Source organism: Dechloromonas sp. CZR5 (assembly GCF_008711155.1).
GTDB lineage: Bacteria > Pseudomonadota > Gammaproteobacteria > Burkholderiales > Rhodocyclaceae > Azonexus.
The window spans coordinates 224,411-324,339 of sequence record NZ_VUYQ01000005.1; the positions used below are offsets into that span (position 1 = coordinate 224,411).

The window sequence follows — 99,929 nt, forward strand, 5'->3', positions numbered from 1 at the left end:
ATCCACGCCGGCGGCCTGCGCTACCACGGCGATTCGCCGCTGGTCTCGCAGCTCTTCCACGAAAAACTGCTGGAAGCGGTGGCCGTGCCGCAGGTGGCGACCTTCGAGGCCGGCGTCCAGTTCGCCCGCGCCGAAGGCATCATCCCGGCCCCGGAATCCTGCCACGCGATCCGCGCTGCCATCGACGAAGCCCTGCGCTGCAAGGCGACCGGCGAGGCGAAGACCATCCTCTTCTGCCTGACCGGCCACGGCCACTTCGACATGGCTTCCTACGACAAGTATTTCTCCGGCCAGCTGGAGGACTACGAATACCCGCAGGAAGCCATCGCCGAATCGTTGAAGCATTTGCCGAAGGTGGGCTGAGTCCGTGAAGGTTCTGGTTTTCCTGCTCGTTCTCGGCAACCTGCTGTTCTACGCTTTTAGTGTCGGCTATCTGGGGCATCCGGACAATCCGGATGCCGACAGGGTCGGACAACAGATCGTGCCGGAGCGCCTGCGCATCGTTTCCCGTGGCGAAGCACCTGCTGCGCCGGCCCAGCCGAAGCAGGAGCCGGCACCGGCACCCGTTCACGAGGGCGAGGCGGCCAAGCCGGAGGCCGCGCCAGAACCCGAGAACCAGACGGAGGCCTCGAAGGAAGCCGTTGTGGAAAAGGTGGGGGCTCCCGTCTGCGTGGCCTGGCGACAATTGACCCCGGCCGAAGCCGACAAGGTGGCGGCGATGATGGGCAAGCGTTTTGCCGAATTCAAGCTGAGCCGCAAGGCAATGGCTGCCGAAGGCAATGGCTGGTGGGTCTATATTCCCTCGCTGCCGGGCAAGGCCGAGGCCGACAAGAAAGCCGGGGAATTGCGCGACCTGGGGGTCTCCGACTTTTTTGTCGTGCAGGAAGGCCCCAGCCGGCACGCCATTTCGCTCGGCATCTTCAGTGCCGAGAAGGGTGCTGCCGACCGGCTGGCCGAGCTGAAGGCCAAGGGCGTCCGCTCGGCGGTTTTCGGGCCGCGTCCGAGCAAGGAAACCGTCGTCGCCCTGCAGGTGCGCGGGCCGGCTGCCCAGAAAGCGGCGGTCATCGCGGCGGTGGCCGATGCCGTGCAGAAGACCGACGCGCTGGCCTGCAAGTGAGCGGCTACATCGTCGGCCTGACGGGCGGGATCGGCAGCGGCAAGACTACGGTGGCCGACCTGTTCGTTGCGCACGGCGCGCAGCTGGTCGATACCGATGCCATTGCGCATGAACTGACGGCGCCCGACGGCGCCGCGATGCCGGCCTTGATCGCCGAATTCGGGGCGGATATCGCCACCGGCACCGGTGCTCTCGATCGCGTGGCGATGCGGCGTTGCGTCTTCTCCGATCCTTCCGCGCGGGGGCGGCTCGAGGCGATTCTGCATCCGCTGATCCGAACGCTGTCGGCGGAACGTTGCCAGGCTGCCAGTTCGCCCTATGCCGTACTGGCCGTCCCCCTGCTCGTCGAGTCCGGGAGCTATCGCGAGCGTTGCGACAGGATTGTCGTTGTCGATTGCCCCGAGAGCCTCCAGGTGGACCGCGTCATGGCGCGCAATGGCATGGCACGCGAGGAGGTGCTGGCGATCATGGCGGCGCAGGCGACGCGTCCGCAACGGCTTGCGGTGGCGGACGACGTGGTGCTGAATGACGAGGGGCACGACAAGCTTGTCCGGCAAGTGGCCGAGCTGCATCAAAAATATCTCTTACTTTCCGCCGAAAAAGTTAAAGCAGGCTGTTGAGATTTGAGTGCAAATGGCTCAGAATAAACAAAATTTCCCTCTTTTCTGGCCATCCTTCGCGTGATCACCTACGAATATCCGTTCAACGAGCGCATCCGCACCTTGCTGCGTCTCGAGGATTTGTTCGAGAAAACCGCGTACTTCACGCAGGAAGAGGGAGCCCTGGAGCACCACGCGGCCCTGGTTTCGCTGTTCGAGATTCTCGAAGTCGCCGGGCGTGCCGACCTGAAGATGGACCTGATCCAGGAACTCGAGCGCCAGCGCCAGACGCTGCTCGCCTTCCGCAACAACCCCGATATTTCCGAAGAAGCGCTGTCCGGCGCGCTCTACGAAATCGAGCAGTCCTCGGCGGCCTTGCTTGCCATGCACGGCAAGATCGGCCAGTACCTGCGCGAGAACGACTGGCTGATGAGCATCAAGAGCCGCGCCGTGATTCCCGGTGGGGTCTGCGAATTCGACTTGCCGTCCTACCACTGGTGGCTGCATCGTCCGCTCGACATGCGGCGCGATGCGCTGGAAGCCTGGACCAAGCCGATGCTCCCGCTGCGCGATGCGGCAGCCATCGTGCTGCGCCTGCTGCGCTCCAGCGGCCGCCCGAAGAATTACACTGCGGCGCTCGGCCAGTTCCAGCTCAACCTGGGCGGATCGGCTGCCCAGATGGTGCGTATCTCCGTTGCAGCCGACGAGCAGGCCATTCCCGAAGTCAGTGCCAACAAGTATTTCCTGAACATCCGCTTCACCAAGCCGCCGGCCGGCGAAATCAAGGCCCGGGGCTGCGAGCGCGATGTCGCCTTCGACCTTACCTTCTGCAATCTCTGATGGCCGTTCGCAAGGTTCGCTGTCCGCAATGCGGTGACGACGCGCTCTGGGCGCCGGAAAACCCCTGGCGTCCGTTCTGTTCCGAGCGCTGCAAGCAGATCGATCTCGGCTGCTGGGCCAGCGACTCCTACCGCATCGCAAACAAGGCCGGCGACGACGAGGCGGGGGGGGCCGACCTCGAATTCCCGGATACGCCCGCCCGCTGATTGGCAGCACGGCCTGCAGCAGGCCGATGCCGACCGCTCCCGACTGTCACCATCCACGCATCAAGGCGATGCCGTGCGCGCCGTTTTCCTGCGCACGGAGCAGCATGTCCGGCTGCATGCCGCCCAGGGCAAAGACCGGCAGGGTGTTGCCGGCCAGCAGGCGACCGAGCCCGGCCCAGCCAATGCCGTTGGCTTCGGGGTGGGTCGGTGTCGGCAGAACCGGGCCGAGCAGGGCGTAGTCGAGGCCGAGCTCGCCGGCGCGGGCGATTTCTTCCGCCGTATGGCAGGAGGCGCCGACCCAGGCGAAATCCGGCCGCCCGCTTGCCACGGCCAGTCGGGCAGCCGACAGATGCACCCCGTCGGCGCCGACGCGGCGTGCGATGTCTTCATCGTCATTGATCACGACCAGCGCGCCATGGCTGCGTGCCAGGCGGCACACGGTTTCGGCAAACCACAGGCGTTGCGCCGGTGGCCAGCCCTTGTCCCTGACCTGGATCAGGCGCAGGCCGGCGATCAGCGCTTCTTCCAGTCGCTCGAGCTGGCGTTCCGTGCCCTCGATTTCGGCCATCGTGATGGCCATCGTCGTCGGCAGGGAAAGGGCTTTGAGGATGGGGTCGTTGGCCGGCAGGATGGGGGCGACGCTAGCCGGCCGGCCGACAGGCAGCCAGTCGACGGCCGAATGCTCGAGTGGTGCCGTGATGCCGATCTCGCCGTCCCAGGCCGTGACGCGCCAGAAATTGAGCCGGACGGTGGCGTGCGGGTAGGTGAAGACGCGGGTCAGCCACGGCGAACAGGCGGTCACGGTGATGCCCAGTTCTTCCTGCAATTCGCGGATCAGTGCCTGACGCACCGTTTCGCCGGGCTCGACCTTGCCGCCGGGAAATTCCCAGTAACCGGCGTAAACCTTGCCTTCCGGGCGTTGCGCCAGCAGGAATTCGCGGCCGTCGGCACGCAGCATGACGGCAGCGGCGACTTCGACGATGGGGCTCACTTGTTTTTCTTCCGTGCGGGTTTCTGGCGGCCGGCAAGATCCTTGGCAAACTGCCAGGCGACGCGGCCCGAGCGCGAACCCCGGCCGAGCGACCAGTTCAGTGCCTCGCGCTCGCTGGCGGCGATGACCTCCGGGGCGACCCCCAGTTCGCGTGCCCAGTGCTGGAAGACAGCGAGGTAGTCATCCTGGCTGAACGGGTAGAAGGAAATCCACAGGCCGAAACGGTCGGACAGCGACACCTTTTCCTCGGTCGTGTCGCCGGGGCGGATTTCGTCGTTCACCGTATGGGTTTCGAGATTTTCCGAGAAATACTCGGGCATCAGGTGGCGCCGGTTCGAGGTGGCGTAGATGAGCACGTTGTCCGGCGGCGCGGCGATGGAGCCGTCGAGAACCGACTTCAGTGCCTTGTAGGACGTTTCGCCGGCCTCGAACGACAGGTCGTCGCAGAAGATGATGAATTTCTCCGGCCGGCCATCGAGCAGGTCGAGGATGTCGGACAGGTCGATCAGGTCCTCCTTGTCCACCTCGATCAGACGAAGTCCCCGGGATGAAAACTCGTTGAGCACGGCCTTGACCAGCGACGACTTGCCCGAGCCGCGCGAGCCGGTGAGCAGGACATTGTTGGCGCTGCGGCCGGCGACGAACTGACGGGTGTTGGCGACGATGCGCTCCTTCTGGTCGTCGATCGTTTCCAGGTCGTCCAGGCGGATCGGGTGCGGGTGGCGGACGGCCTGCAACCAGCCGCGATGCTGGCTCTTGCGCCAGCGGAAGGCGACGGCGGATCCCCAGTCCGGAGCGGCCGGCGGCAGGGGCAGTGTGGCTTCGAGGCGCCCGAGCACGGCCTCGGCGCGGGCGAGCAGGCGTTCCAGATTCGGGGATTCGGTCATGGTGGCAGGTATACTTCGCAGCAAACCGAGAACTCTAGCGAAACCCATGCGAAAAATCCAAACGGCCGCCACTTTAATTTTGGCGCTCCTGGCTGCGTGTTCGAGCACCCCACCGACGCCGGCACCGGCGCTGCTCGTCTGCCCCCCTTGTCCGACGTGCGCTGCCTGCCCGGCCGTGCCACCCCCTCCGGTTGCCACGCCTGCGCCGTTTAGCCGGACCCTGACCGCTGCCGCCTGGAGCGATCTGCCGGGCTGGGCGGAAGACGATGTCGCCGCCGCCTGGCCTCCGTTCCTGCAAAGCTGTCGCGGCATGACGAGCAAGCCGCACGGGCCCGGGTGGAAACGGGTCTGCGATCTGGCCCGGGCGGCTGATGGCAAACCGGGCTTCCAGCCCCGCCGCTTCTTCGAGCAGCACCTGAAGCCCTACGCCGTTGCCAATGGCGACGGGGCCAACGGAATGGTCACCGGCTACTATGAGCCGCTGTTGCGCGGCAGTCGCAACCGTATCAAGGGCTACGAGCAAGCGGTCCGTGGCGTTCCCGACGACTTGCTCACCATCGATCTGTCGGCCGTCTTCCCCGAATTGAAGGACAAGCGGGTACGCGGCCGTATCGAAGGCAACAAGGTCGTCCCTTACTGGTCGCGTGCCGAAATATCGGCCAAGGGCGACAAATTGCCGGGCAAGACCTTGCTCTACGTCGACGATGCAGTGGAACTCTTCTTCCTGCAGGTACAAGGTTCGGGGCGCGTCCAGCTGGCCGACGGCAGCATGGTGCGCTTGAACTACGCCGACCAGAACGGGCATCCCTATCAATCGATCGGCAGGGTCCTGATCGAGCGCGGCGAACTGAAGCTGGAAGAGGCATCGATGCAGGGCATCCAGGCTTGGGCGCGGGCCAATCCGGCACGCCTGGAAGGGCTGCTCAACGCCAACCCCAGCTATGTGTTCTTTCGCGAGGTGCCGAACAGCAACGACGGACCGATCGGCGCCCTGGGCGTGCCCTTGACCGCCGAACGCAGCATCGCCATCGATCCGCGCTCCATTGCGCTCGGTTCGCCGGTTTTCCTGGCGACGACCCGGCCGAATTCCGCACAGCCGATGAACCGGCTGGTCATGGCTCAGGACACCGGCGGCGCCATCAAGGGCGCGGTGCGCGCCGACTTTTTCTGGGGTTTCGGCAAGGAGGCCGGCGAACAAGCCGGTCGCATGAAACAGAGCGGTCGCATGTGGGTGCTCTTGCCGGCCGAGCTTGCTCCGAAATGAGGCGTGGGCGCACCGATAACGAGCGGATGGGCAATAATTTGCACCAACATGGTGCAAATTGTGCGCAAATGACTTTGGTAACGCACTGATTTGTAACATTTTTTGCGCACTGGAATGGTGCTTGCTTTTCCGTTCGCCATCATTGCCTTGGGGGTTTCATGGAAGCATATCAATCCGGTAGTAACGTGTTGTTCATCCTGCTCGGCGCCATCATGGTGCTCGCCATGCACGCGGGTTTCGCCTTTCTCGAGGTGGGCACGGTGCGCAAGAAGAATCAGGTCAACGCGTTGGTCAAGATCCTGAGCGACTTCGGCGTGTCGACTATTGCCTACTTCTTCGTCGGCTACAGCATCGCCTACGGCGTCAATTTCTTCTCCGGCGTCGAAACCCTGATGGACAAGAACGGGTTCGAGCTGACCAAGTTCTTCTTCCTGCTGACCTTTGCCGCCGCCATTCCCGCCATCATCTCCGGCGGCATTGCCGAGCGCGCGAAATTCCATCCGCAGTTGATCGCCACCTTCATGCTGGTCGGCTTCGTCTATCCGTTCTTCGAGGGGATTGCCTGGAATCAGGCTTTCGGTGTCCAGGCCTGGTTGAAGGCGACCTTTGGCGAAGAATTCCATGACTTTGCCGGTTCGGTGGTCGTGCATGCCATGGGCGGCTGGATCGCCCTGCCGGCCGTGCTCCTGCTTGGTGCGCGCTATGGCCGCTACAGCAAGGATGGCCGCATCTCCGCGCACCCGCCGTCTTCGATCCCCTTCCTGGCGCTCGGCGCCTGGATTCTGACCGTTGGCTGGTTCGGCTTCAACGTGATGAGCGCCCAGACGCTGGACAAGATCTCCGGCCTTGTCGCCCTCAACTCGCTGATGGCCATGGTCGGCGGCACCCTGGTGGCCCTGCTGGCGGGCAAGAACGACCCGGGCTTCCTGCACAACGGCCCGCTCGCCGGCCTGGTGGCGGTCTGTGCCGGTTCCGACCTCATGCACCCGATCGGGGCGCTGGTTGTCGGCGGTGTGGCTGGCGGCCTGTTCGTGGTGATGTTCACGCTGACCCAAAACCGCTGGAAGATCGACGACGTCCTCGGCGTCTGGCCCTTGCACGGTCTCTGTGGTGCCTGGGGCGGTATCGCGGCCGGTATCTTCGGCACCAAGGCTTTCGGCGGCGCGGGCGGCATCGCCTTCATGCCGCAACTGATCATGACCGTCCTGGCCATTGTCGTTGCCCTAGTCGGCGGCGCCATCGTCTATGGCTCCCTGAAGGCCATGCTGGGGCTGCGCCTGGATCAGGAAGAGGAATACCAGGGGGCTGACCTCAGCATCCACAAGATCACCGCGACACCGGAGCGTGAGCCTAACTGGTAAGGTGATTGGAAACGATAAAGGCTGTCTGGCGAGACTATAGTTGGTCGGACAGTTGATTTAAGAAAGGCCCGGCAATTGCCGGGCCTTTCTGCTTTTTGGATTTCGTTTTTCGGCAAAAGCGGCCGTTCAGCTCGCTGGTAACTTCCGGCAGCAATGCATCAGGTACCTGTCATTCACCTGATTATTTCGCTGAACATCATCGCAATCATTCGGCATGCTCACGCTGCCCTGATGAGACTCATGATTGGACAGGAGGGCAGTCGAGGATTTCGGTCGCACATTGAACCATCTGATGGCTCGTGGTATCTGATGTAGTTCGATTTACGATTTGAGGGATCAATCAAATTCCTTGCTCCCATGTCTACAACAGACGAATGCTGATAGGTCATCGGAATAAATCAAAGGCCGTCACCTCTGGCCTATACTTAGGGCTTTCCCTCTCACCGGGCATAGCCCTTTCTGTACATTCCGCCATGGATTTCAAAGCAAAAACAAAGCTTATTGAGGCAATCGACGACGAAGTAAACATCCTGCATCGACTATTGCATGACACCTTTCGGCAAATGGAAGGGATTGAAGAAGTCGAATACACACATGGACCGCACGAGAAAGGCGCAGATTTCGTGTTAACTCGTCGGGACCCTGCGTTGGGGAGGACTCACGAGATTGGAATCATTGCAAAGAAGGGCAAGATACTGAGCAATGCGGATGATGTTTTCAGGCAAGTTGAAGAATGCCAGATGCCGCGCACGATTCGTGGCGGTAAGGATCATGCCCGCCTGTCTGAGGTTTGGGTAGTTAATACAGCAAGTATTAGTCAACAGGCACAAGAGAAAATCAACCACAAGTTCAGCGGGCAACGGATTGAGTTTATTGATGGCGAAAAGCTCACTGAATTGGTCGACCAGCATGCTCCTTATTTCTGGCACGAGATCAAATCTGAGGTTGGGGCATATCTGCATGATTTATCCAGCCGAATCACCCAGACAGACAGGGAGTGCAGTGTCGTCAGCGGCTTAGGCTGTGACGACTTTTATATCGCTCCCGAAATTCAAGAGATCGAGAAAATCCGCTACGCCTCACGAAACAAACGCGCGAGTAAGCACAGGCTGGTCAATATCCTAGAAGAAATTATCTATAGCAAGGTGAATTTCTTGGAAGGTGAAATGGGCTTCGGTAAGTCCAAGACGGCCCGATCCATCGTAACCCATTTCTGCGCACCGGACCGGTACAAACATAATCCTGTCCTACCTGTCTTTGCTACATTTAGAGAAATGGTCGATTCTGGCCGCTCACTTGCTGAGCAGCTTTCTTACGCCACCCGCAAATTCTTTGATTTTAATGAATTGAAAGGTGTGACCGTATTGTTCGTTATTGATGGGGTTGATGAAGTAATTGGTCGTTGCCCAAAATGGGACCAGCTCCTGGCTAGACTTGCTGACGAAGCAAAGACAACTGAAAACTTCAGAATTCTATTTACTTCCCGTCCGCTGAAAAAAATTGACGAAGAGGTAACCATCTACGCAGGGGCGCGCCGCTTCCTGCTCCGGCAACTCAGCATGGGCAAATTGGTTGAATTCATTACTAAAGCCTGCGAAAAGCTTTCAGTCCCCAAGAGGCTATTCGAGGACCTCCAACGATCTGACCTGTTCAAACAATTGCCACACAGCCCGATTGCGGCAGCGCTTCTTTCTCGTCTGATCGCTCAAAACTCAAATGATCTTCCATCCAATCTCACAGAGCTCTACTCTAAATCTGTCGAGAACCTACTGGGGCGCTGGGACATTTCCAAGGGCGGGTGCACCGAAAAGGAATATCGTGATGCAGAACGGGTCTGTTTGGACCTTGCCGACTACATTATCGGTAACCAGTTGATCTACATCTCCGCGGACGAGGCTCGACAGCGGATAACCGATTGGCATAGGGAGCGTAATACCGACACTAACCTCGATACATTACTTGAGCGTGTTTTCGAAAAAAGCGGGTTGTTTGCTATTGATCCGGAGAGTGGCATTCTCTCTTTCCGACACCGCTCTTTCGGTGAATATCTGCACGCACTCTCGGGATACAAACGTCACCGCCTTTTGCCTGCGGAGCGCGCATTCGAACCATACTGGATTAATATTCAGTTCTTTCAGACAGGCCTGCTTGGCGATTGTGAAGAACATCTGAACGAGCTGCTGAGTGTCATCCCACAGAGCGAAGTTGGTCTTTGGCTCAAAATACTGGTTATGCCAGACTATTTCCTCGCCGGTTACCAGACTAGATACAGCGTAGTTGAGGAAAATCTTTACAAGTTGTTCATTGATGCAGCTTACCTGTTTGATCAGGCCAAGCATGGGAAAACCCAAACACGCTTGGCAGAACTCTCCGAAATGCACCTGTTGTGGTTCTTTCAGCGCCTAGTCCGCAATTGCTACGAATATGAGTTCTTCCGCAAAGCAATCACGGGGACTTTGCTGAAAATCGATCAGGAAGTATTACCAGACCCAATCAGGCATCTGGCCTTATTTTTTGCTGCATGCTTTGCAGCCGAGCTCAATGACGGAAGTGGGTTCGAGTATTTGGTCAAGACCTACGGGGTCGAGAAACTTCCACTCGCAATTTCATTGGCCATCAAGATTGAGCGGAGCAGCAACAAGAATTTTGGCAAGCTTCCACTTCTCAAAGATCACGAACGGAAACTAAACCATCTTCTTAAACCACTCCATGACCAGAAAATTGAATCGATTTCACAAAATTCCGCGATTTCGGATCTCTTCGACAAACCTGTGAAGGTCCGGCATCTTTCGTAATCGGTATTGGATTTGCAGACCACTCGAAACGATTTTGAGGAAATATAGTTGTCGCTATCTAATTGATTTAATGTGAATTGTTTTTATATGAAAGCGACCGTTTCCTGCTCCTGTTGATCAAACAGCAGGTATATGATGTATTGCTGTCAGAAATTGTCAGCGAGCTGAACAGCCGGATTGGCCGAATTTCGGAGATTCAAACACAAAGGCCCGGTGCTTACCGGGCCTTTGTTTTTGTGCAGTTCGCGCCATGAAGAGCGGGAGGGGGGAGTGGATGGGCGGTCCGATCCGATGTGGGACGATCAACGCAATCGCGCTCGCAACGCTTGCGAGGCAGGCTATGCCGAATGGTTTTCCAGAAGGGGCGCTTGTTGTAGAGTGCCGAGGTGCGGGGCGCCGACGGCCGGGAAAAGCTGGAGGGGCGGGTAGGTAACCTGTGGATGAGGGCCGGTTTCATGCTGGCGCCTGCGAGCTTTCGCCGCTTTGATAGGCGGCACTCACGTGGAGCATGGTGAAGTGAAGGTAGTGATCGTTGATGACAGCGAGGCGATACGCAAGGTGTTGCGTGCGATCTGTGAAGGCGAGGGGCACGAGGTTGTTGCCGAGTTTGCCGATGGTGAAGGGCTGCTCGATTTCGTCAGAGGGTTTCGCCCGGATGTTGTCTGCCTGGATTACGAGTTGCCGGGGAGAAACGGTTTCGAGTTGCTGGTCGAGATGGATCATGCCGCCAATCAGGTAGCGGTGGTGGTGATTACCGGTTCCGATGAGCCGGAGTTGAAGGGGCATGCTGCCGACCTGGGGGCGGCCGGGTTCATCCGCAAGCCTTTCGAGAGCGCCCAGGTGATCAACGAGTTGAATGAAATTGCCAAGGTGCGCGCGATCGCGGCGCGTGCGGCAGCGGAACCCGAGGTCGCACAGGCGGCGGTTCCGGCGGCGGCAAAGGCGGAAACGAAGGCGCAGGAAAAGCCGGCGGCCCCGGGCGCTGCCGTGGTGTCCCGGACGGCGGTGGTGGTCGACGACAGCGGTTCGATCCGGCTGGTGCTCAAGGGTATTCTCGAGGGCATGGGGGTCAAGGTGGTCGGCATGGCCACGAGTGGCAAGGATGCTATCGAGTTGGTCCGGCGCTTTCGGCCGGCGCTGGTTTGCCTGGATGTCGACATGCCGGGCATGAGCGGCCTCGAGGCCTTGCCGCACATCGGGGCGGCCAGCCCGCGGACGCGGGTCGTCATGGTGACGGGCAACGCGAGCCGGCAGGTCGTTGCGGAGGCCGTGACCGGCGGTGCCAAAGGGTATTTCCTGAAGCCGGTTCGGCCGGCCAAGGTCGAGGAATTCATTCGGAAGTTGCTGCAAATCTGAAAGCACGGTTTGCTCGGCAGGTCGTGTGCCGGGATGCCTGGCGGACGACATCTGATGTTCGGCAGGATGGCTTTCTTGTCGCGGCGGAACGATGCGGCCGGCTGCCGACCGCTCTTTGCAACAATTGGTAAAACCGTCCCATGATCGTCAGCGCACGCGGTATAAACGACGTTGAACGAATACCGTCGATTTGTCAGAGAGCGATCATGAAAGCAAAGCTAGCCAGTTCCGCGCTGTTGTTGGCCCTCGTGTTGTCCGGCTGCGTCGTGGCGCCGACCCCGCCGGGGCGTACCGTCTATTATCGCGAGCCGGTCATGGTGGCGCCGCCGCCGCCGCGCGTCGAGTACATCGGGCCACCGCCGGTTGTCGGGCAAATATGGATCGGCGGTTTCTGGAACTGGGTGGGTGGCCGCCACGAGTGGGTGCCCGGCCATTGGGAAGCGCCGCGTGCCGGATATGGCTGGGTTCCCCATCGCTGGGAGCGTGATGGCGACCACTGGCGCATGCAGGGCGGCCATTGGGAAGAGCGTCGTGAGCATCGCGACCACGACCGGCGCGACTGGCGATGAATTATCCCGGATTGGCATGGGAGGCAAGCGATGAGCGGCTTTGAAAACTATGCACGGGAGACGGCCGAAATCGAGTCGGAAATCGTGCGCAAGGGTATTGCCTTGGGGATCGACTGGGACAACGAGGCGGAAGTGCGGGCGCTGGCCCGGGAGGCCTTCGATCACCTTGCCGACGATGTGAAGATCGCGGCGGCCGATCCGACGGATTACCGCCTGCAGGCGAAAGTCGATCTGTTCGGACTGGCCGGCATCATGCTCGCCACCATGGCCAAAAGTGCCGGTCAGGGGTTCGAAAGCCACGGAGGGCCGGTCTGGAAGGCTTTTGCGCGGGCCTTGTGGGCGGAGGCGCAGCTCCGGGAAAAGCCCTAGCCGGCATTGTTGGGCTGGGCTAGGCGATACGACACGGCAGCAAGGATGCCAAGCGATACAAAATTCAAAATAATTTTGTATTAATGGTATCGTAACGGCAGACATTTTCCGGAGCCGTGCCGTTCATGCAGAACACCCATTACCTCAAACCTTTGCTGGAACCGCTGTCGGTGGCGGTGATCGGTGCCTCGGAGAAGGAAGGCGCCATCGGCCAGGTGATCTTCCGCAATATTCTGGGCGGCGGCTATAAGGGCAAGCTCTGGGCGGTGAATCCCAAGTACCCGCAGGTTCTTGGGCAGCCCTGCCTGGCATCGGTCGAGCAGATCGGCGTACCGGTCGACCTGGCCATCGTGACGACGGCGCCGAGAACCATTCCGCAGTTGATCGAGCAATGCGGCAAGGCGGGCATTCGCTATGTGACCATCGTGACCAATCCGTCCGGCGCCGGGAGCCAGACGGCCGAGCGGCGTATCCGGGAGGCCGCCCGCCATCACGGCGTGCGGATTCTCGGCCCCAAGTCGTTGGGGCTCCTTCGTCCGTCGCTGTCGCTGAACGCGACCTTTACCGAAACGCAGCCCTTGGTCGGCGAGCTGGCTTTGGTCACCCAATCGGGAGCCATGTGCGCTGCCGTGCTCGACTGGGCAACGATGAACCGGATCGGCGTGTCGTCGGTTGTGGCCTTGGGCAATACGCAGGATGTCGATTTCGGCGAGGTGCTGGATTACCTCGTCCATGACGAACAGACGCGTTACATCCTGCTGCATGTCGAGAAAATCGGGAATGCGCGGCGCTTTCTCAGCGGCCTGCGTTCGGCGGCGCGGGTCAAACCGGTGATCCTTTTCAAGTCGAGCGATCGGGTGGTTTCCGGATTGTCCGACGCGGGCGGACCCGAGGCGGCGAGCATGGAGGATGCGGTCTTCGATGCGGCGGTACGCCGGGCCGGGGCCATCCGGGTCAGCGGCATCAGCCAGCTGTTCCATGCGGCAAGGGCTCTGGCCGGCGGTTTCCGCCCACGCGGCAAGCGGCTGGCGGTGATCAGCAACGGCACCGGGCCGGCGGCCATGGCGGCGGATTCGGCGCGTGCCTTCGGCGTACCCACGGCCGGGCTGTCCGGCGATACGGTGGCGGCATTGCGGCGGGTCCTGCCTTCCGACTGGCGCGGGGTCAATCCGGTGGATCTGGGCGGGGATGCCACGCCGGAGCGTTACCTGCAAAGCATTGAAGCCGTGTGCCGGGATGAAGGCGTCGATGCCATCCTGGTCATTCTTTCGCCGTTGGCGATGGCGCAACCCTCCGTCGTCGCCCGGGGAATCGCCGCCCTGGTCGCCAGCCAGCGGATGCCGCTCTGCTGTTGCTTCATGGGGGGCGAGCTCATTGTCGAGGCGCGCAAGATTCTTGAAGAGGCCGGGGTTCCGATTTTCCGGACGCCGGAGACCGTGATCGAGCTGTTCCACAGCATTTCGCAGTACTACGACAACCAGAAACTGCTGTTGCAGACGCCGGCGCCGGATCATGGCGTCGACGGCCCGGGCGGCAATAACGGTCGCCTGCTGATGGATGCCCTGCTCGGCGAACATCGGCGCATCCCGTCCGGGGTCGAGGTGCGTTCCCTGTTGCGGACTTACGGTCTGGATGTGCAAGCGGCCGTCGTGGCCCACTCGGCCAAGGAGGCGATGTTTCTGGCCGAGCAGGTGGGTATGCCGGTGAACATGCGGGTCGATTTTCACGACCACGATCTTGGCAGCACGGTGCTGACCACCCGACACAACCTGAACAGTCTCGAGTCGGTTCGCCTGGCGTATCAGGATCTCGTCGAGATGGCCGGCAAGGCGGCTCCGGGTTTGCCCATCGATGGCGTGGCCATCGAACCCGATCGCAGTCGCCCGCATGCCCGCAAATTGACGCTCAGCGTCTTCCGCGATCCGGTTTTCGGCCCGGTGATCGGCTTCGGGGCGGGGGGCGAGCAGATGGAGGTCTTCCAGGATCGCGCCGTTGCACTGCCGCCCCTGAACCGTTTTCTCGTGCGCAAACTGATCGAATCGACCCGTGTCTCGCGGACGCTGGGCGAATACCGCCAGCTGCCGCCGGTGAACGAGGTGGCGCTGGAGAATGCCTTGTTGAGCGTCTCGAGCCTGGTGTGCGACTTGCCGTGGGTGCGCGAATTGTCGATCGATCCGCTGATCGTCGACGACAACGGCGTGACGGTAGGCGCGGCGCGCATGGTGATCGACCACACCCTCGGCACCGGCAAGGCGCGCTATGCGCACATGGCGATCCATCCGTATCCGGCCTACCTCGAAAGAACGTGGTCGATGCGCGACGGGCAGACGGTGACGGTACGGCCGATCCGTCCGGAGGATGCGGGGCTGACCCTCGATTTCTTCAATCGCCTGAGTCCCGAGTCGCGCTATTTCCGGTTCATGGAAAACCTGCGCGAGTTGCCGCCCAGCTTGGTCAATCGTTTTACCCAGGTCGACTACGACCGGGAAATGGCGCTGATCGCGCTGGTCAGAGCGGACGGGGCCGAGCAGCAGGTGGGCAGCGCCCGCTATACGCTGACGGCCGACGGCGAGTCGGTCGAGTTCGCACTGGTGGTCGACGATGGCTGGCAGCGCAGCGGTCTGGGGCGGCGCCTGATGGGGGCCTTGATCGATTGCGCCCGCGAAAGATCCTATCGTTCCATGGTTGGCGATGTGCTCGCCGATAACCAGAAGATGCTGCGCCTGATGACCAGCCTGGGGTTTTCGATCTTGCCTCACCCGGACAGCCAGGAAATCAAACGGGTGGTCAGGTCGCTCCAGGAGTGAGCCGCGGCGCCCATTCGCTACGCCGCGCCGTGTGGCGAATGTCACGCCCGATCCATGGTTTTTCAACTTGTCAGCAAATGGGTGAATTTTTTCACTGAAGTCGAATGGCGTGCCCGGTACAGTGAACTTGTCAGCAGAAAATTACAGGATCGGGAACTCAGATGGTCTGCAAGAACGACAAGCGCTCCGGGTCGGATCGCCGCCAACAGGAAGTCGGTCCGCCGAATGGCTGGCGCGACCGCCGCAAGACGGTGGAAAGACGGGTGCCCGAGGTCATGGAAATCCCGTTCTCCGAGTGGCTGGCCCACATGCCGGGCAAAAAGGCGCTGGAATACTCTTAAGCGCAAGCGCTTCAGGCAAAAAAATCCCGGCGTGCAGCCGGGTTTTTTTTGCCTGAGGACCGGGTTTATTTCGGGAAATACATCCGGTTCTTGTCGAGTTTGTAGGTCCAGGGCAGGTTATTGTTCTTCCAGCCATTGACGATGCGCTGACCGGCTCTTGGCCCTTCCTTCGCGGCATCTCCCTCGAAACCTTCCGCGATGCTGTAAACCCGCGTGTAGCCCGACATCTGCAGGCGGTCGGCGGCTTTGGCGCTGCGGTCGCCCGAGCGGCAGATCAGGATGATCGGGGCGTCCTTGCCCAGCCCCATCTCCTTCACGCGGCGATCCAGTTCCGCCACGAAATCGACGTTCGGCTCCAACTGGTACATGTGGCGCTTGTCGTCCCATTCGCCCATGATTTCAGCGTGCTCGACATACGGTACCAGGGCGTCGGCGTCGCCCGGCCAGCCAACGTACATGGCCTCGGCCCGGGTGCGGATATCGAAGAAGGCGACACCCTTCGGGTCTTTCTTCTTCATGTCGTAGGCCTGTTGCGGCGTCAGGTAGAGCCCCAGCTTGCTGTGCTTGATTTCCGGCAGTTGTTCCCATGTCGCCGTGCCCGGTGCCCAGTCGGCCGCCCAGGCACCCGCCGAGAGGGCGATCAAGGTCGCCGCCAGCAGCGGTGTGCAGATTTTTTTGATCATTTATGCAATCCCCGGATTGTTCGCTGACCCCTTCAGCGTCGGAAGATTGAGTTTAACCGGCTTGACGGTCTTGATGTCGCGCAGATAGGTGGCAACGACTTCCCAGATCGGCGCACCGGCGTTCTTCGCCTCTTCGGAGACGGGCGCCCAGCCGGCGACCTTGTAAGTCTTGGCCGGATCGATCGCCTGTCCCTTGAGCATCATGTTCTGGATGCGGTTGCCCATCTTCGCCGTCGGGTCGCAGGTCCATTGCAGGCCGCCGACGCGCACCATGTCGCCGCCTTGCTGGTAATACGGATCGGGGTTGAACAGGTTGTCGCAGACGTCTTCGAGCACCGTCTTGATCATCTCGCCACTCATGTTGGTCACCGTGGTCCACGGATAGGTGATGGCGGTCTGGTCGAGCACATGCTCCATCAGGATGGGCTGGCCGGGCAGCAGCGAGGTGCCCCAGCGGAAGCCGGGGGAGAAGGCGATCTCGGCATCCTTGACGGCCATCAGCGCATCGAGGATGACCTGGTCGAAGGTGCCGTTGAAGTTGCCGCGGCGGTACAGGGTTCCTTCGGTGACGGCCAGTTGTTCGTTCAATTTCGGCAGGTAGGGCGCGCGGGCCTTGTCGATCAGGGCCTGCATTTCCTTGTCGGCCGGTAGCAGGTTGGCGAAGACCGGCAGCAGCTTGTAGCGGAAATCGGCGATCTTGCCGTTCTTCACGTCGAAGTCGAGGACGCCGAGGTACTTGCCGTTGGAGCCGGCGTTGGTGACCAGGGTCTGGCCGCCGCCATTCTTGACGACGACGGGGGCGGGCATGCCGTCATGGGTGTGACCGCCGAGGATGGCGTCGATGCCGCGCACGCGGGAAGCCATCTTGAGATCGACGTCCATGCCGTTGTGCGACAGCACGACGACGACCTGCGCACCGGCAGCGCGGGCCTCGTCGACGGTCTTCTGCATGTTCTCTTCCTGGATGCCGAAGCTCCAGTTCGGGGTCTGCCAGCGCGGGTTGGCAATGGGTGTGTAGGGGAAGGCCTGGCCGATGATGGCGACCGGAACGCCGTTGATCTTTTTCATCACGAACGGCTTGAAGACGGCATCGCCGAAGTCGGTGGTCTTGACGTTCTGGGCGACGATATCGATGTGGCCGGCGAAATCCTTTTCCTCGATTTCCTTGACGCGCGCCTCGCCGTAGGTCGACTCCCAGTGCAGGGTCATGACATTGACGCCGAGCGCCTTGCAGGCATCGACCATGTCCTGGGCGTTGCTCCACAGCGCCGTGCCGGAGCCTTGCCAGGTGTCGCCGCCGTCGAGGAGCAACGCACCCGGGCGGTTGGCTTTCATGCGCTTGACCAGGGTGGCGAGGTGGGCGAAGCCGCCGACCTTGCCGTAAGTCTGGGCGGCTTTTTCGAAATTCAGGTAGGTATAGGCGTGGGCCTCGATGGTGTTGGGCTTGAAGCCGAAGTGCTTGAGCAGGTTGTCGCCGACGAGGTGCGGCACCTTGCCGAATTGGTCGCCGAAGCCAAGGTTGACGTTGGGTTCGCGGAAATAGATGGGCAGCAACTGGGCATGACAGTCGGTGATGTGCAGCAGGCTGACGTTGCCGAATTTCGGCAGGTCATACAGCTTGGCGGCACCTTTTTCGGCCAGGGCGAAATCGCTGTGCAGCGACATGCCGCCGGCGGCGGCGACGGCCATCACTTGAAGGAATTCCCGACGATTCATGCTCATGTTTGTGTTCCTTGGAGTTGTGTTCTCGTTGCGCAAAAAGACCCGACGACCGAAGCCGTCGGGTTAATCACGCAAGTTAATCTTTGTTAACCGGCGATTCCGGATCGACCAGGAAGGCCACGATATGGGTGATCTGCTCCGGGGTCAGCCAGCTGTGCAGGCCGAAGCGCGGCATGTTGGTGCAGGCCGTGAAGGCATTGGAGTTGTAGATCTTGTCGTAGGCGTATTTGACGATCTCCTCCGCGTTGCCGCGAATCTTGCCGAAGTGGTGCAGGCTCGGGCCAATGGTGCCGTAGGCGACTTCCTTCTTGGCCAGTTCGTGGCAGGCGTAGCAGTTGCCGCCCCGCACCCGGCCGGCGGGGTCCGGCTGGATGAAGCCGATGTGGCCGCCGGTGCCGACCGCAGCGAGCTTCTCGCCTTCCTTCCAGTCGCCGATCAGCTTGCCGTCCACCGGGTAGCGGATGGTTGCGGCGTTCTGCCTTTCGAGCTTCTGGCCGATCGGGCGCGGCGGGTTGTCGCGGTATTGCAGGCAGGTCTTCATCGTGTCGTCCTGCTCCAGGCGCGTCATCCAGTATTTCGGATTGTCGGCACGGAACGAGGTGCGGAACATCTGCTCGGCTTCCTTGACGAATTTTCCGCCCGGCGCTTCGACGGCCTTCTGGGCGAATGCCGGAAGCGACAGGGCCAGGGCGAACGTCGCGACGAGGCTGGTTTTCAGTTTCATGGTCGTCTCCCCGTTCAGCGCTTGATGCCCGGCGTTTCCATCACGGTGCCGGTTGCGGTTTTTTGCAGATAGGTTTCCAGCGCGATGATCGAATCGGCCAGATAGTTCGGCTCGGGCCAGCGAGCCTGACGCATGCAGTCGATCAGGCGACGCTGCATGGTCCACACCGCACCTTGCGACACGCGGTAGGACGGCCAGGTCTTCATGGCCGTGCCGGCGCCATCCTTTGTGGTCAGATTGCCCAGCTCCTGGAGGCGGATGCGCTTGCCTTCCTGGCCGTGGCAGATCGAGCAGGAGAAGTCCTGCGGACCGGAGCGGCGGTAAAAGATGTACTCGCCCATCTTGGCCATCTTGGCCTCTTCCGGGTGCGTTGCCGGTACGTTGATCGGCTTGCCGTTCGACTTGGCGCCGATGAAGGTCACCAAGGCTTCGATGTCGGATTCGGTGCCGGGCCTGGAGTACCAGTTTTTGGTCGCCTCGGCGACCGTGAAGCCTTGCAGCGTCACCATGCAATGCACGAGACGTGACTCGACATCCATGACCTTGCCGGTGTCCTTGAAATACCTGGGCAGGCTGGCGTAGGCGCCTTCGAGCTTGCCCGGGCCGAGGCCGAGGTCGCATTGCTCGAGCGAGGCTTTCTTGGGGCCGCGCTTCTCGGACCACAGGCCTTCGCCCTTGACTTCGAGCAGGTCGGCCGGGTTGCCGTCGGCCAGGGCTTCACGATACTTGGCCAGTTCGTCTGCGACCTTGCTGTCCTGCGCCAGGGCAGGGCTGGCGAAAGCGCCGAGTAGTGCCGCACTGGCCAGCGTTCTGATGAAACGGTGGAACATGAGTTACTCCTCCAGAGGGGTAAGTACTGCGCCGGCAGCGGCGGTCTTTGCCGCTTCGCTGCCGCAATTCGAACGACGATCAGCCGATGGTGGCTTCGTCGGAGCGGCTGTCGCCCTTGTTGTCCTTCCAGCTCACCGTGATCTTGTCGCCCTTGGCGCCGCCCTTGAACTTGAAGGCGAGGTAGGGATTCTTCGACACGGACGGGCCGAACTCGCTGCTCAGCACGGTCTTGTCGCCATGCTTGGCAACCAGTTCGGTGATGAACCAGGCCGGTACGATGGCGCCGTTGGCATCCTTGCGCTGCCCGGTTTCCATTTCGTGGCTGACCAGGACTTTGACTTCGGTAACGCCGTCCTTGTTGGCGGCGCGGATTTTCATTGGGTTGCCCATGTTTTGCTCCTTGAATTCGTATCGATTAACCGCCGCAGCCGCCGAGGGTGACCTTGATTTCCTTGGTCGCCATGAAGAACTTGCCGTCCGACTTGACCAGGGCGTAGATGTTCGAGGTCTGGCCCATCTTGACGCGGGTCTGGACGTTGGCTTCGGTGCCTTCCGGCAGCGTGAAGGTGGCGGCCAGAGCGTTCGGGTTTTTCTCGATCAGGATGGCGACCATGCTGATGTTGGGCAGTGAGGAGGCGACGCCAACCGGCACCACGGCGCCGTTCTCGGCGATGTCCGGGCCGGTGACCTGCACGTCCTTGCTGTCGGCCGGAGAACCGGCGCCTAGGGCTTTCAGCGTATCGGCCATGCTCTTGGCGTCGAAGGCTGCCTTGTTCCAGTCGGCCAGGGCCATGCCCGGGGTGATGATGCCGGCGGCGGCCAGCATGCCCAGCAGGGCGGCGCCGGAGCCGGATTTGAGTACGGTGCGACGTTGATTGTTCATGACTTCTCCTCTGTAGAAATTGGAATTACTTCGAGCCGGCCAGAATCCACTGGACCAGTGTCTTCAGGTCGTCATCCTTGATGTGCGCGTTGGGCGGCATCGGGATCGAACCCCAGACACCCTGGCCGCCGGCCTTGACCTTGGCGATCAGCCGCGATTCGGCATCGGGCTGGCCCTGGTAGCGGGCGACCACTTCGTTGAAGCCGGGACCGACGATCTTGTTCTTCACGCCATGGCAAGCCATGCAGCCGCTCTTGGTCGCGAGATCCAGCGTGCTGGCGTCGGCTGCCTTCTTGGCGGCTTCCGGGCCGAGCGTGCGGGTACCGCGCACCGGACCGAAGTTGCGGTTCTGGTCGGCCAGCTCGCCGTGGGCGGTGCGGGCGTAATCGGGCAGGGTCGAACCGATTTGAACCTCGGGCTTGCAGTTCTTCATGCAGGCCACGTTCTTCACGTCCGGCACGCCGCCGTTGCCGATGCCACCCTTCTTGGCCGAAGCGCCGGGCCACAGGCCGTGGTCGGTGGTCATGCCGTTGCGGTTGGGGAGCAGCTTCTGCACGTCGGCGATGTTCTTGTCCGACAGTTCGAAGTCGGCCGGCACGATTTCCTGCAGGTTGAGCAGGTAAGCGAGGATCGCGTAGACCTCGTCCGGCTTCAGCGACTTGGGGGCGGTCCATGGCATGGCACGCTGGATGTAGTCGAACACCGTCGAAATGGTCGCTACCTTGGTGAAGGTGGTGCGCTGCGGCAGTTCGCCCGAGGACAGGCCCTTGACGCGGCCGGTCTTGATGTCGTCCTTGGTCGTGCCGCCGGCCAGCGGCGTGAATACCTCGTTGGACTCGCCGAAGGATCCGTGGCAGGACGCACATTTCTCTTCGAACAGTTCGTTGCCGCGCTCGACATTACCCTTGCCCTTGGGCAGGCCCTTGAAGTCGGGACGAACATCGATGTCCCAGGCCTTGACCTCGGCCGGGGTGGCCTGGCGGCCCACGCCGTGGAAGTTGTCGACGGCCGATGCGCTGCTGAATACGCTCATCCCGAGCGCAACCGCCAGTATCGATTTAGAGAACCTGGACATTGGTGACCTCCCCGCTTTCGACGACTTTCCAGGACTGGATCGCATTGTTGTGATAGATCGACTTGGTGCCGCGCACCTTGCGCAACTGGCCGTATGTCGGCTGTACGTAGCCGGTCTCGTCCATGGCGCGCGACTGCAGGATGGCCGGCTTGCCGTCCCACACCCAGTTGATGTTGAAACGGGTCAGCGCCTTGTTCTGGATCGGCCCTTCGAGGCGGGCGCTCTGCCAGTTGATGCCGCCGTCGAAGGAGACATCCACCTGCTTGATGCGGCCGCGGCCGGACCAGGCCAGCCCGGAGACGTTGAAGAACCCCTTCTCGACCAGGGTCTGGCCGCCCGACGGCGTGGTGATGACGGACTTGCACTCCTGGATCGAGCTGTACTGGCGATGCAGGCCGTTGGGCAGCAGGTCGATGTAGTGCACCGCCTCGTCCTTGGTGGCGTAGGGCTGGTCGCCGACTTCGATGCGGCGCAGCCACTTGACCCAGGACACGCCCTGCACGCCGGGGACCACCAGGCGCAGCGGGTAGCCGTTTTCCGGACGCAGCATTTCGCCGTTCTGACCGTAGGCGACGAAGACTTCGCCGGATTCGACCATTTCCATCGGGATGGTGCGGGTCATCGAGGAGCCGTCGGCGCCTTCGGCCAGCACGTAACGGGCCTTCTTGGTGTCGACGCCGCAATCCTCCAGCAGGGTTTTCAGCGGCACGCCGGTGAATTCCGAGCAGGACAGCATGCCGTGCGTGTATTGCACGGTCGGCACGGCGACGTTGCCCCATTCAAGGCCGGTGTTGGCGCCGCATTCGATGAAGTGGATGCGCGATACCGAGGGCATGCGCATCAGCTCATCCATGGTGTAGACCTTGGGTTTCTTGAGCAGCGAGTCGTCCGAGCCGTTGATCATCAGGCGGTGGCGGGTCGGGTCGACATCCTGCCAGCCCTGGTGATGGCGCTCGAAGTGCAGGCCGGACGGCGTGATGATGCCGAACAGCCCTTGCAGCGGGGCAAACGATACCGAGGCGCCGCCGACGCGAGCAAGACCCGGCGATTCGCGGCGGACCAGCTGGCTTTCGAATTTCGACGGCATGCCGTACGGGTTGGTCGCCACCGGCTGGCCCAGCGACGTGCTCCAGGCCGGCAGGTTGAGAATGTTCGGATCGCCTTCGCTGGCGCGGGCGGCCAACGGTGCCGCCATGGCGGCGCTGGCGGCCAGGAAGCTCTTGCGCAGGAAGTCGCGGCGCCCGGCGCCAACGGCCTTGACCTGATCTTCCGACAGGAAGTTCTCCGGAGCGGGCCGCAAACGCCCCGGTTGTTGTGTGATATCACCCATCTGGAAACACCCCTCCACTCTGTGAGTCAGTTACTGCTAATCACTTTCCGACACCCAGCTCGTCGCCCAGATCGCGGCTTGCCACCGTGATGCTGACCGTCCGGCAGATGTCGACGAAATTGGGATCGACGACCCGGTAATAAACCGAACTTCCGTCCCGGCGCCGTTCGACAACCCCGGCGCGGTACAGGATGTTCAAGTGTCGCGAGATGTTGGCTTGCGTCAGGCCAATCTTTTCCACGACCTCGTGTACGGGACGCTCTTCGGAACAAAGACAGGAGAGAATGCGCAAACGGGTCGGGTCGGCGAGCAATCCGAAGTAATGCGCTACCTGTTCGAAGACCTGCAAAGTTTCGTCCATGCTGTTCTTTTGATTTCGATCAAGAATCAATGTATAACTGCGTACTTATATAGTCAACTACTAATATTGTTGCGACGCAGCATGCTTTTTGTGCGAAAGGCTCATAACCTTTGTACGATGCTGGTTACGGCAAAAAACAGCACTCCGGCTATATGACAAACAACATCACGATGAGGAAGGAGATGTCCCGATGAAAATGTTCGTACCTCTTGCCGCAGCCTGTCTGCTGGCGTCCGCCAGCGCAGCGCACGCCGCTGACCCCAACCTCGGCCGCAACCTGGCCGCCACCTGCGCCAACTGCCACGGCACCAACGGCAATGCCGTCAAGGGTTCCGGAATCGATGGGCTGGCCGGTATTCCCAAGGACAAGACCTTGCAGAAGCTGGCCGATTTCAGGAGTGGGGACAAGCCGGCCTCGATCATGCATCAGATCGTCAAGGGCTATACCGATGCCCAGCTCGACCTGATCGCCACCTATTTCGCCGCGCAAAAATAAGGGAGACCGCCATGATGCTGATGAAAAGACGTGATTTCCTGAAAGTCGGTGCGGCGGCCGGCGCGATGGCTTCCCTGTACGGCTGTGCCGGCGGCGGCAAGGCCAGCGGCCATGTCGTCGTGGTCGGCGGCGGCTACGGTGGCGCCACGGTGGCCAAGTACCTGCGCATGTGGAGCGAAGGCGGTGTCCAGGTGACGCTGATCGAACGCAATCCGACCTTCATTTCCTGCCCGATTTCCAACCTGGTCATCGGTGGCCAGAAGACGATGGAAGACATCACGATCAGTTACGAAGGGTTGCGCAACAAGTGGGGCGTGCGCGTGATCCAGGACGATGTGGTCGCCGTCGATGCAACCAAGAGGACCGTGTCGCTCAAGGGCGGCAGCGCGCTGAGCTACGACCGCCTGGTGCTGTCGCCGGGCGTCGATTTCATGTGGGACGAGATTCCCGCTCTGAAGGGCGCCGAAGCGCAATCCAAGGTGCTGCATGCCTGGAAGGCCGGTCCGCAGACCGTCGCGCTGCGCAAGCAGCTGGAATCGATGAAGGATGGCGGCGTCTACGCCATCTCCATTCCCAAGGCGCCGTATCGCTGCCCGCCGGGACCGTACGAGCGGGCCTGTCTGGTGGCCAATTACTTCAAGCAGAGCAAGCCGAAATCGAAGGTCGTCATCCTCGATGCCAACGAGGACGTGATGTCCAAGAAGGGACTGTTCACCAAGGCTTGGAGCGACCTTTACAAGGGTATTGTCGAGTACCGCAACAACAGCGAGGTCAAGGATGTCGAGGTCGGCAGCAACACCGCTGTCCTCGAATTCGACAAGTTCAAGGCCGACGTGCTCAACATCATTCCGCCGCATCGTGCCGGCGACATTGCGCACAAGTCGGGCATCAAGCTGGTCAACAACCGCTGGGTGGACATCAACTGGCTGAGCATGGAGTCGACCAGCACGCCGGGCATCCATGTGCTGGGCGATGCCATCTTCCCGGCGCCGACCATGCCCAAGTCCGGCCACATGGCCAACCAGCACGGCAAACTGGCCGCCGCCGCGATCCTCAACATGCTGTCCGGCCAGGAACCCAACCCGGAACCGGTGGTGATGAATACCTGCTACAGCTTCGTCGATAGCAAGAATGTCATCCACGTTTCGTCCGTCCACCAGTACGATGCCGCAACCAAGACCGTGCAGCCGGTCAAGGGGGCCGGCGGCGTGTCGGCGGCGCGTAACGAGCTGGAAGGCAAGGTCGCGCTGGGTTGGGCCCAGAATATCTGGGCCGACATGCTGGCCTGAGCACTTACAGGTCGCTCGCAAGAAAAAGAGGCCGCCATTGCGGCCTCTTTTATTTTCAAGCGCTCATTGCTGCGGGGAGCCCTCGTTCATACGGCAGGATGGATGTTTGAATTGGTCGATTTTTAAAGATTTGTAGGCAGGCGTTGCTTACATTCGGGTTCGGTTAGTAGAATCATTTTTTGAATTTTTGTGATCCTGCTTTTGTGAGAGAGCGATGAAAAATAATCAGCCTGTGACTCAGCGGGAAATCCCCTTTCCTCCCGACCAATATCTGGTTTCCAGAACGGATTTGAAAGGCGTCATCACGCATGTCAACGATGGTTTCGTCGAGATCAGCGGTTTTACGCGCAGCGAGCTGATCGGCAGCAGCCACAACGTCGTCCGCCATCCGGACATGCCGCAGGCTGCTTTCGAGGATTTGTGGCGGACGGTGAAATCAGGGTTGCCGTGGCGTGGAGCGGTCAAGAACCGTTGTAAAAATGGCGATTTCTATTGGGTGGAGGCTTTCGTCGTGCCACTCAAGAAAAACGGCCAGACTAACGGCTACATGTCGGTTCGCACGCCGTTGTCGGCCGAGAAAAAAGCCGCTGCCGAAGCGCTCTACAGCAAGACCGGTGTGTCGGGAAAGCTGCCGGCAACCGGCCGGCGCAGCCTGGCGATCGGTCAGCGCTTGTGGGCGGCTCTGGGGGTTCTGCTCGTGTTGATGGGCATCGTGGGCTTTGTCGGTCTGCGCAGTCTGGCCATATCGAATAATGACTTGAATGTGGTCTATCGAGAGAATCTGTTGCCGTCGAACAGCATCAACAAGATGCTTTACCTGCTGGCCGATAACCGCTCGCAGATCATGTTGGGGTTGCAGCACGACACGGCCAATCCGAATTCCAAATTGCACGATCACCCGCTCGACCTGCATATTGAAAATACCCTGAAGAATCGCGAGGCGATCAATGCGGAACTGGATGCGCTGAAAAAACTCCCGTTGAGCGAACGTGACAAAGCGCTGCTCGAGAGCTTCGGTAAAGCGCGCGAACGTTTCTCGAGCGAGGGCGTCAGTGTCGCGCGCGGTTTGCTGAAGGAGGGAAAGTACTCCGAAGCCAATTCCGTTCTGTTGCTCAAGATCAATCCGCTCTATGCCGACCTCAAGCGTGAGGGAGATGCGTTGGTACAGCAATTGGCCAGCGATGCCGAGGCGCGTCATGGCGAGGCGAAGGTGCATTACGAATCGGTGCGCAATCTCAGCATCGGGTTGCTCGTTCTTGCGGCCGCGATTGCCTTGATCGGCGGTGGGCTGCTGGTCTCGGCCATCGTCAATCCATTGCGCAGGGCCATTTCTTATTTTGAGAGCATTGCTGAAGGCAAGCTCACCGAGGAAATCGATATTTCGGGACGGGATGAAGCGGGGCGGCTGATGTGCAACCTGGCCACCATGCAGGGAACCCTCAGGGCGATACTGGACGAGATCAGCATGGCCTCGCGGGCGATCGAGCAGCGCAGTCACCAGCTTGAAGTGCAGATGCGCAACGTCTCGGCGCAGTCGGAGCAGCAGCAGGCCAGTGTCGAAGGCGTTGCCGCGGCTACCGAGGAGTTCAGCCAGTCGGTCCAGGAGGTTGCGGCCAATGCTGCCGATACGGCCTCGGCAGCACGCGATTCGCAATCTCAGGTGGTGGCCAGCAACGCCAACATCGGCGAGAGCATGGAGGCCACCTCTCGCGTCGTCGAGGCGGTGACGCGTTCGAACCAGACCATCGCCCAGTTGAATTTGTCGATTGCGAAGATCGGCGATATCACCGGGGTCATTGCCGATATAGCGAACCAGACCAATCTCCTGGCCCTGAATGCCGCCATCGAGGCGGCACGCGCCGGGGAGCAGGGGCGGGGCTTTGCCGTCGTCGCCGACGAGGTTCGCAAGCTGGCCGAGCGGACGACGGCCTCGACGGCCGACATCAACGCGACGGTGAACGAAATCCAGAGCGTTACCGCGCAGGCGGTGTCGAGCATGGACCTGGCCGCGAACGAAGTCGAGAACGGCATTGCCAAGCTGCGCGACAGCGTGGCCGGGCTGGAGGGGATTACGCAGTCTTCGACGACCGTATCGCAGATGGCCGGTCAGATTTCCGATGCGGCACGCCAGCAAGGCGTTGCCAGCGAAGAAGTGGCAGCCAGCATGCAGCAGATTACCGACCTGATAGAACAGAACGCCGGTTCTGCTCGCTCGGCGCGACAGGCGACCGATGAGTTGCTGCTGACCTCTCGCCAGCTGGAAGCGGTGATTTCCGGGTTTGAGCTGTATCGACGCTCGTAATCGTTTGCGGACCTGTGTCGGTGATGCCGATGCAGCTTGCGCAGCAGTCAAAAGGCCGCCAGTTGGCGGCCTTTTGCATGGAGCCTGACGAAGATTAGTCCAGCGTTGCGATGTATTCGGCGACGGCGTGCGTTTCCAGTTCGCTCAGCTTGGATGCGATGGTGTGCATGATCGCGTTGTCGTTGGTCCGCTCCCGTTTGTTGAACTGCTTGAGCTGGTCCTCGATGTAGCGCGGGTGCTGGCCGGCCAGGCGGGGGAGCTGGGGGGTGCCCAGCCCCTTGGCGCCGTGGCAGCTGCCGCAGGCGGGCAGGCCGCTGAACTGGTTGCCGCGGTCAAAGATGTACTTGCCGACAGCCAGCAGTTCCTTGTCCCGAGCCGGGCGGGGGCCGACCACCTTGCTCTGGAAAAAGGCACCGAGCGCCTTCATTTCGCCCGGCGTCAATTCTTCAGCCTGGGGTTTCATCGTATCGCTGGTGCGCTTGCCGGATTTGAAGTCGGCCAGCTGCCGGGCGATGTATTCGGCGTGCTGCCCAGCCAGGCGAGGAAACACGGCGCTGGCCGATTCACCGTTCATGCCGTGGCACAGAAAGCAGCGGCCGCTGACGATTTCCTCGGCGCGTGCCTGGTCATTGGCAAAGACTGGAGCGCTCAGGCAAATGCCGAGCAGGCCTGCTCCCAGCAGGCGGCAAATGAAGGTTCCCAAAATATTCCCCGAGATGATGATTGTAAATATATTATCAAATAATAATTAGCTTACACTTGCCTTTCAAACAAGGGCGCACTGTCCCGCCGGCAACGGTATTTTGCTTTGCCGCCAGAGGGGCGGCAAAGCTTGAAGAGGAGACATTCATGGAACGTCGCGGTTTCATCAGGGCGGCTACTGCGTTATCCGGTTTGCTGGCGGCTGAATTTGCGCCGTGGCGGGGCATTGGCGCCTTGGCCCGGGAGGTGGACGATTTCGTACGCGGGCCGGCCGTGCGCGATCATCCCCTGCGTCAGCTATCGCCGCACGTCTGGATGATCTTCTCGCCAGACGGTTTTCCGACGCCGGAAAATCAGGGCATGATGTGCAACCTGACCTTCGTGGATACCGCCAAGGGCTTGGTGGTCATCGATTCCGGTGCTTCCGTGCAGATCGGCGAAATGGCCATCCGCCAACTCGGGACGCAATGGAAGAAACCGGTGGTGGCGGTCATCAATACGCACTATCACGGCGATCATTGGCTGGGGAACCACGCCTTTGTCGAAGCCTACGGCAACGACCTGCCGATCTATGCCCATCCGGGGACGATACGCGAAATCGAGGGTGTTCAGGGCAAGATGTGGCGGACCCTGCTAGAGCAATGGACGAATCAGGCAACGATGGGAACACGGGTGGTTCCGCCGCGCCTCCCGCTGGAGAACGGCGCCGAGCTGCGTTACGGCGATGTGACGCTGCGCATGCATCACTACGGCACGGCCCACACGCCGTACGACCTGTGCGTCGAAGTGGTTGAAGACAAACTGACCTGCGTCGGCGATGTAGCCATGGACCGGCGCATTGCCAACATGGACGATGGCTCTTTCTTGGGTACCTTCAAGGCTTACGGGCAGCTCGAGCGTGAGGTGGCCAGCCGGATCTGGCTGCCGGGACACGGCGAGCCCGGAGCCGGCGTGCTGGCCTGGAACAAGGCTCTGTTCGAAGGCATCTACCGGCCTTGCGAACAGGCGGTCAAGGAGGGTCTGCCGCTCGAAGCGGCCAAGGAACTGGTCCTGCGCGACCCGCGGGTTGCCTCGCGCGCCCGGGAAACGCGGGGATTCGAGACGAATATCGGCAAGTATGTCAGTCTTGCCTATCTGGAAGCCGAGGCGGCCAGTTTCTGAACAACGACATCGCGCCCGAGGAGACGCCATGACCATCTTTCGCACGTTTTCCTGGCTGCTTCTGGCCCCTTTCGCGGCCATCGCCGAGGCCCCGTGGGGCAAGGTCGACCTGAAGGCGGCACCCGAGCTGCACCAGAAGGGTTGCGTCAGCTGCCATGTCCGGATGTACGGCGGCGACGGGAGCAAGATGTATTCACGTGACGGCCGGATGCTGTCCAACAAGCTGGAGTTGCTGCAGCGGGTGTCGGCTTGCAATGCCCAGGTCGGCGCCGGCTGGTTCCCCGAAGAGGAGGGCAGCGTCGCCGCCTGGCTGAACCAGCGGTATTACCACTTCGACAATTGAGCGGCGGTCCGGGCGGCCCGCCGCAACGGCGGGTCAGTTCTCGATTTCGTAAACCACGTCGGCCCGGCGGTTCTCCGCCCACGAGCTTTCATCGTGGCCGGTCAGCTTCGGCTTTGCCTCGCCCAGGGTCTTGACCGTCACCTGCTTTTCGCCGGCACCGTGGGAAACCAACGTCGAGCGCACGTTTTCGGCACGTTTCAGGCCCAGCTTGCGGTTGTAATCGGCGCTGCCGCGTTCGTCGGCGTTGCCTTCGATGCGCACGCGGGCTTTGGGATGCTCGGCCAGGTAGCGGGCATGGGCGCGCAGTGCCGGGTCGTAATCCGCCTTGATGTCGGCGTTGTTCAGGTCGAAGTAGACGCTGCGTTGGGTGCGCAGGCCGACCGGGTCGATCTTGATCTGCTTGTCGGCCTCGACCGGGGCGGTGGATGCCATCTTGAGCATTTGGCCATCCTGCTGCAATTCGGCCGGCACGGGCTGGCCGAGCAGGCCAGGGTGCACGCGCAGTGGGCCGCTTTGCGAAATATGCGTGCTCGGCGGAATGGTGCCCTTGGTGGAACAGGCGGCGAGCAGGGCGGAGAGCAGGAGAATGGCTGGCAGGGTGGCGCGCATCTTGATTGTCGGCGGCTTGAAGAATCCCCAATGATAGCCGCTCGTATCCGTGGCGAATAGTGGCGCCGGGCGGAGCGCTCCGGGTTTTGTTGTTTTGTAATAAGCAAATTCAAAAATTGTCTTTGCGGTTATATATGGTTTCGCTAAATTGGCGCCTATCCAAAGCGAGGTGAACCATGACCCATTTTCGTAAATCGATTGCCACCCTTCTGCTCGGCCTGCTCGCCGGTGCCGCCCTGGCCGACGCGACGCTGCTGAACGCTTCCTACGATGTCGCCCGCGATGTCTACAAGGATTACAACCCGATGTTCCAGAAGCATTGGAAATCCAAGACCGGCGAAAGCCTGGAACTGAAGCAGTCGCATGGCGGCTCGTCCAAGCAGGTGCGTGCGGTGGCCGACGGCCTGGAGGCCGATGTGGTGACCATGAACCAGGCCAACGACATCGAGTTCCTGGCTGACAAGGGCCTTGTCGCCAAGGACTGGACGAAGAAATTCCCGAACAATGCCTCGCCCTATACGTCGGCGATGGTGTTCATTGTCCGCAAGGGCAACCCGAAGGCGCTCAAGGACTGGCCGGACATTGCCGCTCCCGGCATCGAGGTCATCCTGCCGCACCCGAAGAATACCGGGAACGGTCGCAACACCTATCTGTCGGCCTGGGCCTGGGCGCTGAAGCAACCGGGCGGCAGCGATGCCAAGGCGCAGGAGTTCGTTGGCAAACTGCTGAAGAATGCCCCGCTGTTCGCCGCCGGCGGGCGCGATGCAACGACGACTTTCATGCAGCGCGGCTTGGGCGATGTGCTGGTGACTTTCGAATCCGAGGCTGAAATGATCGCCAAGGAATTCGGCAAGGGCAATTTCGAGGTCGTCTATCCCAGCCTGACGATGCAGACCGAGTTCCCGGTCGCCGTCGTCGAGAAGGTGGTGGACAAGAAGGGGACGCGCAAGCAGGCGACGGCTTACCTTGAATACCTGTGGTCCAAGGAAGGCCAGGAGAATGCCGCGCAGAACTACCTGCGTCCCCGCGATGCCGAGTTGCTGAAGAAATATGCCCACTTTTTCCCCACGGTGAAGACGTTCACGGTGGACGAGGTGTTCGGCGGCGCCAACAAGGCCTTCGCCTCGCACTTCAAGGATGGCGGCTCCTTCGATCAGATTTATGTAGGCAAGTAAGCCCGTCGTCTTGGTGTGTTGGCGGCCGGGGTTGCCCGGCCGTTGCCTTTACTGCATCCAGTCAGAACCATCGGTCAAAAAAAATGAGTTGCTATGTCCGTTAAATCCCAACGCGTGTTGCCCGGCTTCGGCCTGGCGCTGGGTTACACGTTGGTCTATCTCTCCCTGCTCATCCTGCTGCCCCTGGGCGGCATGATTCTCAAGGCATCCGAACTCGGTTTCGGGCAGATTCTCGACATCGCCCTCGGCGAGCGTTCGCTGGCAGCCTTTCGCGTCACGTTCGTATCGTCGTTGATGGCCGCATCGATCAATGCCTTCTTTGGCCTGATCGTCGCCTGGATCCTCGTACGCTACCCATTCCCCGGCAAGCGCTTCGTCGATGCACTGGTCGATCTGCCCTTCGCGCTGCCGACCGCCGTGGCGGGCATTACCCTGGCCACGCTGTATGCCGGCAACGGCTGGCTGGGCAGCCATCTTGAGCCGCTGGGCATCAAGGTCGCCTATACGCCGCTGGGTATCATCGTGGCGCTGACCTTCATTACCTTGCCTTTCGTCGTGCGCACCTTGCAGCCGGTGATCGAGGATATCGAAACCGAGGTCGAGGAAGCCGCCGCGTCGCTGGGCGCCTCGCGCTGGCAGACCTTCGTGAAAGTGATTTTTCCGGCCATCGGTCCGGCGCTGCTCACCGGGTTCGCCCTGGCTTTCGCCCGGGCGCTGGGCGAGTTTGGCTCGGTAATCTTCATTGCGGGTAATTTGCCGCTGATTTCCGAAATCGTGCCGCTGCTGATCATCTCCAAGTTGGAGCAGTACGATGTGCTCGGTGCGACGGCGCTGGCCGTGGTCATGCTGGCCATCTCTTTTGCGTTGCTGCTGCTCATCAATGCCTTGCAGTGGTGGGCCGCCAATCGGCACAAGAATAGCGAGCCGCTGGAAGTCTCGGCCGGCAAGGCAAAGGCAGGTGAAGCATGAGTGCCAACAAATTGACGCGCGCCACACAGGAACCGGCCTGGGTCCGCACCCTGCTGCTCACCGTCGGCCTCGGCTTCCTGTTCTTCTTCCTCGGCCTGCCGTTGATCGCGGTCTTCGTCGAAGCGCTGGCGCAGGGGCTGCCGATCTATCTCGACGCACTGAAGGAGCCGGAAACCCGCTCGGCGATCTGGCTGACCATCGTTATCGCCCTGGCTGTGCTGCCCTTCAATATTGTCTTCGGCGTGGCGGCCGCCTGGGCCATCGCCAAGTTCGACTTCCGCGGCAAGAGCCTGCTGATTACGCTGATTGACCTGCCGTTCGCCGTGTCGCCGGTGGTCGCCGGCCTGATCTTCATCCTGATGTTCGGTTCGCAGGGTTATTTCGGTGAGTGGCTGGCGGTGCACGACCTGAAAATCATCTTCGCCTTGCCGGGCATGATCCTCGCCACACTGTTCATTACCTTTCCCTTCATTGCCCGCGAACTGATTCCGCTGATGCAATCGCAGGGCAAGGACGAGGAGGAGGCTGCCGTGTCGCTTGGCGCCTCGGGCTGGCAAATGTTCTGGCGGGTCACCCTGCCCAACATCAAGTGGGGTCTGCTGTACGGCGTCATCTTGTCGAATGCCCGGGCGATGGGCGAATTCGGCGCGGTGAGCGTGGTTTCCGGGCACATCCGCGGTGAAACCAATACCCTGCCACTGCACGTCGAAATCCTCTACAACGAATACAACGCGATCGGCGCTTTTGCTGCCGCCTCGGTGCTGGCCCTGCTGGCGCTGGTGACGCTGGTAGCCAAGACCGTCGTCGAATGGCGCATGAAGGCCGAAACCGACATGCTGAACGCTGAACTCCCCGGCGAGAAAACCTCATGAGCATCGAAATCCGCAACATCTCCAAGCGCTTCGGCAACTTCGTCGCGCTCGACAACATCAATCTCGACATCCCGACCGGCGAACTGGTCGCGCTGCTCGGTCCCTCCGGCTGCGGCAAGACGACCTTGCTGCGCATCATCGCCGGCATGGAGACCGCCGATCAGGGCGACATCCTGTTCTCCGGCGCCGAGGCGACCCACCTGCACGCCCGCGACCGCAACGTCGGCTTCGTCTTCCAGCATTACGCGCTGTTCCGCCACATGACGGTGTTCGAGAACGTCGCTTTCGGCCTGCGCGTCAAGCCGCGCAAGGAGCGCCCTTCCGATGCCGAGATCAAGCGCCGCGTCATGGAGTTGCTCGGCCTGGTCCAGCTCGACTGGCTGGCCGACCGCTACCCGTCGCAGCTCTCCGGCGGCCAGCGCCAGCGTATCGCGCTGGCCCGGGCGCTGGCCGTCGAACCCAAGGTGCTGCTGCTCGACGAGCCTTTCGGCGCGCTCGACACCAAGGTCCGCAAGGAGCTGCGCCGCTGGCTGCGCCGCCTGCATGACGACATGCACATCTCGTCGGTGTTCGTGACCCACGATCAGGAAGAGGCTCTGGAGGTCGCCGACCGTGTCGTGGTGATGAACCACGGCAGGATCGAGCAGATCGGCTCGCCGGACGAGGTTTACTCGGCACCGGCCTCGCCCTTCGTCTATCAGTTCCTCGGCAATGTGAACGTCTTCCACAGCCGGGTGCAGGGGGGCTATGCCGAGGTCGAGCGCTGTGAAACGCCGGAAAAGTCGACCGCTTTTGTCCGGCCGCACGATATCGACATCACGCATGCGGTCAGCGAGGGCAGTCTGGAGGCGACCGTGCAGCACGTGCATCCGATCGGGCCGGTGGTTCGTGTCGAATTGCTGCACGGCCAGGAAATCGTCGAGGTCGAACTCTCGCGCGAACGCCACGAAGCCTTGCAACTGGCGGTTGGCCAGTCGGTCTGGTTCAGGCCCCGCCAGATGCGGGTGTTCGGTGCCGACGCGCAAGTGCAGGCCAGTCCCGACAAGCAGCCGTTCCTGTTCTGATCCGGGGCAAATCGGGCGGCAAGGGGCGGGTGCTATAATCGGCCCCCACTCCGTTCGCACACCAACCGTATCCGGTGATATTTACCCTCGGCATCAACCACCATTCTGCCCCGCTCGCCATCCGTGAGCGGGTGGCGTTTGGCGCCGACAAATTGGGACACGCGCTGTCCGACCTGACCCGCGAACGACCGGTGCGCGAGGTGGCCATCCTGTCCACCTGCAACCGGACGGAAATCTACTGTGCGGCCGAATCGCCCGATGTGGTCATCGATTGGCTGGCCCACTACCATCAGGTTCCGCGCGACGAACTGGCGCCCTACGTCTATACCCACAATCAGCCGGAAGCCATCCGTCACGCTTTCCGCGTGGCCAGCGGCCTCGATTCGATGGTCATCGGCGAGCCGCAAATCCTGGGCCAGATGAAGGATGCGGTGCGCACCGCCGAGGAAAACGGAACGCTGGGCACCCAGTTGCACAAGCTCTTCCAGCGGTCCTTCTCGGTCGCCAAGGAGGTGCGCAGCACCACGGCCATCGGCGCCAACATCGTGTCGATGGCGGCGGCCGGCGTGCACCTGGCGGAGCGGATTTTCGAATCCATCTCCGGGCAGCGCATCCTGTTCATCGGTGCCGGTGAGATGATCGAATTGTGCGCCGCCCATTTCTGCGCGCAAAAACCGAAACAGGTCACCATCGCCAACCGCACCATCGAGCGCGGTCGCGCCCTGGCCGAGCAGTACGGGGGCACCGCCATTCGCCTCGACGAACTGGGCGAGCACTTGGCCGCTCACGATATCGTGGTTTCCTGTACCGCCAGTCCCTTGCCGATCATCGGCCTGGGCATGGTCGAGCGGGCCGTCAAGGCGCGCCGCCACCGGCCGATGTTCATGGTCGACCTGGCCGTGCCGCGCGACATCGAAGAGGAAGTCGGCCGGCTCGACGACGTTTTCCTCTATACCGTCGACGACCTGGCGCAGGTGGTCGAGAGCGGCCTGGAATCGCGACAGGCGGCCGTGGTCGAGGCCGAGGACATCATCACCAACCGGGTCAGGGATTTTCTCGGCTGGCTGGAGTCGCGCGATACCGTGCCGGTCATCCGTTCGTTGCGCGACTCGGCCGAACGCATGCGTCGCCACGAGATGGAGCATGCGATGAAGCTGCTGGCCAAGGGTGAAAACCCCGAGAAGGTGCTCGATCACCTGTCGCATCGCCTGACCAACAAGTTCCTGCACGCGCCCACCCAGACCCTGAATGCGGCCGATGCCGGCGAGCGTGCCGAGCTTCAGGCGGCAGCGGCCCGCCTCTTCCACCTGCACGCCGGCGATTGACGCCTAGTGTTCCGGTCGGTGGCGGTTGGCGACGACCAGCCGGTTGCGCCCATCGCGCTTGGCCTGCAAGAGTGCTTCGTCGGCCGCTTCGATCAGTGAGCTTCCGGTGGTGTAGGCGGGCAGGGCGGCAATCCCGCAACTGAAGCTGGCATAGAGCGCTTCGTGTCCGTGGGCATGGGGCAGGCGGGAAAAATCCTCGCGGATGCGGTCGAGCAGCGTCATCGCCTGGCCGGCATCGACGCCGCCCAGTGCGACAACAAATTCTTCCCCGCCGTAGCGCCCGACCAGGTCGGTGTTGCGCAGACGCCCGCGCAGCAGCCAGGCCAGGCTGCGGATGACCTGATCGCCCACGGGGTGTCCGTAGTTGTCGTTGATCGACTTGAAGCGGTCGATGTCGAGCATCGCCACCGTCAAATGGCCGGCCGGCAGGGCGCGACGCAGCATGTGCTCCAGCTGTTCCTTGGCGGCGGTGTGGTTGAGCAGGCCGGTCAGGCCGTCATGGCGCCCGGACCGCAACATCTCGCGGTAACGGTCGATCTTGGTCTTGACCACGGCGCTGAGGATGATCGGGTTGGCCGGCTTGGTCAGGAACTGGTCACCGCCCAGACGCAGGGCTTCGACTTGTTGCCCGATGTCGGTTTCCCCTGAGAGGTAGATGACCGGTATGGACTGGTGCTCGGCAATCTGGCGCAGGGCGCGCGTCGCCTCGACGCCCGTGCAGAAAGGCATGTACATGTCCATCAGGATGGCGTGCGGGCGGTAGTCGGCGCAGGCCTGCAGCAGGGAGAGCGGGGTGTTGATGGCGCGGCTGTCGATGCCGTGCAGCTCCAGGGCACGTTGGACGTGCGCGGTCGCGGTCTTCGAGTCCTCGACGATCAGGACGCGATGGATTTCCTGTTCGCGACTTTCCACCAGATCGAGAATGCGCGAGAGGATGTCGCTCAACTGGTCTTCGGCCGGAATGCAGACATTGGCGCCGGCCCGTTGCAGGTTGACGATGGCCTCCAGCGACGGCGGCACCGAGAGGCAATAGATATAGCTGGCGACGTGGCGGGCACGCAGTTGTTGCAAGGCATCCAGCGCATGCTGCGGATAGCTGCTGTTTTCCCGGTCGGGGACGATGATGATGGCCAGCGGCTCTTCGCCCGCCTCGGGTGTCTCGTCCCAGTCGATGCCGTGGGGGCGGAAGCCGTAAAAGGAAAGTTGCTCGATCAGTGCGGTGCGCCAGGCGTGTCCGGGGTGCGAGACGATCAGAACCTTGCGTTGGCGTATCCAAGGATCGCGCTTGTCGTCGCCCGTGTCGGAGATGCGCTTGGCCGCGATTGCCGGCGCCTCATGGCGGTGGAGCAACTGCAGCATGACGCTTAATTGCTGGCTGATGGCCTCTGCCTGCTCGTCGGAAAGCGGGTGCAGGGTGTGGTCGGTGAGGGAGGCCAGGGCGCGATTTTCCAGCTCCTGGCAGGCACTGGCCAGTCCCGGCAGATTCTGCTGGCGCAAATGCTCGGTCAGGCCGTTCAGAGATAGCGTGAACTCGATGAACTGGTCGAAACCTCCGCTGCTGCGGTAGTTCTGCCAGCGCAGATCGAGCGTTTTCGCCAGGGCAATGAGGGAGTGGGAGACCGCGTGCATGGGAATGAGTCTGAAGGTGGGCCATTATCACGTCATGGCGCGCGGCGGGCAATCTCCTTTCGTCGCCGATCAATGGTGATCTCGGTTAGAATTTCGCCCCCTGAATCAATTACCTGGCAGCCCTTTCCGATGAAATCGAGCATTCGCCAAAAACTGGAATTGCTGGTCGATCGCCTCGACGAAATCGACCGCATGCTGGCCTCGCCCGACGCGGCCAACGATATGGAGCAGTTCCGCAAGTTGTCGCGCGAACGGGCCGAAGTCGAGCCGGTGGCGATCCAGTTCAATGCCTTCCGCCAGGCGGAAAACGACTTGCTAGAAGCCGAGGCCATGCTGGCCGACCCGGACATGCGCGAATTCGCCGAGGAGGAAATGGCCGCGGCGAAAGCCCGTTTGCCCGAGCTCGAGATCGAACTGCAGAAACTGCTGCTGCCCAGGGACCCCAACGACGAAAAGAGTGTTCTGCTCGAAATCCGGGCCGGTACCGGCGGCGACGAGTCGGCGCTGTTCGCCGGTGATCTGTTCCGCATGTATTCGCGCTATGCCGAGCGCCAGCGCTGGCAGGTCGAGATCATGTCGGCCAGCGAATCGGAACTCGGCGGCTACCGCGAAATCATCTGCCGCTTGGCCGGCAACGGCGCCTATTCACGGCTGAAATTCGAATCCGGCGGCCATCGCGTGCAGCGCGTGCCGGAAACCGAGACCCAGGGCCGCATCCACACCTCGGCGTGCACCGTTGCCGTGATGCCGGAAGCCGACGAGGTCGAGGATGTGAATCTCAATCCTGCCGACCTGCGTATCGACACCTTCCGTGCCTCGGGCGCCGGCGGCCAGCACATCAACAAGACCGACTCGGCGGTGCGCATCACCCACATCCCGACCGGCATCGTCGCCGAATGCCAGGATGGCCGCTCGCAGCACGCCAACAAGGCTTCGGCCATGCGCGTGCTGGCGGCGCGCATCAAGGACGTTCAGGTGCGGGCCCAGCAAAGCGCCATCGCCAGTACCCGCAAGAGCCTGATCGGGTCCGGCGACCGTTCCGAGCGCATCCGCACCTACAACTTCCCGCAGGGGCGGATCACCGACCACCGTATCAACCTGACCCTGTACAAGATCGCCGCCATCATGGACGGCGACATGGACGAGTTGCTCGGCGCCCTGGCCTCCGAGCACCAGGCCGACCAGCTGGCCGAACTGGCGGAACAGAACTGAGCATGACCCTCGGCGAAGCGCTGGCGTTCGCACGCCAGCATATCGATCGGCTCGACGCCCGACTGCTGCTCCAATACGCCACCGGCTGCACGCATGCCGACCTGCTGGCGCGGCCGGAAACCCCGGTCATGGCGCCGGCTTTCACGCAGTTTGCGGAATGGGTCGAGCGTCGCGCGGTCGGCGAGCCGCTGGCCTATCTGGTCGGCGAGGCCGAATTTCGCGGGCGGGTTTTTCAGGTCTCGCCCGACGTGCTGATCCCGCGCCCGGAAACCGAGGTGCTGATCGATCTGGCGCTGGAAAAACTGGCAGGCAGGACGTCTCCGTCCGTCGTCGATCTCGGTACCGGCTCGGGCATTGTCGCCATTTCGCTAGCTCTGGAACGCCCTGACGCCACCGTGTCGGCCGTCGATCTGTCTCCCGGTGCCCTGGCGGTGGCCCGCAACAACGCCGGCCGGCTCGGGGCGCCGGTTGCCTTCCGCGAAGGCGACTGGTTTGCCCCGCTGGCCGGGCAGCGCTTCGACGTCATCGTGTCCAACCCGCCTTATGTGGCCGAAGGCGACCCGCATCTCGAGCGGGATGGCCTGCCCCACGAGCCGCGCATGGCGCTGAGCGACCAGGAGCCCGGCGGCAACGGGCTGGCCTGCATCCGTCGTATCGTGGCGGCTGCTGCCGACCACCTGAATCCCAGTGGTTGGCTGTTGTTCGAACATGGTTACGACCAAGGGGCTGCCAGCCGGAACTTATTGGCCGACGCCGGGTTCAAAGCCTCATTCACTCATCCCGACCTGGCCGGCATCGACCGTGTTTCAGGCGCTCAACTGTAATCTGGAGATTCCATGTCCGACGTTCAGCAACGCATCCGCGAAACCGTGACCGGCAACCCGGTCGTCCTCTACATGAAGGGCGATGCCCGCTTCCCGCAGTGCGGCTTCTCGGCGACTGCCGTGCAGATTCTCAAGGTTTGCGGCGTCAACGACTTCGTCACCGTCAATGTGCTGGCCGACGAGGAAATCCGCCAGGGCGTCAAGGAATACGCCAACTGGCCGACCATTCCGCAACTCTATATCAAGGGCGAGTTCATCGGCGGCTGCGACATCATGAAGGAGATGTACCACTCCGGTGAGCTGCAGCAATTGCTCGAAGGCATTGCCCAGGCCTGATTCGTTCCTCAGTTCAGACAGCAGGGCCGGCCGATGAGCCGGCCTTGTCGTTTGTGCGGCGCAGCCATTTGAGAATGACCAGGAAAAGCATGTCGGGGGCAACCGGCTTGCCGATATGCTCGTTCATGCCCGCATCCAGGCAGCGCTGGCGGTCGTCGGCGAAGGCGTTGGCCGTCATGGCCAGAATGGGAACCTGAGCGTAGCCGGGGAGCTCGCGAATGGCCCGGGTGGCGTCGATGCCGTTCATGACCGGCATCTGCATGTCCATCAGGACCAGGGCGTACGGTTTCCGACGCGCCAGAGCGACGGCCGCGGCACCATCGTCGGCAACGTCGACCGTCAGCCCGCTGTCGATCAGCAGCTCGCAGGTGACGTCCTGGTTGATCGGCTCATCCTCGGCGAGCAGGACGCTCAGGCCGGCGAACTCCCGGGCAATGGCGGCGCAGGCATCCTCGCTGATCGTGCCGATACTTTCCCCAGCGCCCGTTACTTTGCGCTGGCGCAAGGTGAACCAGAACGTGCTGCCCTTTCCTTCCGGGCAGTGGACGCCAATCTCACCACCCATCAGGTCGATCAGCCGTTTGCAGATGGCGAGCCCCAGTCCGGTGCCGCCATATTTACGCGTCATCGTGTTGTCGCTCTGCTCGAAGGCGTTGAACAGTCGGGGCAGGCTGGATTCCGCAATGCCGATGCCGGTATCGGTCACGTCGATGCGGTAGTGCAATTCGGTATCGCTGTCGGCCAGGACGGCGATACGGACTTCGATGCGGCCGCCCGGCGGGGTGAATTTGATGGCGTTGCCGACCAGATTGATCAGAATCTGGCGCAGCCGGACCGGATCTCCACGAAGTTGCTGCTTGCCGAGGGCAGGGGGCAATTCGATGCCCAGATTCAGCGCTTTTTCCTGGGCCTTCCCGCCGAGCAGGGCATCCATGTCACGCAGAATGCCTTCGAGCGTGAATGCGGCCTGCTCAAGCGTCATCCGATCGGCTTCTATTTTCGACAGGTCCAGAATGTCGCTGATGATCGCCAGCAGATGGCGAGAAGCGTGCATGACCTTGCTCAGCCTTTCTTTTTGCGGGATATCTTCGGTTCGCCGCAAGGCGCTTTCGGTCATACCCATGATGGCGTTCATCGGTGTCCGCAGCTCGTGGCTCATGTTGGCCAGGAAGGTGCTTTTCGCCCGGTTGGCCGCTTCCGCCTGTTCCTTGGCCTGACGTAGCTCCGTCGTTCGCTCGCTGACCAGCATCTCCAGCTGCTGACGATGCCTTTCCAGCTCTGCTTCGTTACGTTTGCGTTCGGAGATGTCGTGGCCAATGCCCAGAACGCCAATCAGCTTGCCCTGATTGTCGACGACCGGCACCTTCGTCGTTTCCAGCAGTTCGCGATGCCCGTCATTGGCGAAGGTGATCCATTCCTCGTTGATGCTGGGCCCGTTGCGCTGCAAGGCCTTGCGGTCATGCTCCCGGAAAAAGTCGGCCAGCTCGCTGTCGACAAAATCGTAGTCGGTGTGGCCGAGAATCTTCTCCTTGGGGGCACCGAAGAATGCTTCGAAGCGGGGATTGCAGGCGAGGTACACCCCGTCGGGGTCCTTCAGCCACAAGAGGTCGGGCAGGTATTCAATGAGCGCATTGAGATGGGCGTTGACCTGGGCGAGCTCGTCCGCCGTTTTCTTCGAGACGGCCTGCTCCGCAAGGAGTGCATCGGTACGATAAGCGAGCAGTGCCTCGCGATGGCGCGAGGTGGCGAGCAGGCGATTGAAGGCGCTGACCAGTTCGCCGATTTCATCGGCACAAAGAATGGGCAGGCTGTCCGGCAATGCCGGCTCGTGGGCAGGGGAGTTCAGCGCCTGCGTGGCGGCAATGAGGGGGGCGAGTCGTTTGCGCAGCAAGTGCGTCGTGGTCCACCAGACGACCAGGCAGGCCAGTACGGAGAGAACCAGCGTGGCGAGCAGAATTTTGTGCCAGATGGATTCGATCGGGGCAAACGCTGCACTGGCCGGCAGGGTGGTGACGACGAACCAGTCAGCAAGGGGGATGCGGCGACTGGCCGAGATTTCCTCGACCCCGCGTGAATTGACCGCGATCCCGTAGCCCTCGTAGCCCTGCATGTAGCGGTCATGCATGGCATTGCTGCCGGGGGGCGGTACCGCCTGCATGATGCGTGTCTTGTCGCTGGCCGTGACGATGATCTGGTGGCTGGGGGAAATCAGCAGAAAGCCGACATTGCTGCCGATCCGGGTCTCGATGTTGCGCTCGATGAAATTGGCTGCGCCGAGATTGATCGAGCCGGCGACGGCGCCAATGATCGTTCCTTGATCGTTCCGTACCGGCACGGCGAAACCGATAACCGGAGAGTGGACCGTTGTCCCCATGGTTGGCCGGCCGATACCGCGCTTTCCTTCCTTCAGGGCGGCAAGCATGTAATCGCGATCAAGGTGGCTGGTGGCTGACCGTTCGGGCGGTGTCGGGATCGACGCAACGGGAACCGCGTCGGTGCCGGTTATCCAGACGCCGGCATTGAAAAACTGAAGCAGGATGGGCTGTGTATCGAGCCAGGCCTGGAGCTTGTCGGCATGCCCGAGGGTGGCGGGGGTGAGATTCCGTGCGACCGATTCAAGCGCGACGAAGCGCCGTTCAAGCGCATCGTTGGTGGCCGAGGCCAGTACCGATATCGTCGCAAATTGCTGTTCCCCGAGCACCTTTCCGGTGTCGTGGCGGAGCGTGTGATAGCTGTAGAAGGATAACGACCAGAGGGCGACCAGAAAAATGGCGAGCGTGACAAGGGCCAGTTGCGTCTTCAGGGATTGCCAGGAGTAAGGCCCCGGTCGCATGCGAAAAACTCCTTGGAGGAATCGTTTCGCGTACTGTAGCGGTCAGCGGTTAGCGACACAAGGTTGCTGGGCCGGTGCCGGAGGCGCAGGGCGGGTATTTGATAACCGCCCTGCAGCGGAGCGGTTAAACCTCGCTGACCTGAAAATCGATATGGCTGCCGCCAGTGACGATTTCCTTGACCGCGCAATGGGCGATGCTGTCGAGAATGACTGCTTTCTGTTCGGCCGTGAAGTCGGCCGGGAAGCGGACTTCAGTCCGGAATTTGCTCAAGGTCAGGGGACCGCCGGGGCCGGCGAAGGGTTTGCATTCGACCGCGATGCCTTCGGGCTTGATGCCCAGGCCCTTGCAGGCTTTCTTGGCGAAGACGATGGCGCAGGCGGCCAGCGCGGCATAGAAGGCTTCCAGCGGGTTCATCAGGGAACCGTCCAGCGCATAGCCGGCTTCGTGCTTGCCACTGGTGACCTTGATGAGCGGGGTGTTGTCGGCAACGGATGTATACATGCTGTTCTTCCTTGGTTTATTTGTATAAGGATGCGCTTATATATTAACCCGTGACAACGACGAACGCAAAAAAACCCGCCGGTCTTGCCGGCGGTTGGTGTGCGGAAGGTTCGGGCGATCAGCCGAGACGCTGGCGGGCGCGAACGATGGCTGCCCGGACCTGCTCCGGTGCGGTGCCGCCGACGTGGTTGCGACTGGCCAACGAGCCTTCGACGGTCAGTACGGCGAAGACATCGGCTTCGACCTGCGGGCAGAAAGCCTTCAGTTCATCGAGCGTGAGCTGCGGCAGGTCGACGCCCTTCGCTTCGGCGGCCTTGACGGCGTGGCCGACGGCTTCGTGGGCATCGCGGAAGGGCAGTCCCTTCTTGACCAGGTAGTCGGCGAGGTCGGTGGCCGTGGCGAAGCCCTGGGTCAGGGCGGCCTTCATGTTGTCGGCGCGGACGGTGATGCCGCCGGCCATGTCGGCAAAGATGCGCAGCGTGTCGGTGACGGTGTCGACGGCGTCGAACAAGGGTTCCTTGTCTTCCTGGTTGTCCTTGTTGTAGGCCAGCGGCTGTGACTTCATCAGCGTCAGCAGGCTCATCAGCTGGCCATAGACGCGGCCGGTCTTGCCGCGGGCGAGTTCCGGCACGTCCGGGTTCTTCTTCTGCGGCATGATCGATGAGCCGGTGCAGAAGCGGTCGGCGATCTGGATGAAGCCGACGCGTGGGCTCATCCACATGACCAGTTCTTCCGACAGGCGGCTGATGTGCATCATCAGCAGCGAGCAGGCAGCGGTGAATTCGATGGCGAAGTCACGGTCGGACACGGCATCCAGCGAGTTTTCGCAGACACCTTCGAAGCCCAGTTGTTCGGCAACGAAGGCGCGGTCGATCGGGTATGTCGTGCCGGCCAGTGCGGCGGCGCCGAGCGGCAGGCGGGCGACGCGCTTGCGGCAATCGGCGTAGCGCTCGGCATCGCGGCCGAACATCTCGAAATAGGCCAGCATGTGGTGGCCGAAGGTGACCGGCTGGGCGACCTGCAGGTGCGTGAAGCCGGGCATCGGCGTGGCGGCCTCCTTCTCGGCCAGATTGACCAGCGCGCTGCGGAAGTCCTTGATCAGCGCCAGGATGTCGTCGATCGCGTCGCGCAGGTAGAGGCGGATGTCGGTGGCCACCTGGTCGTTGCGCGAGCGGCCGGTGTGCAGGCGTTTGCCGGCGTCGCCAACCAATGCGGTCAGGCGCTTTTCGATGTTGAGGTGTACGTCTTCCAGATCGAGCGACCATTCGAACTTGCCCGACTCGATTTCCTCGGTGACGATGGTCATGCCGCGCTCGATGTCGGCCAGGTCGGCGGCGGCGATGATGCCCTGTCTGGCAAGCATGCGGGCATGTGCCAGCGAGCCGCGGATGTCCTGGCGCCACATGCGCTGGTCGAAATCGACCGAGGCGGTGTAGCGCTTGACGAGGTCGGAAACCGGCTCGGAGAAACGGCCGGCCCAAGTGTATTGATTGGCGTTGGAAGTCATGACTCTGATCTAGAATGGGGCAAATCGGCGACGAATTTCGAAGAAACCCGCACAAAGATGACAAGTATACGGCACTTTCCGGCCACGCACCCCTTGCCCGACTGGCGCAATTTCGGGGTGATGCTGCGCGTGCTGCTCGGCGTCAATGGCCTGGCGGTTCTGGCGGCCCTGGTTCAGGCGGGCGATATCGGAAAATGGCTCGAGACCTACCTGCAACTGGCCGCCGTGGTGGAGCCTCTGCTGTTGATCGAATTGGGTCTGCTCTCCCTGTTGCGCGACATGCTGTGGCGCCTTCCCCTGCGTCTCGGGCAGGCCTGCGTTGCCGGGCTGGCCGGCGGACTGGCTGCGGCCATGTTCCTGTATGCCCGCAGCCTGCTGCCAATCGACACGGGGGCGACATTGCGAGCCGTCCTGCTGGCCGTGGCCAGCGCGGTCCTGCTGCTCGCTTATTTCGAACTGCGTTCGCGGGCGCTTTCGCCGGCCCAGGCCGAGGCCCGGCTGGCTGCGCTGAATGCCCGCATCCGGCCGCACTTCCTGTTCAATTCGCTGAACGCGGTGCTCTCCTTGATCCGGGCGCGTCCGCAGCAAGCGGAGGAGGCGCTGGAGTCACTCTCCGACTTGTTCCGTGCCGCCATGCGCGATCCCGGCGAACTGGTCAGCCTGGCGGACGAGATCTCGCTGGGGCGGCAATATCTCGATCTGGAAAAAATCCGCCTGGGCGAACGTTTGTCGGTCGACTGGCAATTGGGGGCGGTCGACATGAATCTGCCGATTCCGCCCCTGATGTTGCAGCCCTTGCTTGAAAACGCGGTTTACCACGGTATCGAGCCGGCACCGGAAGGCGGCGTGATCCGTATTGCCATCGAGCAAAGGAGGGATGTGTTGTGCATCGTCATCGCCAATCCGACCGCCAGTCAGCCCCAGCATGCCGCCGGCAACCGGATGGCATTGGCCAATATTCGCGAACGTCTGCTCCTGTATTACGATCTCGAAGCCCGTCTGGAAACCGAAGTCAGTGACCATCGCTACGAAGTTCGTATCACGCTGCCATGTCAAACGAAAAACCGCTGAGAATCCTCATCGTCGATGACGAGCCGCTGGCGCGCGATCGTCTGCGCGCGCTGCTCGGCGATCTCGCCGTTCAGCTGCCGAGCAGCGTGGTGGGCGAGGCGGCGAACGGCCTCCTGGCGCTCGAGTTCCTGAGTGGCAACGCCGTGGATGTCGTCCTGGCCGATATTCGCATGCCGGGCATGGACGGCATCGAACTGGCGGCCCATCTCGGTCGCCTCGAAAAACCGCCGGCCGTGATATTCACGACCGCCTACGACAACTACGCGGTGCAAGCCTTCGACCTGAACGCGGTCGACTACCTGCTCAAGCCGGTACGCGCCCAGCGCCTGCTGGCCGCCTTGCAGAAAGTGCCGGCACAGCACCCCGATCCCGCGCTGCTGGCCGGCATCGGCCACGAAGTGCGGGGAAGCGGGCGGACCCACCTGTCCTGTCACGAAAGGGGGCGGCTGTTGCTGGTTCCGGTCGGCGAGGTGCTGTATTTCAAGGCTGACCTCAAATACGTCACGGCGCGTACGGCGGAGCGCGAATACCTGCTCGACGAGGCGCTGACCCATCTTGAACACGAGTTCGCCGACCGCTTCATGCGCCTGCATCGTGCCGTCCTTGTCGCCAAAACAGCCTTGGCCGGCTTCGAGAAGGCAGCGGGTGACGATATCGAAGCCTACGGCTGGGCCTTGTTGCGCGGCGTCCCGGAAAAGCTCCCGGTCAGTCGCCGGCAGTGGGCGCCAGCCAAGGCACTGGTCAAGAATTCCTGAACAGTCTTCCGAAAGAGATCACGACGTGTCCCGTATCTGCCCCCATTGCAACCACGCCCGCAAGGCCGACGACAATGTGCCCGAATGGCAATGCCCGGCCTGCGGCAAAGCCTATGACAAGGCAGGCAGTCACCTGCCGCCGCGAGGCTTGCGTACCTATGGCCCCAACGTGCAGCCGGCAGGGCGTAGCGGCGGCATTCGCTGGTTGCTGATCCTCGTCGCCCTGGGGGCGGCATTCTGGTTTGGCCGGCCGCTGCTTCTGCCGGGGGCGGCGCCGATTGCAGCGGCCTCGGCGAGCCAGCCCGAAGTCAGCCTCTATGCCACCGAGTGGTGCGGCTACTGCAAATTGACCCGGGAGTTTTTTGCCGCCAACGGGATTCGCTATACCGAATACGACATCGAGAAGAGTTCCGAGGCACTCAAACAGCACCGCAAACTCGGCGGCAACGGCGTGCCGCTGATCGTGATCGGCGACGATGTGATCAATGGCTGGAACGAAGAGAGGCTGCACCAACTGTTGCGCCCCTGGGTCAAGGGCTGATCAGGCGGGAACCTCGGCAACCAGTTTGATGTGCGGGAAGGGTATCTCTATCCCTTGCCGGTCGAAAGCCTGCTTGGCGCGGCGCAGGAACTCGCGGCGGATGCTCCACTGTTCGTTCGGGGTGACTTGGAAGCGGCAGCGGATGATCACCGACGAATCGGCCCACTGGTCAATGCCGGCGATCTCCAGGTCGCCCAGGATGCGAGGGCCAAGGCTGGCGTCTCCCCGCATCTGGCGGCCGACTTCTTCTATCACCTCGACGACCTGGTCGGTATCCTCGCCGTAAGCGACGCCCAGATCGATGACGGCATAGGCAAAGCCGACGCTCATGTTGGTGACGACGGTGATCTGGCCGTTCGGAATGTAGTGCACATTGCCGCCGTAATCGCGCAGGCGAAGGTAACGCAAGGTGAGTTCCTCGACGGCGCCGACCTTGCCGCCGGCGTCAATGACATCGCCGATCCGGATCTGGTTTTCGAGGAGCAGGAAGAAGCCGGTGAAGTAATCCTTGACCAGGCTTTGCGCGCCGAAGCCGACGGCAATCCCGGCCACCCCGGCGGCACCGAGTAGGGGTGCGACCGAGATGCCGAATTCGCCCAGGATCAGCAGGGCGGAAACCACCGTCAGGACGACGGTCAGCGTATAGCGCAATACCCGCGACAGTGTCCGCACCCGCTGCGCGCCGGCGGCTGATTCCTGGCGGCTGGCGAGCGCTTCGCGGAAGCGGGGAGCCAGCCTGTTGATCAGGTGTTGCGCCACCAGCGTCAGCATCAGGATCAGGGTGACGCGCAGGGGCAGAGCGAATTGCTCGAAGACATTTCTCAAGCTTGTGCTGTCGATTTCCATCTGAGCTACCCCGCTAAATACATTGAAAAACAATGTTTATTTCTATTGCGAAATTATCGATCATATAAAATTTTATTGAAAATCAATGCTATAAAATGTTACGCTTTGTGACTGATCCAAATTTTGGATTGTCGGCAAATGTTTTTGTGGCGCTAGGCGCCTCTTGACCCACTATCCGCTGCGGCTGCGGCAGGATGATTGCCGGCTCCAAGGAGCCCCTATGCTATTGGCAACCGATCTCGACGGAACCTTTCTCGGTGGGCAGGCGGAGCATCGCCAGTCCCTTTATCAACTTATTTCCGGCGACCAGGACATCAGCCTGGTCTTCGTCACCGGCCGCGGCCTGGAAGCGGTCATGCCCATCCTCTCCGATCCGGCGGTGCCGGTTCCCGACTACATCATTTGCGATGTCGGCGGAACGGTGGTCAAAGGAGGAAGTCTGCAAGCGGTACAGCCCCTGCAGACCGATATCGACCGGCGCTGGCCCGGCGAGCGGGCGGTGGCCGACGCGATGGCCGCTTTCCCTGCGCTGGAGCGGCAGAACGTTCCGCAACAACGCCGTTGTTCGTATTTCTGCCATGGCGATGCGCTGACGCCGGAGTTGGCCGAGACGGCAGAGTCTCTCGGCTGCGGCGTGCTGTACTCGGACAGCCGCTACGTGGATGTCCTGCCCAGGGGCATCAACAAGGGGGCCACACTGAGCGCCTTGATCGACCTGCTGGGCGTGCCGCGTGACGAGGTATTGGTAGCCGGCGATACGCTGAACGATCTGTCGATGTACGAAGCCGGCTTCCAGGGGGTCTGCGTCGGCGAATCCGAGCCAGCTTTGCTCGCCGCCACCGCTCGCCAGAAGCATGTTCTGCACGCCAAGGAGGCCGGCTGTGGCGGCATCCTGCAGGGTATTGCGCATTTCGGCCTGCTCGCACCCGAATACATCGCGTCCGGCTCGGCTGGCATCGAGCGTGGCAGTTCCGACCTGGTCATGGTGTACCACCGCCTGCCGTATGAAGAGCAGCGCATCGACGGGCGCATCGTGCAGCGCCGGCCGAAATCGCCGAACGGCATCATTCCCAGCCTGCTGTCCTTCTTTGCCGGCGGCCAGCGCGGCTCCTGGGTCGCCTGGAGCATCCGCGAGGAAGGCGATGAGCAGCCGTTCGAAGTCCATGCGAAGGTCGATGCTCGTCGCTATCCGGGCTTGGTGGCGGCGCGGGTCGCACTCACCAAGGACGAGGTCGATGTTTTCTACAAGCGCTTCTCCAAGGAGGCGTTCTGGCCGACCCTGCATACCTTCTGGGAGCGGGCGGTGTTTCGCGAAGAAGACTGGTCGGTCTTCCTCGCGGTCAACCGCAAATTCGCCGAGCGGACCGCCGCCGAGGCGGCCGAGGGGGCGACGGTCTGGTTGCACGACTACAACCTGTGGATGGTCCCGGCCGTGCTGCGCGAATTGCGGCCGGATTTGCGGATCGCCTTTTTCCACCATACCTATTTCCCGTCAGCCGATGCCTTCAACGTCTTGCCCTGGCGCCGGGAAATCGTCGGCAGTCTGTTGCAGTGCGACTACATCGGCTTCCATATCCCACGGCAGGCGGAAAATTTCGTCGACGTGGCGCGCGGTGTCGTGCCGCTCGAAATCATCGAGCAGCAGGATTGCGCGCCGCGTTTTCTCAGCTACGGCTGCGCGGTCGGCCTGGAGAGCATGAGCACGCGGATCGAAGTGCATGGCCGCAGCATCGGTATCGGCGCGCATCCAATCGGCCTCGATCTCGGACGGGTGCGCCAGGCGCTGGGCCACGCCAAGACGGCGAGCCGACGCCAGGCCATCGCCGATGAGTTTTCCGGCAAGCAACTGGTGCTGTCGGTCGAGCGTCTCGATTACACCAAGGGAACGTTGGAGAAAATCCGCGCCTTCGGCGATCTGCTCGAACGGACGCCGGCACTGCGCGGGAAAGTATCGTTGGTCGTGGTCTGCGTGCCGGCGGCCAAGGAAATGACGGTGTATGACGAACTGCAGCAGCAGATCGAGCAGGCGGTGGGCCGCGTGAATGGGCAATTCAGCGAGGTCGGCTGGTCGCCGATCCGCTTTTTCTTCCGCCCGCTTCCCTTCGAGGAGGTCGTGGCCTGGTACGCCGAATCGGACGTCTGCTGGATCACGCCGCTACGCGATGGCTTGAACCTGGTGGGCAAGGAGTACGTGGCCACCCAGGGTGAGATTGCCGGCCAGGGCGTGTTGGTGCTGTCCGAGTTCGCTGGCGCGGCGGCGGAGTTGCATGGCGCGGTGCTGACCAATCCCCACGATCCGAAGGACTTGCGCGAGCGCTTGCAGCAGGCGCTGACCATGGACGAGGCGGAGCGCACCGCTCGCCTGCGTGGTCTCTACGACATCGTCGCGCATAACGACATCGATCGCTGGGGGCGTGATTTTCTCGACGCCGTTTCCGCCGACTCGGCGGGTCCCGTCGAGTCAGATCGCCGGCGCTGAGCGATCCGGCGAGCCGGCCGGGGTGCTCGCCACGCTCCGCGCATGCGCGTCGGCCAGCGCATTGCCGCGGCTGCTGCCGTGGCCCTTGATCCAGCGCAGGCGGGCCGGGGCGAGCAGCGCGGCCAGGTCGAGGCCGGGAAAGCGCCCGGCCAGCGCCGCATCCTGCTCCAGGCCGAGTGTCTGGGCGCGGCTCAGGCGGGTCATCGCATCCTGATTGTCTGAAAACAACCCGAAAGGCCGGCCGGGAAAGCTCAAGGCCGCCTGTTCGAGGCCAAAAACCGCCGCCTGCAATTCCAGTTCATTGCTGCCGTCGAGTGGGACGCAACGCGTGAAGACGAGCGCTTCGCTGCCTGCGTCGTCGTAGAGGATGGCGGCCAGGCCGCCGTGGCGCAGGCGGCTGGCGTCGGTGAAGACCAGCGCTAGGTCGGCCTCGGGCATCAGGCGCGCGGGCAGCGGGCCGGGCGACAGGTGGATGGTGGGTGGGCGGTGCTTTTCCCTGCGTTTGGTCATGGCGTCGCTGGTCATCAAAAGGCGAAAGCCTCGTACCGGGGGGAGTACGAGGCTTTCTGGACGGCCCTTTGGGGGTCAGGGGAGGGAGGCCGTCATGGCTGATGTCTGTTCAGCGCATGTGTCCAAGATAAGGTCAGGGCCGCGTGGTTTCAAGTAACGGTTTGCAACAGTGCGTATCGTACTGTGCTCGCCTGGCCAAACCGTACGCCGTCAGGGGGCTGCCGCCTGGCAGTTGTCGCGGCCGTTGGCCTTGGCATGGTACAAGGCTTGATCGCTGCGTTTGTAAATGTCCTCCGGGGACATACCTGTCTCCCAGGTTGCCAGGCCGATGCTGAGCGTGACCTTGCCCTTGGGGGCCGTGGCGTGCGGCCAGGCTGCCGCCGCGACACGCTGGCAGAGGGTTTCTCCCAGCATTTGTGCGTCGCGCTGGGTGGTATTGGGCAACAGGATGGCGAACTCTTCGCCGCCGATCCGGGCGCAGAAATCGTTGGTGCGCTGAACGTGCGCTTCCAGTGCCCGGGCGATGTTCTGCAGGCAGGTATCTCCGGCCGGGTGGCCGTAATGGTCGTTGTATTTCTTGAAGTGGTCGACGTCGATCAGGAGCAGTGCAAACGAGGGGCCTCCCCGGTTGGCGCGGGCGCTTTCCTCGGTCAGGCGCTGGTCGAAATACCGTCGGTTGCCCAGGCCGGTCAGCGGGTCGCGCAATGCCTGCGCGGCCAGGGTCCGGTTGGCTTCCTCCAGAGCCTGGGTGCGCTCGGCCACCCGGTGCTCCAGATCGCCGGTGTAGTCCAGCAGGCGCTTTTCCATGAGCAGGAAGGCTTGCCCGAGGCGTCCGATTTCATCGTTTCCGGGGGCTATGGTCATGGCATGTTGGCTGCGCCCGTCGACTGCTTCGACATAGCTCAGCAGCGACATCAGATCGGCGGTCATGTTGCGCAGGACCTTCTGTAGCAGCAAGGCGGTCAGCAGGAGGGACAGAACGATGGCGCCGGCCATCAGCCAGCGGAGTTGTGACAGGGGTTGTTCGGCGTAATCGAGGTCGGTGAGTACCACCAGCACCCAGTCGAAGTCGGGAATGTGGCGGTAGATGGCGTCCTGGTGATGCTGCAGTTTGGTATCGATGAACTTGATGCTGCCACAGCATCCGTCGCCGTTTTGCATGTCCTTTCTGCCGGCCAGGTCGTCGAGGACGATCTGCTTCAGCGATTTGCCGGAGCGATGTTCCATCGGCTCATCGCCGTCGCTTCGGCGCTTGCCGGCAAAAACGATATGGTTGGTTTTCCGGTCGATGATGAAAAAATCCTCCGAGTCGCTGCTCGAGGGGAGCGCAACGTCCAGATGATCGAGTTCTAGCAAGGGCGGAAGGTGGCGGCTGTCGAGATAGCGGACGCGCACCCGTTCGTTGCCCACGATCTCGGTCCACGTCATGCACCGTTGGTCATCGCCCGAGCGGATCTCACGGTAAGGGTCTGCTTGCTGCAGGAAGTAGTTGTAGCCCAGTGCGACGATGGCTCTGCCGCAAGCGTCTTGCAAGTTGGTGCTGGCGGACCCGCCGCGGGAAAGGCGGACGCTGTTTTCGGGCTCGTGTTGTGCAGGAGCCCCGACGGGCGACGGCACCGGCATGGCGGCATTTCCCTGCAGATAGGCGCGGGCGCTGATGCTGATCATGTTCTGCAGCATGCTGTGCATGCCGTAGGCCGAAAACTCCATTTCCCGGTGCGCTATGGCATAAATGCGCTGCTCGATCAGAAAGAACGTGACAACAGTCGCTGTTCCGCAACACAGCAGCAAGGTCAGTAAAACCCCGGAGAGGAGCTTTTTCCGATAGCTCAAGCGGCTGAACACGGCGAATGCTCCGGAATTACTCGCGGCGCTTGATCAGGTAGGCCAGCATCTCCTGTTTCGGGAGCGGGCGGCTGAAGTAATAACCCTGTCCGATGTCGCAATTGAGGTTGCGTGCCAGGCGCCAGTCCTCAAAATCCTCGACGCCTTCGGCGACCGACGTCAGCTCGAGTTCCTGCGAAATGTTGATTGCCGCCGTCAGGATGGACAGCAATTTCTGGTCTGTCGTCACCGCGTGCACAAAGGATCGGTCGATCTTGAGCTCGGTAAAGGGGCATTTGGCCAATTGCTTCATCGACGAATAGCCGGTCCCATAGTCGTCCATGGCGATGCCGAAGCCCTTGATGCGCAAGCGCGTCAGCGTGCTGAGACAGGCCTTGAGATTGGACATGACCGAGGTCTCGGTGACTTCGAAGGTGAGTTGTGCCGCGGGTATGTTCGTTCGTTCGAGCTGCGCGGTGATTTTGTCGACCAGGTCATGCTCGCTGAGCAGCGGGACGGGGAGGTTCATGCTGGCGCAGAATCCGGGGAGATGGACGCTCGCCTCCTTCAGGAACTCCAGCGTGGTAGCGAGTTGGAAAAGGAAGTGCGGAAGCGCCAGCGGGCCGTTCTCGATATGCTCGAGGAAGGCGGCCGGCGGCACCATCCCGTGCTTGGGGTGTTGCCAGCGCGCCAGGACCTCGGCCCCGACGATCCGGTCATCGACCAGGGATATCTTGGGCTGGTAGTAGGCAATGATCTCTCCCGATTGCATGGCGTTGGCGAACTCGTCGCTGAACAACGGGGGGAAGGTGCCGTGCTGGCGGGAAATGAACTGATGGTGGCTCGGGTCGTACGGCTTGAGGGCCCGGTACAGGCAGTCGGAGGTGATGGGCTTGGGCAGGATGGCGACCAGTTCGAGCTCGCTGCCGGAAACGATTTCCCGCACCGAAGACAGCAGGCTGCTGTCGAGGCCGCTCATCACGCCAACATACAGTTTGCCGCTGAAGGATTTCTCGACGGCATCCAGTAGTTCGACACCGTCAAGCACCGGCATGTTGAGGTCGGTCAACAGGAAGTCGATGAGCTGCCCTTGCATCAGCTGATCGAGCGCCTGCTGGCCGTTTTCGGCCAGCAAAATATTGGTGAAGCCGATTTCCTGCAATATCCGGCGGCACTCGAAGCGCATGCTCGACGAGTCGTCGACCACCATCGCGGTGCGTCCTTGCCATTGGGTAAGCGCTATGTTCATGGGGGACTCCTTAAGCCGCGCAGATCAGAGAGGGGATGTCGCTCAGCGGGACCACTCTCTGGGCAGAACCGAGCTCGATGGCCACCTTGGGCATGCCGAAGACGACACAGGACGCTTCATTCTGGGCGAAGGTACGGGCGCCGCTGGCCAGCATTTCGCCAAGACCGCGGGCACCGTCGTCGCCCATGCCGGTCATGATGATTCCCGTGGCGTTGCTACCGGCGCTGACGGCGACGGAACGAAACAGCACATCGACCGAGGGCTTGTGGCGGGAGACCAGGGGGCCGTCGCGCACTTCGGCAACGTATTGCGTGCCGCTGCGGTTGAGCATCAGGTGCTTGCCGCCGGGCGCGATCAGGGCCAGCCCGGCGACCAGGCGGTCGCCGTTGCTCGCTTCCTTGACTTCGATCTGGCTGTTTTGGTCGAGGCGGCGGGCGAACGAAGCGGTAAACGCTTCCGGCATGTGCTGGACGACGACGATGCCCGGGCAGTCGCGGGGCAGGCGGGAGAGGACGTACTCCAGTGCCTGCGTGCCTCCGGTCGACGTGCCGAGCGCGACGACGCGCTCCGTGGTGCGAAACATGGCGCGACCGGTCGGTGCCGACAGCATCGCATCCGCACTGAGTTTTTGCGGGGCCTGCGGGAGAGGCGGCGCCAGGTTGTTCAGACGGGCGCCGGCGGCGGCCCGCACTTCGTCGATCAACTGGCGCGCGGCATCGCTGAGAAAGTCGCGCAGGCCGACCTTGGGCTTGGTGACGATGGATACCGCCCCGGCTGCCATCGCGTCGAGCGTCACCGGCATCCCGGCTTCGGCCAGCGACGAGCAGATGATCACCGGCGTCGGGTGTTCCTTCATGATCTTGCGCAGGAAACTGAGGCCATCCATGCGCGGCATCTCGATGTCGAGAATGATCACGTCGGGCCAGTGGCGGTTGAGTTTTTCCATCGCGAACAAGGGGTCCGGCGATGCCGCGATGACCTCGATGTCGTGCGCCTTGGCCAGAATGCCGCTCAGCACTTCACGAACGACGGCCGAGTCGTCGACGATATGGACGGTGATTTTCCTATTCATGGTTGACTCTCTTGCGATACAGCGATGGGCGGATCGGAACCAGGGGGGTGTTCAGGCCGGTCAGTGTTTCGGCGTGGCTGATCACCAGGACGCCGTCGTCTTTCAATTTGTCGCAAACCTGCGCAAGGAGGCTTTCCTTGGTCGAGGGATTGAAGTAGATCATCACGTTGCGCAGGAAGATCACGTCGAACAGACCGATTGCGCTGCGTTCGCACTGGTTCAGGTTAAGTTGCTGGAAGCGCACCCGGCGACAGATCTCGGGCGCGACCATCAGCATGCCGCGGTACTCGTCGCGTCCCCACAGGAAATAGCGCTGTATGAAATTGGGCGGCAGCTTGCGCACCTCGTCGCGCGGATAGATCGCGTTGCGGGCTTCTTTCAGCACCTCGGTATTGATGTCGGTTGCCAGGATTTCGAAGGCGCCTTTGTCGCCCAGCGCTTCGGTCAGCGAAATGGCCGCCGAATAGGCTTCCTCGCCGCTGGAGGCCGCGGCCGACCAGACGCGGAAGGGCTGTCCCTCCGTCTGGCGGGTGCGGGCGAATTCGCCCAGCCACTCGAAGTGCCCGGGTTCGCGGAAAAAATAGGTCTCGTTGGTCGACAGGGCATTGATGACGTGTTGCCGTTCCTCTTCGGATTCCGGTGCGCTGACCAGTTTCCAGTATTCGGAAAATCCGCTGAATCCGAGCTGGTTGACCCGTTTGGCGAGACGGGCCTCGACCATCGCCTGCTTGCTGGGCGCCAAGTCCACGCCCGACGCCTCGTACATGAAGCGGCGTATGCGCAGAAAGTCGGCTTGGGTCAGCGGATTGGACATGATGCTCGGCTTGAAGTGACGTTCACGGGGTTTCGCCGGCGAGGGCATCGCTCCAATGGGCTCTGGACACTTCATCGGCGAGCTCGCTCAATTCGTTGACCGACAGCGCCTTCTGCACGTTGAGCAGGATGACGAAGCGGCCGGCAACGGTGGTGATGCCCTGGATGAATTCGCTGCGCAGGCGCGTGCCGAAGGATGGCGCCGGTTCGATGGCGTCGAGCGGGATTTCGACCACCTCGCGCACCCCGTCGAGCAGGATGCCGAGCAGGGAGAAGGCGTCGTTGCCTTCGATGCTGAGAATGGCGATGCAGGTCCCCGGCTTGATCTCGCTCAGCGGGCGGCCGAAGCGGGCCGAGAGGTCGACGACCGGGACGACGGCGCCGCGTAGGTTGATGATGCCGCGGATGAAGACCGGCATCATCGGAACGGTGGTGATTTCTTCGTATTCGATGATCTCGCGGATATGGTGGATGCTGATGGCGAACATTTCGTCGCCGAGGACGAAGGTGACGCAATGCGCGACACCTTCGCCGCCATCGTTGGCGGGCACGCGGCCGTTTTCGTGCATGCTCATGGCTGCGCTCCTTTCAGAAGCGGGAGAATTTGCCGGCGATACCGAGGTCGCCGCCCTCTCCGCCCGTTTCGAAGGGGCGCGGCGCGGCGCCGGGCTTCACATTCGTCGTGAAGCGCTGGCCGCTTTCCCGCAGCGTGCCGTTGGCGAGCTTGAACTGTTCCATCAGATCGCGTAGCTGCATGGCGGACGAACTGACCTCTTCGGCCGTGGCGCTCAATTCCTCGGCGGAGGAGGAGGTGGTCTGCATGGTCGCGCTGATCTGCGTCATGGCCTGATTGATCTGGCGGATGCCGGTAGCCTGTTCGCGCGAGCCGGCCGCGATTTCCTGAACCAGCGTGGCGGTTTGCTGGATGCCCGGCAGCATTTCGCCGAGCTGGCCACCGGCCTTTTCGGCCAGTCCGACCGAACGGCCGGCCAGGTCGCCGATCTCGCGGGCAGCGACCTGCGAGCGTTCGGCCAGTTTGCGTACCTCGACGGCTACCGTGGCAAAGCCCTTGCCGTGTTCGCCGGCGCGGGCGGCCTCGATGGCGGCGTTGATCGCCAGCAGGTCGGTCTTGTTGGCGATGTCGTTGATGACGGTGATGCGGCCGGCGATTTCCTTCATCGCATGCACCATGTTGTCGACAGCCTGGCCGGTTTCGGTCGCGTTGCCGGCGGTCTTGCTGGCAATGCCGTCGGCGATCTTGGCGTTGTCGGTGTTCTGGCTGACGGTGGCCGACATCTCTTCGACCGAGGCGCTGGTCTGTTCGACGCTGGCCGCCTGCTGCACCGCGCTGGAGGACAGCGAAGTGGCGGTGAGGGCCAGTTGCTCGGAGGCCGAGCTCAGGTTGGAGGACATGAAGCGCACTTCGTTGAGTACGCCGGCCAGGCGCTGCACCATGCCGGAAAAGGCGAACATCAGGCTGTTCTGGTCGTTTTGCCTGAGCGCGATCTGCAGGCTGAAGTCACCTTGGGCGACCTTCTCGACGATGTTCTTCACCTCGCTGGGGTCGCCGCCGAGCGTATTGCCGATCGCGCGGATGATGGCCCAGGCAATCAAGGCCGGCAGGGCGGTCGCAATCGCCGCTACCGCCATCAGCATGCTGCGCATCGAGGCGACATCGGCTTTCAGCTCGGCCGAGGCCTGGTTGTTCAGATCACTCTCCTCCTTGACCAGATCGCGCAGCGTCGTGTTGAGGGCGGCGTTGGCGGGTGAGGCATTCTTTTCCAGATACAGCTTGGCTTCTTCCTCTTTTCCTTCCTGGTCGAGTGCCAGCACGCGATTGGTCGCTGCAAAGGCGATCGGTCGCTGCTGGGTGATCCGGGCGACCAGTTCGCGTTCCTTGCTGCTCATCTGGTTGGCATATTTGTCGAAGAGCTTGAACAAGTCGCTTTCCGCTTTCAGGTAGATCGCTTCGGACGCTTGCAGTTTTTCCGTCGCGCTGGCGCGTTTGGCCGCATCGTCGCGGTCCAGCAAGGCTTGCCGGTACTGGACGCGCATTTCCTGCACGGCATCCAGCATTTGGGCGGCCGTGGTGGCTTCCGGCGTATTGACCTCGACGATGGTCGTCAATGAGGCAGTCAGGCTGGCCATACCCATGATCGCAAACATGCCGAGGCCGATCAGGGCAGTAATGGCAAGACCGAACCCCAGCATCAGGCGATGGGCGACTTTCATATTGCTGGCGATACTCATGATGACCTCCACTGGGATGTGCGTTAAATGGGGCGTGTTGCCGAGTTGGCGAGGGCGATGCTGTGTTCGGTCAGGCTCGCCTGGCGTTGTTCGACTAGGCGATCCTCCCGCTTCAGGGCAAGCTGGATCAGTTGCGGTATGTCGAGAATCAGCGCGAGGCGGCCGTTGCCCATGATGGTCGAGCCGCTGACGCCGCGCAGCGAGCGGAACAGGCTGCCCAGCGGCTTGATCACGGCCTGGATGTCGCCGATCAGGCGGTCGACGATGATGCCGGCCGTGGTTTGCCCGAACTGGGCGACGACGACGTATTCCGGCTCGTCGGAAGGCGGCAGCGAGAACAGTTCGCGCAGGCTGATGTAGGGAATCCAGGTGTCGCGCAGCCATATCTGCCGGGTTTCGCGCGAAATCTGCTGGCTGGGCATGTCCATGCATTCGGCCATCATGTCGAGCGGCAGGACGAGCGACGAGCCGCCTACCTCGACGTGGAAGCCGTCGATGATCGCCAGGGTCAGCGGCAGGCGTATGCGCAGCGTGCTGCCCTGGCCGGCGGTGCTCAGGATCTCGATTTCGCCGCGCAGGGCCTCGATGTTCCGGCGCACGACATCCATGCCGACGCCGCGGCCGGAAATGTCGCTGACCTGCTCGGCGGTGGAGAAGCCGGGTAGGAAGATCAGCTTGTAGACTTCCGGGTCGCTCAGTTGCCGCCCTTCCGCCAGCAGGCCGCGTTCCTGCGCTTTGGCCAGGATGGCCGCCTTGTTCATGCCGCGCCCGTCGTCGCTGATGTCGACCACGATGGCACCGGTGTCGTGATAGGCCTTCAGACGGAGCAGGCCGCGAGCCGGTTTGCCTTGTGCCAGACGGCTCTCGGCATCTTCGATGCCGTGGTCGATGGCATTGCGCACGATGTGCATCAGCGGATCGGTGAGTTTCTCGATCATCGACTTGTCGATCTCGGTGTCAGCGCCGACGAGATCCAGTTCGATTTCCTTGCCGAGCCGGGCGGAAACGTCGTGCACCATGCGCGGGAAGCGGTTGAATATCTCGCTGATCGGGACCATGCGCAGGTTCAGCGCGTCGTCGCGAATGCCTTCGACCAGTTGGCTCAGCACTTCGACCGCCTGGATCATGTCGCTGTCGGCGGTTTGCTTGGCGCGCATGCGTGAGCTGGCGGTCGAGATGACGAGTTCGCCGACCCGGTTGATCAGGGCGTCGAGCTTGGCGGCTTCGATGCGGATAAAGCGGCTGCCTTCGACGCGATCGACGCTGCGTCGCTTTTCCTGCGGCACGTTCTGCATCGGTGCCGCTTCGAGGGATGGCATCGGTGCCTGAACGGGCGGTGCCGTCGACACGGCGCTGGGCAGGTAGCCGGCTTCCCGCCAGCGCGCCAGATGGGTTTCCGGCGAGCCGCCGTAGCGGGCGGCGAGCGCGACGAACGCATCGTAGTCGCTGGCCGGCGGCAGGATGTCGATCTCGCTGTCGTCCTGGATGAATTCGAAGGCGGCGGCGATGTCGGCGGCGCTGGCCTGGCTGTGCAAGGCCAGTTCATTGCTCAGGCGGCAGGTGGTGGGGTCGAAATCCTGCAGCGTGGCGGGCATCTCGAGGCGCGTGTGGATATGGACGATGCTGCCGTGCTTGCCGAGATAACGCAGGAAGGAGGCGGGGTCGAATCCGTGTTGGAACAGATCCGGGTGGTAGCGCAGAAACAGGTGCCAGTTGCCGCTCTCGCTATTTTCCGGCGCGGCGGGGCATGGCGCAGCGGATGCGACGGCCGTTGGCGCGAATTGCGTATGCGCTTCCAGCGCCGTCAGCAGACGCCGGTGCTCGGCATCTTCCGGGAAGGGGGTGGCGGGTTCGCTCCGGTAATGGGCCAGCATGTGTCGCAGATGGTCGTTGCAGGCGAGCAGCAGCGCGACCAGCGGTTTGTCGATGGCCAGTTCACCGTTGCGCATGCGGTCGAGCACGTTTTCCATCACGTGGGTGAAGGCGATCAAGCCGTCGAGTGCGAACAGGCCGGCGGACCCCTTGATGGTGTGGGCGCTGCGGAACATCGCGCTGAGGTCTTCGGCATTGCTTTCCGGCTGCGCGTCGAGCGAAAGCAGCAGGCTTTAGAGCAGATTGCTTTGCTCAAAGGCTTCTTCGAAAAAAAGCGCCAGGGCGGATTCGTTGTTCATGGCGCACTTTCCTCGGCGGCCTGTGCCGGCAGATCGAGCCCGTAGAGCGCCAGCAGGGCGTCGACTTCCGGATGGCTTTGGCTCAGCGCAAAGTCGCGCCCCAGATCCTGCGCCTGGCGTGCCAGCATGAGCAGCAACTGCAAGCCGCAGCTGTCGATGTCGGTGACGGCGTCGAGCGAAACGCGGATGCGCGGGCAGTTGAGCGCCAGAAAAATGTCGTCCTTCAGCGCGTCGACCGTGAAGATGGTCAAGTCGCCCTGCAGGGTCAGCGTGGCTTCCTGGCCTTCGATGTGGAGCGGGGATTCGATGTCTGCTACTAGCATGTTTCGTCCTCCGGATAGTTGGGGGCGGCGAAAGGCGGGCTCAGGCCTGGACCAGCTTGGCGACCGCGTCGAGCAGCACGGGCGGCTGGAAGGGCTTGACCACCCAGGCGCGCACGCCGGCGGCCTTGCCTTCCGCTTTCTTGCTTTCTCCCGCTTCGGTGGTCAGCATGATGATCGGCGTGAAGCGGTAGGCGGCGAGCTGCTTGGCGGCCTTGACGAAGCTGAGGCCGTCCATCACCGGCATGTTGACGTCGGAGATGATCAGATGAATCTTCTTGCCGTCGAGTTTGCCGAGGGCATCCTTGCCGTCACCGGCCTGGATGACCTGATACCCGGCATCCTTGAGTGCAATGGAGACGACGTTGCGGAAGCTTGCTGAGTCGTCCACGACCAGAATGGTTTTATCCACGCTGTTTTCCTTTCCTAGAAAAAGGTGATCTCGCTTTTCTGCGCTTGCGTTTTGCCGTGCCCGGCCTGCGGCAGCGGCTGCTTGGCGTGCAGGGCGTGCTGTTCGTCGGTGGTGTAGGTTTGTTTGAGATTGCCTATCCAGGCAGCCTGATCGACGGGCTGGCCGTTGCTCAGGGTGTGGCACAGCCTGTCGGCGTCGGCCTGGATGTGGCCGAGAATTTGCGAAATGCGATCCTGAAACTGCAGTTCGACGAGTACCTGGTTCAGGGTGGTGTCGACGCTGGTGCTGATGCCGCGCATGTTGTCGAGGCGGGCTTCCAGTTCTTGCGCGTTGCCGCCGAGGCGCTGCAGGACATCGCGGACCACTGCCTCGGCCTCGCTGATCAGACGGTTGGCATCGCTGCTGCTTGCGGTGGCCGCCTGGATGACATGCTGGATCGCCTGCGTCACCGAATTCACCTGGTCGGTAATGCGTTTGCCGGTGTCGCCCGATGCCGTCGACAGTTTGCGTACCTCGTCGGCGACGACCGCGAAGCCGCGACCCGATTCGCCGGCGCGGGCAGCTTCGATGGCCGCGTTGAGCGCCAGCAGGTTGGTCTGGCTGGCGAGATCTCCTACATCCTTGGCCATGTTGGAGAGATCGCCGACCAGCTTGGTCATCGTGTGCAATTCGGTCAGCAGGGCGGCTCGCCGTTTCTGGCTTTCCTCCAGCGCGGTAAATACTTTCGGGAGTTCGTGCTCCGCTTCACGGATCAGCGTGATGACGCTGTTGTCGCCGCTGATGCCGGAAAGCGCGATGGTTTTCTCCAGTTCATTTTTCATCCTGACAAATTGCTCGCTCAACTCGTCGGCAGCCTCGCCGGTTTGGGTTTTGGCCAGTTCAATGTGGCGATTCCACAGGGGTAGCAATTTTTCCAGAAAATCCTCCAGATTTGATGGAGGTGCTTGATCGACGACTTCGACGGTTTCAATGACGGCAGGCGCCGTTGCCGGCGCAACGCGAAAAATCAGCCAGCCTCCTTGCATCAGGAACGCGCCCGCGATGAGCCAGAATGGCCACGCGCCGCCCAGCCAGATCAACAATCCTGACAGCAGAAGGCTTCCCGAGAGATGTGCAATACGAAATCCAGTCATGGAGTCGTTTCTCCAATGTATGGTCAAGGGGGCTGTAGTGAAGAGTGTCGTTTTTAATAAATACCAACGAACTTGTCGATTATTAGTATTGCAGAATATTTAACTTTTGTGGGATTTTTTTTGAGGTTCCGGGGTCGAATTTATTGGTTTTTCCCGGTTGTGCCACTTTGTCGCGTAGCGAAAACGGCAGAGGAGGCGCGGGTAGCCCCGGCCTCCTCTGCCGTTCAGTTGTTGGTGAAGCGTGTTTGGGCTGCCGGGCGCTGACGCGGGGCGCGTGACGGATTTAATCCATCGCCCGGCAGACTACCTCCAGCACATCGCGGCTGAGTCCGGGATGGCTGCGGAGGCGCTCGAGGGCGTTGCGTGCGTGTTGTTGGCGGCCGGCGTCGAACTTTCTCCAACGGTCGAAACAGCGTGTGAGACGCGAGGCGACCTGCGGGTTCTTGTCATGCAGTTCGAGAATGCGCTCGGCCATGAAGGCGTAGCCGCTGCCGTCGGCCGCGTTGAAGCGGGCGAGATTGGCGCCGAAGTTGCGGATCAGGGCGTAAATCTTGTTCGGGTTGGTGGCGTCGAAAGCCGGGTGGGCGGTGAGCGCCTTGACCGTGGCCAGGGTGTCGGGGCGGCGGCTGGTCGACTGCACGGCCAGCCACTTGTCGACGACCAGCGCCTCGTGCTGCCAGCGCTGGAAGAAATCGGCGAGTGCCTGGTCGCGCTGCGGGCAGTTGGCGGCGGTGACGTTGGCCAGTGCCGATAGCGCAGCGAACTGGTCCGTCATGTTGTCGGCCGACTTGAACTGGGCCAGCGCTAGCTGGCGGCTGGCATCGGTATCGAGTTCGAGCAGGTAGCCGAGGCAGGTGTTGCGCAGGGCGCGGCGACCGGCCTGCTCGCTCGTCGGCGCATAGGGCTCGGCGACGGCGAGTGCGGCGTAGAGGCCGGAGAACTCGCCTTCCAGTTCCTCGGCCAGATGTTGGCGCAGGCCGTTGCGGGCGGCATGCAGGGCATCGGGATCGACGAGGTCGAGCAGTTCGGCCAGCGTGCCTTCGCCGGGCAGGGTCAGGGCTTCGGCGACGAAGGCGGCGCCACGCTGGGCTTGCGTCTGCAGCAGGCGGCGGCAGGCGGCGCTGAAGGTGTCCGGCCAGACCGGCGGCTGACCGGCGGCGATGGCCTGTGCGGCGTCGAGGATCAGTGTCGTGGCGAGTCGTTGGCCGGCTTCCCAGGCGTTGAAGGGGTCGGGCTCGTGGGCGAGCAGCAGCGCCAGTTGCTCCGGCGTGTAGTCGAAGTCGAGATAGACCGGCGCCGAGAAGTCACGCAGCAGCGACGGTACCGGCTCGGCGGTCACGTCGCGGAAAACGAAGGACTGGCTGGTGGCGGTCAGGTGCAGGATGCGTTCGCTGCCGGCCAGCAGTTCGCCGGCTGCCGAGAACAGCGCGACGCGGATCGGGATCAGGTACGGTTCGTCGTTCGCGGCGCGGCGGTTGGATTGCGTGCAGGTCAGCGTGTAGGTCTGCGATTCGGCATCGAAATGGCCATCCACGGCGACATGTGGCGTTCCGGGCTGGTTGTACCAGCGCATGAATTGCGTGAAGTCGAAATCGGAGGCGGCGGCCATGGCGGCGACGAAATCCTCGCAGGTCACTGCCTGCCCGTCGTGGCGGCGGAAGTATTCGTCCATGCCGGCGCGGAAACCGTCGCGGCCGATCAGGGTCTGAATCATGCGGATGACCTCGGCGCCCTTTTCATAGACGGTGGCGGTGTAGAAATTGTTGATCTCGACGAAGCTGGCCGGTCGGATCGGGTGCGCCATCGGGCCGGCATCTTCCGGAAACTGTGCAGCGCGCAGGCCGCGCACCTCGCGGATTCGGGCGGTTTGCCGGTTGTGCAGGTCGGCACCGAATTCCTGGTCGCGGAAGACGGTCAGGCCTTCCTTCAGCGACAGCTGGAACCAGTCGCGGCAGGTGACGCGGTTGCCGGTCCAGTTGTGGAAGTATTCATGGGCGACGACGCGGTCGATGTTCTCGAAATCGACGTCGGTCGCCACGTCGCTGCGCGCCAGCACGTACTTGGTGTTGAAGATGTTAAGCCCCTTGTTTTCCATGGCCCCCATGTTGAAGTCGCCGACCGCGACGATCATGTAGTGGTCGAGGTCGCATTCGAGTCCGAAGCGTTCCTCGTCCCAGCGCATCGACTTCTTCAGGGCATTCATGGCGTGCGGGCACTGGTCGAGCTTGCCCGGTTCGACGTAGATGGCGAGCTGCACGGCGCGGCCGGAGGCAGTGCGGAAGCTGTCGCGCAGCACGTCAAGCTTGCCTGCGACGATGGCGAACAGGTATGCCGGCTTCTTGAACGGGTCTTCCCAGGTCGCCCAGTGGCGGCCATCGGCCTCGCTGCCTGCTGCGACCGGGTTGCCGTTGGCAAGCAGGACAGGATAAGCCGTTTGGTCGGCGTGCAGCGTCACGGTATAGGTCGCCATGACGTCCGGGCGGTCAAGGAACCAGGTGATGCGGCGGAAGCCCTGCGCCTCGCACTGCGTGAAATAGCCGTCCTTGGAGCGGTAGAGGCCGGAAAGGCAGCTGTTCTGGTCCGGCTGGATGCGCACGACGGTCCGCAGGGTGAAGCTGTCCGGCAGGTCGGCCAGGGTCAGCGAGGTCGGCGTTTCCAGGATCGGCCAGGGGTGGCCGTCGACGGTGACGGACAGCGTTTCGAGTGCTTCGCCGTCGAGTACCAGCGCCTGGCCGGGACGCTCGCCATGGCGGCGCATGGCCAGCGTCGCGGTGACGGTGGTGTGGCCGGCGTCAATGACGAAATCGAGATCGACCTGGTCGATCCAGAAGGCGGGCGGGGTGTAGTCCTTGAGATAGATGGTTTGGGGCGTGTCGGTTTTCATCGTGTGGGGCGCTGGTGTCGTACAAGCGCCCGATGATACGCCAAGCCGCCGTGGCGGAGCGGCTTGGCCGCCTGCCGCTCAGCGCCGCCCGGACTCAGTCGCGGTCATGACCGCGACCGTGGCCACGGCCATGACCGCGGTCTCCGCGATCCTCGTGGCGATAGCTGTCGCGGTAACCGTGACGGTAGCCTTCGCGGTATTCGTGGCGGTCGCGGTGGTGATGGCGCTCGCGGTAGAGCGGCGCATATTCGTTCCGGTACCAGTCGTCCTGCACGAAATAGACCGGCCGGCCGCAGGCGCCGTAGCGGCCGCAGTAATGGTGCCATCTGCTGGCATGGCCGGGCGGGACGTGCAGATAAATCGGCGGATAGGCGACGCGGGCCGGGCGGATGATCATCGGTTCGGCGTAGATCAGCGGCGGCGGTGGGTAGCCGCCGATATCGACGCGGCCGTAGAAACCCGGCTGGCCGATGCTGACGGAGACCTGGGCGGACGCCGTCGTGCCGAGCAGCAGGGCAAGCAGCGTCGCAAAGAAGATGTGGCGTAAGAACATGGTGCTGTTTCCATCGGGAAGATGCTTATTTAACGATGGAGCTGGCGGGTAGGGAGACAGTGCAGGCAAAAAAAGATGTCGCCTGTTCCCGACAAATTTTCGTGCGCGAAGGCAAGGCGGCGCTGAAAGCCTGACCGGACGGGGGTGTGACAATATGACGCACCAAAATGGTGCGTATTTTTGATGTGCCACAAGTAGAGTGCGGGTCTGACGAACGTAGTATTCGCGCCCTTGCCCCGGTCGGGGGAACCATCGAACTGGATAGATCAATGAATACAGCAATGCATGCCGCAGCCCCGCCGTTTTTTTCCATGCGCCCGCTGGCGCTGGCCGTGTTGGCCTTGGCTGCGATGCCGGCTTGGGCCGAGGGGGAGGGCAAGGTACCGACCTTGGCCGATGTCGTGGTGCGCGACAGCCTCGGCGGCGACCCGGCCGGGCTGGCCCGGAAATCGACGACCGGGAGCCGGCTCGAGCTCAGCGTCAAGGACACGCCGGCCTCGGTGACCGTCATCGACCGCGAATTGATCGAGGCGCGGGGGGCGGAGAATACGCAGGACATCATCAAGGGCATTCCCGGGGTGACGGCGTCGTCGGCTCCGGGCAGCCCCGGCCAGGTGTTCTACCGGGGCTTCACCTCAGGGAGTGTGACCCAGTTGTTCAACGGCATCACCGTGCAGTACGACGTGATCGCGGCGCGGCCGGTCGATAGCTGGATCTATGATCGCGTTGAGGCCATCGGCGGCCCGTCCAGCTTTCTGTTCGGTGCCGGCGCCATCGGCGGGTCGATCAATTACGTCACCAAGCTGGCCAGTCGCGAGGGCGATTTTTCCGAAGCGCGCCTCGGTGTCGGTAGCTACAACGCGCTGCAGATGGCGGCAGGTTTCAACCGGAAACTGGGCGACAGCAACGTGCTGCGCCTGGATGTCAGCCGCAACACGGGGGGCGCCTGGAGCGACCACACCGAGCGCGAGGCCGTGCAACTGGCCGGTTCGTGGCTGGTCGACCTGGCGCCCGGGCTGAGCCATACCCTGGCGCTCGAGTACCAGAAGGAAACGGTCGATCGTCCGTACTGGGGAACGCCGGTGCTCAAGCCGCTCGGCGGCCGGATCGCCATCGACGAGGGGACGCGTTTCAAGAACTACAACGCGAATGACGGCATCTACGAGCAAACCGTCCGCTGGGCACGCTCGATCGTCGATTACCGCGCGTCGGACAAGCTCAGCCTGCGCAACACGTTCTATCATTACGATGCCCTGCGCGACTATCGCAACGTCGAAGTTTACGAATTCAACGCGACCAACACGCTGGTCAGCCGCAAGGAAGCCCTGTTGCAGCGCCACGACCAGCAGGTCAACGGTAATCGCCTCGAATTCTCGCTCGATCAGCCCTTGGGTTCGCTGAAGAGCAACTGGGCCGGTGGTGTCGACTACAGCATCAACAAGCAGACGCGCTTCCCGCGCTCGGTGAGCGGGCCGTTTGGCAACGTCGATCCGTATGCCTTCAACACCGAGGGCTTCTTCAGCCTGCCTGGCATGACGCCCGGCTTTACGCCCAATCGCACCAACGAGGTGACGACGTTCGCTATCTTCCTCGAGAATCGCACCTTCCTGACCCCCGCCCTGTCCGTGTTGAGCGGCTTGCGCCAGGAACGCATCGATCTCGAGGTGACCAACCACCTGGCCGCGAGCGCCAGCAATCCGGCCTACTTCGCGCGCCGCTATACGCCGCTCACCGGCCGCCTGGCGCTGAACTACGATGTCACGCCGAATGCCAGCGCCTACGTCCAGTACAGTACGGCGGCTGATCCGCCGGCCGGGGTGTTGAGCACGGCAACCTTCGGCCAGGTACGGGATTTTGAGCTGACCACCGGCAAGCAAATAGAGGCCGGCAGCAAGTTGTTTTTCGACGAGCGTAAGGGGACGGCGACCTTCGCCGTCTATGAAATCACGCGCAACAATTTTGCCGTGGCCAACCCGAGCCAGCCGGCAACGACGCTGCCGGTCGGCCAGCAGACCTCGCGCGGTATCGAGTTGAGCGCTTCCTGGCGGGTGATGCCCGGCGTGCAGCTGGCCGGCAACTACGGTCTGGTCAAGGCGCGCTACGACGACTTTACGGAAAGCGTGGGCGGCGTCGCGGTCTCACGTGCAGGCTACCAGCCGACGAACACGCCCCGCCAGGTCGGTAATCTCTGGCTGACCTGGTCGCCGTTGACCAATCTGCAGGTCGGCGGTGACGTGCGTCACGTCGGCGCTCGCTTCGCCGATAGCGCCAACACGATCAGCGAAGGCAGCTACAACTTGTTCGGCGCATTCGCATCGTACAAGCTTGATCGGAATACAACGCTGACCCTGCGCGCCCGTAACCTGACCGACAAGATCTATTCCGAGTTCCTGAATGGAACCGGCACCTTGGCCTACCTGGGGGCGCCGCGCACCGTCGATCTGTCGATTCATGCCCGCTTCTGAGTCGGTGCGCGGCAGCGGCGGTCGTCGAAACCCTGGCTGCGCGGAGGATGGCCGGTGAAACGCTGGGCTTTCCTGGCGCATCGCTGGTTGGGTATCGCCCTGTGCTGGCTGCTTGCGCTCTGGTTTGTCTCCGGGGTGGTCATGATGTATGTCGGCTATCCCAAGTTGACCCCGGGTGAGCGCCTGGGCGCTTTGCCGATACTGGTCGAGGCTTGCTGCCCGGTGCCGCCGGAGCGGGTATTTGCGCTGGCCGGTGAAGGCAGCCGTATCCAGTCGTTGCGGCTGACCAGCATCGGCGACCGAGCCGTTTACGTAGCGACCCTGCCGGGGCAGCGCTATCTGACGGTCGATGCCGTGCATGGCGGGGTATTGGCAAACGTTGATGCGGCGCAGGCCTTGCGTTCGGCTGCACCCTTCGCGCCGGGCCGGAGGCTGGCTTACGAAGGCGCACTGGCCGAGGACGCGTGGACGCATTCCAAGGCACTGGCCGGGCACCGCCCGTTGCATCGCGTGGCCGATGACGTCGGGGGGCTGTATTACGTTTCGTCCGCATCGGGTGAAGTCGTCCGCGACGTCAGCCCGGTCGAACGCACCTGGGGCTGGATCGGTGCATGGCTACACTGGGTCTATCCCTTACGCGGCGGCAGTGTCGATTTTGCCTGGAGCGACATCGTCATCTACAGCAGCCTGGCCGGTTCGCTGCTTGCTTTGTGCGGCATCCTGATCGGGGTCTGGCGCTGGCGACGAGCCGCCTACGCCAATGGCCGCCATACGCCTTACCGCTCGGCCGTTATGCGCTGGCACCACTGGTGTGGTCTGGTCGGCGGTGTTTTCGTTCTGACCTGGATGCTTAGCGGCTTGTTCTCGATGAATCCGTGGCGCATCTTCGACTCGGGGGCACCGGCCTTGCATCAGTCGTCGCTGCTGGCGAAGGATTTCACCGGACTGGCCCCGGCCGCGGCCTTGCGTCGGTTCGGCGAAGCCAGGCAGCGGAGTGTCGAATTGCTCTGGCAGCCGCTGGCCGGGCAGCTGTATGCGGTTTCGTATGACGCGCAAGGCGGGCAGCGCCTGATCGGCTGGCAAGCGGACGGCGCGGTGTCGTCCGGTCATTCGCTGCCGCTGCTCGGCGCGGCGGGGCGGGCGATGCTGCCCCATGCACGGCTGGTCGACGAATCGCTGCAGTGCGAATACGACTGGCATTACTTCGCGCGGGCCGAGCACACCATGGGTGGCCACCTGGAGCGGCCGCTGCCTGTACTGCGCCTGCGTTTCGACGACCCGGCCGGAACCTGGCTCTACCTTGATCCGGCCAGCGGCCGCGTCGTCCAGCGCCTGGATGCCCATCGCCGGGTACAGCGCATCCTGTTCGCCTTCCTGCACAGCTGGGACTGGCGCTTCCTGCTCGAGAACCGCCCGCTGTGGGATGTGCTGCTCATTGCGGCCAGCCTGCTGGGTTTCCTGATCAGCCTCAGCGGTGCGGTGATCGGCTGGCGGCGCCTGACGCGCCGCCGGGAAGCTAGAGCGGCTTGACCGGAATGCAGAGTTGGCAGGAAAAAATCCCGGTCGCCGGATCGTATTCGGCATCCACCGGGTAATGCTCGAAGAACGGGCGGCTATCGATCTGCAGGCCGCTGCCGGGCAGCCAGTCGCGCAGGAATTCGGTCCAGGCCCTGCCGATGCCCGGGCCGTCGCCGCGGTAGGCGGCCAATGCGTAACGTCCGCCGGGCAGCAGGGCGACGCCGGCTTGTCCGCGCGGGTGGAAGTCGTCGGGAATCTCGACGCAGGCATCGTAACGGCAGTTGTCCAGGGCGGTGATCCCCGGATCGTCGTGGCCGATGCCGTAACTAGGGCGCCCTTCAAGCGCGTTGGCGCGCATCCAGGGCAGGAACTGCTGTTGCCAGAAGGCTGCGATCGACGGGCCATAGGGGCCGATGTGCCGCAGGTAGGCGACGCGGGCCGGGGGCAGGGTGGATAGGGTGACTTGCATGCCGAACTCCGGAAACGAGGGGTTGGAGGTCTCGGTATTGTCATCCTCTTCGCCATGGGCATCCTGATCCGGCTTGCGCAGGACCTGATCGGGATTGCTCCGGCGGCGGACGTGCAGCAGTTCGCTGTTCCAGCGCTCGGCGGTGGTCGCCCGCCAGGCGCTCGGAGTTTGCCCGAAGTACGCCTTGAAGGCGCGCGCGAAAGCTTCGCCGGAAGCAAAACCGACGCTCAACGCGATCTGCAGGATCGGATGTTGGCGCTGGCCGGCCAGTCGTGCGGCGGCAATTTCGAGACGGCGGCGGCGAACGTAGTTACCCAGCGTCTCGCCCATCCAGGCGGAAAATATCCGGTGGAAGTGGTAGGGCGAGAAATGGGCGATCTCCGCCAGCGGCGCAATCTCCAGTGGCTCGTCGAGATGCGTGTCGATATGGTCGAGGACGCGGTTCATTCGCTGCGTATAGGCAGTCAGCGGTGGCGTGCGTTCGGGGAGGGCTGCCGCCGTGCGGACGCGGCGACCGAGGCGGCGGGGGGCTTGCGCCATGTCAGCGGCGCGCGGGGTCGGCGTTTACGTCGAAAACCACGGTCAGCCCTTGCGTTTCCAGACCTGCCAGCGCTCGCGTCCGGCAAAGACGGGGATCGAGTCGGCCACCGGGCGGTCCTCGATGCGCTCGAAGGCGGGCTGCAGCAGGGCATCGAGCTGTTCCGGCAGGATACCGAAAGGCGGTCCCTTGGGTTGGTCGCAGACGAAGAAGTAGCCGGCGAGCAGTCCGCCGGCCGGCAACAGTTCGGCGATGCGCCGGGCCCAGTCGTCCCAGAGCTTGCGCGGCAGGGCACAGAGGAAGGCGCGTTCGTAGATGAGATCGAGCGGTGCCGGGGGTTGCCACTGGAAGAAGTCGGTACAGACGAGGTCGACCGGCGAATCGCCGAGGACGCTCCGGGCCGTGTCGATGGCGACCGGCGAGAAATCGATCGCCGTGACCGGCCAACGCCGGCTGGCCAGGAATCCGGCTTCCCAGGCGCTGCCGCAGCCGGGAATCAGCGTGGTCATCGGGGCCGGCTGGCTGGCGGCGAAGTCGGCGAGGTCCTGGGGCACGCGACCGGCATCCCAGGGCGTCGTTCCCTGTCCGAAGCGTTTGCACCAGAAATCCGGGTGTTCCGGACGCTGGTCGGCGGGCTTTTCGCGGCTGCTCGGGTCGGTTTCGTTCATCTTTGGGCAAATTTCTTGCGGGCGTTGTCGATGCCATCGTCGAGATAGCTTTGGTAGAAGTCGGGCAGGCGGGCGCCGACGATGGGTTCGGCCAGTTGCCGGCCGTCCGGTCCGTAGAAGGCGACCACCGGCACCAGCTTGATCTTTTCGTCGGCGGCAAAACGGGCGTGGGTGGTCTTTTCGCCGCCGAAGGCAATCAGCGCCTGCTCGCTGTCCTGGCGGATCTCGCGGATGACCAGACGGTCGCGGTGGCGCGGATGGCGGCTCATGGGCTCCAGGTAGTCGCGCTTGACGGCCTTGCAGAATTTGCAGTCGTCGCGGCTGTAGATGACGACCAGCGGCATGCCGGCCTTCGCGGCGGCGGCGGATTCGGCGCGCAGGTCGCGGGCCGGGGGAATACCGGATGGATCAAGAGCGGTCGCGGGGGTGCATGCTAGAATCAGCCCTCCCAAAAGCCCTGCCAAGTGACGCACCATGTCCGTTCCTTCCAAAATCGTCATTGCCTCCCGCGAATCCCGCCTTGCCATGTGGCAGGCCGTTCATGTCCAAGGCCGCCTGTCCGAACTCAATCCGGGGTCCGAAGTGGTCATTCTAGGCATGACCACCAAGGGTGACCAGATTCTTGATCGCCCGCTCGCCGAAATCGGCGGCAAGGGCCTGTTCATCAAGGAGCTGGAAGTCGCCATGCAGGAAGGCAAGGCCCATCTGGCCGTGCATTCGATGAAGGATGTGCCGATGGTGATGCCGGAAGGCTTCGTGCTGGCCGCCATCTCGGCTCGCGAAAACCCGCGCGACGCCTTCGTCTCGAACAAGTATGCCGGCCTGGACGAACTGCCGGCCGGCGCCGTCGTCGGTACTTCCAGCCTGCGCCGCGAAGCCGTGCTGCGCGCCAAATATCCGCAGCTGGTCATCAAGAGTCTGCGCGGCAACCTCGATACCCGCCTGCGCAAGCTGGATGCCGGCGAGTACGACGCCATCATCCTCGCCGCCGCCGGCCTGATCCGTCTGGGTCTCAAGGAGCGCATCAAGGCCGTGCTGACGCCGGAGCAGTCGCTGCCGGCGCCGGGCCAGGGCGCGCTGGGCATCGAGCTGGTCGATGGCGATGCCGCCATGGCCGGCGTCGTCGCGCCGCTCAACGATGCCAGGACGGCCCACTGCGTCAAGGCGGAGCGTGCCTTCTCGCGTGCGCTCGGCGGCTCCTGTCAGGTGCCGCTGGGGGGCTACGCCGTGATCGACAACGGCCAGCTGTGGCTGCGCGGTTTCGTCGCCACCGCCGACGGCCAGGAAATGGTCAGCGGCGAAGTGCGCGGTGAAGTTGGCAAAATCGCGGGCGACGACGAAGCACTGGGCCTCCGACTGGCCGCCGAGCTGCGTGCCAAGGGTGTCGACGCCATCCTGGAAAAGCTCGCTCACTGCAAATGAGTGCGAGCGGCCCGCTGGCCGGCCGGACCATCGTCGTGACCCGGCCGCAGGCGCAGGCGGCACCGTTGGCCGAGGCCATTGCGGCGGCCGGCGGTAATCCGCTGATATTTCCCCTGCTCGAGATCGCCCCGGCGAGCGACCCACAGCCCTTGGCCGATGCCGTTAACCGGCTGGCCGACTATGCGCTGGCCGTATTCATCAGTCCGAATGCCGTCGACCATGCGCTGCCTGCAATTATCGAGCGCGGTTCCTGGCCGACCACCCTGTTGCCGGCGGCCGTCGGCCAGGGAACGGTCAGGGCGTTGGCGGCGCATGGCGTGACGGGATGCATTGCGCCGACTGAGCGTTTCGATTCGGAAGCATTGCTCGAACTCGCCGCATTAGCCGATGAGCGGGTCGCCGGGCGCCGCGTCGCCATTTTCCGCGGGGACGGTGGTCGTGAGCTGCTCGCCGATACCTTGCGCGAGCGCGGTGCAACGGTCGATTGCGTGACGTGTTACCGCCGCTCCGGGCCATCCGCCGGCCTCGCGCCGCTGCTGTCGGCGTGGCGGGAGGGGCGTCTCGATGCGCTCACGGTGTCGAGCAGCGAGGGCTTGCGCTACCTGGTCGACCGGCTCGATGACGAAGGCCGCGCTTTCCTGCAAGCCACTCCGCTGTTCGTGCCGCATTTCCGGATCGCCGAAAACGCCCGGGCTTTGGGTTTAAGCAACATTATCCTCACCGCTGCCGCCGACGCCGGCATTCTTGCCGGCTTAGGTGCTTATAATTGGCCGAAATGATGCCAGATAACGATACTCCCCCCCTCCAGAGTCCTGCCCCCGAGCCGCTTTCGGCACGTCGTTCCGGCCGTTTCGGACTGGGCCTGGCTGTTGCCGTCGCCGCCTTGGCGCTGGCCGGCTGGCAATGGTTCGAAACCCGCCAGAAGCTGAATGACCTGCAGCAGGAAGTTACTCGCCAGCTGGGCGATTTCGATACCGGCCACAAGGAAGAGCGTGGCGCGCAAAAGCTGACGCGCGAGCAGCTCGAGATCTTGCAGGCCAAGCTGGGCGCCTTTGAGAACCGCTTCGCCGAATTCCAGGCGCAGACCGAGGCACTCAAGGCGCTGAACCAGGATATCGCCCGCGGTCGAGAGGAAGCGACCTTGCTCGAGGTCGAGCAGGCCATCACCCTGGCCGGGCAGCAATTGCAGCTGGCCGGCAACGTGCCGGTTGCGGTGCTCGCCTTGCAGACCGCCGACGCGCGCTTGGCTCGCCTCGACCGCCCGGCTCATCTGCCGCTGCGCAAGGCGCTGGCCAAGGATCTCGAGCGCCTGAATGCGCTGCCCTTCGTCGATATGCCCGGTGTCAGTCTGCGTCTTGAACAGTTGATCCACGGTGTCGACAAGCTCCCCCTGACCGCCTATGGGCGTCCGGTGGAGAAGAAGGAAGCCCGGAAGGAAGCAGCACCCGTGGCTCCGTGGTGGCAGAACGCCGGCGGCGAGATCTGGCAGGAGCTGAAAGGTCTGGTCCGCATTCAGCGCTTCGACCGCGAGGATCCGGCGCTTCTCGCCCCCGGTCAGGACTATTTCCTGCGCGAAAACCTCAAGCTGCGCCTGCTCAATGCCCGTCTGGCGCTGTTTTCGCGCGATCAATGGACCTACCGCAACGAATTGAAGGTCGCCCAGGAGTGGCTGGGCAAGTACTTCGATACCAATGACAAGGCGGTTGCCTCGGCGCAATCGACGCTGCGCCAGATGTCGGCGGCGGAGATCAACGTCGAGCTTCCGAATTTGAACGATACCCAGGCCGCCTTGCGTGGCCTGCGCCAGGGCAGGGACAAGCGGTGAGAGGGCTGTTCTGGGTCGTTGCCCTGTTCGCGGTGGCAGTGGCGGTCGCCCTGGGTGCCCGCCTGAACGACGGTTACCTGCTGTTAGTGGTGCCGCCGTGGCGCGTCGAGGTTTCGCTGAATCTGTTCGCCCTTGCCCTGTTTGGGCTTTTCGTGGCCTTCTACGCGGCGATGCGCGTGACCTTGGCGACCTTTGGATTGCCGAAGCGGGTTCGCGACTATCGGGTCCGTCGCCAGCGCGATCAGGCCGGACAGGTGTTCCAGGATGCCGTGCGTCTGCTTTTCGAGGGGCGTTTCGGGCAGGCCATGAAGCGGGCCGGCGAAGCGCATGGTGCCGGCACGGCGCCCGGTCTTTCGGCATTGATTGCCGCCCGCGCCGCCCAACGCATGCGCGAACCGGAAAAGCAGCAGTACTGGCTGGAACATGCCCGGACCGACGATCCGCGGACCGAGGCGGCCACCCTGATGCTCGATGCCGAAATGGCCAACGAGGAACGCCGCTTCTCCGATGCCCTGGATGCCTTGGGGCGTCTGCAAGGCAAGCAGGGGCGGCATATCGCAGCCTTGCGCCTGGAGCTGCGGGCGCGTCAGGGGAGCGGCGACTGGGACGGCGTGCTCAAGCTGGTACGCCAGTTGGCCAAGCGCGATGCGTTGCCCCCGGAGGTGGTGGTGGAAATCCGTACCCAGGCGCATTTGGCCAACATTGCCAAGCGTCGCAGCGATCAAGGACAACTGGTTGCTTACCTGCGCGGCCTGCCGGAAGAGGAGCGTGGCCGGCGCGTGTCGTTGGCGGCGGCCAAGGCGTTGACTGCGCTCAACGCCGAGGGCGAGGCGCAGAAGTTGATCGAGGCGGCGCTCGACAAGCCGGGCGGCGACGCCTGGCAATCGGAGCTGGCCGCCATCTATGGCCGTTTGTCGGGCGGCGAGCAGACTGCCCGCATTGCCAAGGCGGAGGGCTGGCTGCATATCCATCCGGGCGATGCCGTACTGCTCCTCGCCCTGGGCCGGATGTGCCAGCGCCAGCGCCTGTGGGGCAAGGCGCAAAGCTATCTGGAAGCATCGCTGTCGGTCAGGGCAACACAGGAAGCGCATCTCGCCCTGGCCAAGTTGCTCGACGAACTCGACAAGGCCGATGAGGCCAACAAACACTACAGGGCCAGCGCCCAGCTCAACGCAAGTTAGGCGCGCCCACGACGAGGAGAGGGGAAAATGCTGAATATCGATCTGCGAAAAATCTACAATTTCTATCCGGTCGAGCCGGCCCCCGATCCGAATGCGCTCCCGACCGGGGGCGATGTGTATTACGAATGCCTCGAATGCCTGGTGGTCGTCAATTCCGTACCGCATATCAAGGCCGCATGCGCCTGCGGGAATCTCAGCGGCGGGGGCGGCAAGATGACTGTGAATAACCCGGCACGTGTCCGCGTGGTCAAGGGCAAGCTCAAGTAAAGGTTGCCCGTACCGGTCGTCGAAAAAGCAAAGGGCGCCTCAGGCGCCCTTTGCTTGCCAGCGATGCGGGACCGACGGTCAGCAGTCGCCCTTCAGCCAATCCTGCGGTTGCAGGAAGACTTCGTATAGCTCGGCTTCCGGCGTGCCGGCTTCCGGTTTCCAGTCGTAGCGCCATTTGACGATGGGCGGCAGCGACATCAGGATCGACTCGGTACGCCCTCCGGACTGCAGGCCAAACAGCGTGCCGCGGTCCCAGACCAGATTGAATTCGACGTAGCGGCCGCGCCGGTAGGCCTGGAAATCGCGCTCGCGCTCGCCGTACGGCATGTCTCGGCGCTTGGCCAGCACCGGCAGGTAGGCCTCGGTGAAGGCATTGCCGACGGCCTGGGTCAGACTGAAGCAGCGCTCGAAGCCGCCTTCATTGAGGTCGTCGAAGAAGACGCCGCCGACGCCGCGCGGCTCGTTGCGGTGCTTCAGGAAGAAGTAATCGTCGCACCACGCCTTGTATTTCGGATAGACAGCGTCGCCAAAAGGGGCGAGCGCGTCGCGACAGGTCCGGTGAAAATGCGCCACATCCTCGCGTTGACCGTAGTAAGGGGTCATGTCCATGCCGCCGCCGAACCACCAGACCGGCTCCTCGCCGTCCTTGGTGGCGACGAAGCAGCGCACGTTCATGTGCGCGGTCGGGCAATACGGATTGCGCGGATGCAGCACCAGCGAGACGCCCATGGCCTCCCAGGCGCGTCCGGCCAGCTGCGGACGGACGGCGGTGGCCGAGGCGGGCAGGGATTTACCGGTGACGTGCGAGAAATTGACGCCGCCGCGCTCGAAGAAATCGCCTTCCTCGATCAGCCGGGATATGCCGCCGCCGCCTTCGGGGCGCTGCCAGCTATCGGTACGGAAGGGTTGGCCGTCGAAGGCTTCGAGTTCGCCGACAATGCGGGATTGCAGGCTGGTGAAATAAGGGAGGATATCGGTGCTCGGGCTCATTGCGCGCGTCTCAAATCGTCCTGGTTTTGAAGCCAGGTTTGGGGCCAGACGGTTCGAGGGTGGCTGCCGAGGCGATCAGCAGCATGCCTTTTCCCGGTGTCAGGTCGGCCAGGTTTTCGAAGATGACCGGGGTGACATGACCCTCGTTGTCGATGTTGATGACCAGACCGCCGAGCTGCCCCTGTTCATCCTCGAAGACCCGGCGCAGGAAAGCGATATAGGCGGTGAAATCGTCGGCGTTGGCGCCTTGCATGCTGGCCGGCGATTCGGGTGCGTCTTGAGGAGCGGCAAACAGGTGGTTCTCGACGAAATCCGCCAGGTCGACGCGGGCGTCGATCGCCGGTAAGGCATGATCGGCTGAGGATGGAAAGCGCTCCAGGTAAGGTTGGAATTCCCAGGGGGGCGGCTTTAGCCGCGCCCAGGCGACCCCTGCCAGCGAAAAAACATGGCATTGCCGGGCGATGTGAATCAGACGCTCGGGCGGAAGGCCGCTTAGCGCCTCAGCCACCAGGTCGCCGTTGAGTTTGTCCCACAGGCGGCGGCTTTTCCCTTCTTCTTTCGCCAATCCGTCATAATTTCCCTGTCGCTTGAACTCGAACAGGTAGTTGCGTCCGTCCAGGTCGAGCGCCAGGTCGCCAGTGGACGGATCGTTGCCGCTCTGCTGCACCAGCGCGCTGACCGGGACCGGGAGATCGCATTTGGCCGCGTGGTAACCGACGCCGACCAGAAAGGCGCCGATGTAGGTATTCTCGGCCAGCGGCAGATACTTCCGGCGAGCGGCGTTCGTCGCTGCGTCGTCGCTCATCGCGCTCAGCGCCCGATTGCCCGGTAGCCGATGTCCTTGCGGTACTGCATGCCATCCCAGGCGATCTGGGCGGCGGCTTCATAGGCTGCCTTCTGGGCCAGCTTGACGTTTTCGCCGAGCGCCGTGACGCAGAGCACGCGACCACCGGCGGTGACTACCTGGCCATCCTTGTCGGCGGTGCCGGCGTGGAAGACGTGGCAGTCGTCGCCGAAGCTGTTGGCCTTGGGCAGGCCGCCGATCACGTCACCCTTCTTCGGGGTGTCCGGATAGTTGGCGGCGGCGAGTACGACGCCCAGTGCGATGCGGCGGTCCCATTCGGCTTCGACTTGATCGAGCGTGCCGTCGATGCCGTGTTCGATGAGGTCGACGAAGTCGGACTTCAGGCGCATCAGGATCGGTTGGGTTTCCGGGTCGCCCATGCGGCAGTTGAATTCCAGCGTCTTGACCGAGCCATCCTTGCCGATCATCAGGCCGGCATAGAGGAAGCCGGTGAAGGGAATGCCGTCGGCGGCCATGCCGCGCACGGTCGGCAGGATGATTTCGCGCATTGCCTTGGCGTGCACTTCAGGCGTGACGCACGGGGCCGGCGAGTAGGCACCCATGCCGCCGGTGTTCGGGCCCTGATCGCCGTCGAAGATGCGTTTGTGGTCCTGGCTGGAGGCCAGGGCCAGCACGTTCTTGCCGTCCACCATGACGATGAAGCTGGCTTCCTCGCCGTCGAGGAAGTCCTCGATGACGACGCGCGCGCCGGCATCGCCCAGCTTGTTGCCGGACAGCATGTCGTCGATGGCGGCGTGTGCTTCCTCAAGACTCATGGCGACGACGACGCCCTTGCCGGCAGCCAGGCCGTCGGCCTTGATGACGATGGGGGCACCCTGCCGGTCGATGTAGGCGTGGGCGGCGGCGGCATCCGAGAAAGTCTCGAAGCCGGCCGTCGGGACGTTGTGACGGGCCATGAAGCGCTTGGCGAAATCCTTGGAGGATTCGAGCTGGGCGGCTTCCTTGGTGGGGCCGAAGATCTTCAGGCCGCGAGCGCGGAAGACATTGACCACGCCGGCAGCCAGCGGGGCCTCGGGGCCGACCAGCGTCAGGTGGATCTTGTTCTGCTCGGCGAAATCAGCCAGGGCTTCCGGATCGGTGATGTTGATATTTTCCAGCTCGTGTTCGCGTGCCGTGCCGGCGTTGCCGGGGGCGACGTAAACCTTCTGCAGGCCGGAAGTCTGCGCCAGGCGCCAGGCCATGGCGTGCTCGCGGCCGCCGGAACCGATTACCAGTAGTTTCATGACTGATCTCTTGGAGTGTCGTTGTTGTTAGTGACGGAAATGACGGGCGCCCGTGAAGACCATCGCGATGCCGTGTTCGTCGGCCGCCGCGATGACTTCCTCGTCGCGCATCGAGCCGCCCGGCTGGATGACGGCGACAGCGCCGGCTTCGGCCAGCACGTCGAGGCCGTCGCGGAACGGGAAGAATGCATCCGAGGCGACGACCGAACCCTTCAGCGGCAGGCCGGCGTTCTGGGCCTTGATGCTGGCGATCTTGGTCGAATCGACACGGCTCATCTGACCGGCACCGACGCCGAGGGTCATGCCGCTGCCACAGAAGACGATGGCGTTGGACTTGACGAACTTGGCGACACGCTCGGCGAAGAGCAGGTCTTCGATCTGCTGAGCGGTCGGCTGCACCTTGGTGACGACCTTGAGTCCGGAAGCCTGGGCGGTGAAGTCGTCAGCCGTCTGCACCAGCAGGCCGCCGCCGACGCGCTTCAGTTCCAGCTTGTTGAGGTCGCGGCCGAGCGGCACGACCAGCACGCGCAGGTTGGTCTTGGCGGCCAGGGCGGCCTTGGCTTCGGTGGTGAAGGACGGGGCGATCAGCACTTCGACGAAGTGCTTGCGCTCGTTCATAGCGTTGACGACTTCAATGCCGACTTCGCCGTTGAAGGCGATGATGCCGCCGAAAGCGGAGGTCGAATCGGTCTTGAAGGCCTTTTCGTAGGCGCCGAGCAGGGTACCGTCGATGGCCACGCCGCACGGGTTGGCGTGCTTGATGATGACGCAGGCCGGCGCATCGAAGGCCTTGACGCATTCCCAGGCAGCGTCCGAGTCGGCAATGTTGTTGTAGGACAGTTCCTTGCCTTGCAACTGGGTGTAGGCGGCGATGCTGCCCGGCAGCGCGACGGTGTCACGGTAGAAGGCGGCTTGCTGGTGAGAGTTCTCGCCGTAGCGCAGGATTTCGGTGCGGTCGAACGCCAGTTGCAGCTTGGCCGGGAAGATCGACGGGGTCGGCGCGGCTTCGGCCGGCTTGGCTTCGGCGCCTTCTTCCAGGCCGGTCAGCCAGTTGGCGATCATGCTGTCATAGCGGGCGGTGTGGGTGAACGCCTTCTTGGCCAAGTTGAAACGGGTGGCCAGCGCGACTGCACCGCCGCTGGCCTTCATTTCGGCGAGCAGCGGCGCGTAGTCTTCCGGATCGGTAACGATGGCGACGCCGTTGTAGTTCTTGGCCGAGGAACGGACCATGGCCGGACCGCCGATATCGATGTTCTCGATGGCATCTTCCAGCGTGACGCCGGCCTTGGCGATGGTCGCGGCGAACGGGTAGAGGTTCACGCAGACCAGGTCGATGGTCGGAATGCCGTGAGCCTCGATGGTGGCCATGTGCTCGGCCAGATCGCGACGGGCCAGGATGCCGCCGTGCACCTTCGGGTGCAGGGTCTTGACGCGGCCGTCGAGCATTTCCGGGAAGCCGGTGTAATCGCCGATTTCGGTGACGGCGAGGCCGGCATCGCGCAACATCTTGGCGGTACCGCCGGTGGACAGCAGCTTGACGCCCTGAGCGGCGAGGCCTTGGGCGAATTCGAGTACACCCGTCTTGTCGGAGACGGAAATCAGCGCTTGCTTGATGGTCATGGTGATTTACAGAAGTTGATGTTCAGTGAGTTTCTTGCGTAGCGTATTGCGGTTGATGCCGAGCATATCCGCGGCGATGGTCTGGTTGCTGCCGGCTTTGGCGAGCACGACTTCCAGCATCGGTTTTTCCACGCTTTTCAGGACCATGTCATAAATAGCGGCCGGTTTTTCACCGTCCAGGTCCCGAAAATATTGTTCCAGTGCGGTCACGACGCACTTCCCCAGATCATGTTGGCTCATGCTGCCAACGCCTCCTCTTGTGTTTTGTTTTCTTCATACTGCAGGTGTTCGTGTTCTTCCGCGTAGCGCAGGAAAAACTCGTCCACCGCTTGGCGCTGCAACTCTACGGTTGGCAGCGTATTCATCACCTTGCGGAACGCCGCCGAGCCAATCAGGCCCTTGGTGTACCAGGAGATGTGCTTTCTCGCGACCTTGACCCCCGTGTCCAGGCCGTAGAAATCGTAAAGGTCGACGAGATGCGCCATCAGGATGGCGTGGATTTCGGCAACCGGGGCCGGCGCCATTTTTTCGCCGGTCTTCAAATAATGTTCGATCTCGCGGAACAGCCAGGGGCGGCCCTGGGCGGCACGGCCGATCATCACGCCGTCGGCGCCGGTCACGTCGAGGACGTGCCTGGCCTTTTCGGGCGTCGTGATGTCGCCGTTGGCGATGACCGGAATCTTCACCAGCGTCTTCACATAGGCGATGGTGTCGTACTCGGCTTCGCCGGTGTATTGCTGGCAGCGCGTGCGGCCATGGATGGCGACGGCGCGGATACCGGCGCTCTCGGCGATGCGCGCGATGTTCGGCGCGTTCTTGTTGGCGATATTCCAGCCGGTACGGAATTTCAGCGTCACCGGGGTGTTCGGCACGGCGCCGACGACGGCGTCGAGAATCTCGCCGACCAGTTGTTCGTGCTGCATCAGCGCCGAGCCGGCCATGACGTTGCAAACCTTCTTGGCCGGGCAGCCCATGTTGATGTCGATGATCTGGGCGCCGTTGTCGACGTTGTGCTTCGCGGCTTCAGCCATCATTTTGGGATCGGCACCGGCAATCTGCACCGAAATCGGCTCGACTTCGCCGGTGTGGTTGGCCCGGCGCAGTGTCTTGGCGCTGCCGTAGAGCAGCGAATTCGAGGTGACCATTTCCGAAACGGCCAGCCCGGCGCCCATCTTCTTGCACAACTGGCGGAACGGACGATCCGTGACGCCGGCCATCGGTGCGACGAAGAGATTGTTGCGCAAGGTAAAGCCGGCAAATTCCATGGGCGAGCGGGTGCGTTGAAACGGATTTGGGGAAGCGGCGGATTGTAGCGCAATCGCCGCCTAAAAAATAGTCAGGGCTGTATCGATTTGCGTCCTGCCGCCCCGGCTTGACGATTGATTTTTAATGACCTTTGAGCGCGTAGATGCCTGGCGCATTGCGCCAGTAACCCTTGTAATCCATGCCGCAGCCGAACAGGAAACGATCGGAAATATCGAGGCCCGTGAAGTCGGCGCGCATGCCGGGCTCGGCCTTGCGCTGGTGGTCCTTGTGCACCAGTACGGCGGTCAATACGCGGGCTGCGCCTTCGTCGCCCAGATACTGGCAGATCGCTTTCAGGGTGTGGCCTTCGTCGAGAATGTCGTCGATGACCAGGACGGTGCGCCCCTTCAGCTCCTGCGCCGGTCGTACCCGCCAGTCGAGCAGGCTGTTGCCCTGCAATTGCATGCCGTAGCGGCTGGCATGCAAGTAGCCGACCTCGAGAGGGAAATTCAGGCGGGCAAGCAGCCGGCCAGTGACGACCAGGCCACCGTTCATGACGGAATAGACCAGCGGTGCGCTGTCGGCGAGTTCGGCGGTGATGGCGGCGGCCATGCGGTCGAGCGCGGCGTCGACCTGTTGCGGCGTGGCCAGGCAGTCGGCCTCGGCCATCACACGCTTGATTTCGTTCATGTCGACGGTCATCTCAGTGTCCTTCAAATTCGCAAACGGTAAAAATGGGCAGCCCGGCGGCCTTGAGCAGCTTCGAACCCCCGAGCTCGGGAAGATCGACGATGGCGGCAGCCTCGGCGATGGTGCCGCCGAGGCGCTGGATTAGGCGGGCGCCGGCCATCATCGTGCCGCCGGTGGCGATCAGGTCGTCGATGAGCAGTACGCGGTCACCGGGCTTGATGGCGTCGGTGTGGATTTCGACGATGGCATTGCCGTATTCGAGTTCGTATTCCTCGCTGACCGTCGAGAACGGCAGCTTGCCCTTCTTGCGGACTGGCACAAAACCCTTGTTAAGCTGGTGGGCGACGACGGCACCGAGGATGAAGCCGCGCGCATCGATGCCGGCGACGACATCGATCCGGTCTTCCATGTAGCGCAGCACGAAGGCGTCGACCAGCACGCGGAAAGCGCGCGGATCCTGCAGCAGCGGCGTGATGTCGCGGAACTGCACGCCCGGCTCGGGCCAGTCCGGAACGGTGCGGATGCGGGCTTTCAGGTAGCCGGTGTCGGGCAGGGGAGCTTGGTTCATGGCGACCTCACAGCAGGGCGAATTTGGCGACGAAGGCGGCGGCTATGACGGCCACCGTCGGCGAGACATCGCGGGCGCGGCCGGACAGCACCTTGATCGCGACGTAGGAAATGAAGCCGAAGGAAATACCGTGGGCGATCGAGAAAGTGAATGGGATGGTGATCGCCGTGACGACGGCGGGTGTCGCCTCGGTCAGGTCGTCCCAGTGGATTTCGGCGAGGCCGCGCGACATCAGGATGGCGACGTAGCACAAGGCCGGGGCCGTGGCGTAGGCCGGTACGGTGCCGGCGAGCGGTGCGAAGACGATGCAGCACAGGAAGAGCAGGGCGACGACGACGGCGGTCAGGCCGGTACGCCCGCCGGCGGCGGTGCCGGCCGCCGATTCGATGTAGGCGGTGGTCGAGGAGGTGCCGAGCACGGCGCCCGCACTGATCGCGACGGAATCGGCGAGCAGGGCCTTCTTGAGGCGCGGCAGCTTGCCGTCCTTGTCGAGCAGGCCGGCACGGTGGCAGACGCCGACCAGGGTGCCGGAGGCATCGAAGAGTTCGACCATGAAGAAGGTGAGGACGACGGCGAGCAGGCCGGCATTGAGCGCCCCGGCCAGGTCGAGTTGCATGAAGGTCGGCGCCAGCGAAGGCGGGGCGGCGACGATGCCCTTGAATTCGGTGAGGCCGAGGCCGATCGAGGCACCGGTCACGGCGAGGATGGCGATGATGATGGCGCCCGGTACCTTGCGGTACTCCAGTGCGGCAATCAGCACGAAACCGGCGGCGGCGAGCAGCGGGCCGGGGCTGTGCAGGTTGCCCAGGGTCAGCAGGGTGGCTGGATGGGCGGTGATCAGGCCCGCATTCTTGAGGCCGATGATGGCCAGGAAGAGGCCGATGCCGGCGGAAATCGAATACTTGAGCGAGGTCGGAATGGCGTTGACGATCCATTCGCGCACCTTGAACAGGCTGAGCAGGATGAACAGGATGCCCGAGATGAGGACGGCGCCGAGGGCGGCCTGCCAGGTGTAGCCCATGCCCTGGACGACGGTGAAGGCGAAGTAGGCGTTGAGGCCCATGGCGGGCGCGAGGGCGACCGGGTAGTTGGCGTAGAGGCCCATGATCGCCGTGCCGATGGCGGCGGCCAGGCAAGTGGCGACGAACACGGCATCGCGGGGCATGCCGGCGGCCGAAAGGATATCCGGATTGACGAAGACGATGTAGGCCATCGTCAGGAAGGTGGTCAGGCCGGCGAGGACTTCGGTACGGACCGTGGTGCCGTGGGCCTGCAGCTGGAAAAACCGTTCGAGCATGCGCAGCTCCCGGGAAAAGCGACGCACTCTATATCAGGTCGAGGCGCGGCGCGATTGTGGTTTACACCAACGCGAAAGCGAGGGCGAGCAGGCAGGCAAAAACCAGTTGCAGGCCGGCCGTGGCGGCGAGAATCGGGTTGAACACCGGGCCGGGCGGCTCGCGATGGAAGCGCGCGATCAGCCGCAGCGCGAGAGGGAGCGACAGCAGCGGCAGGGCTGCCGGCCAGCCTAGACCGCCGAGTGCCGGCAGCAAGGCGTAGGGAGCGAGCATCTCCAGTGTATAAACATGCCGGGTGGCCGGGCGGCCGAGACGAACGGCCAGCGTATTCTTGCCATGGGCCTTGTCGCCGTCGTGGTCGCGGTAATTGTTGACGGTGATGACTGCGGCGGCATGGATGCCGACCAGTGTCGCGGCAAGCAGGGCCGTGGGCGTGAGGCTCAGCGTCTGCAGGTAATAGCTGCCGCCGACGGCGACCAGGCCGAAGAAAACAAAAACAAAAAGCTCGCCGAGCGGCCCGTAGGCGATCGGCTTCGGTCCGCCGGTGTAGGCCCAGCCGGCGGCCAGCGAGGCCAGCCCGATGGCGACGATGGGCCAGCCGCCGTGCCGGACGAGATAGATGCCGCACAGGAAGGCCAGCGCGAAGCTGAACCATGCGCCGGCCTTGACCATGCCCGGGGTTAGCCAGCCTTCGGCCGTGGCGCGCCTGGGGCCAAGGCGGCCCGGCGTGTCGGTGCCGCGCAGAAAATCGCCGACATCGTTGAACAGGTTGGTGCCGATCTGGATGAAGGCGGCGCCGAGTGCGGCGGCCAGCAGCGGCAGCCAGAGCAGTGTGTGCGTGTCATGCCAGGCGATGGCCGTGCCGACAAGCACCGGCGACAGGGAGACCGACAGCGTTTTGGGGCGACAGGCGAGGAGCCAGGCGGTGGTTTTGTTCATGGATTTTGGGGCGGGGTGGGCAGCGCGACTTTAATCGGGCGCCGCGCCCTTGCCCTTGGCGCAGATCAAGGCCAGGCGCGAGCGCCCCAGATCATCCGCTTGGCAACGAAATGGCGGGCCGGTGGGCAGAGGTCCAGCGCCAGCAAGCCGAAGCCGCGCGCCAGCTTGAGCGGGGCGATGTCGTTGGAGAATGCCTTGACGATCTTGTCGGTGAAGAAGGCGCCACCTTGGCGGTCGAGGCGGCGGCTGGCAGCGTAATCGGTCAGTGTTGCCGGTGTCGGTCCGCTCCTGAGCAACAGTTCGGCCAGTTGCCAGGCGTCGCGCAGGCCGAGGTTGAAGCCCTGGCCGGAAACCGGGTGCAGGGTTTGCGCCGTGTTGCCGATCCATACCTCGCAGCCCTTCACCAGCGTGTCGCGCAGGCGCAGGGCGAGCGGGAAGCGGCTGCGCCTGCCCGGCCTGGAGAAGGTCATGCGACGGCCGAACTGGGCTTGCAGCGCGGCAACGAAGGCATTGTCGTCGAGCGTCATCACGGCATCGGCCTTGGCCGGCGGCAGCGTGAAGACGATGGAAAACTCATCGCCGAGCGGCAACAAGGCGAGCGGGCCATCCGGCGTGAAGCGCTCCCAAGCGCGTTTGCCGTGCCCCGGCATCGGGGTGACTTCGCAGATCACGGCATGCTGGCCATAGTCGCTGACCGAGACGGCCGGGTCGTCGCCCGGCGTGCCTTCGGCATGAACCAGCAGCTTGCAGCGGAGGATGCGCAGCTGGCCGCCATGGCGCAGCGACACGGTGGCGCCGTCGGCATCGGGTTCGATATTCAGGATTTCCGCTTCGGCCAGGAGGCCGCCAGCGGGCAGGTTGCCGGCGAGCGCCGTGGCGAGGTCGCGGTAGCGGACGACGTAGCCGAGTGCCGGCAAGTGATAGTCGGCGTGGTCGATCAGGGTGCGGCCGAAACCGTCCTTTTGCGAGATATGGATGGTTTCGATCGGTGTCGCCGCGCGCGACGGCCAGCTCCGGATTTGTTCCAGCAGTTCGCGGGCGCCGTGGGAAAGGGCCAGGGCACGCGGATCGGCTTGCAGCGCTGCGGGCGGCCGGCGGTCGAGCAACAGCGATGTCTGGCCGCCGGCGGCGAGCGCCAGATGCAGCGTCATGCCGACCGGCCCGGCGCCGATGATCAGGATGTCGACGTTCTCGACGACGGATTCAGTCACGGCGCATGACCTCCTCGATCTCGGCGACGGTTTTGGGGGCCGAGGTGTAGATGTCGCAGCCACGAGGGTCGCCAAACTCGGTGACGCGCACGTCATCCTCGATGCGGATGCCGATGCCGGCCAGCGCCGGCGGAATGTCGTCGGCCGGTCGAATGTAGAGGCCGGGTTCGACGGTAACCGTCATGCCCGGCTGCAGCACCGTCCATTGGTCCCCTGTCTTGTATTCGCCGGCATCGTGCACGTCCAGCCCGAGCCAGTGGCCGGTGCGGTGCATGTAGAAACGGCGGAAATCGCCCTTTTCGATCAGGTTGTCGAGATCGCCCTTGAGCAGCTTGAGGTCGATCAGGCCTTGCGTCAGCACGCGCACGGCGGCGTCATGGGCTTCCATGAAGTGGCGGCCGGGGGCGGTGGCGGCGAAGGCGGCGTCCTGCGCGGCGAGGACGATCTGGTACACGTCCTTCTGTGCGGCGTTGAAACGACCATTGACCGGGAAGGTTCGGGTGATGTCGGCGGCGTAGCCCTCGACCTCGCAGCCGGCATCGATCAGGACCAGGGTGTGGTCATTGAGCAGCTTGTTGTTCTCGACGTAATGCAGCACGCAGGCATTGGCGCCGCCGGCGACGATGGGCGTGTAGGCATGGGCATCGGCGCCGCGCTTGCGGAATTCGTAGGTCAGCTCGGCTTCGAGTTCGTATTCGGCCATGCCGGGGCGGCAGGCGCGCATGGCGCGGGCATGGCCGGCGCTGGCGATATCGGCGGCGCGCTGCTGGATGGCGGCTTCGGCGCCGTCCTTGACCAGGCGCATGGTGTCGAGCTCGGCGCGCAGGTCGTGGATGGCGCGCGGCGCCCGCTTGCCGGCACGACTCTGGGCGCGCACGGCATTGAGCGCCTTGGCGATGCGGGCGTCCCACTCGGCATCATGGCCGATGGCGTGCCACAGCGCATCGCGGTCGACCAGCAGTTCCGGGAGCTTTTTGTCGAGTTGTTCGATGGAGTAGGCAGCGTCGAAGCCGAAAGCCGCCTTGGCGGCCTTGGGGCCGTAGCGGTAGCCGTCCCAGATTTCTCGTTCCTCGTGCTTCTCGCGGCAGAACAGGATGGACTTCGCTTTGGTGCGACCGTTGCCGCCGATCAGCACGACGACGGCCTCCGGCTCCGGAAAGCCGGTCAGATACCAGAAGTAGCTGTCGAAACGGTAGGGATGATGCGCGTCGCGGTTGCGGATGACCTCGGGCGCGGTAGGCACGATGGCCACGCCATCGCCGATGGCTTTCAACAGGCGTTTGCGACGGGCGAGAAAGTGGGCGTGGGTCATGCGTTCCTCAATTCGGCATCCAGTTCCGCAAGGCGTTGCGGTGTACCCACGTCGACCCAGCGGCCGGTGTGGCGTTCCCCGGTCAGTGTGTCGGCGGCGATGGCGGCGTCGAGCAGCGGGCGCAGTTTCATGATCGTGCCGGGCTGGACGTCGGCGAAAAAGGATGGCGAAAAGATACCTATCCCGGCGTAGGTAAGCGTTTGCTCGCCATTGGCGTAGATAACACGCTGGCCGTCCAGGCTGAAATCGCCGCCGGCGTGATGAGCCGGGTTGGCGACCATGACGAGGTGGGCGTGTGCCGAGGTGAATTGCCGGGCTTTATTGAAATCCCAGTCGCAATAGATATCACCGTTGACCACGAGGAAAGGGGCGTCGCCGAGCAGCGGCAGGGCGGTGGCGATGCCGCCGGCGGTTTCCAGCGCGCCCGGTGGTTCCGGCGAGTAGCGGAGGGTAAGTCCCCACTTCGACCCGTCGCCCAGCGCCTGCTCGATTTGCTGGCCGAGGTGGGCGTGGTTGATGACGATGTCGCGGAAGCCGGCAGCGGCCAGCCGTTCCAGGTGCCAGACGATCAGCGGCTTGCCGCCGGCGACCAGCAGCGGCTTGGGCGTGTGGTCGGTAAGCGGCCGCATGCGTTCGCCGCGGCCGGCGGCGAGGATCATGGCTTTCATTTACTTGTAGCGGTAGCCGATCTGCTCGGTATTGCCTTCCAACCGGTCGAGCAGGTTCTGCAGGGGCTTGAGCTGCAGGTAGCGGCTGGCCGTCTTGCGGGCGTAGTTGATGAAGCGCGGCAGGTCCTCACTGTATTTGTCCTTGCCGTCGCGGTACTTGAGGCGGCAGAAGATGCCGAGCACCTTGAGGTGACGCTGCAGGCCCATCAGTTCGTACTCGCGCCAGAAGGCGCCGAAGTCCTCGCGCACCGGCAGGCCGGCGGCGCGGGCCTTTTCCCAATAGCGGACGACCCAGTCGATTTCCTGTTCCTCGTCCCAGGAGATGAAGGCATCGCGGAACAGCGAGACCACGTCGTAGGTGATCGGACCCATGACGGCGTCCTGGAAGTCGATGATGCCCGGGGTCAGGCGCTCGGCGCTTTCGACGACCATCAGGTTGCGCGGCATGAAGTCGCGGTGCACGAACACCTTGGGCTGACCGAGCGCCGAGTTGATCAGGAACTTGAAGGTGCGATCGAGCATGATGCGGTCCTCGTCGGCCAGTTCGATGCCGAGGTGGCGGCCGATGAACCATTCCGGGAAGAGCTCGAGTTCGCGGCGCAGCAGCGTGCCGTCGTAGGGGGGGAGGGTGGCAGCGGTCGTGGATAGTTGCCACTTGATCAGCACGTCGAGGACCGGGCGGATCAGCAGGTCGGCCATGCTCAGATCGGCGTTCAGGGCATCGAGATAGCCGATGCGGCCAAGGTCGGTGAGGACCAGGAAGCCCTTGTCGAGATCCTTGTCGAGGATGCGCGGTGCGGCCAGGTCGGCTTTGGCGAGCAGGCCGGCGACGTGAATGAAGGGCTTGCAGTCTTCCTTTTCCGGCGGTGCATCCATCAGGATGCGCGTGCTGCCGTCCGGCCAGGTCAGGCGGAAATAGCGGCGGAAGCTGGCATCGGCCGAGGCCGGGGTGATCTGGACGGATTGGTTGGGGAAGCGCTCGGCTACCCAGTCTGTAACAAGTTGATCGCGCGACATCGGTCGGGGGTGGGTTCGTTGTAAAATGACGCGATTTTAACACTCGGGTTCCGGTCGTTCCGGTCCTCGCCTTTCTTCGATCGCCTGAATGCCCGGTTTTTCCCGTCGCCCGCTCGCCGTTCTTGTCTGCTGCCTGTTTTCCGGCACGCAGGCCGGCTATGCGGCCATCGAGACGGAGCGTGCCTCGATACAGGCGACAGGTTCAACCCCGGAAGAGATCCAGCAGCCGTTGATGCTGGCGGCCAATGACGTTCCGCTGAATCTGCGCAAGGAACGCAAGTTCGATATCCTCAAGAAAAAGAAGGCACCGGCCGAGAAGGTGCAGGAACCGAAGGCGCCGGTGGCGGAAGCGCCAGCGGTGCTGAAGCAGGACGATAGCTATCCGCTGTTCATCATCGCCGATCAGATCGAGGGGCAGTCCGACGAGGTCACCGAGGCCGAGGGTGACGTCGAACTGCGCAAAGTGGGCAGCTTGCTCTACGCGGATCGCCTCACCTACCGGCCGCTTGAGGACGAGGTCGATGCTACCGGGTCTGTCCGTCTGCTGCAGGATGGCTCGGAGATCAGCGGCCCGCATTTGCGCATGCGGCTGTCCGACCGGATCGGCTCGGCCGAGCAGGTCACCTACCGCATCTTGCGCGACGTGCCGAGTCGCTACTATGCCCAGCAGCAGACGGTGGTCACAGTAGCGAGCAGCAATGCCAATACTTCCGGCGCGCCGATGATGCTCAACGTCGCCAACAGCTACGGGCTGCCGACGCAACTGCTGCCGCCGCGACAGTCCGAAGCCAACGGCTACGCCGAACGGATCGATTTCGAGGGCGAGAACCAGATGTCGCTCTTCACCAATACCTATTCGACGTGCAAGCCGGGAAGTGCCGACTGGTATCTGAAGACTGCCGAAACACATCTCGATTACGACGAAGGCAAGGGAACGGCCAAGGATGCCACGCTGTGGTTCCACGGGGCGCCCATTCTCTATACGCCGCTGGCCAGTTTTCCGCTGAACAACCAGCGGCGCACGGGTATTCTGCATCCGCATTTCTCGACGTCCACCCGTAGTGGCCTCGATCTGACGGTTCCATATTACCTCAATCTGGCACCGAACTACGACCTGACGCTGATACCGCGCTACCTGTCGAAGCGCGGCGTGCAGCTCGGGGCCGATGCGCGCTATGTGGATTACTTCTACGAAGGCCAGGCACGTTTCGAATACATGCCGAACGACGACATGCTGAATCGCAGTCGCTACGCCTATCGCTTCGATCACCGGCATAACCTCGGCGGCGGCCTGTCGGCAGCCGTCAACTGGAACGGCGTCTCCGACGACTTCTATTGGCAGGATCTGACGTCGCGCCTCTTGCAGACATCGCAGACGCAGTTGCCGCGTCAGGTGTCGCTCGGCTATGCACCTGCGCCGTGGCTGCAGACCAACTTGCAGGTTCTGCGCTATCAGACCCTGCAGATCGATCCGACCAACCCGATTGCCCGCCCCTACTTCCTCGAACCGCAGCTTAACCTGCTGGCTTACAAGCCGAACGTGTTCAAGACGGATTTTGCCGCGATCGGCCAGTATTCGCGCTTCACCCACGTCGATGCAGCAAAGATTCAGGGCGACCGGATGGTGTTCTATCCGCAGGTCTCGCTGCCCATCGTGCACCCGGCCTTCCAGATCACACCCAAGCTCGGTCTGCATCTGACCAAGTATTCGCTGGACGAACAGGCGACTGGGCTGCCCAATACCTTCAGCCGTGCGCTGCCGACCTTCTCGCTCGATTCGACGGTGGTTTTCGAGCGCGAGGGCGACTGGTTCGGCAAGAGCTACATCCAGACCCTGGAGCCGAGGCTCTACTACGTCAATATTCCGTACAAGGACCAGAGCCGGATTCCGCTGTTCGATTCCGGCCTGTCGGACTTCAACTTTGCCCAGATATTTTCCGAGAACCGTTACAGCGGTTACGACCGCATCAACGACGCCAATCAGTTGACCGCTGGTCTGACCACCCGCCTGCTCGACGGCGAAACCGGTGTCGAGCGTTTCAAGGCGATGGTCGGGCAACGTTATTACTTCAAGCCGCAGCGCGTCTCGCTTCCCACCGAAACGACGCGCCAGAACGATTTTTCCAACGTCGTCGCGGCGTTCAACGGTCTGGTCGCGCCCAAGACCTATGCTGATCTGGCGACCGAGTATAACTATCGCGAAAACGTCATCGAGCGCTTCTCGGCCGGCGCGCGTTTCCAACCGGAATACGGCAAGGTGCTGTCGGCCAGTTATCGCTACACCCGCGATGCGCTGACCGGCAACTCCACGGTCGACCAGATCGATGTCGCCGGACAATGGCCCGTTTCGGCCAAGTGGTATGCCGTCGGTCGCTACAACTATTCGCTGCGCGACAGCCGGGCGCTCGAAGCCATCGCCGGCATCGAGTACAACGCCAGCTGCTGGTCGGTTCGTCTGGTGGCACAGCGCCTTGGGGCCATTTCGGGCAGGCCCAACGACACACTCTTCCTGCAACTCGAACTCAACGATTTCGGCAGTATCGGCTCCAATCCGATCGGCATGCTCCGGCGCAGCATCCCGGGTTATGGCAAGATCAACGAACTGCCCACCAATAGCAGTCTGCTTACCCCCTAGTGAATTCCATGACCAAATTCGTTCGTACTTTCATTTTACTGATGGCTTGTCTGGGTGGCCTGTTGTCCCAAGTGCCGTTCGCGGTCGCGCAGGAGCCAGTCGAGGCCGACCGCATCGTCGCTGTGGTCGGCTCCGATGTGATTACCTACGTCGAGTTACGCAATCGTCTTGCGGCAGCGCTCAAGCAACTGGAAAAACAGGGAACCCCCCTGCCGCCGCGGGATATTCTGGAGCGCCAGATGCTCGAGCGCCTGATCATGGATCGGGCGCAACTGCAGTACGCCAAGGATTCCGGCATGCGGGTCGACGATATCCAGCTCGACCAGGCCATCGGCCGCATCGCGGCAGGAAACCGGATGTCCGTTCCGGAATTCCGCGCAGCGCTGGAAAAGGACGGCGTCCAGTACGCCAGCTTCCGGGAAGATATCCGTAACGAAATGATCTCGGTTCGCCTGCGCGAACGGGAGGTCGATAGCAAGCTGGTCATCTCCGACGGCGAAATCGACAATTACCTCGCCAATCAGGCAGCTTCCGGCAGCAATGAGGAGTACCAGCTGGCCCACATCCTGTTGCGCGCACCCGAATCGGCGAGTCCGGAACAATTGCAGAAGCTGCGCCTGCGCGGCGAGCAGGCGCTCAAGCGGGCGCGGGCAGGCGAAAACTTCGCCGAACTGACGGCCGCCTTTTCCGATGCGCCGGATGCCTTGCAGGGTGGCGACCTCGGCTGGCGCCCGCTGAGCCGGTTGCCCAGCCTGTATGCCGAAGTGGCCGGGCGTCTGCAGCAAGGCGAGGTCAGCGAACTGCTGCGCTCGTCAGCCGGCTTTCACGTCGTCAAGCTGATTGGCAAGCGGGGCGGCAGCATGCAGGCCTCGGTCCAGCAGAGCAAGGCCCGCCATATCCTGATCCGCGTGAACGAAGTGGTGTCCGAGGCCGAGGCACGGCGCAAGCTGGAAACCGTGCGCGAACGTATTGCGAACGGGGGAGATTTTGCCGAGCAGGCCCGCCTTTATTCGCAGGATGGTTCGGCTGCCAAGGGAGGAGACTTGGGCTGGCTCAATCCCGGCGATACGGTGCCGGAATTCGAACGAGCCATGGATGCCTTGAAAATCAACGAGGTGAGCCCCGTGGTTCAGTCACCGTTCGGCATGCACCTGATCCAGGTCCAGGAGCGCCGCGAGCGCGACGTTTCGGCCGAGCGTCAACGTGCCGTTGCGCGGCAGGCGCTCCGCGAACGCAAGATGGATGAAGCCTATCAGGACTGGCTGCGCCAATTGCGCGACCGGACCTACGTCGAAAATCGTCTCGACGAGAAGTGATGCTTCCGCGCATAGCCGTCACCAGTGGCGAGCCGGCCGGTATCGGCCCGGAATTGTGTCTGCAACTGGTCAATTGGTCCGGCGAGGCGCATCCTGTCGTGCTGGGTGATCGCGGGCTGCTTGAAGCGCGGGCCGCACAGCTCGGGCTGGCCGTTGCCATGCGGGATTACGCGGTCGGGAACGTGCCGCAGTCCGGTGTGCTGGATGTGCTGCATCTGCCGCTGGCGGTACCCGCCGTTGCCGGCCGACTCGATGCGGCCAACGGTCGCTATGTCCTCGATCTGCTTGACCGGGCGTTGGCCGGCTGCCTGTCCGGCGAATTCGCTGCGATGGCGACGGCCCCCGTGCACAAGGGCGTCATCAACCAGGCGGGCGTTCATTTCACCGGTCATACCGAATACCTCGCCGACAGTACCGGCACGCCGCTGGTCGTGATGATGCTGGCCGGTGGCACGGAACGGGGCCCGCTGCGCGTGGCGCTGGTCACGACCCATCTGCCGCTCAAGGATGTTTCGTCCGCCATCACGCCCCCCGTCCTGGAGGCGACGCTGCGCATCCTGCATGCCGACCTGCGCCGCAAGTACGGTCTGACCAGTCCCCGCATCCTGGTGGCCGGTCTCAATCCCCATGCCGGCGAGGGGGGGTACCTCGGCATGGAGGAAATCGAAGTCATCACGCCAGTGCTCGACAAACTGCGTACCGAAGGCATGCTGCTCAGCGGTCCGCACCCTGCAGACACGATGTTCACGCCGCCGGTTCTTGCCCAGGGCGACGCCGTGTTGGCGATGTATCACGACCAGGGACTGACGGCGCTCAAGTATGCGACTTTCGGCCACGGCATCAACGTGACGCTGGGCTTGCCGATCATCCGCACCTCGGTCGATCACGGCACTGCGCTGGAACTGGCCGGTACCGGCAAGGCCGATCGCGGCAGCCTGTTCGAGTCCGTGGCCGAAGCGGCGCGTATGGCGCGTGCCGTGGTCCGCTCCTAACCAGAATACGGATACGGCGTTTCCATTTGCAGTACGTCGATTCCCCAGCAAAAGACAGAAGGAAAGCAACATGAAAGGCCACGTCGCCCGCAAACGCTTCGGTCAGAACTTCCTGGTCGACAGCGGCATCATTTCCGCCATCGTATCGGCCATCAATCCGCAACGTGGCGACACTGTCGTCGAGATCGGCCCCGGCCTGGGGGCGATTACCGAGCCTTTGCTGGCGCGGGTCGATCACCTGCATGTCGTCGAAATCGACCGCGACCTGATTGCCCGTCTGAAAAAACAGCACAGCCCCGAGCGCATGACCATTCACGAGGGCGATGCGCTCGCCTTCGATTTCGCCCGTATCGGGTCCAGTCTGCATCTGGTTGGCAATCTCCCCTACAACATTTCGACGCCGCTGCTTTTCCATCTCGCCGACTATGCCGAGAACGTCTACGACATGCATTTCATGTTGCAGAAAGAAGTCGTTGAGCGCATGGTGGCCGAGCCGGGCGATGCCGATTTCGGTCGCCTTTCGGTGATGTTGCAGTACCGCTTCTATATGGAATGGCTGATCGACGTCCCGCCGGAATCCTTTGATCCGGCGCCCAAGGTCGATTCCGCCGTCGTGCGGCTGATTCCGAAGCCGCCGGCCGAGCTCAATGCCAAGAATCTGGACAAGCTGTCGCAGGTTGTGCTGGCCGCCTTCTCGCAGCGCCGCAAGATGCTGCGTAATACCCTGAAGGGCTTGCTGGATGATGCGGGTTTTGCTGCCCTCGGCATCGATCCGACACGACGGGCCGAGGATATTCCGGTCGAAGGTTATGTCCGGATCGCCAACTACCTGAGCTGAGCCAAGGCAGGGCCTTGCCCGGCCGGAAGCTTCCTTAAGGCGTATTTAAGATTTCTTGAGTAAATTGCTCGGGATTCGTCGACGGCCAGGAATACGCCGGGCTTGGCGATGCCATCCAAGGAGGAAGCGATGAAATTGACCCGTTCGTTTTATATTGTCGCGCTGGGCTTGTGTTTGGCCGGCGGCGCCCATGCGGCGCACGACCATCACCATGGGCACGAAGCCGCTGCAGTGCAGAAACTGCAACTCAATGCCGGCAAAAAGTGGGTGACGGATGCCTCGTTGCGCCAAGCGATGTCGGGCATCAACCAGGCGATGGCCAAGGCACTGCCGCTCATCCATCAGCAGCGATTTAGCGATGCGCAGTATCAAGCGTTGGCGGTAAGCATCAACCAGCAAATCACCTTTGCCATCGAGAATTGCAAGCTCGATGCCGGGGCCGATGCCATGCTGCACCTGATCATCGCCGATTTGCAGGATGGTGCCGAGGTGATGTCGGGCAAGACGGGCAGTGATCGTCACGGTGGCGCGGTACAGGTACTGCACGCACTGAAGAACTACGGACAGTATTTCCAGCATCCAGGCTGGCGTGTCGCCAAAGGGTGATGCCTTTGTTCCTCCCGGCTCTCTTTTGACCAACAAAATGAGGGGCAAACAAACGAAAAAGGCGGCTCGGGTTACCCCTGCCGCCTTCTGCGAAAAAGCTTGAAAAGGCTTGTTCCGCTTGCTTACTTCTTCATCGGGCAAGTGTTCATTCCGAGCAGCGAATAGGCCGGGCACCAGCCCATCAGGCCGGTGGCCAGGGGGACGATGCCGATGTAGCCCCAGACCGGCAGGAGGCCGGCCACGGTGGCGCCGATCAGGCCGGCGCCGGCCACGATACGCAGGATTTTGTCGATTCCGCCAACATTTGCCATGGTGTTTTCTCCGTCAGATGGTGTTTGGACGGTGCCACTCTATCGCTGCGACCGATGGGCGTATGTAACCGCAGTCACACAGCGGCGATTTTCTGCAGGCCGGGACGATCGATGATGCTCAGTTGTTCGCGGCCGAGTGCGACAAGTCCCTGGGCGGCGAAGCCCTTGAGCAAGCGGCTGATGATTTCGCGCACGCTGCCCAGTTCGTCGGCAAGCTGCTGGTGGGTGACGTTCAACGCGTTTTCGTTGCGAGCCAGGAGCGACTTGGCCAGCCGCTGGTCGAGACGGGCGAAGGCAACCTCCTCGACCAGTTGCATCAATTCGGCGATGCGATCGGTAAACAGGTGGAAGACGAAATCGCGGAACGCCGCCTGTTCGACCAGCAGGCGGGAAAACTCGCCGACCGGCAAGACGAGCAAGGTCAGCGGCGTTTCAGCGATGCCGCGCGCGTTGTAGTCGGTGTGGGCCAGCAGGCAACTCGAACTGATGATGCAGGAGCCGCCTGGCGATACGCGGTAGAGCATCAATTCGCGGCCGCTGGCGGCCAGCTTGATGACTTTGATGTTGCCTTCGAGCAGGAGCGGGAATCCCTGGCAAGGCTGGTGTTCGGCAAAGACCTGGCTGCCTGCTGGCAGGTGGATGACGGCCTGAGGTTGCGTCAGCGCGGCAAGGCGGTCAGCCGGCAGCCCCGAGAGGACCGGATAAAGGTTGAGCAGGCGGTCGGCTGCAGCGGTCGGTGGCATGGTCATCAATCGACGGTTGCCCAGACGGGCGCGTGATCGGAAGGGCGCTCCAGCTTGCGTGGAGCACGGTCGATACCGGCGGCCGTGCATTTCGCGGCGAGCGGCGCCGAGAGCAGGATGTGGTCGATGCGCAGGCCGAGGTTTTTCTGGAAGCCGAGCATGCGGTAGTCCCACCAGGAGAAGGTCTTCTCCGGCTGCTCGAACAGCCGGAAGCTGTCGCTCAGGCCGAGGTCGATCAGGCGCTGAAAAGCCGTGCGCTCGGGCTCTGAACACAGAATTTCGCCGGCCCAGCGCTGCGGGTCGTGCACATCGCGATCATCGGGGGCGATGTTGTAGTCGCCACACAGCGCCAGCTTCGGGTATTTGACGATTTCCTCGCCCAGCCAGACGGCCAGGGCGTCCAGCCAGCGCAGCTTGTAGTCGTACTTGTCGCTGCCGACGGCCTGACCGTTGGGCATGTAGGCGCAGACGACACGTACGCCGCCAACGGTGCCGCTGATCAGGCGTTTCTGTTCGTCCGGGAAATGGGGATTGCCGCAGACGACGTCGTGAATCGGTTCGCGGGCCAGCAGTGCCACGCCGTTGTAGGTTTTCTGGCCGGAGAAGGCGACATGGTAGCCGGCTGCCTCGATCTCGGCTTTCGGGAAATTGTGGTCTTCGAGCTTCAGTTCCTGCAGGCAAAGCGCATCGGGGGTCGCGGCGGCGAGCCAGTCGAGCAGGTGCGGCAGGCGGACTTTCAGCGAATTGACGTTCCAGGCGGCAATTTTCATCTAAATTGTAGCCAAGTGATTAATAAGAGTTTTTCCAACTTATCTCCTTTATTTTCCTAGCTGGCTACCCATCTAGCTACCCGTGTTCAGGGCAGTACGCCTCCTTGCCTCGATGGCGATGGCAATAGTTTGCCCATATTGTCCCATCAGGTCTCATCGCTTGCTAGGTGTGGAGCTTTTTGCAGGCTGAATGAGCAGTTCGAATTGGTCCCTGCGTACCTTTCCGTAGAGCTTGCATCGATAAGATATCTTCGATCCTCCGCAACATCGATGGCGACCGAGGGGGGCAGGGTCGGTCCCTGATGGCGTGGGCGTAGTTTGGCACTGACTCTTAGGTCAGCACAGAGCACAACTTCACTGTGCAGTGAATATTGGCATTCTGCCGAATGTTCGCTAAAATGGCCATGTTCACTGTTCAGGAAACATGGGAATTCTGGCGATGCTAGATCCACAGTTGTCGGAACGCCAGTTGGTCGAGCGACTCCTGGAGACACTTCAGGCCTTGCCTGACGTGAGCGCTCGTCTGTCGGCACAGGAAACGGGCGAGCAAGACAGTGCTCGTCGACACGATGCCGAACTCAGCTTCGATGTCCTGGGTAGTTCAGTAACGATCCTCGTCGAAGTCAAGAAGTCGGCCTTCCCCCGCGACGTTCGTGAGTTTCTTTGGCAACTCAAGCAGTCAGGTGCCTACCGGGAACCGGTGGGACCTCAGCGGCGAGCGGTTCCCCTCCTTGCCGCTGAATCCATTTCCACGGGAGCAAAGCAGTTGCTCCGCGACGAGCGGGTGGGGTACTTCGATACGGGGGGCAGCTTGTTCCTGCCTGCCCGCGGGGCCTACATCCTCATAGAAAAGCCGACACCCAAGACTTTGGCAAAGGCGGTTCGCTCGTTCTTCACGGGGCGACGTTCGCAAGTGCTGCATGCGATGCTGCACCGACCGCGCGAGTGGTTCGGGGTCAAGGAACTGGCCGAAGAAGCCATGGTGTCGCCCGCCACGGCGTCAGAGACGTTGAGTGCACTGGAGCGGTTCGACTGGGTGATCGCGCGCGGACAGGGGCCGGCCAAGGAACGCTGCTTGACTGAGCCGGGAGCCTTGCTGGACGCGTGGTCAAGGCAGACTGGTACCCAACGACAGCCCACAATGCGCCGCTATTTCGTGCCTGGTGTGAGCGCCGAGAAACTACTCGGTCGCGTCGCGCAAGCCTGTGATGCACACGATGCGGAATATGCCGTCACCTACGAAGCCGCTGCGCAGTGCTATGCCCCGTTTCTTTCGAGCCTCTCCCAAGTGCGATGCCGGCTTCTGGGCGGCAGTGCGGCCGATGCGGCCATCGGCGATCTGGATGCTCGGGTCGTCAATGAGGGGGCCAACCTGGTGGTGATCGAGGCGAAGTCGCACGGCGATTTCCTGTTCCGTGAGCGAGTCGGTAGCGCATGGCTTGCAAGCCCGGTTCAGGTTTATCTCGATCTGCTGCGCGGCGAAGGCCGCGCCAAGGAAATGGCTGAGCATCTGCGCAAAGAGAGGATCGGCTTCTAATGGCCAAACCTGCAACCCTTGATGGCTACAGCGACCAGTACACGCTCGACTGCGAGCGCGTACTGGTGACGCTGCTGCGTGGACTTGGTCCATGGAAAGACTCGGTGTATCTGGTCGGCGGCCTCACGCCGAGGTATCTCGTGCCCGCACGGCCGCCCGCCGTGCCGGCGCATGCGGGCACCATGGACGTAGACATTGTGATCGACCTGCAAATCCTGGCCGACACTGACGCGTACGCCACGCTTGAGGACAACCTCAAGAAGATGGGCTTCGAGCGTGCGGAGAACGAGAAGCAGCAAAAGCTCTCGTGGCGCTGGCAGACCCGCACCGAACACGGTGCGCTGATGGTGCTCGAGTTGCTCGCTGACGCGCCGGATATCGCCGGCGGCAAGGTACAGCCCTTGCCGACAGAAGGCACGATCTCAGCGCTGAACATTCCGCACTCCTCTATCGTTTTCGATCTTCACCAGGTCACCGAAATCAAAGCCGAGCTGCTGGGGGACAACGGCATCGCGACCGAGAAGGTCAAGCATGCAAATCTAGTAAGTTTCACCTGCCTGAAAGCATTCGCGTTCGACCAGCGCTTCGAACGCAAGGACGCCCACGATCTGATTTATTGCATCGAGCACGCGCCAGATGGCCTTGATCCTGTCGCCGATGCATTTCGCAAGGAACGCGACGGCAAGCATGGTGCAGTGATCCAGGCATCACTGGAGATTCTGCGCACGCGCTTCGCACAGGATGATAAGACCGAGGGTTATCGCAAAGATGGCCCCGTGTCGGTGGCCAAGTTCGAACTGGGCGAGGGCGATGAACCCGATCAGCGAGAGGCGCGAGCCCTTCGCCAGCGCCAGGTAAGCGACCTGATCGACCGGCTTCTCGCGCTTAGTGTGTAAGGAACTGGCAGGCATCGATGGGGAGGACAAAGACGTAATGCTGCTCAATCACCTGCCAATATCTTTCTCTCAGAGTTTGTGAATCTTTCGTTCGCAGAACCGATTAGACGCGCGAGCGGGGTTAACACCTTTTTGCTGGGCGCGA

Annotated in this window: 95 protein-coding genes (1 of these 95 cut by a window edge); 44 read left to right on the plus strand and 51 right to left on the minus strand. The window is 62.7% G+C overall.

The window, feature by feature from the left end; genetic code table 11:
• The 5 genes in view from F1002_RS14810 to F1002_RS14830 are tightly spaced (at most 60 nt apart) and all read left to right on the plus strand, a layout consistent with a single transcriptional unit that may run on beyond the window.
• Positions 1 to 363: the final stretch of a TrpB-like pyridoxal phosphate-dependent enzyme gene (locus F1002_RS14810; protein ID WP_150429818.1), read on the plus strand. 1,002 nt of this gene lie to the left of the window's left edge; 363 of the gene's 1,365 nt are visible here — the last part of the coding sequence; its start codon lies off the left edge, out of view; its stop codon occupies positions 361 to 363.
• A 4-nt stretch (positions 364 to 367) separates the two neighbouring features.
• Positions 368 to 1,117: an SPOR domain-containing protein gene (locus F1002_RS14815; RefSeq protein WP_150429819.1), complete on the plus strand. Its 750-nt coding sequence runs from the start codon at positions 368 to 370 to the stop codon at positions 1,115 to 1,117.
• A complete protein-coding gene (gene coaE, locus F1002_RS14820; RefSeq protein ID WP_150429820.1) occupies positions 1,114 to 1,737 on the plus strand; it encodes a dephospho-CoA kinase in 624 nt (207 codons plus the stop codon). The genes F1002_RS14815 and coaE overlap by 4 nt, the downstream gene beginning before the upstream one ends.
• Before the next feature lie 60 nt (positions 1,738 to 1,797).
• Complete coding sequence (gene zapD / locus F1002_RS14825) at positions 1,798 to 2,556, plus strand: cell division protein ZapD (protein ID WP_150429821.1); 759 nt, start codon at positions 1,798 to 1,800, stop codon at positions 2,554 to 2,556.
• Positions 2,556 to 2,762 carry a DNA gyrase inhibitor YacG gene (locus F1002_RS14830; protein ID WP_150429822.1) on the plus strand — a complete coding sequence of 69 codons (207 nt, stop codon included), beginning with the start codon at positions 2,556 to 2,558 and terminating at the stop codon, positions 2,760 to 2,762. Before zapD ends, F1002_RS14830 begins: the two co-directional genes overlap by 1 nt.
• Before the next feature lie 46 nt (positions 2,763 to 2,808).
• Here F1002_RS14830 and F1002_RS14835 read toward each other — a convergent pair whose 3' ends face one another.
• Both F1002_RS14835 and F1002_RS14840 read right to left on the minus strand, forming a co-directional pair.
• Positions 2,809 to 3,753 (minus strand): Nudix family hydrolase, encoded by a 945-nt coding sequence (locus F1002_RS14835; RefSeq protein ID WP_150429823.1) that lies wholly within the window; start codon positions 3,751 to 3,753, stop codon positions 2,809 to 2,811.
• On the minus strand, positions 3,750 to 4,640 hold the full coding sequence (locus F1002_RS14840) for an ATP-binding protein (protein WP_150429824.1): 891 nt from the start codon (positions 4,638 to 4,640) through the stop codon (positions 3,750 to 3,752). The genes F1002_RS14835 and F1002_RS14840 overlap by 4 nt, the downstream gene beginning before the upstream one ends.
• Before the next feature lie 46 nt (positions 4,641 to 4,686).
• Here F1002_RS14840 and F1002_RS14845 point away from each other — a divergent pair, with 46 nt between their 5' ends.
• The 8 genes from F1002_RS14845 to F1002_RS14880 all read left to right on the plus strand — a co-directional run bounded on the left by F1002_RS14845 (position 4,687) and on the right by F1002_RS14880 (position 15,502).
• On the plus strand, positions 4,687 to 5,904 hold the full coding sequence (locus F1002_RS14845) for a murein transglycosylase A (RefSeq protein WP_150429825.1): 1,218 nt from the start codon (positions 4,687 to 4,689) through the stop codon (positions 5,902 to 5,904).
• A gap of 158 nt (positions 5,905 to 6,062) precedes the next feature.
• On the plus strand, positions 6,063 to 7,265 hold the full coding sequence (locus F1002_RS14850) for an ammonium transporter (RefSeq protein ID WP_150429826.1): 1,203 nt from the start codon (positions 6,063 to 6,065) through the stop codon (positions 7,263 to 7,265).
• 473 nt (positions 7,266 to 7,738) lie between these two features.
• Positions 7,739 to 10,060: a restriction endonuclease gene (locus tag F1002_RS14855; protein ID WP_191090422.1), complete on the plus strand. Its 2,322-nt coding sequence runs from the start codon at positions 7,739 to 7,741 to the stop codon at positions 10,058 to 10,060.
• 516 nt (positions 10,061 to 10,576) lie between these two features.
• Positions 10,577 to 11,416, plus strand: coding sequence for a response regulator (locus F1002_RS14860; RefSeq protein WP_150429828.1), 840 nt, complete (start codon positions 10,577 to 10,579; stop codon positions 11,414 to 11,416).
• A gap of 206 nt (positions 11,417 to 11,622) precedes the next feature.
• Positions 11,623 to 11,985 (plus strand): hypothetical protein, encoded by a 363-nt coding sequence (locus tag F1002_RS14865; protein ID WP_223879623.1) that lies wholly within the window; start codon positions 11,623 to 11,625, stop codon positions 11,983 to 11,985.
• 30 nt (positions 11,986 to 12,015) lie between these two features.
• Positions 12,016 to 12,354, plus strand: a complete 339-nt coding sequence (locus F1002_RS14870) for a hypothetical protein (protein ID WP_150429830.1) — start codon at positions 12,016 to 12,018, stop codon at positions 12,352 to 12,354.
• A 125-nt stretch (positions 12,355 to 12,479) separates the two neighbouring features.
• On the plus strand, positions 12,480 to 15,161 hold the full coding sequence (locus F1002_RS14875) for a GNAT family N-acetyltransferase (RefSeq protein WP_150429831.1): 2,682 nt from the start codon (positions 12,480 to 12,482) through the stop codon (positions 15,159 to 15,161).
• A gap of 161 nt (positions 15,162 to 15,322) precedes the next feature.
• Positions 15,323 to 15,502: a hypothetical protein gene (locus F1002_RS14880; protein ID WP_150429832.1), complete on the plus strand. Its 180-nt coding sequence runs from the start codon at positions 15,323 to 15,325 to the stop codon at positions 15,500 to 15,502.
• A gap of 65 nt (positions 15,503 to 15,567) precedes the next feature.
• Here the strand turns inward: F1002_RS14880 and F1002_RS14885 are convergent, their stop codons facing one another.
• From F1002_RS14885 to F1002_RS14925, 9 genes are all read right to left on the minus strand, one after another.
• Complete coding sequence (locus tag F1002_RS14885) at positions 15,568 to 16,185, minus strand: rhodanese-like domain-containing protein (protein WP_150429833.1); 618 nt, start codon at positions 16,183 to 16,185, stop codon at positions 15,568 to 15,570.
• Entirely contained in the window at positions 16,186 to 17,907 is a 1,722-nt protein-coding gene (soxB, locus tag F1002_RS14890; protein WP_150429834.1) for a thiosulfohydrolase SoxB, read from the minus strand.
• A 76-nt stretch (positions 17,908 to 17,983) separates the two neighbouring features.
• Complete coding sequence (soxX, locus tag F1002_RS14895; RefSeq protein ID WP_150429835.1) at positions 17,984 to 18,631, minus strand: sulfur oxidation c-type cytochrome SoxX; 648 nt, start codon at positions 18,629 to 18,631, stop codon at positions 17,984 to 17,986.
• A gap of 14 nt (positions 18,632 to 18,645) precedes the next feature.
• Positions 18,646 to 19,461: a sulfur oxidation c-type cytochrome SoxA gene (gene soxA, locus F1002_RS14900; protein ID WP_150429836.1), complete on the minus strand. Its 816-nt coding sequence runs from the start codon at positions 19,459 to 19,461 to the stop codon at positions 18,646 to 18,648.
• Positions 19,462 to 19,540: 79 nt separating this feature from the next.
• A complete protein-coding gene (gene soxZ, locus F1002_RS14905) occupies positions 19,541 to 19,852 on the minus strand; it encodes a thiosulfate oxidation carrier complex protein SoxZ (RefSeq protein WP_150429837.1) in 312 nt (103 codons plus the stop codon).
• Between the two features lie 25 nt (positions 19,853 to 19,877).
• Positions 19,878 to 20,345 carry a thiosulfate oxidation carrier protein SoxY gene (soxY, locus tag F1002_RS14910; protein ID WP_150429838.1) on the minus strand — a complete coding sequence of 156 codons (468 nt, stop codon included), beginning with the start codon at positions 20,343 to 20,345 and terminating at the stop codon, positions 19,878 to 19,880.
• A gap of 25 nt (positions 20,346 to 20,370) precedes the next feature.
• Positions 20,371 to 21,420, minus strand: a complete 1,050-nt coding sequence (locus F1002_RS14915; protein ID WP_150429839.1) for a c-type cytochrome — start codon at positions 21,418 to 21,420, stop codon at positions 20,371 to 20,373.
• Entirely contained in the window at positions 21,404 to 22,750 is a 1,347-nt protein-coding gene (soxC, locus tag F1002_RS14920) for a sulfite dehydrogenase (protein ID WP_150429840.1), read from the minus strand. The genes F1002_RS14915 and soxC overlap by 17 nt, the downstream gene beginning before the upstream one ends.
• Before the next feature lie 40 nt (positions 22,751 to 22,790).
• Entirely contained in the window at positions 22,791 to 23,111 is a 321-nt protein-coding gene (locus tag F1002_RS14925) for a helix-turn-helix transcriptional regulator (protein ID WP_150429841.1), read from the minus strand.
• A 190-nt stretch (positions 23,112 to 23,301) separates the two neighbouring features.
• Between F1002_RS14925 and F1002_RS14930 the strand changes: the two genes are divergently transcribed.
• From F1002_RS14930 to F1002_RS14940, 3 genes are all read left to right on the plus strand, one after another.
• Complete coding sequence (locus tag F1002_RS14930) at positions 23,302 to 23,607, plus strand: c-type cytochrome (protein WP_150429842.1); 306 nt, start codon at positions 23,302 to 23,304, stop codon at positions 23,605 to 23,607.
• An 11-nt stretch (positions 23,608 to 23,618) separates the two neighbouring features.
• Positions 23,619 to 24,896: an FCSD flavin-binding domain-containing protein gene (locus F1002_RS14935; protein WP_150429843.1), complete on the plus strand. Its 1,278-nt coding sequence runs from the start codon at positions 23,619 to 23,621 to the stop codon at positions 24,894 to 24,896.
• A 214-nt stretch (positions 24,897 to 25,110) separates the two neighbouring features.
• Positions 25,111 to 27,198, plus strand: coding sequence for a methyl-accepting chemotaxis protein (locus tag F1002_RS14940; RefSeq protein ID WP_150429844.1), 2,088 nt, complete (start codon positions 25,111 to 25,113; stop codon positions 27,196 to 27,198).
• 94 nt (positions 27,199 to 27,292) lie between these two features.
• Here the strand turns inward: F1002_RS14940 and F1002_RS14945 are convergent, their stop codons facing one another.
• Positions 27,293 to 27,901: a cytochrome c gene (locus tag F1002_RS14945; protein WP_223879624.1), complete on the minus strand. Its 609-nt coding sequence runs from the start codon at positions 27,899 to 27,901 to the stop codon at positions 27,293 to 27,295.
• 146 nt (positions 27,902 to 28,047) lie between these two features.
• On the opposite strand from F1002_RS14945, the gene F1002_RS14950 reads away from it, so the two are divergent.
• Complete coding sequence (locus F1002_RS14950; RefSeq protein WP_150429846.1) at positions 28,048 to 29,061, plus strand: MBL fold metallo-hydrolase; 1,014 nt, start codon at positions 28,048 to 28,050, stop codon at positions 29,059 to 29,061.
• 28 nt (positions 29,062 to 29,089) lie between these two features.
• Positions 29,090 to 29,404, plus strand: a complete 315-nt coding sequence (locus F1002_RS14955; protein ID WP_150429847.1) for a cytochrome c — start codon at positions 29,090 to 29,092, stop codon at positions 29,402 to 29,404.
• Between the two features lie 33 nt (positions 29,405 to 29,437).
• On the opposite strand, the gene F1002_RS14960 is transcribed toward F1002_RS14955, so the two are convergent.
• Complete coding sequence (locus F1002_RS14960; protein WP_150429848.1) at positions 29,438 to 30,013, minus strand: OmpA family protein; 576 nt, start codon at positions 30,011 to 30,013, stop codon at positions 29,438 to 29,440.
• A 176-nt stretch (positions 30,014 to 30,189) separates the two neighbouring features.
• Here F1002_RS14960 and F1002_RS14965 point away from each other — a divergent pair, with 176 nt between their 5' ends.
• From F1002_RS14965 to hemA, 5 genes are all read left to right on the plus strand, one after another.
• On the plus strand, positions 30,190 to 31,188 hold the full coding sequence (locus tag F1002_RS14965; protein ID WP_150429849.1) for a sulfate ABC transporter substrate-binding protein: 999 nt from the start codon (positions 30,190 to 30,192) through the stop codon (positions 31,186 to 31,188).
• A 93-nt stretch (positions 31,189 to 31,281) separates the two neighbouring features.
• Complete coding sequence (gene cysT, locus F1002_RS14970) at positions 31,282 to 32,157, plus strand: sulfate ABC transporter permease subunit CysT (RefSeq protein WP_150429850.1); 876 nt, start codon at positions 31,282 to 31,284, stop codon at positions 32,155 to 32,157.
• Positions 32,154 to 33,029 (plus strand): sulfate ABC transporter permease subunit CysW, encoded by an 876-nt coding sequence (gene cysW, locus F1002_RS14975; RefSeq protein WP_150429851.1) that lies wholly within the window; start codon positions 32,154 to 32,156, stop codon positions 33,027 to 33,029. The genes cysT and cysW overlap by 4 nt, the downstream gene beginning before the upstream one ends.
• A complete protein-coding gene (locus tag F1002_RS14980; RefSeq protein WP_150429852.1) occupies positions 33,026 to 34,093 on the plus strand; it encodes a sulfate/molybdate ABC transporter ATP-binding protein in 1,068 nt (355 codons plus the stop codon). Before cysW ends, F1002_RS14980 begins: the two co-directional genes overlap by 4 nt.
• A gap of 74 nt (positions 34,094 to 34,167) precedes the next feature.
• Complete coding sequence (gene hemA, locus F1002_RS14985; RefSeq protein WP_150429853.1) at positions 34,168 to 35,418, plus strand: glutamyl-tRNA reductase; 1,251 nt, start codon at positions 34,168 to 34,170, stop codon at positions 35,416 to 35,418.
• A gap of 3 nt (positions 35,419 to 35,421) precedes the next feature.
• On the opposite strand, the gene F1002_RS14990 is transcribed toward hemA, so the two are convergent.
• Positions 35,422 to 37,047 (minus strand): diguanylate cyclase, encoded by a 1,626-nt coding sequence (locus F1002_RS14990; RefSeq protein ID WP_150429854.1) that lies wholly within the window; start codon positions 37,045 to 37,047, stop codon positions 35,422 to 35,424.
• Between the two features lie 129 nt (positions 37,048 to 37,176).
• Between F1002_RS14990 and prfA the strand changes: the two genes are divergently transcribed.
• From prfA to grxD, 3 genes are read left to right on the plus strand one after another with little or no spacing between them, the layout of a single operon-like run.
• Complete coding sequence (gene prfA / locus F1002_RS14995; protein ID WP_150429855.1) at positions 37,177 to 38,259, plus strand: peptide chain release factor 1; 1,083 nt, start codon at positions 37,177 to 37,179, stop codon at positions 38,257 to 38,259.
• A gap of 2 nt (positions 38,260 to 38,261) precedes the next feature.
• Positions 38,262 to 39,083, plus strand: coding sequence for a peptide chain release factor N(5)-glutamine methyltransferase (gene prmC, locus F1002_RS15000; protein ID WP_150429856.1), 822 nt, complete (start codon positions 38,262 to 38,264; stop codon positions 39,081 to 39,083).
• Between the two features lie 12 nt (positions 39,084 to 39,095).
• Positions 39,096 to 39,419, plus strand: coding sequence for a Grx4 family monothiol glutaredoxin (gene grxD / locus F1002_RS15005; RefSeq protein ID WP_150429857.1), 324 nt, complete (start codon positions 39,096 to 39,098; stop codon positions 39,417 to 39,419).
• Positions 39,420 to 39,432: 13 nt separating this feature from the next.
• Here the strand turns inward: grxD and F1002_RS15010 are convergent, their stop codons facing one another.
• The 3 genes from F1002_RS15010 to argH all read right to left on the minus strand — a co-directional run bounded on the left by F1002_RS15010 (position 39,433) and on the right by argH (position 44,261).
• Positions 39,433 to 42,252, minus strand: a complete 2,820-nt coding sequence (locus tag F1002_RS15010) for an ATP-binding protein (protein WP_150429858.1) — start codon at positions 42,250 to 42,252, stop codon at positions 39,433 to 39,435.
• A gap of 124 nt (positions 42,253 to 42,376) precedes the next feature.
• Positions 42,377 to 42,754 (minus strand): OsmC family protein, encoded by a 378-nt coding sequence (locus tag F1002_RS15015; RefSeq protein ID WP_150429859.1) that lies wholly within the window; start codon positions 42,752 to 42,754, stop codon positions 42,377 to 42,379.
• Between the two features lie 118 nt (positions 42,755 to 42,872).
• Complete coding sequence (gene argH / locus F1002_RS15020; RefSeq protein ID WP_150429860.1) at positions 42,873 to 44,261, minus strand: argininosuccinate lyase; 1,389 nt, start codon at positions 44,259 to 44,261, stop codon at positions 42,873 to 42,875.
• 57 nt (positions 44,262 to 44,318) lie between these two features.
• Between argH and F1002_RS15025 the strand changes: the two genes are divergently transcribed.
• From F1002_RS15025 to F1002_RS15035, 3 genes are read left to right on the plus strand one after another with little or no spacing between them, the layout of a single operon-like run.
• A complete protein-coding gene (locus tag F1002_RS15025; protein ID WP_150429861.1) occupies positions 44,319 to 45,332 on the plus strand; it encodes a sensor histidine kinase in 1,014 nt (337 codons plus the stop codon).
• A complete protein-coding gene (locus F1002_RS15030) occupies positions 45,311 to 46,087 on the plus strand; it encodes a LytTR family DNA-binding domain-containing protein (RefSeq protein WP_150429862.1) in 777 nt (258 codons plus the stop codon). The genes F1002_RS15025 and F1002_RS15030 overlap by 22 nt, the downstream gene beginning before the upstream one ends.
• Positions 46,088 to 46,112: 25 nt before the next feature.
• The gene (locus F1002_RS15035) at positions 46,113 to 46,628 is read left to right on the plus strand and encodes a glutaredoxin domain-containing protein (protein ID WP_150429863.1); all 516 of its coding nucleotides are present in this window, start codon (positions 46,113 to 46,115) and stop codon (positions 46,626 to 46,628) included.
• Here F1002_RS15035 and F1002_RS15040 read toward each other — a convergent pair whose 3' ends face one another.
• Positions 46,629 to 47,474 (minus strand): mechanosensitive ion channel family protein, encoded by an 846-nt coding sequence (locus F1002_RS15040; protein WP_150429864.1) that lies wholly within the window; start codon positions 47,472 to 47,474, stop codon positions 46,629 to 46,631.
• Positions 47,475 to 47,694: 220 nt separating this feature from the next.
• Between F1002_RS15040 and ggpS the strand changes: the two genes are divergently transcribed.
• Positions 47,695 to 49,953, plus strand: coding sequence for a glucosylglycerol-phosphate synthase (gene ggpS / locus F1002_RS15045; protein WP_150429865.1), 2,259 nt, complete (start codon positions 47,695 to 47,697; stop codon positions 49,951 to 49,953).
• Here ggpS and F1002_RS15050 read toward each other — a convergent pair.
• The 13 genes from F1002_RS15050 to F1002_RS15110 form a co-directional block, all read right to left on the minus strand.
• Positions 49,936 to 50,463 (minus strand): hypothetical protein, encoded by a 528-nt coding sequence (locus F1002_RS15050; RefSeq protein WP_150429866.1) that lies wholly within the window; start codon positions 50,461 to 50,463, stop codon positions 49,936 to 49,938. The genes ggpS and F1002_RS15050 overlap by 18 nt on opposite strands.
• A gap of 210 nt (positions 50,464 to 50,673) precedes the next feature.
• Positions 50,674 to 52,308: a GGDEF domain-containing protein gene (locus F1002_RS15055; RefSeq protein ID WP_150429867.1), complete on the minus strand. Its 1,635-nt coding sequence runs from the start codon at positions 52,306 to 52,308 to the stop codon at positions 50,674 to 50,676.
• A 16-nt stretch (positions 52,309 to 52,324) separates the two neighbouring features.
• Complete coding sequence (locus tag F1002_RS15060; protein ID WP_150429868.1) at positions 52,325 to 53,536, minus strand: EAL domain-containing protein; 1,212 nt, start codon at positions 53,534 to 53,536, stop codon at positions 52,325 to 52,327.
• A 10-nt stretch (positions 53,537 to 53,546) separates the two neighbouring features.
• On the minus strand, positions 53,547 to 54,608 hold the full coding sequence (locus F1002_RS15065; RefSeq protein WP_150429869.1) for a chemotaxis response regulator protein-glutamate methylesterase: 1,062 nt from the start codon (positions 54,606 to 54,608) through the stop codon (positions 53,547 to 53,549).
• On the minus strand, positions 54,601 to 55,422 hold the full coding sequence (locus F1002_RS15070) for a protein-glutamate O-methyltransferase CheR (protein WP_191090424.1): 822 nt from the start codon (positions 55,420 to 55,422) through the stop codon (positions 54,601 to 54,603). The genes F1002_RS15065 and F1002_RS15070 overlap by 8 nt, the downstream gene beginning before the upstream one ends.
• Positions 55,423 to 55,444: 22 nt before the next feature.
• Positions 55,445 to 55,996 (minus strand): chemotaxis protein CheW, encoded by a 552-nt coding sequence (locus F1002_RS15075; protein WP_223879625.1) that lies wholly within the window; start codon positions 55,994 to 55,996, stop codon positions 55,445 to 55,447.
• A 13-nt stretch (positions 55,997 to 56,009) separates the two neighbouring features.
• The gene (locus F1002_RS15080; RefSeq protein ID WP_150429871.1) at positions 56,010 to 57,671 is read right to left on the minus strand and encodes a methyl-accepting chemotaxis protein; all 1,662 of its coding nucleotides are present in this window, start codon (positions 57,669 to 57,671) and stop codon (positions 56,010 to 56,012) included.
• Positions 57,672 to 57,694: 23 nt separating this feature from the next.
• The gene (locus tag F1002_RS15085; RefSeq protein WP_370452166.1) at positions 57,695 to 59,773 is read right to left on the minus strand and encodes a chemotaxis protein CheA; all 2,079 of its coding nucleotides are present in this window, start codon (positions 59,771 to 59,773) and stop codon (positions 57,695 to 57,697) included.
• Positions 59,774 to 59,838: 65 nt separating this feature from the next.
• A complete protein-coding gene (locus tag F1002_RS15090) occupies positions 59,839 to 60,165 on the minus strand; it encodes a lipid asymmetry maintenance protein MlaB (RefSeq protein ID WP_150429872.1) in 327 nt (108 codons plus the stop codon).
• Positions 60,166 to 60,205: 40 nt separating this feature from the next.
• Complete coding sequence (locus tag F1002_RS15095; RefSeq protein ID WP_150429873.1) at positions 60,206 to 60,574, minus strand: response regulator; 369 nt, start codon at positions 60,572 to 60,574, stop codon at positions 60,206 to 60,208.
• 14 nt (positions 60,575 to 60,588) lie between these two features.
• Complete coding sequence (locus tag F1002_RS15100; RefSeq protein WP_150429874.1) at positions 60,589 to 61,707, minus strand: methyl-accepting chemotaxis protein; 1,119 nt, start codon at positions 61,705 to 61,707, stop codon at positions 60,589 to 60,591.
• Between the two features lie 283 nt (positions 61,708 to 61,990).
• The gene (gene pepN / locus F1002_RS15105) at positions 61,991 to 64,591 is read right to left on the minus strand and encodes an aminopeptidase N (protein ID WP_150429875.1); all 2,601 of its coding nucleotides are present in this window, start codon (positions 64,589 to 64,591) and stop codon (positions 61,991 to 61,993) included.
• A gap of 94 nt (positions 64,592 to 64,685) precedes the next feature.
• The gene (locus tag F1002_RS15110) at positions 64,686 to 65,144 is read right to left on the minus strand and encodes a hypothetical protein (protein ID WP_150429876.1); all 459 of its coding nucleotides are present in this window, start codon (positions 65,142 to 65,144) and stop codon (positions 64,686 to 64,688) included.
• Between the two features lie 269 nt (positions 65,145 to 65,413).
• Between F1002_RS15110 and F1002_RS15115 the strand changes: the two genes are divergently transcribed.
• Positions 65,414 to 67,609, plus strand: a complete 2,196-nt coding sequence (locus F1002_RS15115) for a TonB-dependent siderophore receptor (RefSeq protein ID WP_223879626.1) — start codon at positions 65,414 to 65,416, stop codon at positions 67,607 to 67,609.
• Positions 67,610 to 67,663: 54 nt separating this feature from the next.
• Positions 67,664 to 69,139 (plus strand): PepSY domain-containing protein, encoded by a 1,476-nt coding sequence (locus F1002_RS15120; protein WP_150429877.1) that lies wholly within the window; start codon positions 67,664 to 67,666, stop codon positions 69,137 to 69,139.
• Here the strand turns inward: F1002_RS15120 and F1002_RS15125 are convergent.
• Genes F1002_RS15125 through F1002_RS15135 form a run of 3 tightly spaced genes read right to left on the minus strand, consistent with a single transcriptional unit; the run spans position 69,126 to position 71,278 of the window.
• Entirely contained in the window at positions 69,126 to 70,136 is a 1,011-nt protein-coding gene (locus F1002_RS15125; RefSeq protein ID WP_150429878.1) for a GyrI-like domain-containing protein, read from the minus strand. The genes F1002_RS15120 and F1002_RS15125 overlap by 14 nt on opposite strands.
• 42 nt (positions 70,137 to 70,178) lie before the next feature.
• Positions 70,179 to 70,802: a methyltransferase domain-containing protein gene (locus tag F1002_RS15130; protein ID WP_150429879.1), complete on the minus strand. Its 624-nt coding sequence runs from the start codon at positions 70,800 to 70,802 to the stop codon at positions 70,179 to 70,181.
• Positions 70,799 to 71,278 carry a thioredoxin family protein gene (locus tag F1002_RS15135; RefSeq protein ID WP_191090425.1) on the minus strand — a complete coding sequence of 160 codons (480 nt, stop codon included), beginning with the start codon at positions 71,276 to 71,278 and terminating at the stop codon, positions 70,799 to 70,801. Before F1002_RS15135 ends, F1002_RS15130 begins: the two co-directional genes overlap by 4 nt.
• On the opposite strand from F1002_RS15135, the gene hemC reads away from it, so the two are divergent.
• Genes hemC through F1002_RS15160 form a run of 5 tightly spaced genes read left to right on the plus strand, consistent with a single transcriptional unit; the run spans position 71,277 to position 75,497 of the window.
• A complete protein-coding gene (gene hemC, locus F1002_RS15140) occupies positions 71,277 to 72,224 on the plus strand; it encodes a hydroxymethylbilane synthase (protein ID WP_150429881.1) in 948 nt (315 codons plus the stop codon). The two genes, F1002_RS15135 and hemC, sit on opposite strands and share 2 nt — an antisense overlap.
• Positions 72,221 to 73,003: a uroporphyrinogen-III synthase gene (locus F1002_RS15145; RefSeq protein WP_150429882.1), complete on the plus strand. Its 783-nt coding sequence runs from the start codon at positions 72,221 to 72,223 to the stop codon at positions 73,001 to 73,003. The genes hemC and F1002_RS15145 overlap by 4 nt, the downstream gene beginning before the upstream one ends.
• The gene (locus tag F1002_RS15150) at positions 73,000 to 74,049 is read left to right on the plus strand and encodes a uroporphyrinogen-III C-methyltransferase (protein ID WP_150429883.1); all 1,050 of its coding nucleotides are present in this window, start codon (positions 73,000 to 73,002) and stop codon (positions 74,047 to 74,049) included. Before F1002_RS15145 ends, F1002_RS15150 begins: the two co-directional genes overlap by 4 nt.
• Entirely contained in the window at positions 74,046 to 75,230 is a 1,185-nt protein-coding gene (locus F1002_RS15155; RefSeq protein WP_191090426.1) for a heme biosynthesis protein HemY, read from the plus strand. Before F1002_RS15150 ends, F1002_RS15155 begins: the two co-directional genes overlap by 4 nt.
• 27 nt (positions 75,231 to 75,257) lie before the next feature.
• The gene (locus F1002_RS15160; protein WP_150429885.1) at positions 75,258 to 75,497 is read left to right on the plus strand and encodes a hypothetical protein; all 240 of its coding nucleotides are present in this window, start codon (positions 75,258 to 75,260) and stop codon (positions 75,495 to 75,497) included.
• Between the two features lie 78 nt (positions 75,498 to 75,575).
• Here F1002_RS15160 and hemF read toward each other — a convergent pair whose 3' ends face one another.
• The 14 genes from hemF to F1002_RS15230 form a co-directional block, all read right to left on the minus strand.
• Complete coding sequence (gene hemF, locus F1002_RS15165; protein ID WP_150429886.1) at positions 75,576 to 76,487, minus strand: oxygen-dependent coproporphyrinogen oxidase; 912 nt, start codon at positions 76,485 to 76,487, stop codon at positions 75,576 to 75,578.
• A gap of 10 nt (positions 76,488 to 76,497) precedes the next feature.
• Positions 76,498 to 77,292 carry a hypothetical protein gene (locus F1002_RS15170; protein WP_150429887.1) on the minus strand — a complete coding sequence of 265 codons (795 nt, stop codon included), beginning with the start codon at positions 77,290 to 77,292 and terminating at the stop codon, positions 76,498 to 76,500.
• Between the two features lie 5 nt (positions 77,293 to 77,297).
• The gene (gene purD / locus F1002_RS15175; RefSeq protein WP_150429888.1) at positions 77,298 to 78,575 is read right to left on the minus strand and encodes a phosphoribosylamine--glycine ligase; all 1,278 of its coding nucleotides are present in this window, start codon (positions 78,573 to 78,575) and stop codon (positions 77,298 to 77,300) included.
• 27 nt (positions 78,576 to 78,602) lie between these two features.
• Positions 78,603 to 80,195: a bifunctional phosphoribosylaminoimidazolecarboxamide formyltransferase/IMP cyclohydrolase gene (purH, locus tag F1002_RS15180; protein ID WP_150429889.1), complete on the minus strand. Its 1,593-nt coding sequence runs from the start codon at positions 80,193 to 80,195 to the stop codon at positions 78,603 to 78,605.
• A gap of 6 nt (positions 80,196 to 80,201) precedes the next feature.
• Positions 80,202 to 80,435 (minus strand): Fis family transcriptional regulator, encoded by a 234-nt coding sequence (locus tag F1002_RS15185; RefSeq protein WP_150429890.1) that lies wholly within the window; start codon positions 80,433 to 80,435, stop codon positions 80,202 to 80,204.
• Positions 80,432 to 81,460, minus strand: coding sequence for a tRNA dihydrouridine synthase DusB (gene dusB / locus F1002_RS15190; protein WP_150429891.1), 1,029 nt, complete (start codon positions 81,458 to 81,460; stop codon positions 80,432 to 80,434). The genes F1002_RS15185 and dusB overlap by 4 nt, the downstream gene beginning before the upstream one ends.
• A gap of 121 nt (positions 81,461 to 81,581) precedes the next feature.
• Positions 81,582 to 82,142, minus strand: coding sequence for a hypoxanthine-guanine phosphoribosyltransferase (locus tag F1002_RS15195; protein ID WP_150429892.1), 561 nt, complete (start codon positions 82,140 to 82,142; stop codon positions 81,582 to 81,584).
• 1 nt (position 82,143) lies between these two features.
• Entirely contained in the window at positions 82,144 to 82,698 is a 555-nt protein-coding gene (locus tag F1002_RS15200) for an adenine phosphoribosyltransferase (RefSeq protein ID WP_150429893.1), read from the minus strand.
• Positions 82,699 to 82,705: 7 nt separating this feature from the next.
• The gene (locus F1002_RS15205; RefSeq protein WP_150429894.1) at positions 82,706 to 83,995 is read right to left on the minus strand and encodes an NCS2 family permease; all 1,290 of its coding nucleotides are present in this window, start codon (positions 83,993 to 83,995) and stop codon (positions 82,706 to 82,708) included.
• A gap of 61 nt (positions 83,996 to 84,056) precedes the next feature.
• Positions 84,057 to 84,932, minus strand: coding sequence for a 1,4-dihydroxy-2-naphthoate polyprenyltransferase (locus F1002_RS15210; protein ID WP_150429895.1), 876 nt, complete (start codon positions 84,930 to 84,932; stop codon positions 84,057 to 84,059).
• 65 nt (positions 84,933 to 84,997) lie between these two features.
• Positions 84,998 to 86,143 (minus strand): FAD-dependent monooxygenase, encoded by a 1,146-nt coding sequence (locus F1002_RS15215; protein WP_191090427.1) that lies wholly within the window; start codon positions 86,141 to 86,143, stop codon positions 84,998 to 85,000.
• Positions 86,136 to 87,455 (minus strand): aminopeptidase P N-terminal domain-containing protein, encoded by a 1,320-nt coding sequence (locus tag F1002_RS15220; protein WP_150429897.1) that lies wholly within the window; start codon positions 87,453 to 87,455, stop codon positions 86,136 to 86,138. The genes F1002_RS15215 and F1002_RS15220 overlap by 8 nt, the downstream gene beginning before the upstream one ends.
• Positions 87,452 to 88,123, minus strand: a complete 672-nt coding sequence (gene murU / locus F1002_RS15225; RefSeq protein ID WP_150429898.1) for an N-acetylmuramate alpha-1-phosphate uridylyltransferase MurU — start codon at positions 88,121 to 88,123, stop codon at positions 87,452 to 87,454. Before murU ends, F1002_RS15220 begins: the two co-directional genes overlap by 4 nt.
• A complete protein-coding gene (locus F1002_RS15230; protein WP_150429899.1) occupies positions 88,124 to 89,140 on the minus strand; it encodes an aminoglycoside phosphotransferase family protein in 1,017 nt (338 codons plus the stop codon).
• A gap of 88 nt (positions 89,141 to 89,228) precedes the next feature.
• Here F1002_RS15230 and F1002_RS15235 point away from each other — a divergent pair, with 88 nt between their 5' ends.
• The 5 genes from F1002_RS15235 (at position 89,229) to F1002_RS15255 (ending at position 95,527) form a co-directional block, all read left to right on the plus strand.
• Entirely contained in the window at positions 89,229 to 91,775 is a 2,547-nt protein-coding gene (locus F1002_RS15235) for an LPS-assembly protein LptD (RefSeq protein WP_150429900.1), read from the plus strand.
• 8 nt (positions 91,776 to 91,783) lie between these two features.
• Complete coding sequence (locus F1002_RS15240; RefSeq protein ID WP_223879627.1) at positions 91,784 to 93,091, plus strand: peptidylprolyl isomerase; 1,308 nt, start codon at positions 91,784 to 91,786, stop codon at positions 93,089 to 93,091.
• Positions 93,091 to 94,083 (plus strand): 4-hydroxythreonine-4-phosphate dehydrogenase PdxA, encoded by a 993-nt coding sequence (gene pdxA / locus F1002_RS15245; protein ID WP_150429902.1) that lies wholly within the window; start codon positions 93,091 to 93,093, stop codon positions 94,081 to 94,083. The genes F1002_RS15240 and pdxA overlap by 1 nt, the downstream gene beginning before the upstream one ends.
• Before the next feature lie 70 nt (positions 94,084 to 94,153).
• Entirely contained in the window at positions 94,154 to 94,921 is a 768-nt protein-coding gene (rsmA, locus tag F1002_RS15250; RefSeq protein ID WP_150429903.1) for a 16S rRNA (adenine(1518)-N(6)/adenine(1519)-N(6))-dimethyltransferase RsmA, read from the plus strand.
• 129 nt (positions 94,922 to 95,050) lie between these two features.
• On the plus strand, positions 95,051 to 95,527 hold the full coding sequence (locus F1002_RS15255; RefSeq protein WP_150429904.1) for a hypothetical protein: 477 nt from the start codon (positions 95,051 to 95,053) through the stop codon (positions 95,525 to 95,527).
• Positions 95,528 to 95,649: 122 nt separating this feature from the next.
• On the opposite strand, the gene F1002_RS15260 is transcribed toward F1002_RS15255, so the two are convergent.
• The 3 genes from F1002_RS15260 to xth all read right to left on the minus strand — a co-directional run bounded on the left by F1002_RS15260 (position 95,650) and on the right by xth (position 97,351).
• Complete coding sequence (locus tag F1002_RS15260; RefSeq protein WP_150429905.1) at positions 95,650 to 95,838, minus strand: DUF2892 domain-containing protein; 189 nt, start codon at positions 95,836 to 95,838, stop codon at positions 95,650 to 95,652.
• A 74-nt stretch (positions 95,839 to 95,912) separates the two neighbouring features.
• A complete protein-coding gene (locus F1002_RS15265; protein WP_370452165.1) occupies positions 95,913 to 96,587 on the minus strand; it encodes a Crp/Fnr family transcriptional regulator in 675 nt (224 codons plus the stop codon).
• Positions 96,587 to 97,351 (minus strand): exodeoxyribonuclease III, encoded by a 765-nt coding sequence (xth, locus tag F1002_RS15270; RefSeq protein ID WP_150429907.1) that lies wholly within the window; start codon positions 97,349 to 97,351, stop codon positions 96,587 to 96,589. The genes F1002_RS15265 and xth overlap by 1 nt, the downstream gene beginning before the upstream one ends.
• A 424-nt stretch (positions 97,352 to 97,775) precedes the next feature.
• On the opposite strand from xth, the gene F1002_RS15275 reads away from it, so the two are divergent.
• The gene (locus F1002_RS15275) at positions 97,776 to 98,888 is read left to right on the plus strand and encodes a hypothetical protein (RefSeq protein WP_223879628.1); all 1,113 of its coding nucleotides are present in this window, start codon (positions 97,776 to 97,778) and stop codon (positions 98,886 to 98,888) included.
• On the plus strand, positions 98,888 to 99,784 hold the full coding sequence (locus F1002_RS15280; protein WP_150429908.1) for a nucleotidyl transferase AbiEii/AbiGii toxin family protein: 897 nt from the start codon (positions 98,888 to 98,890) through the stop codon (positions 99,782 to 99,784). The genes F1002_RS15275 and F1002_RS15280 overlap by 1 nt, the downstream gene beginning before the upstream one ends.
• Positions 99,785 to 99,929 lie beyond the last annotated feature (145 nt).

Excerpts from the sequence above, each read along its gene's own strand:
- F1002_RS14990 (WP_150429854.1), bottom strand. The coding sequence starts at position 37,047 with ATGCACGCGGTCTCCCACTCCCTCATTGCCCTGGCGAAAACGCTCGAT.
- F1002_RS15260 (WP_150429905.1), bottom strand. The coding sequence starts at position 95,838 with ATGGCAAATGTTGGCGGAATCGACAAAATCCTGCGTATCGTGGCCGGC.
- ggpS (WP_150429865.1), top strand. The coding sequence starts at position 47,695 with ATGCTATTGGCAACCGATCTCGACGGAACCTTTCTCGGTGGGCAGGCG.
- prfA (WP_150429855.1), top strand. The coding sequence starts at position 37,177 with ATGAAATCGAGCATTCGCCAAAAACTGGAATTGCTGGTCGATCGCCTC.
- F1002_RS15220 (WP_150429897.1), bottom strand. The coding sequence starts at position 87,455 with ATGACCCACGCCCACTTTCTCGCCCGTCGCAAACGCCTGTTGAAAGCC.
- dusB (WP_150429891.1), bottom strand. The coding sequence starts at position 81,460 with ATGGAATTTGCCGGCTTTACCTTGCGCAACAATCTCTTCGTCGCACCG.
- grxD (WP_150429857.1), top strand. The coding sequence starts at position 39,096 with ATGTCCGACGTTCAGCAACGCATCCGCGAAACCGTGACCGGCAACCCG.
- F1002_RS14850 (WP_150429826.1), top strand. The coding sequence starts at position 6,063 with ATGGAAGCATATCAATCCGGTAGTAACGTGTTGTTCATCCTGCTCGGC.
- F1002_RS15110 (WP_150429876.1), bottom strand. The coding sequence starts at position 65,144 with ATGTTCTTACGCCACATCTTCTTTGCGACGCTGCTTGCCCTGCTGCTC.
- cysW (WP_150429851.1), top strand. The coding sequence starts at position 32,154 with ATGAGTGCCAACAAATTGACGCGCGCCACACAGGAACCGGCCTGGGTC.
- F1002_RS14870 (WP_150429830.1), top strand. The coding sequence starts at position 12,016 with ATGAGCGGCTTTGAAAACTATGCACGGGAGACGGCCGAAATCGAGTCG.
- F1002_RS14865 (WP_223879623.1), top strand. The coding sequence starts at position 11,623 with ATGAAAGCAAAGCTAGCCAGTTCCGCGCTGTTGTTGGCCCTCGTGTTG.
- soxB (WP_150429834.1), bottom strand. The coding sequence starts at position 17,907 with ATGAGCATGAATCGTCGGGAATTCCTTCAAGTGATGGCCGTCGCCGCC.
- F1002_RS15080 (WP_150429871.1), bottom strand. The coding sequence starts at position 57,671 with ATGAGTATCGCCAGCAATATGAAAGTCGCCCATCGCCTGATGCTGGGG.
- F1002_RS15150 (WP_150429883.1), top strand. The coding sequence starts at position 73,000 with ATGATGCCAGATAACGATACTCCCCCCCTCCAGAGTCCTGCCCCCGAG.
- F1002_RS14950 (WP_150429846.1), top strand. The coding sequence starts at position 28,048 with ATGGAACGTCGCGGTTTCATCAGGGCGGCTACTGCGTTATCCGGTTTG.
- F1002_RS14915 (WP_150429839.1), bottom strand. The coding sequence starts at position 21,420 with ATGTCCAGGTTCTCTAAATCGATACTGGCGGTTGCGCTCGGGATGAGC.
- F1002_RS14840 (WP_150429824.1), bottom strand. The coding sequence starts at position 4,640 with ATGACCGAATCCCCGAATCTGGAACGCCTGCTCGCCCGCGCCGAGGCC.
- F1002_RS15170 (WP_150429887.1), bottom strand. The coding sequence starts at position 77,292 with ATGAGCGACGACGCAGCGACGAACGCCGCTCGCCGGAAGTATCTGCCG.
- pdxA (WP_150429902.1), top strand. The coding sequence starts at position 93,091 with ATGCTTCCGCGCATAGCCGTCACCAGTGGCGAGCCGGCCGGTATCGGC.
- rsmA (WP_150429903.1), top strand. The coding sequence starts at position 94,154 with ATGAAAGGCCACGTCGCCCGCAAACGCTTCGGTCAGAACTTCCTGGTC.
- F1002_RS14930 (WP_150429842.1), top strand. The coding sequence starts at position 23,302 with ATGAAAATGTTCGTACCTCTTGCCGCAGCCTGTCTGCTGGCGTCCGCC.
- xth (WP_150429907.1), bottom strand. The coding sequence starts at position 97,351 with ATGAAAATTGCCGCCTGGAACGTCAATTCGCTGAAAGTCCGCCTGCCG.
- F1002_RS15015 (WP_150429859.1), bottom strand. The coding sequence starts at position 42,754 with ATGTATACATCCGTTGCCGACAACACCCCGCTCATCAAGGTCACCAGT.
- F1002_RS14880 (WP_150429832.1), top strand. The coding sequence starts at position 15,323 with ATGGTCTGCAAGAACGACAAGCGCTCCGGGTCGGATCGCCGCCAACAG.
- F1002_RS15040 (WP_150429864.1), bottom strand. The coding sequence starts at position 47,474 with ATGGAAATCGACAGCACAAGCTTGAGAAATGTCTTCGAGCAATTCGCT.
- F1002_RS14855 (WP_191090422.1), top strand. The coding sequence starts at position 7,739 with ATGGATTTCAAAGCAAAAACAAAGCTTATTGAGGCAATCGACGACGAA.
- purH (WP_150429889.1), bottom strand. The coding sequence starts at position 80,195 with ATGACCATCAAGCAAGCGCTGATTTCCGTCTCCGACAAGACGGGTGTA.
- F1002_RS15115 (WP_223879626.1), top strand. The coding sequence starts at position 65,414 with ATGAATACAGCAATGCATGCCGCAGCCCCGCCGTTTTTTTCCATGCGC.
- F1002_RS15160 (WP_150429885.1), top strand. The coding sequence starts at position 75,258 with ATGCTGAATATCGATCTGCGAAAAATCTACAATTTCTATCCGGTCGAG.
- F1002_RS14960 (WP_150429848.1), bottom strand. The coding sequence starts at position 30,013 with ATGCGCGCCACCCTGCCAGCCATTCTCCTGCTCTCCGCCCTGCTCGCC.
- hemC (WP_150429881.1), top strand. The coding sequence starts at position 71,277 with ATGTCCGTTCCTTCCAAAATCGTCATTGCCTCCCGCGAATCCCGCCTT.
- F1002_RS14875 (WP_150429831.1), top strand. The coding sequence starts at position 12,480 with ATGCAGAACACCCATTACCTCAAACCTTTGCTGGAACCGCTGTCGGTG.
- soxX (WP_150429835.1), bottom strand. The coding sequence starts at position 18,631 with ATGAAACTGAAAACCAGCCTCGTCGCGACGTTCGCCCTGGCCCTGTCG.
- F1002_RS15275 (WP_223879628.1), top strand. The coding sequence starts at position 97,776 with ATGGGAATTCTGGCGATGCTAGATCCACAGTTGTCGGAACGCCAGTTG.
- F1002_RS14980 (WP_150429852.1), top strand. The coding sequence starts at position 33,026 with ATGAGCATCGAAATCCGCAACATCTCCAAGCGCTTCGGCAACTTCGTC.
- F1002_RS15130 (WP_150429879.1), bottom strand. The coding sequence starts at position 70,802 with ATGAACGAAACCGACCCGAGCAGCCGCGAAAAGCCCGCCGACCAGCGT.
- F1002_RS15090 (WP_150429872.1), bottom strand. The coding sequence starts at position 60,165 with ATGCTAGTAGCAGACATCGAATCCCCGCTCCACATCGAAGGCCAGGAA.
- F1002_RS15030 (WP_150429862.1), top strand. The coding sequence starts at position 45,311 with ATGTCAAACGAAAAACCGCTGAGAATCCTCATCGTCGATGACGAGCCG.
- soxY (WP_150429838.1), bottom strand. The coding sequence starts at position 20,345 with ATGAACAATCAACGTCGCACCGTACTCAAATCCGGCTCCGGCGCCGCC.
- murU (WP_150429898.1), bottom strand. The coding sequence starts at position 88,123 with ATGAAAGCCATGATCCTCGCCGCCGGCCGCGGCGAACGCATGCGGCCG.
- F1002_RS15240 (WP_223879627.1), top strand. The coding sequence starts at position 91,784 with ATGACCAAATTCGTTCGTACTTTCATTTTACTGATGGCTTGTCTGGGT.
- F1002_RS15070 (WP_191090424.1), bottom strand. The coding sequence starts at position 55,422 with ATGTCCAATCCGCTGACCCAAGCCGACTTTCTGCGCATACGCCGCTTC.
- F1002_RS14955 (WP_150429847.1), top strand. The coding sequence starts at position 29,090 with ATGACCATCTTTCGCACGTTTTCCTGGCTGCTTCTGGCCCCTTTCGCG.
- F1002_RS15010 (WP_150429858.1), bottom strand. The coding sequence starts at position 42,252 with ATGCGACCGGGGCCTTACTCCTGGCAATCCCTGAAGACGCAACTGGCC.
- F1002_RS15210 (WP_150429895.1), bottom strand. The coding sequence starts at position 84,932 with ATGAACAAAACCACCGCCTGGCTCCTCGCCTGTCGCCCCAAAACGCTG.
- argH (WP_150429860.1), bottom strand. The coding sequence starts at position 44,261 with ATGACTTCCAACGCCAATCAATACACTTGGGCCGGCCGTTTCTCCGAG.
- hemF (WP_150429886.1), bottom strand. The coding sequence starts at position 76,487 with ATGAGCCCGAGCACCGATATCCTCCCTTATTTCACCAGCCTGCAATCC.
- F1002_RS14925 (WP_150429841.1), bottom strand. The coding sequence starts at position 23,111 with ATGGACGAAACTTTGCAGGTCTTCGAACAGGTAGCGCATTACTTCGGA.
- pepN (WP_150429875.1), bottom strand. The coding sequence starts at position 64,591 with ATGAAAACCGACACGCCCCAAACCATCTATCTCAAGGACTACACCCCG.
- F1002_RS15075 (WP_223879625.1), bottom strand. The coding sequence starts at position 55,996 with ATGAGCATGCACGAAAACGGCCGCGTGCCCGCCAACGATGGCGGCGAA.
- F1002_RS14965 (WP_150429849.1), top strand. The coding sequence starts at position 30,190 with ATGACCCATTTTCGTAAATCGATTGCCACCCTTCTGCTCGGCCTGCTC.
- F1002_RS14935 (WP_150429843.1), top strand. The coding sequence starts at position 23,619 with ATGATGCTGATGAAAAGACGTGATTTCCTGAAAGTCGGTGCGGCGGCC.
- purD (WP_150429888.1), bottom strand. The coding sequence starts at position 78,575 with ATGAAACTACTGGTAATCGGTTCCGGCGGCCGCGAGCACGCCATGGCC.
- F1002_RS14830 (WP_150429822.1), top strand. The coding sequence starts at position 2,556 with ATGGCCGTTCGCAAGGTTCGCTGTCCGCAATGCGGTGACGACGCGCTC.
- F1002_RS14845 (WP_150429825.1), top strand. The coding sequence starts at position 4,687 with ATGCGAAAAATCCAAACGGCCGCCACTTTAATTTTGGCGCTCCTGGCT.
- F1002_RS15135 (WP_191090425.1), bottom strand. The coding sequence starts at position 71,278 with ATGGTGCGTCACTTGGCAGGGCTTTTGGGAGGGCTGATTCTAGCATGC.
- F1002_RS15185 (WP_150429890.1), bottom strand. The coding sequence starts at position 80,435 with ATGAGCCAACATGATCTGGGGAAGTGCGTCGTGACCGCACTGGAACAA.
- F1002_RS15280 (WP_150429908.1), top strand. The coding sequence starts at position 98,888 with ATGGCCAAACCTGCAACCCTTGATGGCTACAGCGACCAGTACACGCTC.
- F1002_RS15025 (WP_150429861.1), top strand. The coding sequence starts at position 44,319 with ATGACAAGTATACGGCACTTTCCGGCCACGCACCCCTTGCCCGACTGG.
- F1002_RS15265 (WP_370452165.1), bottom strand. The coding sequence starts at position 96,587 with ATGACCATGCCACCGACCGCTGCAGCCGACCGCCTGCTCAACCTTTAT.
- F1002_RS14940 (WP_150429844.1), top strand. The coding sequence starts at position 25,111 with ATGAAAAATAATCAGCCTGTGACTCAGCGGGAAATCCCCTTTCCTCCC.
- soxZ (WP_150429837.1), bottom strand. The coding sequence starts at position 19,852 with ATGGGCAACCCAATGAAAATCCGCGCCGCCAACAAGGACGGCGTTACC.
- F1002_RS15230 (WP_150429899.1), bottom strand. The coding sequence starts at position 89,140 with ATGTCGCGCGATCAACTTGTTACAGACTGGGTAGCCGAGCGCTTCCCC.
- F1002_RS15100 (WP_150429874.1), bottom strand. The coding sequence starts at position 61,707 with ATGACTGGATTTCGTATTGCACATCTCTCGGGAAGCCTTCTGCTGTCA.
- F1002_RS15065 (WP_150429869.1), bottom strand. The coding sequence starts at position 54,608 with ATGAATAGGAAAATCACCGTCCATATCGTCGACGACTCGGCCGTCGTT.
- F1002_RS15145 (WP_150429882.1), top strand. The coding sequence starts at position 72,221 with ATGAGTGCGAGCGGCCCGCTGGCCGGCCGGACCATCGTCGTGACCCGG.
- F1002_RS15125 (WP_150429878.1), bottom strand. The coding sequence starts at position 70,136 with ATGGCGCAAGCCCCCCGCCGCCTCGGTCGCCGCGTCCGCACGGCGGCA.
- F1002_RS15235 (WP_150429900.1), top strand. The coding sequence starts at position 89,229 with ATGCCCGGTTTTTCCCGTCGCCCGCTCGCCGTTCTTGTCTGCTGCCTG.
- F1002_RS15255 (WP_150429904.1), top strand. The coding sequence starts at position 95,051 with ATGAAATTGACCCGTTCGTTTTATATTGTCGCGCTGGGCTTGTGTTTG.
- cysT (WP_150429850.1), top strand. The coding sequence starts at position 31,282 with ATGTCCGTTAAATCCCAACGCGTGTTGCCCGGCTTCGGCCTGGCGCTG.
- soxA (WP_150429836.1), bottom strand. The coding sequence starts at position 19,461 with ATGTTCCACCGTTTCATCAGAACGCTGGCCAGTGCGGCACTACTCGGC.
- F1002_RS15050 (WP_150429866.1), bottom strand. The coding sequence starts at position 50,463 with ATGACCAAACGCAGGGAAAAGCACCGCCCACCCACCATCCACCTGTCG.
- soxC (WP_150429840.1), bottom strand. The coding sequence starts at position 22,750 with ATGGGTGATATCACACAACAACCGGGGCGTTTGCGGCCCGCTCCGGAG.
- prmC (WP_150429856.1), top strand. The coding sequence starts at position 38,262 with ATGACCCTCGGCGAAGCGCTGGCGTTCGCACGCCAGCATATCGATCGG.
- F1002_RS15205 (WP_150429894.1), bottom strand. The coding sequence starts at position 83,995 with ATGCTCGAACGGTTTTTCCAGCTGCAGGCCCACGGCACCACGGTCCGT.
- F1002_RS14885 (WP_150429833.1), bottom strand. The coding sequence starts at position 16,185 with ATGATCAAAAAAATCTGCACACCGCTGCTGGCGGCGACCTTGATCGCC.
- F1002_RS15200 (WP_150429893.1), bottom strand. The coding sequence starts at position 82,698 with ATGAACCAAGCTCCCCTGCCCGACACCGGCTACCTGAAAGCCCGCATC.
- F1002_RS15195 (WP_150429892.1), bottom strand. The coding sequence starts at position 82,142 with ATGACCGTCGACATGAACGAAATCAAGCGTGTGATGGCCGAGGCCGAC.
- F1002_RS15060 (WP_150429868.1), bottom strand. The coding sequence starts at position 53,536 with ATGAACATAGCGCTTACCCAATGGCAAGGACGCACCGCGATGGTGGTC.